A 90122-nucleotide genomic window follows, 5' to 3' on the forward strand; every position below is an offset into this window, starting at 1 on the left:
ACTAATAAACCAACACGAAAACAAGGAAAGGCCAACACCCAACACCCAACGCCCAACAACCCGCACCAAAAGAGCCCCCAACCTCACCCACACCATCAATCCGAGCAAATCTCAACCACGCTCTAAAACACACAGGCACACACCGCCGTACCGGCGCGCCCAAGCGCCGGTTCCACGCGCACAATTGCGCAGCCGGTTATATTTCGCATGGGACGCGGCGCGCAGCCATTCGCAACCAGACTCAACCGATTGCAACCGCACGCGCATTCCCCTCCCTGCCCGATCAACCGCTGCCACGCCAGCACCAAGCCACCTCTTCGATGGAGCACGCCTACGTCCAGTTGCTGCACCTGCTTGCCGACTATCCGGGCTGGACGCTCGCGTTCGTGGTATTCGCCGCCTTCGTCGAATCGCTCGCGCTCGTCGGCACGTTTTTCCCCGGCAGCACGGCCATGTTCATCGCGGGCGCCTTCGCGGGCACGGGCACGCTCAATCTGGGCTGGCTCTTCGCCTGCGCCATCGCGGGCGCCGTGGCCGGCGACGCCCTGAGCTTCTGGCTCGGCCGCCGCTATCGCGATTCGATCGCCCAGATCTGGCCATTCAGCCACTACCCCGGCATCCTCGAAAAAGCGCAGTCCTACTTCGAAAGCCACGGCACGCGCAGCGTGATCCTCGCGCGCTTCGTCGCGCCGCTGCGCGCCGTGGTGCCCGTGGTCGCGGGCATGGCCGGCATGTCGCCAATGCGCTTTTTCGTCATGAACGTGATCTCGGCGCTCGTCTGGGCGCCCGCGCACATCGTGCCGGGCGTGGTGTTCGGCGCGTCGCTGCAACTGGCGGGCGCCGTGTCGTTCCGGCTGGTGGTCGCGCTCGCGATGATCGTGTTCGCCGGCTGGCTGGTCTGGCGCGTCACGCACATGGTGCTCGGCCACGTGGATGCCTGGGCGAGCGCTTCGCGCCGCGCAGCGGCCCGCTGGGCCGCGGGCCACCGGGGCCAGGCGGCGCGCCGCCTCGCGCGGGCGCTCGATCCGCAACAGCCGGCGCTCGGCGCGCTGCTCGCCGTCACGGCGCTCGTGCCCGTTTGCGCGGCGGTGTTCTCCTATGTGCTCAGCAATCTGCTGCACGGCGCGCCGCTCGTGCAGATCGACCAGTCGGTGCGCCAGTTCTTCCATTCGATTCACACCACCTGGGCCGACGACGTCCTCGCGCACGTCGAAACGCTCGGCAGCAACTACACGCTGGCGGCGCTCGTGGCCACCGTCTCGGCCTGGATGGCGCTCGAACGGCGCTGGCGCACCATCGGCTACTGGGCGCTCGCCGCAGGCGTCTCGCAGGCGCTCATCCTCGTTTTGCGCTTCGCGATCCACCACAATGCACCCGGCGCGGCGCACGTGGGCGCCTATGTGTTCCCGAGCGACCGCGTGGCCTCGATGGTGATCGTCTACGGCTTCGCCATGTTCCTGCTCGTGCGGCGCGTGAATATGGCGCAGGCGGCCGCCGTCGCGACGGTGGGCAATGCGATCGTGGTGGCGGTCACGTTCGCGGGGCTCTATTTCGAGCGCTTCCTGTTCTCCGACGCCATCGGCGGCGCGGCCTTCGCCTCGATCTGGGTGGGGGCGGTCGTGCTGCTCTCGCTATGGCGCTATCCGCAGCGGCCGGCCGATCGCAACTTCATGCCGTCGATTGTGCTTGCCGTGCTCGCGCTGGCCCTCGTGCTGCAGCGCGGCGCGGCCGAGCGCGAGGCGGCGCTCGCATCGCGCTCGGCCGTGCCGCCGGTGGCCGTCACCCAGCTCGCGTGGACCGATTCGCTCTGGAGAACGTTCGCCTGCTATCGCATCGACATGAAGGGCGATCGGCGCGAGCCGATGACGATCCAGTGGGCGGCGAGCGCGAACGACCTGCGCAAGGCGCTGCGCGACGCCGGATGGAGCGAGGGCGCGCAGTTCTCGCTGAAGAGCGTGCTCTCGCTCGTCGCGCCGAACGTGGATGTCCTGTCGCTGCCGCTCATGCCGAAGCTGAACAACGGCCTGCCTTCGCCGCTCGTGTTCGAGCGCGCGCATCTGCCTGAGAACCCCGTGCGGCCCGGCAACCGCCGCGACGTGCTGCGTTTCTGGCCGACGGGCTATGCAATCGCGCGGCGCGCGGGCGCGGCAGCCGATGGGCACGCCGGCGCGAGCGAAGCAACGCTCGCAAGCGAAGCCGCTGCCGCGGGCGGCGCAACGCACGCGACGAGCGCAACGACGGGCATGGTGGGCGAGGCAAGCATGGGGGGCACGGCCGGGACGGCGACGCCGGCGCAATCGCTCGACGGCCCGGAACTCACGCCGATCTGGGTGGGCTCGCTCGTGCACGAGCGCTTGCGGCGCGCGTCCTGGCCGTTCAACGTGCTGACGACCTACATCGACAACGCCGACTATGCCGGCAATGCACGCGAAAGCGGTAATGCGGGGCACGCCGGCAACCCGCGCAACGCCGGACCCGATCTGAGCGCGCCAGGCCAGCCCGCCGGCTGGCACGCGATCGCCATGCCCGGCAGCGAGGGCTGCGAAGGCCGGTCGGTGACGCTGATCGTTTCCGGCGCCCGCTGAGCCCGCTGAGCCCGCTGAGCCCGCTGAGCCCGCTGAGCCCGCTGAGCCCGCTGAATCCGCTGAATCCGCTGAATCCGCTGAGCCAACTGAGCCAACTGAGCCAACGGAGCCAACGGAGCCAACGGAGCCAACTGCACCCGCTGAATCCGCCAGGCCCGCCGCCCCGCCATCGAAGCCGCGGACGCCCTACCCGCCGTGGCTTTCGGCCCAGCTTCCCGTGGCGCGAAAGCGGTCGATGCGCTCGCGCGCGTCGGCATAGGCCGCGTCGAGCGCGGCGTCGGGGCCGATGTAGTTACGCATCAGATCGTGGAAGCGGATGCTGCGCCCTTCCACATGCGCGTCCGCACCATGGCGGCAGATGTAGCCGCTGTAATGAAACAGCGGCTCGGGCGAGCGCGGCCCGAACGCCGGAATCGGCAACACCCAGATCTCGAAGCCTTCATGCTCGGTGTGATCCCACATGGTGTGTCTCTCATGAGCCGTGACGACGCCTATCGTCGCACGTCAAGCCACTTGCCTGCAAACCGCCCTTTTTCGCGAGTTTGGCTACACTATGCGGGCAGCCGGCTCGCGCGGTGCCCCCACGGTGAGCCGCACCACGCGAAGCGCCATCTGCCCCGACCTGGCATCGAACCATGCCGAACCAAGCCGAGCGATACCCCACACCATGACGCCCTCCACCCCAACGCCCGATCCGCAGTCCGTCTCCACCTCCGTCACCCGCAGTGCCATCTTCATCGTCGCGACCCTCAACGAAGGCGCCGCGAGCCGCGCCGCCGTGCGCGCCTGGTGCGCCGACGTCGCCAACCTCGCGCGCGCGGTCGGCAAGCGCGTGCCCAGCGGCAACCTGTCCTGCGTGGTGGGCTTTTCGTCCGACGCATGGGACCGCCTGTTCGGCGACCCGCGTCCGGCCGAGCTGCACCCGTTCCGCGAGTTCGGCTCGGGCGAGCGCGTGGCGCTCGCCACGCCCGGCGACCTGCTGCTGCACATCCGCGCGGACCAGACCGACCTGTGCTTCGAACTGGCCACCCAGCTGATGAACCGCCTCGAAGGCGCGGTCACGACCGTGGACGAAGTGCATGGCTTCCGCAATTTCGACATGCGCGCGATGATCGGCTTCGTGGACGGCACCGAGAACCCCAGCGGCAACGAAGCCGTGCATTTCACGGTGATCGGTGCGGACGAAGACCCCGAGTTCGCGGGCGGCAGCTACGTGCTGGTGCAGAAGTACCTGCACGACATGAAAGGCTGGAACGCGCTGAACGTGGAGGCGCAGGAGCGCATCATCGGGCGCACCAAGCTGCAGGACATCGAGCTCGACGCGGACGTGAAGCCGAGCTGCTCGCACAGCTCGCTCACCACGCTCACGGACGCCGACGGCGACGAGGTCAAGATCCTGCGCGACAACATGCCGTTCGGCCGGCCCGGCTCGGGCGAATTCGGCACCTACTTCATCGGCTACGCGCGCTCGCCCGCTCCCATCGAGCAGATGCTGGAAAACATGTTCGTCGGACGCCCGCCCGGCAACTACGACCGTCTGCTCGATTACAGCCGCGCCGTCACGGGCAGCCTCTTCTTCGTGCCTTCGCAGCCGCTGCTCGAGGCGCTCGCCGAGCGCGAGCCGGGCTTGGCAGGCGCCGTGGATACGAACCTGAACGATCAACCCGAATCCGAGCCCGCCGCCGCACCGGGCGCGCAAGGCTCGCTCGCCATTGGATCCCTCAAAGGAGCACCCCGGTATGAATAATCTCCATCGCGAGCTGGCGCCCATTTCCTCAGACGCCTGGTCGCAAATCGAAGAAGAAGTCGCGCGCACCTTCAAGCGCTCGCTCGCGGGCCGCCGTGTCGTCGACGTGAAGGGCCCCGGCGGCGTGGATCTCGCCGCTGTCGGCACCGGTCACCAGAGCGGCATCGAGGCGCCGCTCGAAGGCATCCGCGCGCGCCAGCGCGAAGTGAAGGCGCTCGTTGAGCTGCGCGTGCCGTTCGAGCTCTCGCGCGAGGCCATCGACGATGTCGAGCGCGGCGCGCAAGACTCCGACTGGCAGCCGGCCAAGGACGCGGCCACGCGCCTCGCGTTCGCCGAAGACCGCGCGATCTTCGACGGCTACAAGGCCGCGCAGATCACGGGCATTCGCGAAGGCACGTCGAACCCGCTGCTGCCGATGCCCGCCAACGTGGCCGATTACCCGGCAGTGATCGCGAGAGCGCTCGAGCAGCTGCGCCTGCAAGGCGTGGACGGCCCGTACGCGGTGCTGCTCGGCTCCGACGCCTACACGGCCGTGAGCGAGGCAAGCGACTCGGGCTACCCGATCCTCGAGCACATCCGCCGCCTCGTGAAAGGCGAGATCATCTGGGCGCCCGCGCTCGAAGGCGGCAGCATCCTCACCACGCGCGGCGGCGACTTCGCGCTCCACCTGGGCCAGGACGTCTCGATCGGCTACTCGTCGCACGACGAGAACACCGTGCGCCTGTATCTGCAGGAGAGCTTCACGTTCATGATGCTCACGTCCGAGGCTTCGGTCACGGTCACGGGGGAATAAGCGCGCAGCCGCATGGCACGCACGCGAAAAAAGCAGGGGACGTCCGTTGATATCACGGGCGCCCCCTGCTTCGTTTACGTCGCGGCGTCAAAGCCTCAAAGCATCACTGATAGAAGTTCAGCGTGACCATGGCCGAGCGGCCCGGCGCCCAGGTCGCGTAGATCGGGTACGCGCTCTGGTAGTACTTCCTGTCGAAGATGTTGTTCACGTTCAGTTGCAGGTCCACCGACTTCGTCACGCGCCACGTCGCCGAGGCGTCGAAGCGCGCGTAGCCCGGAATCCACTTGCGCGTGGTCGACGTAACCGACGCGTAAGTCTCGCTCGACACCGTCGCGCCCGCGCCCACCGTGAGCTTCGGCATCACGTCATAGCTCGTCCACAGCGTGAAGTTGTGCTTGGGCACCATCACCATCGGCAGACCGGAGTTCTGCGGGCTGGTCGGGCCCGCGTTGGTCGTGATCGCGTCGAGATACGAATAGCCGCCGAACACGGCCCATTGATTCGTCACGTTGCCCGCGAAGCCGAACTCGAAGCCGCGCACGCGCTGCGAGCCCGCGTTGATCGTGCCGCCGAGACCATCGCTCACGCGCGCGTTGGTCTTGTCGGTCTGGAACAGCGCCGTGGTGAGCGAAAGGCGCTCGTGAAGCACGTCCCACTTCGCGCCCACTTCGATATTGCGCGAGCGCTCGGGCGCGAGGTCCTGGTTGGCCGCCGTGATCTGGTCGGTGCCGCCGCCCAGGCCCGAATTCGCGCCCGGCGGATTGGCCGAGGTGCCGTACGACGCGTACAGGCTCAGCGTGCGCACCGGCTTGAACACGAGGCCGAACTGGTAGCTAAAGAGGTTCGAGGTGTTCGACAGGTCGGGCACGCCCGCCTGCTGCGCCGTGACGTCGAAGCGGTCGAAGCGCAGGCCCGCGTTGAAGATCCAGCGCTCGGAAAGCTGCACGCTGTCGAACAGGTAGGCCGAGGCGATGTTGGTCTGCGTATGCGTGGCCGGACCAGGGAAGCTCTTGTCGCCGTTGAGCAGCACACTGCCGGTCCACGGATTGTTCGGGTTCCAGTACGCGAGCGGCGTGCAGTTGTAGGCCACCGAGCACGGACCGCCCGAGCGAATGTTGTTGCCTTTCGAGTCCGTGACGAGATAGCCCTCGTAAAGATCCTGCTCGTGGCTGAACTCCACGCCCGCCGTGAGCGTGTGGCGCATGCCGTAGAGGTCGAACTTGCCGTTGGCCTCGGTCTGGTTCGCCACGCTGTTGGTCGCGTACTTGCCGCTCTTCGCCTGCAGGCTCAGGATGTTCGAGGTCGCGTTCGTGAGCTGCGGGTTCGTCGCGATGTAGTCGAGCGTCGAGCGGCCGAACATCGTGGTGTTCTTGATCTTCCACGCGTCGTTGATGCGGTGCTCGACCTTCACTTCGCCCGTGTCGTTCTGGCCGCGCCGATAGTCGCGTGCGTTCAGGCCGTAGAACTGGCCACGGTCGGTGGGCACCGGCGTACCGCCCGTGGAGCGGAACGGCGCGCTGAAATCGGGCATGTCGTAGGTGTTCAGGTGGTAGTAGCTCAGCGTGACCGTGGTGGGCGTGTTCAGGCCGAACGCGATCGACGGCGCCACACCCCAGCGCTTGCTGTAGACGTCGGTGCGGCCCGGCTGGTCGGCGTCGTGGCCCATCGCGTTCAGGCGGATCGCGGTGGTGTCGTTAAGCTTCTGGTTCCAGTCGACGGTCGCGCGGCGGTAGCTGTCCGTGCCAAGACCAACGCTGCCGTTGATGAAGTTGTCGTTTTGCGGCGTCTTCGTGGTGATGTCGATGCTGCCGCCCACCGAGCCGCGCCCCGCGTACACCGAGTCCGGGCCCTTCACGACGCTGATGTTCTCCACGTCGAAGGTCTCGCGGTTCTGCACGCCGGAGTCGCGCATGCCGTCCACGAAGATCGAGTTGCGCGACTCGAAGCCGCGTATCACGGGACGGTCCGCCGAGGGGTTCGCGGCTGCGTCGCCGCCAAGGAACGTGATGCCGGGCACCGTGCGCAGCGCGTCCTCGAAGGTCGTGACGTTCTTTTCCTTGAGCACTTCTTGCGGGATCACCGTGACCGAGCGCGGCGTGTCGATCAGCGGCGAAGTGAACTTGTACGAGTCGAGCGTCTTCGCCTGCATTTCGGATGGCGCCGACATGACCTTCACGGCGGGCAGCGTGGCTTCGGCGGTGCTGGAGGCGGCGGTGGCAGCGGTGGCCGCGCTGCTGCGGGCATCGGTGGCATTGGCCGTGGGCGCGGCGGCGGACGAGGCAGACGTTGCCGGCGACGTGGCGGCCGGCGATCCGGCGGCCGGTGACGCAGCGGCGGACGCTCCAGGCGTCGCCGGCGCCGTGTGGGTGGCCTGGGCGTGAACGGCCGATGCGAAGAAGCCGGAGCAATAGAGGGCAGCGACGGACGCGACAGCGCGCATCCGCGTCGGGAAGAGGACGGACATGGTGAGCGGTTGGGTCGAAGGCGGACACGTCCGAGCAGGGCGTCACGCGCCGCCCGCATCAGCGAAATCCTGTGTTGAGTCGTTTTGCGAATGCGTATGATTCTCATTTGCTATCGCAATTGTAATTACACGTCATAGTTCTGTAAACACTCGCTACGTATTTCGCAGGTTTTCGCTGACCGATTCCCGGCGGCCGGCCCGGTCGAAACCGCGTGGCCGCTTCGCCGCGCGCGCCGAGTGCCGGTATGATGTCGGTCCCGCTCCGGGCGCGCAGGACCGCGCCCGCCTGGCGCCAACGCATCCATTCACGACGACTCAGAGGAAGACCGCCATGACGGCCGCAACCCAATTCGACCAGGTTTCCGTAGTCCGCAAAGCCAACGTCTACTTCGACGGCAAGTGCGTTTCGCACACCGTGCTGTTCGCCGACGGCACGCGCAAGACGCTCGGCGTGATCCTGCCGGGCCAGCTGAACTTCGGCACCGACGCGCCCGAGCTGATGGAAGTGCAAGGCGGCCAGTGCCGCATCCGCCTCGACGGCAGCGACGAGTGGAAGACCTATGGTGCAGGCGAGTCGTTCTCGGTGCCGGGCAAGAGCCGCTTCGACATCGACGTCATCGAGACGCTCGACTACTGCTGCAGCTATCTGTAAAGCGCCAGGGCGCGCACGCGCCCGTGGCGATACGCCCGCGCCCGCCCTGCTTCGCGCACGGCGGGCGTTTGTTTATTCATGGGGGCATGCCGCGGGAGATCGCGGCGCGCGAAGCGCCGGATAAGAGATGAGACGCGGCGCGCCGATTCACGCGCGCCGCGATGGTTCAGCACAGGGATCGAATCACGCGCCCAGATCGGCCAGCGGATGCATGCCTGCGCGCCACGGCGAGCACAGGAAATGCTGCACGCGCTCGTCGCGCAATTCGGCGAGCGTCGCGGGCGCCCAACGCGGCTTGCGGTCCTTGTCGACGAGATGCGCGCGCACGCCTTCGCAGACATCGCCCTCCTCGATCGCGCGCGCAACGATTCCGAGCTCCATGCGGAAGTTCTCGGCAAGCGTCATCTGGCGGCCGCGCAGCAGCGCCTCGCGCGTGACTTCGAGCATGGTCGGCGAGTAATGCGTGAGCGCTTCGAGCGTGGCCTCGAGCCATGCGCGCACGTCGGCGGGCTGCTCGCGCTCGAGATCGGCGCGCAACGTGCCTACGATCTGCTCGACGTGCGCGCGACGCTCGAAGTGCCGCGCAATCAGAGGCGCATGCCGAGCGAGCGTGCTTGCCTCGACTTCGTAAGACGGCGCGCTGAACACGCCGCGCAGCGCTTCGAGCACGTCGCCTTCGAAGCTGGCCTGCGCGAGACGCGCCTCATAGCCGTCGAGCCATTCGCCCGGCACGCAAACATCCGCGAGATGGCAGTGGAGCGCGTCGGCGCCCGTGAGCAGCACGCCGGTCAGCCCCACATAGAGCTCGGTTTCCACTGGCATCTTCGCGAGGAAATACGTGGCGCCCACGTCGGGCAACATGCCGATGCGCGTCTCCGGCATGGCCATCTTCGTGCGCGTCGTGGTCACGCGCAGCGCCGCCGCCTGACCCAAGCCCATGCCGCCGCCCATCGTCACGCCGTCGAGCAGCGCGACGAGCGGCTTCTCGAAGGTATGCAGCGCGTAGTCGAGCCGGTATTCGTCGACGAAGAACTGCTGCCAGCCGTTTTCGCCAAGCCGCTCGCCCGCGCGCGCGAGACGGTCGATCGCGCGCACGTCGCCGCCCGCGCAAAAGCCCTTCGGGCCCGCGCCTTCGAGCACGAGCGCGACGATGGTGTCGTCGCGGCGCACGCGTTCGAGCAGCACGGCGATCTCGCGCACCATCGCATGCGAGAGCGCGTTGAGCGCGGCGGGACGGTTCAGCGTGACGATCGCGACGCGATTGACCACGCGGAACAGCACGTCCGGTCCGGCTTCCGGTGCGGCCGGCTGAGGTGTGGCCGACTGAGGTGCGGCCGGCTGAGGTACGGCCGGCTGTGACACGGTCCGGGCGGAAGCGGGTAGCGCATTCATTGATTAGTTCTCCGTTTCAATATGCCAGCGCGGCTTGCGCTTCTCAAGGAAGGCATTCACGCCCTCGCGCTGGTTGGGCGAATCGAACAAGTCGACGAAGCGCTCGCGCTCCACCGCGAGCGCCGCGCCGCGCGGCACGCCGTTGCGCGCCTGATGAATGAGCGACTTGCTGGACGACACGGCCTGCGGGCTGAGCGAAGCCACGCGCGCGGCCATGGCGAGTGCGGCCTCGCGCGCCCCACCCTGCGGGACCACTTCTTCAACGAGGCCGATGCGCAGCGCCGTGGCGGCATCCACGCGCTCGCCGGTGAGGATGATGCGCTTGGCCCAGCCCTCGCCGACGAGCCAGGGCAGCGTCTGCGTGCCGCAGCCGCACGGCAGCAGGCCCACGGCCGGCTCGGGCAGCGCGAGCTGAGCGTGCTCCTCGGCGACGCGGATATCGCAGGCGAGCGCGCACTCCAGCCCGCCGCCCATCGCGTAGCCGTTGATCGCGGCGATCACCACGGGCCGCGCGTTCTGCAGCGCCTCGAACGCCGCGCCAAATGCCGAGGCCGCCGTGCGCGCGACTTCGCGATCGCCCGTGGCGAACGCGTTCAGGTCCGCGCCCGCGCTGAAGAACTTCGGGCCGCTGCCGGTAATGACGATGGCGCGCACCCTCGCCTCGCGATTGAACGCCTCGATCACCTCCTGAAGCTGGCCCAGGCCATCGACGGTAAACGCATTCGCGGGCGGGCGCGCAAGCGTGATGAGGGCCACCGCGCCGTCATGCGCGTATTCGAATTCGATCATTTCGGACTCCGTCTGGATTTCAACGCAGCTCAGGGAAATCCTCTTCCCAGTATTCGTCGGGCTGGCGCGCGGTATCGTCCGTGCGCTCCATTTCCCGGCGGCGCAGCTCGACGCGGCGGATCTTGCCCGAGATGGTCTTCGGCAAGTCGCTGAACTGGAGCCGGCGAATGCGCTTGTACGGTGCGAGCTTTTCGCGCGAGAAGCGGAACACCTCGCGCGCGAGATCGGGGCCGGCCTCGTAGCCCTGGCGCACGCTCACGAACGCCTTCGGCACCGAAAGCCGCAACGGATCGGGGCTCGGCACCACGGCCGCCTCGGCAATCGCCTCGTGCTCGATCAGCACGCTTTCCAGCTCGAACGGGCTCAGGCGGTAGTCGGACGACTTGAACACGTCGTCGGCGCGGCCCACGTAGACGTAGTACCCGTCGTCGCGGCGCAGCGCCACGTCGGACGTGTGGTAGTAGCCGTTGCGCATCGACTGTTCGGTGGCCTTCGCGTTGTTCGCGTAGCCCGTCATCAGGCCAAGCGGGCGCTGCGCAAGCGGCAAGGCGATTTCGCCTTCGCCCACGGGTTGATCGTCGGGGTCGACGAGCTCGACGCGGTAGCCCGGCAGCGGCCGGCCCATCGAGCCCGCCACCACGGGCTGGCCCGGCGAATTGCCGATCTGGCAGGTGGTCTCGGTCTGGCCGTAGCCGTCGCGGATCGTGATGCCCCATGCGTGACGCACGCGCTCGATGATCTCGGGATTGAGCGGCTCGCCCGCGCCCACGATCTCGCGCAGCTTCACCGCGTAGCTCGCGAGCGGCTCCTGCACGAGCATGCGCCACACGGTGGGCGGCGCACACAGCGTGGTCACGCCGCATTGCACGAGCGCGCCCAGCGTGTCTTTCGGCACGAAGCGCGCGTAGTTGTAGACGAACACGCAGGCCTGCGCATTCCACGGCGCGAAGAAGCAGCTCCACGCGTGCTTGGCCCAGCCCGGCGAGCTGATGTTCCAGTGCACGTCGCCGGGCACGAGGCCGATCCAGTACATCGTGGAGAGGTGCCCCACGGGGTAGCTCTGATGCGTGTGCTCGACGAGCTTGGGCTTGGATGTGGTGCCCGAGGTGAAATAGAGCAGCATCGGATCGCTCGCGCGCGTCGGGCCATCGGGCTCGAAGGCCGCGTTCGCTTCGTAAGCACGAGAAAGGTCAGTCCAGCCTTCGCGCGACGCGCCTACCGCGATGCGCTTCACGCTCGCATCGAGCGCGTCGAATTTCGCGAGCTCGGCCGCGTCCACCACCACGAAGCGCGCGCCGCCCGCCTCCACGCGCTCGCGCACGTCGTCGGGCGAGAGCTGCGTGGTGGCGGGCAGGACCACGGCGCCCAGCTTCATCGCTGCCAGCATCACGTCCCAGAGCTCGACGCGGTTGGGCAGCATCAGGAGCAGACGATCGCCACGGCCCACGCCTTCGGCGCGCAGGAAATTCGCCATGCGCGAAGAGCGCTCGGACATCTGCGCGAACGAATAGCGCGTGCCGCCGTTCGCGAGGTCGTCGACGATCCACAGTGCCGGGTTTTCGTTGCCGCGCGCCATCACGTCGAAATAATCGAGCGCCCAGTTGAAGGTATCGAGCTGCGGCCACGCAAATTCCTCATACGCACGCGCGTAATCGGTGCGGTGACGCAGCAACAGCTCGCGTGCGTCGATAAAGGCCTGTGCGGAAGGGGTGAACCCGGTCATCGTCGTCTCCAGTCCCAAGGCGCATGCGCGCTCTCATTTATGGATACATCAAATACTTCGCCATCCTTTCTTATAGCTGCCGCGCGATCACCATGCGCTGCACTTCGCTCGTGCCTTCGTAGATCTGCGTGATGCGCGCGTCGCGGTAATGGCGTTCCACCGGATAGTCGTTGAGGAAGCCATAGCCGCCGTGAATCTGGATCGCGTGCGAGCACACTTCCTCGGCCATTTCGGAAGCAAAGAGCTTGGCCTGCGAGGCCTCGGACAGGCACGGCTTGCCGAGCGTGCGCAGCTTCGCCGCATGATGCACGAGATGGCGCGCGGCGTTGATGCGCGTGTGCATGTCGGCGAGCATGTTCGCCACGCTCTGATGCCGGATCAGCGGCTCGCCGAACTGCACGCGCTCATGCGCGTAGGTGCGCGCCGCGTCGAACGCCGCGCGCGCGATGCCGAGCGCCTGTGCAGCGATGCCGATGCGCCCGCCTTCGAGATTCGACAATGCGATCTTGAGCCCCTCGCCGCGCTGGCCGAGCAGATTCTCCTCGGGAATCGCGCAATCGACGAGCGAGATCGGGCAGGTGTCCGAGGCCCGAATGCCCATCTTCTTCTCGTGCGGCCCCACGTTGAATCCCGGCGTGCCGGTGGGCACGACGAAGGCCGAGATGCCGCGCTTGCCCGCGTCGGGATCGGTCACCGCGAATACGATCGCGAGGCTCGCGCGCGAGCCGTTCGTCACGAACTGCTTGTTGCCGTTGAGCACCCACTTGCCGTCGCGCAGCTCGGCGCGCGTGCGCAAGTTGTTGGCCTCGGAGCCGGCCTGCGGCTCGGTCAGGCAAAACGCGCCGATCATCTCGCCGCTCGCGAGCTTCGCGAGCCAGCGGTCCTTCTGCGCGTCGGTGCCGTACTGGAGGATCGGCCCGCAGCCCACCGAGTTGTGCACGCTCACGAGCGTCGCGCACGAGGCGCAGCCCGCGGCGATCTCTTCCATCGCGAGCGCGTAGGCCACGTAGTCGGTATACGAGCCGCCTTGCTCCTGCGGCACGATCATGCCGAGCAAGCCCAGCTCGCCCAGTTGCGCGACCACCTCGTCGGGCAGTTGGGCCTCGCGGTCCCATTGCGCCGCGTTGGGCGCGAGGCGTTCGGTCGCGAAGTCGCGCGCGGCGTCGCGAATCATGCGTTGGTCTTCGGTATAGAACTCGTCCATCTGTGTCCCCTTCCTGTCTTGCCTGCGCGCTCGCGCCACGAAACGCGAACGCCTGTGCTTGAACTGTCACCCCACACGGCCGCTGCCGCAAGGTCTACGAAAAGTTTAGGCATCCGCGCACCGGCATTCGATGCCCGCCACGATCAAAATTGATGAGCGGTTTTGCCATAATGTCTCCGATAACCCCACTGGAGGCCGATCCTTGCAGCCAGAACAAACCAGCAAAATGAGCGAAAAAGGCACGATCGCGATGAGCCTCGTGCACGAGACGCTCGCGCGGGCGCACGGCTTCGACGTGGCGCCCATCGTCGAGGCGGCGGGCCTCGCTGCGAGCGCGCTCGATGCGCCCCATGCGCGCGTGAGCGCCGCGCAGTACGGCGCAATCTGGTCGGGCGTCGCCCGCGCGCTCGACGACGAATTCCTCGGCCAGGACTCGCACGCCATGAAGAGCGGGAGCTTCATCGCCATGACGCACGCGGCGCTCGGTGCACACACGGGCCGCCAGGCGCTGCAGCGCGCGGTGCACTTCATGCGCCTCGTGCTCGACGACCTGGCGGCCGAGATCGACATCGACGCCATGCGCGTGCGCATCGCGTTCCGCCAGCGCGCGGGCACGCCCGTGCCGGCGATGTTCGCCTACGCCACCTGGTTCATCCTCGTCTACGGATTGCTGTGCTGGCTCGTGGGGCGGCGCATTCCGGTGATCGCGGCACGCTTTCGCTGCCCGGCGCCGCCCGACACGCCCGAGTACCAGCTCATGATCTGCGAGGACATGAGCTTCGATCAGCCCGAGTCCTGGTTCGATCTCGCGCCCGCGTTCCTCGACTTGCCCGTGATCCAGACCGCCGCCTCGGCGCGTGCGTTCCTGCGCAACGCGCCCGGCAACTTCGTCGTGAAGTATCGCAATCCGGGCTCGTTCGCGGCGCGCGTGCGCCGCGCGCTGCGCGCCCTGCCCGCAAACGCCTGGCCGGACGCCGACGCCATCGCGCAGCGCCTTAATGTTGCGCCCGCGACGCTGCGCCGACGCCTGCACCAGGAAGGGCACAGTTGCCAGTCGATCAAGGACGAACTGCGCCGCGACCTTGCGCTCGAGGCCTTGCTCGATCCCGCGCGCTCGGTCGCCGACGTCGCGGCCGCCGTGGGCTTCGCGGAGCCGAGCGCGTTCCATCGCGCGTTCCGCAAGTGGACCGGCCGGCGCCCCGCGGAATACCGGCGGATGCGCGAACGCCCCGCTTCGAAGGCGCGATGAGGGTCCGTTGAGGTCGCACCGAATGAGGCACGCGGACCCGCGTACGGCACGCGCATTTTTCCGGTTGCGAACCTATCAGTTATCGAGATAAGACCTATAATTTTAGGGTTATCCCTAATACAAAAGGCATTGCCATGGACACTCTTTCGCGTCTAGCGCTCGGCTTGCTGACCGCGGCATGCTGCGTCGCTTCGACGAGCGCACTGGCCCAACCGTACAACCCATCCGGTCCGTTGACGCGCGCCCAGGTGCGCGCGGATCTGGCCGAATGGCGCGCGGCGGGCTACGACCCGCTCGACTGGATCAACTACCCCGAAAACGCCCAGCGCGCCGGCGCAATCGTCGCGCAGCGACGCGCCTCGCGTGCGATGCCGCAATCGGTGCAGTAAGCGATGCAGTAAGCGGATCACGCTGAAGACTCTCCCCTCGGCGGGAGCGTCGATCCGTCTGTCAAGACGGACCGATGCTGCCGCTTTGTGCTTTTTGCCGCGCCCACGCCCTTCCCACACCCGCATTTGACGCACCGCAAACTGTTGCGGCCGTTCCACGCTCGCTCCGGCTTTTCTGCACTTACCGGACAATTGTTTAAAATCCCGCCCGTAAGCCGCGCGAACCGGCCTCGAGCGACGCATCCGTCGCCCGCCGGCGCCCCTCCCAACAACAAACCCGCACGACTCTCAAGGGCCCGACCTTCATGGACGCCATCAAACGCTATTTCGGATTCGAAGAGGCAGGAACGAACCTGCGCACCGAAGTGCTTGCCGGATTCACCACCTTCCTCACGATGGCGTACATCATCTTCGTGAACCCGGCGATTCTCGGCGACGCCGGCATGCCGAAGGAGTCCGTCTTCGTCGCCACCTGCCTCGTCTCGGCGCTGGCTTCGATCATCATGGGCCTGTATGCGAACTATCCGATCGCGCTCGCGCCGGGCATGGGCCTGAACGCCTACTTCGCGTACGCCGTGGTCAAGGGCATGGGCTTCACGTGGGAAGCGGCGCTCGGCGCGGTGTTCATCTCCGGGTGCCTGTTCTTCGTGGTCACGCTGCTGCGCGTGCGCGAGGCCATCATCAACGGGATTCCGCATTCGCTGCGCGTCTCGATCACCTCGGGCATTGGCCTATTTCTCGCGATCATCTCGCTCAAGACCTCGGGCGTGATCGTCGGCAGCCCCGCCACGCTCGTCGAGCTCGGCAACCTGCACGACCCGCACACGATCCTCGCGATCATCGGCTTCTTCGCCATCGTCACGCTCGACGTGCTCAAGGTGCGCGGCGCGATCCTGATCGGCATCGTGGGCGTGACGATCCTCTCGTTCTTCTTCGGCGGCAACCAGTTCCACGGCATCTTTTCGGCGCCGCCCTCGATCTCGCCGACCTTCGCGCATCTCGATATCAAGGCCGCGCTCTCGACCGGCATCCTGAACGTGGTGCTGGTGTTCTTCCTCGTCGAGCTGTTCGACGCGACCGGCACGCTGATGGGCGTGGCCAACCGCGCGGGCCTGCTCGTGCACGGCAAGATGCACCGCCTGAACCGCGCGCTGCTCGCCGACAGCACCGCGATTCTCGCGGGCTCGATCCTCGGCACCTCGTCGACCACGGCCTACATCGAAAGCGCCTCGGGCGTGCAGGCGGGCGGCCGCACCGGCGTGACGGCGCTCACCGTGGCCGTGCTGTTCCTCGCGAGCCTGTTCGTCGCGCCGCTCGCGGGCGTGGTGCCCGCCTACGCAACGGCGCCGGCCCTGCTCTATGTGTCGTGCCTGATGCTGCGCGAGCTCGCCGAGCTGCCCTGGGACGACGCCACCGAAGTCGTGCCCGCCGCGCTCACGGCGCTCGCGATGCCGTTCACGTATTCCATTGCGAACGGCGTGGCCTTCGGCTTCATCTCATATGCGGGCCTGAAGCTGCTGACGGGCCGCGTGCGCCAGGTGCGCCCGATCGTCTGGATCATCGCGGCAGTGTTCCTGTTCCGCTACTTCTACCTGGGCGCGGCGTAAGCGCCTTAGGGCCTGTTCACGCCAATAACAGGCCCTCTCCTTTGCGTTTGCGCGCACACGCCCCCGCGGCGTGCGCCCGATGCACCAACGGGCGGCTTGCAGATCGAACTGCGGGCCGCCCGTTTTCATTGATGCGCTGCATCACGCGCTTGCGGCCACGATCCCGCGCAAGCCATGTCAAGTATTCCAGCCACGCAGACGCGCGCTGCGCTGCGGCGTCCTTATCATACGAATACCCGACGCCGTCGACGCCAACGATCCCCCACAAAGGAGCCGCCCCGTGGCCACATATCCCGCCTCTGCAGAACGCTATTCGAAGCCCGCGATCTTCTTTCACTGGGTCATCTTTCTGCTCGTCGCGCTCGCCTATCTCGCAATAGAAGTGCGCGGCCCCAAAGGCACGGACAGCCGCGTGTTGTGGAACAACGTGCATTACTGGGCTGGCACGCTCGTGCTCGCGCTCGCCGTGCTGCGCCTCTTGTGGCGCATGTGGCAAGGCTCGCCGCAGGACATCGACTCGAACCGCGTGCTCACGTTCCTCTCGCGGCTCGTGCACGTGGCGCTTTACGTGTTCATCTTCGTGCAGCCGCTGCTCGGCATCCTGACGATCAACACCGGCGGCAAGCCGGTCACGCTCGCGGGCGTCGACTTGCAGATCATGCTGGTGGGCGCAGACCCGCTCGCGCGCAAGTTCATCAAGGACGCGCACGAACTCATCGGCAATGCGTTCTACTGGATCATCGGCATTCACGCGCTCGCGGCCATCGGGCACCATCTGGTATTCCGCGACAATACGCTGCGGCGCATGATCTGAGCCGGGCTCGCGCGCCAGGCTCGGTGCGGCGCACGCCTTGCGGGAGCCGAACGAAAACGCCCCGCGGCCTCAGGCAGGCCGCGGGGCGTTTTCACGATACTCGTGACAAACCAGCAATATGCCGTTCAGGACGCCACGGCATGCGCCTGCACGAAGCGCACATAGCCGCTGCGCAGCGTGAGACACTGCGCGCGCGTTTCGGAAAGCAGCCGGCGCGCGACCGCCTCGATGCGCTCGCGATGGTGATCGAACGCGTCGAGCATGTCTTCGGCACGGGTCGAAGCCGCGCCGAAATGGTCCTCCAGCGCCGCCGCCGTGATCGTACATTCCACCCGCTCTCCATCGATCATTGCCGGAAACGCCAAGGTCAGGTCAGGTCCCGAGTATTCGGGCACCTCGTTCGGAAACAGGATCTGCATGGGGAATGGCCTTAGGTTGAGGGTGAGCGGGCCGCGCCTTTCGATGCTCCTCCACGACATACGCGCGGTTTAAAAACCGACCGCCGCAAGTGTCGCTACGCTCGACACGATTGCGGCGGCCGTCTGGATTCACTTTAGGACACTTCCGGCGACCTGCAAGCCCGACTTTGTCACACGCGCGAAAAGATCTTTGTGTCCGGCTTTTTTCAGCGGTCTGCGAACTGGCCGTTGCGCGCGCAAACGGCTCCTCCCGCACCCGGCATGGCGCACTGCAACACTGCAACACTGCACGCGCCGGCCGCACGCACGGGCGGACGGCGCAACAGGCACCCCACTTTGCAGACCCGAATGCGCGAACTCACGACTCGCGATGCTGGCGATGCTCGATTTCGATGTCCTTCGGGTGCACCGTGAGCATCGCCACGAACGCGACGATGCCGCTCGACACGATCACCAGGCCGTATAGCACGACTTGATCCTCGTCGAAGAGCAGACCGTGAATCGCGACCGCGAGCCCCGCCAGCACGACAAAGACGGCGAGCGCCGCCACCAGGATCCTCAATTCGCCTTGGACCATGACGGCCCTCCGCAAAAGCCGCAGCGGCGCGAACGACCCCGTCATACCCAGTGCGCCGCCGCCGGGGCGCCTCACGCGTGCGCCCCTGTCTTCATCCTGGCACTCGCGCGTGCAAAGGCAAGCCGCACATTCAGCGCACGATCACGCACAACCGCGCACGACCGCTCACGCGATTGCACCCCAAGCGCAACTGCCGCCAAGCGGGCAGATTTGCCCGGAATCGCCCGGATGTGGCACGCGCCGACCTTCCTGTACCATGGCCCGACTGATATCGCTGCCCGAGCGCCGCCACAGCGCACTGCAATGCTGCAGTGCCACGAGGTGCCAGCGTAGCGTCAAAACAAGACTGGAGACACGCGTGACCCGACACCCCTCCGCCACCGTCAAGCCACCCGAAGCGGCCCGCGCGGACATGATCGCCCAGGCGCACGCGCGCTCGCGCGCGATCGGCTTGCGCGTATCCGAGGCGCCGGATTTCCAGCCGCTCGGCCGCGCCGATCTGCGCGATCTGATCGACGTGAATCGCACGCTCTACGCCGAGGCGCGGCCCGTGATGGATGCGCTGCACGCGCAGATCGTCGATACCGAGAGCATGGTGCTGCTCACCGACCGCAACGGCGTGATCCTGCACAGCCTCGGCGACACCGACTTCGTCGAGAAAGCGCGGCGCGTGGCGCTGCGTCCCGGCGTCTCGTGGGCCGAGCGCGACCGCGGCACGAACGCGATCGGCACGGCGCTCGTCGACGGCCAGCCCACCACCATCCATGCGGGCGAGCACTTCCTCCACGCGAACCACATCCTCACCTGCTCGTGCGCGCCAATCGCCGATCCGTGGGGCCGCACGCTGGGCGCGCTCGACGTAAGCGGTGAATCGCACGGGTTTCACAAGCACACGCTCGCGCTCGTGCGCATGTCGGCGCAAATGATCGAGAACCATCTGTTCAACACCGAATTCGCCGACGCTATCCGCCTGCAGTTCCATGCGCGCGCGGAGTTCATCGGTACGCTGTACGAAGGACTTGCCGCGTTCGGCGCCGACGGCGCCCTGCTGTGCGCCAACCGCAGCGCCCTGTTCCAGTTCGGCGCGTCGCTCGCCGCGCTGCAGCAGCGCGGCTTCGAGGCCCTGTTCGGCCAGCCGTTTCCGGCCTTCATGCAGCAGCTCATGCGCGCGCGCGGCGAATTCGTCCCGCTCACGCTGCCGAGCGGCGTGCGCGTGCTTGCGCGCGGCACGCCAGGCGCTGCGGTCGTGGGCGCGCAGCCGGCCTGGCCCGAGCGCGCCGCACGCGAGCGCGAGAAAGACTCAGCGGGTGCCGCCCCAATGGCGGGTGCGCGCACGCCCACGGCCGCCTGGCAACCCACGCTCGCCGACCTCGACACCGGCGACGCGCGCGTGGCCGCCGTCCTTGAGCGCGTCGCGCGCGTGCGCGGACGCGACATTCCCGTGCTCGTGCTCGGCCGCACCGGCACCGGCAAGGAATGGCTCGCGCGGGCGCTGCATCAGGATTCGCCGCGCCGCGATGCGCCGTTCGTCGCGCTCAATTGCGCGGCGCTGCCCGACACGCTGATCGAAGCCGAGCTGTTCGGCTATGAAGACGGCGCGTTCACGGGCGCCAAGCGCCGCGGCAGCGCCGGCAAGATCGTGCAGGCGCACGGCGGCACGCTCTTTCTCGACGAGATCGGCGACATGCCGCTCGCCCAGCAAGTGCGGCTCATGCGCGTGCTGCAGGAGCGCGCCGTCATGCCGCTTGGCGGGGCGCGCGCAGTGCCGGTCGACTTGCGCATCGTCTGCGCGACGCACCGCGACCTGCGCGCGATGATCGCCGAAGGCAGCTTCCGCGAAGACCTCTACTACCGCATCAACGGGCTCGCCGTCACGCTGCCGCCGCTGGCCGAGCGCACCGATCTCGACGCGCTCGTGGCGCGCGTGCTTGCCCATGTGCGGCATGAGATCCACGACGCGCCCGCGCGGATCACACCCGAGGTGCGCGAATACTTCGCGCGCTGCCGCTGGCCCGGCAATCTGCGTCAGCTCGCGAACGTGCTGCGCACCGCCGCGATCATGGCCGAAGGCGAGGACGCCATCGATCTCGTGCATCTGCCCGAGGATCTCGCGCACGACTGCGCTCCAGCTGAAAGTGGCGGTTGCGCCGACGCCCGCGAGACGGCAGCCCTTGAGACAGCAGCTCTTGAGACGCTCGCACCACAGGAGGCGCCCGTCGCCCCCTGCGCGCCTAATAAAGAAGGGGCTCACGTCTCGTGTCCGGCCCGTCTTTCGGACTGGCAGGCGCGCCTGATCGACGACACGCTCGCACGCCACGACGGCAACGTCTCGGCGGCGGCGCGCGAGTTGGGGCTGGCGCGCAACACGGTGTATCGGCATCTGCGGCGGCGTTGAGGCTCGCGAGGCGGACGCAATCGCACCCAGTCATACCCGATCACACCCGAGCCCACTCCGTCGCACCCAATCGCACCCAATCGCACCCGAGCGCGCTGCGTCGCGCCCACCCGCACCCGTGCGCACTCAGTCTCACCCACCCGCACCCGCGCGCACTCGGTCTCACCCACCCGCACCCGCGCGCACTCAGTCTCACTCACCCGCACCCGCGCGCACTCAGTCTCACTCACCCGCACCCGCGCGCACTCAGTCTCACTCACCCGCACCCGAGCGCGCTCCGTTGCATCCAATTGGATGCCAATCGCACGCATTCGCCCCGAACCGCGACAATCGCAACGCGCCGCGCGTGCCCGCACATGCGCGGCCCGCTCTCGCGCGCCGGGCCGCCAGATTCATGCCGCCAGGTTAAGCTTCGCGTAAAACGGATCTCCCTCGCGCATCATGGCCTCCGCCCAGGAACTCCACCGCTACCGGCGCAATCTCGCCGACGAACTCGACAGCGCCGCCGTCTACGACACGCTCAGCGCCGTCGAGAAGGACGCAGACCGGCGCCAGATCTTCGCCGAACTCGCGGCGTCGGAGCGCGAGCACGCCCAGGTGTGGCACGACAAGCTCGCCGCCAACGGCGTGCGCGTGCGCCCGCACCGGCGCAGCGCGAAGACGCGCCTGTTGCAAACGCTCACGCGTTTCTTCGGCCCTTCGATCGTGCTGCCGACCGTCGCCGCCGCCGAGTACGCCGACCGCGACCGCTACGCGCGCGAACCGGGTGCAGAGACGCTCTCGGCACAGGAGCAGCAGCACGCCGCCATCGTGCAGTCGATCGTGGCGAGCAAGCGCACGCACGGCCAGTCGAAGGGCGCGCAGATCGCGGGCGCCGAGTCGTGGCACAAGGGCGCGACCTCGGGCAACGACCTGCGCGCGGCCGTGCTCGGCGCCAACGACGGGCTGGTCTCGAACTTCTGCCTGATCATGGGGGTGGCCGGCGCCGGCAGCGCCAACCGGGCGATCCTGCTGACCGGCCTCGCCGGGCTCGTCGCGGGCGCGTGCTCGATGGCGCTCGGCGAATGGCTCTCGGTGACCAACGCGCGCGAACTCGCGCGCACGCAGCTCGCCAAGGAAGCCGACGAGCTCGAGCACACGCCGGACGCCGAGCGCCACGAGCTCGCGCTCATCTACCAGGCGAAAGGCATCGACGCCGACGAAGCCCGCCGCGTGGCCGCGCAGATCATGCGCGACAAGGACGAGGCGCTCGACACGCTCGCGCGCGAAGAGCTCGGCATCGATCCAAAAGAGCTCGGCGGCAATCCGTGGACGGCCGCGGCCGTGTCGTTCTGCCTGTTTGCGCTAGGCGCGGCGTTTCCCACAGCGGCCTTCCTGTGGGCGCACGGCACGGCGGCCATCGTCCAATGCGTCGCGCTGAGCACGCTGGGCCTCGCGGCCGTCGGTGTATTCACGTCGCTGTTTAACGGACGCAGCGCGGCGTTCTCGGCGTTCCGGCAAATCGCCATCGGCCTCGCCGCCGCCGCGTTCACCGCGGGTGCAGGCCACCTGCTCGGGGTATCGGTCTCATGAATGTCGACGAAACCGGCCAGCGCGCGGCCGATGCAACCCGCGAGAGCGGCAAAAGTGGCGAGCGTGCCAACGCGCCCGAGGCCGGCGCTGCGGACGGGCCGTCGGTGCAATCGCCACCATCGGTGCCGCTCGTGCGCGTGGAGCCGCTTGGCCGCACGTTCGAAGCGCCGCCCGAACTCACGCTGCTCGAGGCGGCCGGATTTGCCGGCATCCGCCTGCCGCGCCTGTGCCGCAACGGCACGTGCCGCACCTGCCTATGTCGCGTCGTGAGCGGCGAGGCGAGCTTCACGATCGAATGGCCGGGGCTGTCGCGCGAAGAAAAGGCCGAGGGCTATGTGCTGACGTGCGTCGCGGTGGCACGCACGGATCTCGTGCTCGACGTGCCCGACGCGGAGCTTTTATAGCCCGCGCTTGCGCCCGCCCCCGACGACAAAAAAGCAAAACCGGCCCGCGACTTCACATCGCGGGCCGGTTTTGCTTTTTGAGGAGCCGGGGCGTCAGGCGCCCCGGTGGGCGGTGTTACTGGCCGCCGAAATACACCGACTGCGAACCCTTGCGGGCGGCTTCTGAGACGTAGAGCGCGCCGGCCATCGACGACGAGTTGCTCACGCCGCCATACGAGCTGTCGCCCTGGGTCATGGGCGCATTCACCGCCGTCGTGGCGACGTTCTGATTGCGCTGGGTCTGCTGGAACTCGACGAGCTGGGCGCGCACCTGGTCGCGCGTGAGGCCCTGGTCGGACTGGGCGAAAGCGGCCAGCGGCGCGGCACATGCGGTAGCGATGACAACGGCTTGAATGAGCGACTTCATGACGATTACCTCCAGAATTGTTCGAATCGCCTGGCGCGGTGCATCGCATCGCGCACCGCAGGCGTTGACTGAATTCTAGGCAAGCGCGGGCTCCGGATATAGCGCGATCGTGGTGAATTCCAGTTGCGAATTTCGCAATAATTCGCGCGCGAGGGCAGCCACGCCGCCCCCATCACCAACACCCCATCCGGCCCCTTCCTCGAAATAATCAGACGAAATCCGCGCTGGATTGTTGTCGCCAGGAGAACACTGAATTCGCTTTATCAGTATTTACCCTGATGCCCCAAAGACCTAAAGTGTCGCCATGGGTCACGCCATCGCGCGGACCTCTTATAAAGAACTTGGAGGTTACAGTTATGAATTCGTTTATCAAGGCCGCCGTCGTTGCCGCCATCATCACCGTTCCGGCGCTTTCGTTCGCCCAATCGCAAGCTCAGCCGGTCACCCGCGCGCAAGTTCGCGCCGAACTCTCCCAGCTGCGCGCCGCGGGCTACGATCCGAGCGACTGGATGCACTACCCCGAAAACATTCAGGCTGCGGAAGCGAAGGTCGCTGCCGACAAGGCCAACACCGCCTACGGCCCGTCGACGACTGGCACGTCGCAGTCCGGTCAGTAAGCACGCTTGAACGGGCGTAGCCGCGCAGTCGCGGTTGCGCCGCTGTGTTTCAGGTGCCTTGGCACCCGCCAGCTCAGGTCGCGCCGAAGCAAATCAGGCCCGCCGCTCGAAAGAGCGGCGGGCCTGATCGTTTCTGCCGTCGATGGCTTGGCGCCATGGCCGTCAGTGACGGCCACCTCCGCCGTCGTGACCGCCGCCACGTCCGCCACCTCCACCGGAGGGTGCCCACGGGCCGCCGCGGCCGCCGCTGCCATGCCAGCCGCCTGAATCGCCGCCGCGACCGCCGCCGCCATTCCCGCCACCCGGATCGCCGCCGCGGCCGCCGCCACCATGCCAGCCGCCCGGATCGCCGCCGCGACCGCCGCCACCACGCCCGCCACCCGGATCGCCGCCGCGGCCGCCATCGGGTCGCCCCTGCCATCCGCCGTGGCCGCCGTCATGCCAGCCGCGGCGATCGTAGTCATGGTCGCGGTAATACCCGCCACCACCGCCCCAAATGCCGATATTCACGCTGCCGTACGCCGGCGTGGCATAGCCCGGCGCGTAGCCGGGATCGTAATAACCGGGTTGACCATAGCCGTAGTCGTAACCCGGTGCCACACACCCTGTCAGCAGGGCAACGGCACCGGCCATCAGCGCATATTTGAGCATGGCGAAGCCTCCTTTCTGTTTGTAAGAAAGCGGCGCCAGTCTTAAGTTCTCGCTGAATTGTGAGTGTGGGTTACGAATGTAACGGCCCGGTCTGCCGGATCCAGCAGTCAGCCGCATAATGCTTTGAGCTTAGTTGCGTCGGCCGAGCGCGTTGTCGATTTTCCGATCGGTCTGAAATTGGCTGAGCGAATACACGGCCCAGATAGCGGCGGGAATCCACCCGATCAAGGTGATTTGCAGGATCAGGCAGATGATGCCCGCGATCGGCCGGCCAATCGTGAAGAACAACAACCAGGGCAAAACGAGTGCAATGAGTAGACGCATCCTGGGACAAACCTCACTAATAGAAAAACGGTCAATTGACGGGAGCGAATCGCGGTATGAGCGCGCCTTCGAATTCGACCAGCTCGAAGAAGACGGAAGCCGGCCGCGTCCAGATCGTGCCGTTCGCCGCCCGGTACACGATCATCGTGACCGTGGGATCGGATTCGAGCGTCGCCTCGCAAACCAGTTCGTAGATGCCACCCTTGTAGTGCCGATAACGCACCATTGCCTTTCCCTCATCGATCGCGCAAATCGATATTGCGCCACCGCCGTAGTTTAGCAACGGATCGCGCGGGGCTTCGAGGTCGCGTTCGTCTGCGCCGCCGTGCCGCAGATGAGCGCCACGCCTGCCACCGCCGTCGCGCGCAGCACCGCACGCGGCTCGCCGGCACGCGCGCGCAGGGCGATGCTGTGCAGGAGCGCCGATGCCACGCGCGCGAGCATCGCAGGATCGGCATCCGCCGCCAGTTCGCCTTGCTGCACAGCATGCCGCAGACGACGCTCGAAGGCCTTGTCGAACGCGCGCAGGCCCGTCGCGAGGCGCTCGCGCACCGCCGCGTCGGCCACCGCCTCGACAGCCGCCGTGCCGATCAGCAGACACCCGCGCTGCGCCGCGTGCGGCGGCAAGTACCACGCGAGCGCGCCATCGAATACGCGCAGCAGCGCCTCGGCAAGCGGAAGCGTCTCGTCGAGCGCCGCTGCCATTGCCGCGGACCCCGCTTCGATGTAGCGCTCGACGGTCTGCAAATAAAGCGCATGCTTGTCGCCGAACGCGGCGTACAGGCTCGGCCGGTTCATGCCGGTCGCCGCGCTCAGGTCGTCGAGCGAGGTGCCTGCATAGCCGTTGTGCCAGAAAGTGTCGCGCGCATGCGCGAGCGCCTGCTCGGGATCGTAGGCGCGGGGCCGCCCGCGTGGACGGCTATCCTTTTTTGTACCGGATTGCATAGAAATATTGGAACGGCCATTTTTGTCCACTATAGTACAAAAACCCGCCAAGGAGGATGACGATGGAACTGTACTTCGCCCCGCTCGCCTGCTCGCTCGCCACGCGTATCGCTCTCTATGAAGCGGATGCGTCCGCCCGCTTCATACAAGTCGATACGCAGTCCAAACTGATTGCGGAAGGTGGCGACTTTTACGCCGTCAATGCGCTCGGCCAGGTGCCGGTGCTGCGCGAGGACGACGGCTGGACGCTGACCGAAAACACCGCTGTGCTGCCGTGGGTCGCCGACCGCTTCCCGCAGGCGCAGCTCGCGCCGCCCGCCGGCACGCGCGAGCGTGCGCGCATGCATCAGTGGCTCGGCTTCATCGGCACGGAGCTGCATAAGGCGGTGTTCGTGCCGCTGTTGGGCCAGGGCGTGGATGAAGCCGTGAAGCGCTACGCGCGCGACAAGGTGGACAAGCGCTTCGCGATGCTCGAGGCGCATCTTGCGGGGCGTGCGTATCTGCTCGATGCATTCAGTGTCGCCGATGCCTATCTGGTCACCGTGCTCAACTGGGCCCCGTATGCGGGCATCGATCTCGCGCGCTGGCCTGCCGTTGCGGATTACGCGCGGCGCATGCGCGAGCGTCCGGCCGTCGCGCGCGCCATGGCGGAAGAACTCGAGCTTTTCAGGCGCGAACGCGAAAAACAGCAGTAGCGGACGAGCCGGTGCGCGTTGCGCTCACGCGCCTCTGAGGCGCGCCGTTATCGCCGTGTTATCGCCGTGTTATCGCCGTGTTATCGCCGTGTTATCGCCGTGTTATCGCCGCGTTATCGGCACGTTGTTGCCACGCTGCCGCCGCGTTATTGCGTCAGCGCACGGGATATGCCACGCGCTCAAGTGGCCGGATCGGCGAACACGGCCTTCAGGTCGCGGCCCTGGCGCTTGCGGGCCTGGCGCACCACCCGCTCCTCGATTTCGGCCAGATGCTCGCGCGCCGTGGCAAGCGCTGCCACCTGTTCGCCCGCATCGAGCGCCGCGATGATTTGCGCGTGCTCGTCGGGCGCGCACGAAGTGGCCTTCGACGGATCGAATAGCGCCTTGTAGAGCTCAGTGCGCGCGACGAGTGGCGCGAGCGCCGCTACGAGCGCAGCGCCGCCCGCGAGCTCAGTCAGGATCAGATGGAACTGGCCCGCGAGGCGCACCGCCTCATCCACTCGGCCCTCGCGCAGCGCCTTCTTCTCGCTGCGCACATGCGCGGCGAGCTGGCGGCGCATGCCCGAGTCAAGTGCGCCGCACAGACTCACGACGACCCCCGCCTCCATCACCTGACGCGCCCGGTACGTCGCGCGAATGTCCTCTTCAGAGGGCGACGGCACGAACGCGCCGCGATTGGGCTCGAGCTCGAGCTTGCCTTCGAAGCCGAGGCGCGCGAGCACCTTGCGCAGTGCGCCGCGCGTGCAGCCGAACGCGGCCGCGAGCTCACGCTCGACGAGCTGCTGCCCTGGCACAAGCTTGCCTTGCAGGAGCGCCGAGTTGATCGAGGCGTAGATCTGCGCCTGGACGTCGTCGGCGCTTTCGCCCGCGACGCGCCCCGCGTTGGCGGCCATCGCGTCATCGCTATGAGGAGGTTCGCCCGTGCGGGCAGATCGGGTTGTAGAAGCCATGAAAGAAGGCACATACGAACGGAATCAAGCGGCATTGTAGCGACGCGCCAGCCCAGACAATATACGCAGCGCGTGTGCCGGCATCGTTTTTCGCCCTATACCCGGAATAGCTGCCGCCCCCATGATTGTTGACAATTATCTCTTACAATGGTCAACCAAAATTGTCATTAAAGTTGACCAGATGAGCATGAGTTCCGACCCCATCGATTCCCGCCAGTACGGCGTGGCCGTATCGGCGCGCACGAGCGCGCTCGCCTGGTACGCCGCCATCGTCGTCATCGGCTTGAACCTGCGGCCGCTGCTCACCTCGATCAGCCCGCTCATGGCGACCATCCGCCAGGCCACCGGCCTCTCGTTCTACGGCGCCTCGCTGCTGACGAGCCTGCCGGTCGTCGCGATGGGACTGGGCGCGTTCGGCACCGGCGTGCTCGCGCGGCGTCTGGGCGAGACGCGTGGCGTGGCGCTCGGCCTCGTCGCCATTGCGGCGGCTTGCGGCGCGCGCGCGTTCGCGTCGACGGGCGGCGCGCTCATGCTCACGGCCACCGCGGCCGGTGCAGGCGTCGCGGCCATTCAAGCCCTGTTGCCCGCCGTGATGAAGCAGCGCTTCGCTCATCGCGTGCCGCTCGCGATGGGGCTGTTTTCGGCATCGATCATGAGCGGCGGCGGCCTTGGCGCGAGCCTGAGCCCGCTGGCCGCGCGCCTTGGCGGCTCGTGGCACGCGGGGCTCGCCGTCTGGGTGGTGCCCGCGCTCGCCGCGCTCGCGCTGTGGGCCTGGCTCAGCCGCGACGCGCAGCAAGGCGCACAAGCCGGGACAAGCGCGACGGCAGGCGCGGCGGCAAGCAAGGCGGCCGGAGCGGCCGGCGCTCCCCCCCACGTGCCGGTGTGGCGCAAGCGCCGCGCATGGACGCTCGGCCTGCACTTCGGCCTCGTGAACGGCGGCTATACGAGCCTCGTGGCGTGGCTGCCCGCGTACTACCAGCAGCACGGCGCGAGCGTCGCGGCCAGCGGCTCGCTGCTCGCCGCCATGACGGTCTTCCAGGCCATCTGCGCGCTCCTGCTGCCGCTTGCGGCGGCCCGCTTCAAGGACCGCCGTCCCTGGCTCGTCGCCGGGCTGAGCGCGCAATTGATCGGCATCGTCGGCCTCGCCGCCCGGCCCGAGGCCGCGCCGCTTCTGTGGGTGGCGTTTGCAGGCGCGGGGCTCGGCGGCACCTTCTCGGTTTCGCTCGTGACCGTCCTCGATCACTCGGGCGATCACCGCATCGCGGCACGCCTCGTCGCGTTCGTGCAGGGCCTCGGCTTCGTGATCGCAGCGATCGCACCGGTCGTGGCCGGCCGCGTGCGCGACCTCACCGGTGGCTTCACCGGCGCGTGGATCATGCTTGCCATCTCCATCTCCTCGATGATCGTGCTCACGCTGGCTTTCTCGCCGCGCAGCTACGGGCACTGGCTAGGGCGGCACGGCACTGCCGCTTCCGACGCCTGAGGCCTGGGCCTGTTCACGCCAGCAACAGGCCCTGCGGACCTTCGCACGCCGGTTGCCGCATCGGCGCAACATTGGCGCGGTACGCTCCGACAAACGTTTGCATTCACCGCTGTACGAATGTACAGTGCGTGCAGCCGACCCTCCGTGCCGCCCGCTTGCCGTACCGGGCTGCGCCGCCTTCGGGCAGGCGCGTCCGCCAGCCTCGCGCACCGCGCGGGGCCGGTGCAGCCAGGCGGGTCTGCTCACCGAAACGGAGATCACGACGTGCGATTCATCTTGACGGGGACCTTGCTGTGCGTCCTCGCATCCAGCGCACTCGCTGGGGAACACTACACCGAGGTCTGGAATCCACCGGAGGCACGCGTGCCCGCAGCACGCACGCCAGGCGCCCATCCGGCCACGCCTGGGAAGAAGACCCACGCGCACCATGGCACGAAGCACAAGCTCACGACCGCCGGGCGCCTGGACGCGCGCAAGGTGGCCGAGCCCGCGGTACGCGCTTCGGCAGCCACCGTGCCGATGCTGCCCACTGTGCCCGGCAGCACGGGCCACGGCGCCGCGGCAAGCTCGAAGACGAATCGCGACCGCACGCCCTACATCCCGCCGCAGATCGGCCCGGACGGCAACGTCCTGCAAGTGAGCTATGCGGCCCCTGCACAACCGGCACGCCGTGCGCAAAGCCCGCTCATGCTCGTGCCCACCGTCCCGGCCGCCGCGCCGTTCAGCTCGCGAGCGCACTGAGCGCCGCCGTCTCCAGACAAAACCGCGAAAAAAAGCCCCGTCACCTTGCGGTGCGGGGCCGAATCCCATGTCAAGGAGATGCTCATGGAGGAGACGGTTTCATCTTAGCCGTGCCCTTCAGGCGGACCAACCAATGCTTTCAGCTATGCATATGGCGCGCGGCACGCACAACCGACCCTGCCCCGTATGCATATCCTTAGAACAAAAAGTCGTTTCGCGCGGCGCGGCGCGCTAACTAAGATGGCACTTCAGGCTTCGTTCAGACCATAACGAGGCAACAGCCGGGCCAACCAGGCGTAAATCAGGCCTTAGTGAGGCCTCACCCGCGCCAGTTCGGAGCCGGGCGCCAATGGCGAAATCACGCGTTGCCGCGCGTCGCCGAAGGCCCGCACTGAGCCCCACCGCATATCCGAGGAGCACCCCTTGAGCATTACCGATTCCAGACACCGCCCGCTCGTGGTCGGCATTGGCGGCACGACGCGCGAAGCGTCGTCGACTGAGCGCGCCCTCGCCTTCGCGCTGCGCGGCGCGGAGCAGGCCGGCGCGCGCACGCGGCTGTTCGGCGGCACCTTCTTGCACAGCCTGCCCCACTACGCGCCCGAAAACGGCACGCTCACCGACGCCCAGCGCGAGCTGATCGAAGCCGTGCGCGCGGCGGACGCCGTCATCATCGGGACGCCCGGCTATCACGGCGGCGTCTCGGGTCTCGTGAAGAACGCGCTCGACACGCTCGAAGAGCTGCGCGCCGACGCGCGCCCGTATCTCGACGGCCGCGCCGTGGGCTGCATCGTGACCGCCTACGGCTGGCAGGCCACCGGCTCCGTGCTCGCCTCGCTGCGCTCGATCGTGCACGCGCTGCGCGGCTGGCCGACGCCGTTCGGCGCCGGCATCAACACGCTCGAGACGCGCTTCGAGAGCGCGCATCAATGCTCGGATGCGAAAGTCGTCGAGCAGCTCTTCACCGTCGGCCAGCAGGCCGCGCAGTTCGCGCTCGCGTTCGATGCGCAGCGCGCGGCTTCGCAGGCTGGCGACGCGCGTGCAATCGCGGCGGGCGCCGGCGCGGCGCGCAATGAGGATCGACTCAGCGTCGCCGTTTGAATCGGCATTCGAATCGTCGTACGCGTGCTCCGTGCACGCGCGGTCCCAGCCCTGACTGGCCTGGCACTATGGGCTGCTGACCTGAGCGCCATCCCGGCGGCAGCCCTCCTCAACTCCAGGCGTGCCTCGCGTACGTGCGCGTACGTGTTGCGCGCCACTTCCCTCGCCGATCCGCACGGTCTGTGCGCGCTGGCGCACACAGGCATGCGCGTTGCGTCATCCAGCACACAGACGCCTCGCGCCACGCGATCCACATTGAAGGCGAACCGTAATCTCGCCTCATCCTGATCATTCTGCTGACCGTTCCAGGCCACCCGTGATTTGCTTGCGACGAATGATTGGTTTCACACGCGCGCGGCAGCCCCTACGCTTCACTCGTACCGGGAAACGAGCAACGAGGCGCCCATGCGCAATACGCACAAGAGCAGGACGCACCAGCAGGATGCAGAGGCCATGAACGCACCTATCCGCTATAAAGGCTACGAAGTCGCGCCGAGCGCACAGCGGCTTCCGAACGGCCTGTATGCCGCCAATCTCACGATCGGCACGCTGCCGGTCGCGCCAGCGCCGTCACAGCCGGCGACGGGCACCCCATTGAACGACGCGTCGGACTCGCTTCGAAGCGCCGCGCGCGGCGCGCTCGTTTCGTTCGACGCGCTCGACTACTTTTTCGACGAACGCCACGCGCTCGCCTACGCGTGCCGCTGGGCGCGCATGTGGATCGACGAACAGCGCCGCTGCGCGTGACGCCTCCGTCATCCTTACAGTTGTGACAGAATAGGAGTCAAATCACCGTCCCCTTTCACGCTCAATGGCCGACACCCTGACGCATCCAGCCGAAGGCGCAAGCGTTGACGAAAGCGCCCTCGCCGACCAGGACGCCGCGCTGCGGCACTGGACGCACGACACGCCAGGGCCCATCAGGATCGGATCGGACGAGCACCGGAAGATGTTTTGCCGGATGCTGCTGGACACGCACGATCCCTACCGCCCCGCGGTGCTCGACTGGCCGAAGCTCGAGCCCGACGCGCTGCGGCGCCTGACTTCGCTGCCGATCTGGGACATCGCCGTGCAGACCGAAGGCCGCGCGTCGATCCGCGTGAAAACCTGGGCGGCCACGGTGGCCGATCCGCTCTTGCGCGCCGCCATCGAAATGGACGGCGACGAAGAAGCGCGCCACAAGGTCGTGCTCTCGCATCTCGTCGAGGCCTACGGCATCGCGCTCGCACCCGAACCTGCCTACCCTCCGCCGAAAAACCCCGAATGGGCGTGGATGTTCACGGGCTACAGCGAGTGCGTCGACAGCTTCTTCGCCTTTGGCCTGTTCCGCTCCGCGCAGCGCTCGGGATTTTTTCCCGCCGAGCTCGTCGAGACCTTCGAACCCGTGATCCAGGAAGAAGCGCGCCACATCCTCTTCTTCGTGAACTGGGTGGCGTGGTATCGCAAGAATCTGCCCTGGTGGCGCCGGCCGTGGCACTCGCTGCGCGTCGCGGCAATCTGGATCAAACTGGTGTGGGACCGCGTGGCGATTGCGCGCGGCATCGACGCCGACGGCGTTGCGCACGACTCGAACTTCCTGCCCGCCAACCGCGAAGTACTGGGCGATTCGCTCAAGCCGCGCGAGCTGATCGAGTTGTGCCTGCGCGAAGACGAGGCGCGCATGCGGGGCTACGATTCGCGCCTGTTGCGCCCGACGCTCGTGCCCACGCTCGCCCGCATCGCACTGCGCTTCATGAAGACGTAACGCGCACCGGGGTGCGCACGACGAAGCATCCGGCACGAGCGCATCGCGATGCCTCGCCCCCCACGGCCGCACGAGAAGGAGATTGCATGACCTGGACTGTCGACCAGCAACTGGCACTGAGCGCGACGCAAGCCGTCGAGGCCATCCGCACGGGGCGGCTCAAAGCCGCCGATTACGTCGCCACCTTGCTCGCGCGCGCGCAGGCGCTGGAAAACCTCAACGCGCTCACCTCGCTCGACGTGGAAGGGGCGCTAGCCGCCGCACGGCGCATCGACTCGCTCGGCACTCACGAGCGCGCGCATCTGCCGCTCGCGGGCCTGCCCGTGGTCGTGAAGGACAACATCAACACGCGCGGCCTGCAGACCTCGGCGGGCACGCCCGCGCTCGAAGGCTTCGTCCCCGCGCGCCATGCGCCTTCGGTGCAGCGGCTCGTGGACGCCGGCGCGATCTTGCTCGGCAAGGCCAATATGCACGAGCTCGCGTTCGGCATCACGAGCACGAATCTCGCGCCGCACGCGGGCCCTGTGCGCAACCCCTGGGACCCCGAACGAATTCCCGGCGGCTCGTCGGGCGGCACGGCCGCCGCCATCGCGGCACGCATCGTGCCCGCAGGCCTCGGCACCGACACCGGCGGCTCCACGCGCATACCCGCCGCGCTATGCGGCATTGTCGGCTTGCGCCCGAGCGTGGGCGACGGCGGCACGCAGCGCCGCTACCACGACCCGCAGGCCGTCGTGCCGATCAGCCATACGCGCGACACCGTCGGGCCGATGGCGCGCACCGTCGCCGACGCGGCACTCATCGACGGCGTGATCACCGGGCACGGCCCGCTCGCCCAGGCCGCCGTAACGAATCTGCGCGTGGGCTTGCCCGCGCCGTTCTGGGCAGGGCTCGAAGCCGCGACCGAGAGCGTGGCCCGCGCGGCGCTCGCGAAACTCGAAGCGGCCGGCGTCACGCTCGTGCCCGTGGCGATGAGCGAAATCTTCACGCTCAATGACCGCGTGAGCATGGCCATCGCGCTGCACGAGCCGATCGAGGACCTGCAGGCGTGGCTCGTCGCGAACCCCAGCCACGCGCGGACCGTAGCGGACGTGGCCGCGCGCATCGCGAGCCCGGACGTGCGCGCGGCTTACGACGACATCCTCGCGGATAGGCGCGGCGGCGACTATCAAACAGCGATGACCGTATGGCGGCCGCGGCTGCAGCAGCTCTATGCGCAGACCTTCGCCGCCAGCGGCCTTGACGCGCTGCTCTTTCCGACGACGCGCCTCGCGGCGGTGAAGATCGACGAGATGAACGGATCGTCGAGCGTATCGATCGATGGCGGCGCACCGATCGACGAACTGGAGGCGTATCTGCGCAACACCGATCCCGCGAGCAACGCGGGCATTCCGGGCCTCGCGCTGCCCGCGGGGCTGATCGATGGACGGCTGCCGGTCGGCCTCGAACTCGACGGGCCGACCGGCAGCGACCGCAGGCTGCTCGCGATCGGGCTCGCGTTCGAGGAGATTTTGGGGACGTTGCCGGCGCCGGAAATTTGACGGGGTAAGATGCTTTGGCGCGCCATCGCGCAGTCCGATATTCCAATAACCTGGAGACGAATAATGAAGCTTTCGAAGCTCTTCTTTACCAGCGTACTTGCCGTATCGGCTTTTAGCCTGACCGCCGTTGCCGCTCATGCGGAAGACCTGCTGGACAGCGTGAAGCAGGCCGGGGTGCTCAAAGTCGGTCTCGAAGGCACGTATCCGCCCTTCGACTCCCGCAACACCCAGGGTGAACTCGTAGGCTTCGACGTCGACGTTGCGAAAGCGGTTGCGGCCAAGCTGGGCGTGAAGCCCGAGTTCATTCCCACCGAATGGAGCGGCATCATCGCGGCGCTGCAAGCCGGCAAATTCGACGTGATCGTCAATCAGGTGACCATCACGCCGCAGCGCCAGCAGGCGCTCGATTTCAGCCAGCCCTATACCTATTCCGCAGCCCAGCTGATTCAGCGCGCCGACGACAAGCGCGAGTTCAAGGCGCTCGACGAATTCAAGGGCGACAAGAAACTCGGCGTGACGCTCGGGACGAACTACGATCAGATGGCGCGCGCCGTGCCAGGCATCAACGTGCAGACCTATCCGGGTGCACCCGAAAAGCTGCGTGATCTGGCAGCGAAGCGCATCGATGCCACGATCGACGACCGGTTGATGCTGCCGTATATGATCAAGACTTCACAGTTGCCGCTGCGCCCGGGCGCGGTGCTCCAGGGCGCCAATCAGGAAATGGGCATTCCGTTCCGCAAGGGCAATCCCAAGTTCGAGAAAGCGATCAACGACGCGCTGACTTCGTTGAAGCAGGACGGGACGCTGAAGAAGATCTCGGAGCACTGGTTCGGAACCGATGTGACGGTGCCGATCGCGCAGTGATCTTTGAGGGCTTTCACTCGCGCACGCCGGCTGGGTAAGTGGTCGGCGTGCGGAAAGAGATGAATATGATCGCCCTGTCAATAAGGATTACGAATATAGTTAGCCACTACCGATAGAAAACATATTCCGCAAGATAAGGCGAGCTGCCAAGCTGGTGCTCTGTCGAACATGGCGCGGACGGCGTCAGCCCGCCGACAGTATGTACGCGCTGCACATACCGGATTGCCGACAGCGTACCGGCACCGGCCACGCCATGCGTTTCAAGCAAGAGTTGCGGGATGCTTGCCGGCGTTTCACTGGGTCGTTGCGCAATCACGTGCCCCACAATACGGCTGCCGTCCTCGGCTTCCCATGAAGGCCCTGCGCCGTGCCGAACCACCGCGTGACCGCTCGCATCGAAAAGCGTTGCCTGCGGGCTCTTGAACACCCATCCCAGACGATGCTGCGCGTCGTACTCACACGCATAGTTCTGCACGCCCGACGCGTTCAGCGTCATCACGCGTTCTGCCTGCGGTGGATCGATGGATGCGCCGGCAGGGCCAGCAGGCGGCATTGCACACGCCCCCAGTATCGATACAACGGCAGCAGCCAAGCCTGATTGCAAAGCATTTCTGAGCATGGTTTTTCACCCCAGTGAAATGAAGCACGACCCAATGCGTTGACCGATCAGCCAACTCGCCAGTCGACTCCGCTAGCCGCGATAGTACGCGCGCTCTTCCATATGCCTCGGTTTCACGCTCGAAACCCACGCGACCAGAAAGTGGCCGCATGCGGCCAAACGCGGTTTGGCAATACCCACGCCACTGCCCTCATGCGTCAATTCCACGCACCCGCCCATCCGCTGCCCGCCCCGGCAACCCGTCCCCACCGCACACCCCATCTGCATCAACCCGCCGTTGCCCGATTGGCCACCCAACCCCCGTCATCGCCGTTACAATGAGAACCGTTCTCATTTCAAGACGACAAGAATCCCCATGCGGCTGACCGACCTGACCAAGGGCGCCACTGCCTATGTCGAGCGCGTCGATGACGCCTCGGCCCGCGACCCCATCGCCCAGCGCCTGCGCGATCTCGGCTTCGTCCCCGGTGAGCCCGTGCGCGTCGTCGCGCGCGCGCCGTGGGGCGCCGATCCGCTGCTCGTGCAGATCGGCTCGACGCGCTTCGCGCTGCGACGCGCGGAGGCGCAGCGCGTCAGCGTGAGCCTGAATGCCGGCGCGGGAGCCGCCGCATGAGCCAGGCACCGCTGCGCATCGCCCTCGTCGGCAATCCCAATTGCGGCAAGACCGCGCTATTCAACCTGCTCACGGGCGCACGCCAGAAGGTGGCGAACTATGCGGGCGTGACGGTCGAGCGCAAGGAAGGCCGCTTCGCCACGCCCACGGGCCGCCATATTCAGGTGCTCGATCTGCCCGGCGCCTACAGTTTCGATTCGACCAGCCCCGACGAGCGCGTCACTCACGACGTGCTGCTCGGCCGCTATCCGGGCGAGGCGGCGCCCGACCTGATCGTCTGCGTCGCCGACGCCACCAATCTGCGCCTGCATCTGCGCTTCGTGCTCGAGGTCAAGCGCATGGGCCGTCCGGTCGTGCTCGCGCTCAACATGATGGACGCCGCGAAACGCCGGGGCATTCAGGTGAACGTCGCCACACTCTCGCGCGAGCTTGGCATGCCCGTGGTCGAGACCGTGGCCGTGCGGCGCGGCGGCGCCCAGGCGCTCATCGACCTGATCGACCGGGTGGGCACGGATGCGGCGCCCGCCTCGCATGAGGGCGGCACGAGCCAGAACGACGACGCCGACCTGCACGCCACGGTGCGGCGCATCCTCGCCGACGCCGTGACCATGCCGCGCGCCACCGACGCGCGCGACGACGCCATCGACCGCTTCGCGCTGCATCCGGTGTTAGGCCCGCTGATTCTCGCGGTGGTGATGTTCCTCGTGTTCCAGGCCGTCTATTCGCTCGGCAAGCCGCTCACCGACGCCATCGGCGACGGCTTCGGCTGGCTTGGCGGCGTCGTGGGCGCGGCGCTGCCCGACGGCCCGCTGCGCAGCCTCGTCACCGACGCCCTTTTCGGTGGAGTAGGCACCGTGCTCGGCTTTTTGCCCGAGATTCTCGTGCTGTTCTTCTTCATCCTCGTGCTGGAGGAATCGGGCTATCTGCCGCGCGCGGCCTTCCTGCTCGACCGCATGATGGTCTCGGTCGGCTTGACGGGCCGCTCGTTCATTCCGCTCCTGTCGAGCTTCGCCTGCGCGATTCCCGGCGTGATGGGCACGCGCAGCATCTCCGATCCGCGCGACCGGCTCGCCACGATACTCGTCGCGCCGCTCATGACGTGCTCGGCGCGCCTGCCCGTCTACGCGCTCTTGATCGGCGCGTTCATTCCGCACCGGCTGATCTTCGGCGTGTTCAATCTGCAGGGGCTCGTGCTGTTCGCGCTCTACGCGGCCGGCATCGTGGGCGCCATGGCGGTGGGCTGGGTGATGAAGAAGCTGCGCCGCGACCGCGGCGAGCACGCGCTGCTGATGGAATTGCCTTCGTACCGCCTGCCGCGCGCGCGCGACGTCGCAATCGGCTTGTGGGAACGCGGCTCGATCTTCCTGAAGCGTCTCACCGGCATCATCCTCGCACTGACTGTGCTGATGTGGTTCATCTCCACGTTCCCCTCGCCGCCCGATGGCGCGACGCAGCCGGCCATCGACTATACGATCGCGGGCTATCTCGGCCGCGCGCTGCAATGGCCGTTCGCGCCGCTCGGCTTCAACTGGCAGATGAGCCTCGCGCTGATCCCCGCGTTCGCCGCACGCGAAACGGCAGTGGCCGCGCTCGCGACGGTCTATTCGGTGGCGAGCGGCGATGGCGACATCGTCGCGCTCGGCCACACGCTCGCGCAGAATTTTTCGCTGGCCAGCGCGCTTTCGCTGATGGTGTGGTTCGCGTTCGCGCCGCAGTGCATGTCGACGCTCGCCGTGATCCGCCGCGAAACGCGTTCCTGGCGCGCCGTGGTGATCTCGTTCAGCTATATGTTCGTGGTGGCCTACGCGGCCTCGTTCGTCACGTACCAGATCGCGAGCCGCTTCGTATGAGCACGAGTCTCGTTCTTCAGTATGTGGTCATTGCACTGCTCGTGGCCGCAAGCCTGTGGACGGCGCTGCGCAAGCTTGCGCCCAGGACGACCGCACGTTGGCAAGCCGCCGCCGCGGCTGCGCTGCTGCGGCCGCAACGCGGTGCATTCGCGCAACGCATAGGCCGCCTCGTGCAGCCGAAAGGCGCTACCGGCAATTGCGGCGACGGCTGCGGCACGTGCGGAACCTGCGGGCCGACCAATGCGCCTGCCGATGCACGCGCCGATGCCTCCTCGCGCGAGCAACCCGTTACGTTCCACGCGCGCCGTAAATAAGCGCGTCACTTGTTTCGGCTACACTCGCGGCAGCAAGGTCGCCCGTGCGAGCGCGCCGTCTGCACGGGCGCAGTGAAGCGCATCGTGCGCCCCATTCCCGAATTGCCCGACTCTCCCGTTTAGCGCCGATGCCTCACGTCTTCTCTGCCGTCTCTCGCTCCCGGTCTGCTTTCGCAGCGCTTTTCGTTGCGCTCATTGGAGCGCTCGCCGCCACCGGCTGCGTGCGTCTTTCCGCGCTCGACGCAAACGGGCTCTGGAAAGTCGTTGGCGAACAATGCGTGCCGAACGCGCGCGACAGGGGCGACCCCGGCCCGTGCACGACGGTGGACTTCCAGAAGCGCTATGCGGTGCTCAAGGACATCAACGGACGCGCACAGTATCTGCTGATTCCGACCGACCGCGTATCGGGCATCGAAAGCGCCGAGATTCTCTATGGCGGTTCGCCCGAGTATTGGGTGGGGGCATGGGCCGCAGGGCGCTACGTGGACGCCAAACTGAAAGCGACGCTCGCTCCCACCCAGCTCGGCCTCGAAATCAACTCGTCGCAGCGGCGCTCGCAGGACCAGTTGCATATCCACGTCGATTGCATGCGCAACGACATTGCCGATGCGCTCGCGCCGTATCGGCACGACACACCCGGCACGTGGCGCTGGACGACGCTGGACGGCAAGCGCTACCGCGTCACACGCGTGACGCGTCTCGACGACGGCGGCAATCCGTTCCGCGTGGTCGCACGCGACCTGGGCGCGCAGCAAAGCATGGCAGTGCAAACGATCCTCGTGACCGGCGCCGGCCCCGACACCGCGCGCGATGGCTGGCTCGTCGTCAACAGCGGGCTGGACGTGGAAGGCGGCACCGGCACCGCCGAAGGCCTGCTCGATCATTCGTGCGCGCTCGCGCGCGCGCAATAACGCGGTGTGCGACGCTCACACCACATCGTCCTCGCGCGCCAGACGCGCCAACATCAATGCATGGAACCGGATTGCGGTGGCGTTGCAATTTGCGCCGCCGGTGAAAGAGGAGGCGCAAAAAAAGGCGTTTCGCTCTCGCGAAACGCCCCAAGGTAAAACTCTCAGGTCTTCACTTTCAAACTATCACTCTGCTTCCAGCATCAGCAGTTGGGCGCCATCGGCGACCTGGTCGCCCACGGCGTAGAGCACTTCGGTCACCTTGCCCGCCGCCGGCGCGCCAATCGTGTGCTCCATCTTCATCGCCTCCATCACGATGAGCGGCGCGCCCTTCTCCACCACCGCGCCCGGCTCCACGAGCACGGCGATCACTTTGCCCGGCATCGGCGCCGTGAGGCGGCCTTCGCCGTGCTCCGCGTCCGCCGCGTGCGCAAGCAAGTTCCGCCATTCGAACACCATGGCCGTGCCAAGGCAGAACACGTGGAAGACGTCGCCGTCGATGAACACACGGCCCGTCACGCGCATATCGCCAATCGTCACGCCGTATTCGTCGGCGCCTTCGCCGCGCCACCACGTGTAGCGCGCTTGCTGGCCCGCCAACGCGAGCGTCTGTGCGCCGCCGTCGTGTGTGAATGCCGTCGAAAATGCCTCATCGCTTTCGACGTCGCGCCATTCGAAGGTCTGCGCAAAGCCGCCATTGAGCCGCCAATGCGCGAGCGATTGCCACGGCGATGCGCCCTGCCCCAGGCCGCCCTCGCGCGCGATCAGCGCCGCGCAAGCCAGCGCGAGCACCTCGCGCAACGGTTTGTTCTGCGGCGCGAACAGCGCGTCGTTGTGGCGTTCGATCAGGCCCGTGTCGAGATCGGCGCTCGCGAACGGCTCGCAGGTCACGAGCCGATGCAGGAACTCGACGTTCGTATGCGGGCCAACGACTTCGCACTCCTCCAGCGCCCGGCGCATGCGTGCGAGCGCATCGTCGCGCGTCGCGCCATGCACGATGAGCTTGGCGATCATCGGGTCATAGAACGGCGTAATCGTGTCGCCCTCGCGCACGCCGCTGTCGATACGCACGCTCGCGCGCTCGCCCGCATCGCCAATCCTGAACTCGACGCCCGCGGGCATGCGCAGATGCTTGAGCGTGCCCGTCGAAGGCAGAAAGCCGCGCGCGGGGTTCTCGGCATAGATACGCGCTTCGAGCGCGTGTCCCGTCACCGTGAGCTGCGACTGCTCGAGCGGCAGCGGCTCGCCCGCCGCCACACGCAACTGCCACTCGACGAGATCGAGGCCCGTGACCATTTCCGTCACCGGGTGCTCGACCTGCAGGCGCGTGTTCATCTCCATGAAGTAGAAGTCCGCGCCCGTCATGATGAACTCGACGGTGCCCGCGCCCTCGTAGTTCACCGCGCGCGCCGCGGCCACCGCGGCTTCACCCATTGCGCGCCGCACGCTCTCATCGAGTCCCGGCGCGGGCGCTTCTTCGAGCACCTTCTGGTGACGGCGCTGCACAGAGCAATCGCGGTCGAACAGATACACGGCGCCGCCATGCTTGTCTGCGAACACCTGCACTTCCACGTGGCGCGGGCGCGTGAGGTATTTCTCGATCAGCACGCGGTCGTTGCCGAAGCTGCTCGCGGCCTCGCGCTTGCACGAGGCAAGCGCCGCCGCGAAGTCCTCACTGCGCTCGACCACGCGCATACCCTTGCCGCCGCCGCCCGCGCTCGCCTTGAGCAGCACGGGATAACCCATCGCGTCGGCTTCGCGCTGGAGCAGCGCGGGGTCCTGGTCGTCGCCGTGGTAGCCCGGCACGAGCGGCACGGCTGCTGCATGCATGAGCGCCTTGGCCGCGGCCTTCGATCCCATCGCGGCGATCGCCTCAACCGGCGGTCCGATGAAGACGATGCCGGCCTCTTCGCAGGCGCGCCCAAAATCTTCGTTTTCCGAAAGGAACCCGTAGCCAGGGTGAATCGCCTGTGCGCCGGTCGCCTTCGCGGCGGCGATGATGCGCTCGATGCGCAGGTAGCTCTGCGCTGCGCCGGCCTCGCCGATATGCACGGCCTCGTCGCACGCGGCAACGTGTTTGGCATTTGCATCGGCGTCCGAATAAACGGCCACGCTCTTGATGCCGAGGCGTCGGCAAGTCGCCGCGACCCGGCAGGCAATCTCGCCGCGATTGGCAATCAGAATCTTGTTGAACATAGGAAGTCTCGCAATCGTTCTGGTGCGCCTGTCATTCACGCCGGATCACGCCAGCGTGGCGTGCGCTTCTCGAGGAACGACGACACGCCGTCGCGTCCCTCCTCGCTCGCGCGGATGCGCGCAATCCGCACAGCCGTGTCTTCGATCAGCGCGTCGTCCAGCGTCTCGCCCGCGATGTCCTGCACGAGCTGCTTGCACTCGCGCACCGCGTTCGGGCTGTTCGCGCTGAGCGTGTCGGCAATGCGCTCAACGGTGGCGTCGAGCTCGGCCGCGCTCACCGCTTCGCTCACGAGGCCGAGGCGCAGCGCGGTCGCGCAATCGAATGCCTCCGCCGTCACGAAGTAGCGGCGCGAAGCCTGCTCGCCGAGCGCACGGATCACGTACGGCGCAATGGTCGCGGGCATCAGCCCAAGGCGCGCCTCGGAAAGGCAGAAGTGCACCGTCTCCACGGCCACGACGATATCGGCCGCGCACACGAGGCCCATGCCGCCCGCGTAGGCATCGCCATGCACGCGCGCGATCACAGGCTTCGGGCAGCGGTAGACGGCCGAGAGCATGTGCGCGAGACGCAGTGCGTCGGCGCGGTTCTCTTCGTCGGAGTAGCCGGCCATCTTGCGCATCCAGTTCAAGTCCGCGCCCGCGCAGAAAGCCTTGCCGTTGCCCGCGAGCACGATGGCGCGCACATCGTCGCGCGCGCCGAGCGCGGTGAAGGCCGCGGTCACGTCGGCGATCATCGTCTCGTTGAACGCGTTGCGCACGTCGGGGCGATTGAGCGTGACGGTCGCGACATGGCCCGTCACATCGACCAGCAGCGTTTCGTATTGCATCGTCATGTCTTCTTCTCCACGCGCGCTTACATGCGGAACACGCCGAAGCGCGTATCCTCGATCGGCGCGTTCATCGTGGCCGAAAGCCCGAGGCCGAGCACGTCGCGCGTCTGGGCCGGATCGATCACGCCGTCGTCCCACAGGCGCGCGCTCGCATAGTACGGATGCCCCTGGCGCTCGTACTGGTCGCGAATCGGCTGCTTGAATGCCTCTTCCTCTTCCGCGCTCCACGAGCCGCCCTTGCCTTCGATACCGTCGCGGCGCACCGTGGCGAGCACGGAGGCGGCCTGTTCGCCGCCCATCACCGAAATGCGCGCGTTCGGCCACATCCACAAGAAGCGCGGCGAGTATGCACGGCCGCACATGCCGTAATTGCCCGCGCCGAACGAGCCGCCGATGATGACCGTGAACTTCGGCACCTTCGCCGTCGCCACCGCCGTCACCATCTTCGCGCCGTTGCGCGCGATGCCTTCGTTCTCGTACTTGCGGCCCACCATGAAGCCCGTGATGTTCTGCAGGAACACGAGCGGAATCTTGCGCTGGCAGCACAGCTCGATGAAATGCGTGCCCTTGAGCGCCGACTCGGAAAAGAGGATGCCGTTGTTCGCGATGATCCCGACCGGATGACCCCAGATGTGCGCGAAGCCCGTGACGAGCGTCGTGCCGTAGCGCGCCTTGAATTCGTCGAAGGCGGAATCGTCGACGATGCGCGCGATCACTTCGCGCACGTCGAAAGGCTTGCGCGTGTCCACGGGAATCACGCCGTAGAGGCTCCTGGCGTCGTAACGCGGCGGCAGCGGCTCGCGCATCACGACAGGCGGCGTCTTCGTGCGATTGAGATTGCCGACGATCGAACGCGCGATTGAAAGCGCATGCGCATCGTTCTGCGCGAGATGATCGGCCACGCCCGAAAGACGCGTATGCACGTCACCGCCGCCGAGGTCTTCGGCGCTCACTTCCTCGCCGGTTGCGGCCTTCACGAGCGGCGGGCCGCCGAGAAAAATCGTGCCCTGGTTCTTCACGATGATCGACTCGTCGCTCATCGCCGGCACGTAGGCGCCGCCCGCCGTGCACGAGCCCATCACCACGGCGATCTGCGGGATGTCCTGCGACGAGAGATTCGCCTGGTTGTAGAAGATGCGGCCGAAGTGGTCGCGATCTGGGAAGACGTCGTCCTGGTTCGGCAGGTTCGCGCCGCCCGAGTCGACCAGATACACGCAAGGCAGGTTGTTTTCCTGCGCGATTTCCTGCGCGCGCACGTGCTTCTTCACGGTGACGGGATAGTACGTGCCGCCCTTCACGGTCGCGTCGTTGCAGACGATCACGCACTCCTGGCCCGCGATGCGCCCGATGCCCGTGATGATGCCCGCGCCCGGCGCGTCGTCGTTATACATGCCGTAGGCCGCGAGCTGCGAAAGCTCGAGAAACGGCGTGCCCGGGTCGAGCAGTTGCGCGATGCGCTCGCGCGGCAACAGCTTGCCGCGCGAGACGTGCTTGTCGCGCGCAGCCTCGCCGCCGCCGAGCGACAGCTTCTGGATCTTCTCGCGCAAGTCCGCGACCAGCACTTCGAGCGCGGCTGAATTCGTCTTGAAGTCATCCGAGCGCGGATTGAGTTTCGATTCGATGATCGGCATCTCGTGGTTCCTCAGGAGGGCGAAATCAAGCGGTTTCCGCGAACAGCTCGCGGCCGATCAGCATGCGGCGAATCTCGCTCGTGCCCGCGCCGATTTCGTAGAGCTTCGCGTCGCGCCAGAGACGCCCGACCGGATATTCGTTGATATAGCCGTTGCCGCCGAGGATCTGGATGGCCTCGCCGGCCATCCACGTAGCCTTTTCGGCGGTGTAGAGAATCACGCCGGCGCAGTCCTTGCGCACCTGGCGCACATGATCCGTGCCGATCGTGTCGAGCTGACGGCCCACTGCGTAGAGATACGCGCGGCACGCCTGGAACGTCGTATAGAGGTCGGCGACCTTGCCCTGGATGAGCTGGAATTCGCCGATGGCCTGGCCGAACTGCTTGCGCTCGTGAATGTACGGCACGACCGAATCCATCACGGCGGCCATGATGCCCGTGGGGCCGCCCGCGAGCACGGCGCGCTCGTAGTCGAGGCCGCTCATGAGCACCTTCACGCCGCCGTTGAGCTGGCCGAGGATATTTTCTTCGGGCACCTCAACATCCTGGAACACGAGCTCGCCCGTATGCGAGCCGCGCATGCCGAGCTTGTCGAGCTTTTGCGCCACGGAAAAGCCCTTCATGCCCTTCTCGACGATAAACGCCGTGATGCCGCGCGGGCCCGCTTCGAGATCGGTCTTCGCATAGACCACGAGCGTGTCGCAATCCGGGCCGTTGGTGATCCACATCTTCGTGCCGTTAAGCACGTATTTGTCGCCCTTTTTATCGGCGCGCAGCTTCATGCTGACGACGTCGGAGCCGGCGTTCGGCTCGCTCATCGCAAGCGCGCCCACGTGCTCGCCCGAGACGAGCTTGGGCAGGTACTTGCGCTTTTGCGCCTCGGTGCCGTTGCGGTGGATCTGGTTCACGCACAGGTTCGAATGCGCGCCGTACGACAGGCCGACCGAAGCCGAGGCGCGCGAGATCTCTTCCATCGCCACCATGTGCGCCGTGTAGCCCATGTTCGCGCCGCCGTATTCTTCGGAGACGGTCATGCCGAGCACGCCCAGGTCGCCGAACTTGCGCCAGAGGTCCATCGGGAACTGGTCGGTGCGGTCGATCTCGCCCGCGCGCGAGGCGATTTCCTTGGCCGCGAAGTTCTGGATGCTGTCGCGCAGCATTTCGACTTCTTCGCCAAGCGGGAACTGCAAACCGGGTACGTTGCTCATCCTGTGTCTCCTGTGTAGGGCGCGGGCGTTCTCGCGAGTGACGCGACTTGCCCCTTGGGGACACATTTCACGCCACATTTACGTTAACGTCAATAGAAATTTTTGAGTAACGCTCAGATTTCTTGTAATCTCCACTTCATAGCGCTTTCAACGTGTTGCAAAGCGTGAAACATCGTGCATAATTGGGACGAATCCCGCCGTAAACTGAACCTTACTCAGAATGTCTACCGCCCCCAATACCTTCCTGTCCGCGTCGCGCCGCCAGCCGGCCGGGCGCAAGTCCCAGCAGCGCGTGAAGGAGATACTCGAGGCCGGGCGCGAGGTGTTCTCCGAAAAGGGTTACACGCGCGCCACCACCGCCGAAATCGCGCAGCGGCTGGGCATCTCCGAAGCCACGGTGTTCAGCTACTTTCGCGGCAAGCGCGAGCTGTGCTCGCGCGTGATCGGCGACTGGTATGACGAATCGATCGAGGCGATCGAGGCCGGCCTGCCGCGCGATGGCACCGTTCGTCAGCAGTTTGCATTCATCGTGCGCATGCATTTGCAGCTGATGCTGGAGAGTGGCACGGGCATCTGCGAATTGGTGCTTTCGGAGGGGCGCACGCGCCATCACGAGCTTAGCGAAGCGCTCACGGAAATGCAGCGGCGCTACACAGCGCCGCTCATGCGCGTGCTCGCGCGCGGCCAGGAATGCGGGCAGATTCGCAACGACATGCCGCTGCGCCTGTTGCGCTCGCTCATCTTCGGGCCGATGGAGCACGTGCTCTGGGACGCGACGCTCGGCAACCGCCGCACCGATATCGACGCCACAGCAGAGAAGCTCGCCGACGTGTTGTGGAATGCGCTGCAGCCGCCCAATATCGAGCTGGCCGCGCTCGCGCAATTCAGCCAGGACGTGGGTGAGGCCATGCGCCGCCTCGAGCGCGAACGCGCGCCGCGCAATGCAGGCGCGCAGGCGTCTTCACAGGATTAGAGTCCGCTCACGCCGGTAGCTGGCGCCCAGGCACGGCGCGCCTGGCTCGCGCAACGCACCGGCAAGGTGTGGGGGTTTCACGCTAAGCTGGCGCTTTCGCATCAGTCCCTTCAAGCCGCCACGCACAGACCGCCATGCACACCACGCTCACCGCTGCGCTCGCCTCCCGCTTCGCTTCACTCGCGCTCGCTCACCTCACGCGCGAGTATCCGAACAGGCTCACCCATTCACTGGCGGGTCCGCAGGACGTGCAGGGCCCGCGCGCGCTGCACCCCGTGTTCTACGGCAGCTACGACTGGCATTCGTGCGTGCACGGCTACTGGCTCGTCGCGCATCTGCTGGAGCGTTTCCCCGACTTGCCCGAGGCGCCGCGCATCGTGGCCGTGATCGACGAGCACTTCACTGAAGCGAACATGGCCGGCGAGCGCGCCTACCTCGACCTGGCGCACAACCGCGGCTTCGAGCGCCCCTATGGCTGGGCCTGGCTGCTCGCGCTCGCGGGGCAGCTGCATGGCATGAAGACACCCGAGGCCCAGCGCTGGTCGCGCACACTGACGCCGCTCACCGAGGCGTTCGTCGAGCGTTTCGAGGAATTTCTGCCGAAGGCGACTTATCCGCTGCGCGTGGGCACGCACTTCAACACCGCGTTCGCGCTCACGCTCGCACTCGACTTTGCGCGCCAGACCTCGCGCGCCGGGCTCGCGCGCCTGATCGAGGAGACCGCACGCCGCTGGCACCAAGGCGATGCGGGATGCCAGGCGTGGGAGCCGTCGGGCGACGAGTTTCTCTCGCCCTCGCTCATGGTCGCGGTGCTGATGAGCCGCGTGCTGGGCGCCGACGAGTTCGCCGCGTGGTTCGAGCGCTTTCTGCCCGCGCTGGCCGCGCGCGAGCCGGCCACGCTGTTCCTGCCCGCCACGGTCACCGACCGCAGCGACGGCAAGATCGCCCATCTCGACGGCCTGAACCTGAGCCGCGCGTGGTGCCAGCGCACGCTCGCGCGCGTGCTGCCGGAGGGCGACGCACGAGCGCACGCGCTGCGCGAAGCAGCGCAGACGCATCTGGACACGGCGCTCGAGCACGTCGCCGGCGACTATATGGGCGAGCACTGGCTCGCCAGCTTCGCGACGCTCGCGCTCGAAGCCTGAGCGCTGCGCGCGCGCCTGACCTCGCTCAGCGCACTGCCGGCTTCGCTTCGCGCGCTCCTCGCCTGCCTGCGCGCGCTGCCGGCTCGCAGCGCGCGCCCCTCGCCACCCATCGCACGTTGCCGCCGCCCCCCGGCGATCAGAACGCCGCGGCTTCCTCGGCCACGCGCTCGCACAGCGGCACGGGGTCGAGCAGCATCAAGGTGCCCTGCCCCGGCAACTCGACCGCCTCGCGCATGTCGCCGCGCGTCTGCGTGCCCGCGGCGCGCGTGAACATCGCAGGCATCGTCAGTTGCGAGCTGCCGTTAAGCGTGACGATGTCCTCGACCGAATCGACCAGCAGTCCGTACTTTTCGCCGCGATGCTCGACGATCAGGATCTTCGCGTGTGCGAGATCCTCGTAGGGCGGCATGGCATACATCGATCGCACGTCGATGACCGTCACGATCACGCCACGCAGATTCAGCACGCCGCGCACGAAGGCGGGCAAGCCCGGCGTCTTGACGATGTCGTCGCGGTAGTCGATCACCTCGCGCAATTCGGCAATGCGCACGCCGATCAACTGGCCGATGCGGAACGTCACGAGGGTCTGCCGCGTGCCGCCGCGCTTTTGGGCGACATCGCCCGCTTGCACGGCCTTGCGATAGAGCTCGCGATGGCCTGTTGCCAGCGTCGCGATGCGCTCGTTCGCAAAGAGGGCGTCGGCGTTCACCAGCAGCACGCCCGTCGAGTCGCCCGCAGCGAGATAGCCCGCGAACAACGAGCGATGCGCGCCGCCATACGAAGGCATCGGCAAAAGCTCGTCTTCGCGGTACGCGACGATGCTCGCGACTTCGTCCACCAGCAAACCGAAGCATCCTTCGTCGCGATTGAGCACCACGATGCGCCGCTCATCGGCGGCAACCACCGCATCAGGCGCACGCGCAAAACCGAGGAAGGTGCCGAAATCGAGCACCGGCACAGTCGCGCCGCGCAGGTTGAGCATGCCGATGCAGACCTCGTCGGCCATTGGCGAATGCTGCAGCGCCGGCACGCGGATGATCTCCTGGATTGCCCCCATCGGCAGCGCCAGCGCAGTTCCGCCCACCTTGAACGAAACATTCTGGCGACGTTGACCCTGTTGTGCCCTGCGCTCGGTTGTGCGCGCAACTTGTTCGGCAAAATGCGGCACGTCGCGCAGCCCGAGCAGCGCCGCCGCCGATAGCACCTGCAGCACGTGCTCGCCGCCGTCGAGCTTGAGCACCGCGCCGATCGCTGCGGGCGCACTGCCTTCGGCTGTCTCGATCGCGATCACCTGATCCTTCGGCACACGCAGAATCTCGCCGGTTGCGTCGAACCGCAATCCCACACGCACGCCCGCGGTCTCCACGATGGCGATCTTGCGCGTGGGCGCGATGCCCTCGTCCCGCACATTCAGCAGCTGGTGCAGGTCGACCACGGGAATCAGCGTGCCGCGCAAATTGAACAGGCCGAGCAGATAAGGCGGCGCGAGCGGGACCGGCGTGAGCGTCTCGGGATGATTGACGACTTCCTGGAGCGCGGCGACGGGCAGTGCGAGCTCCGTGCCGGCCAGGTGGAACGACCCGTACAGCTCGAGCTGGCCGGCGGCGGCCAGCGAACGATGGTTCATCGTGAAGCTCCGTAGCGAATGGGAACGATGGGCGTCGAACGGCAGGCGAATACCCTGCTTGAGTGGAGCCAGGTGCGCCGCTCACCCCGAGCGCGAAAAGCGGCGCACCGCGTAGTCCTGCTGCCCACAATCGATAGTCAGTTGCCGCCCGCACTCGCCGCCCACATCTGTGTGGATGACGCGCACGCGCGCGTGCGCCAGCAACTGCTGCGCCATGCGCACGTTCAGTTCGCCGATCGGCTCGTGAATCGTGGTTCGGTGTTGCATCATGTTCGCGCCGCCCGCCAGCACGGCTTCGATTTCGCCATCGGGCGCCGCCTGGGCGCCCATCATCGAAATCAGTGCGGGCAGCGCGTCGACCACGTACTTGGCCTCCTGGCCTTGACGCTCCACCGGCACGGCGCGCGCCCTGCCAACCGGCTCCGGCAACAGGCAATGCGCGAGCCCGCTACTGCCGCGCGCGCGCCACAGCAGCCCGATGCCCACGCACGAGCCCAGCGTGGCGCGCAGGATTCTGGCGTCTTCCCGGGTGCTGACCGCGATCTCGCACATCCGCACCTGCACATCACGCGTGCTCATGGTCGCACTCCTCACGATGCTGGCCGTTGCGGTAGATGAGCGGCTGCTCGAACGTAAACCCCGCCGTCACGCGGCTCAGCGATTCCGACTCGCCCACGATCAGCACGGCGTTCGGGCGCATCGCGCGGCGCACGTTCGCGAGCACCGCCTTTTGTCCTTCGAGGTCGAAATAGATCAGCACGTTGCGCAACAGCACCAGATCGAACTGCCCCAACTCGCGCGGCGCCGCATAGAGATTGTGACGGCGGAACGCGACGTGCGCGCGCAGCGCCTCGCCCACCTCCGCCTGCACGCCCTCGCTGCGGAAATACTTCTGCAGCAGCGCGGGATGGCTCTGGCGCAGGCCTTCGATGCTGCGGCCCTGATAGCTGCCGGCACGCGCGCTCGCGAGGATGCCGTCCGAGATATCGGTGCCGACAATGGCGTAACGAAACGCCGCCTCACGCGCGCGAAACTCTTCGCAGAGCATCGCCGTGGACCACGCTTCCTCGCCGCTCGACGCCGCCGCGGACCACACGCGCAGCGCCGAACCGGGGTGCGCCGCGAACCACTGAGGCAGGAAGCTCTGCGCGAGATATTCCCAGATGCGCGGCGTGCGGAAAAACGACGTCTCGTTGGTCGTCACGAGGTCGATGAAATCGTCGATTTCATCGGCGTTCGTGTCCAGCACCTGCAGATAGTCGCGATAGTCCGGCAATCCGAGCGCCATCACGCGACGGCGCAAGCGGCCCTTGAGCATCGTCCACTTGCGCTCGTTCATGGCGATGCCGGTATGCCGGCGCACCTGCTCGAACAGCGCGCGCTGCACCGAAGGTTCGACATCCTGATCGAAATCCACTCTGCCCCCGGGCTTTTATACGACGAAGCGCGCCACCGTATTGTCGAGTCCCTCGGCGCCCCCCTTGAGCGATGCGGCCGCGCGCGCGATGGTGTCGCAGGCGCCCGCCGACTTCTCGGTCTCCTCTGCCACCTGCTGAATCGCAGCGCTCACTTCGCGTGCGGCCACGAGCTGCTCGTCGGCGCCGCACGAGATCTCGGAGATCGCCTGGGTGGTTCGGGCCACGCCCGCCACGATCTTTTCGAACGCCTCGCCCGCCTGCTTCGAAATCTCGCTGCCCTGCGCGACCCGCTTCACCGACTCGTTAATGAGCTTCGAAATCTCCTTGGTCGCCTGCGAGGAGCGCTCGGCCAGCTTGCGCACTTCGTCGGCGACCACCGAGAAGCCGAGCCCGTGCTCGCCGGCGCGTGCCGCCTCGATCGCGGCGTTGAACGCGAGCAGATTGGTCTGGCTTGCGATCTCGCCAATCACCTTGATGATTTCGCCGATGTCTTCCGACGAGCGGTTGATCAGCTCCATGGCTTCGATCGAGCGCGTCACCGCCTTCGCGCCGCGCTCCGCTTCCTGCTGCGTGTCCTTGGCCAGTTGATCGGCGCCGCGCGAATTGTCGGCGATGGAGTTGATCGAAGCGGTCAGCTCTTCGATCGACGCGTTCATTTCCTCGACGGTCGCACCGAGCAACTGCGCGCCGCCCGCCACGGTATCCGCGCGCGCCGCGATGTCCTTCGACGAGTCCTTGAACGTGCCCGCCGATTCCACGACCTTGCCGATCACGCCCGAGAGATCGCTCATCATGCTCTTGATGCCTGCCGCGAGCTGGTCGATCGGCTCGTCTCCGGCCACTTCGACGTGACCGGTCAGATCGCCCGACGCGGCGTTGCGCACCACCGCAAGCAGCTTTTCGACCTTGAGCTGATCGCTTTCGGCGCGGCGCTTGACGCTTTCCTCGAGCTCGACCTGCGCGCTCACGTCATTCGCGAACTTCACCACCTTATAGAGGCGGCCGTTCACGTCGAAGATCGGGTTATAGGTGGCCTGAATCCACACCACGCGCCCGCCCTTGCCGATGCGTTTGTAGCGGCCCGAGTCGAACTCGCCGCGATTGAGCTTGGCCCAGAACTCGCGATAATCCGGGCTTTGGGCGTACACGTCGTCGCAGAACATGCGGTGGTGCTTGCCCTGGATCTCCTCGAGCCGGTAGCCGAGCGTGTCGAGGAAATTCTGGTTCGCCTGCAGCACGATGCCGTTCGTGTCGAACTCGATCACGGCCTGCGCCTTGTCGATCGCGCGCAAGCGGCCTTCGTAATCGGCATGCTGCTGCTTGGCCTGGGTGATGTCGGTGGCGAACTTGATGACCTTGTAGGGGCGGCCGTCCGCGCCGAGCACCGGGTTATAGGACGCGTTGATCCAGATTTCGCGGCCGCCGCGCCCGATGCGGCGGTACTCGCCCCGATCGTACTCGCCGCGGCCGAGGCGTTCCCAGAACTGGCGATACGCCTCGCTATGCACATAATCAGGATCACAGAACATCCGATGATGCTTGCCCCGGACCTCGTCGAGCGTATAGCCGAGCACGGCCAGAAAATTGTCGTTGGCATGCAGGACGATGCCCTGCAGGTCGAACTCGATCACGGCCTGCACGCGGTTCAGCGCTGCGCTCACTGCACTCAACTCGATCATTTCGAGTTGCCGGTCCGGCGTCGCATGTTCCATCGTTTTACCCCCGTTGTTGTTGCAGCGGCTGTGCCTCGCGGCGCAATCCAGCGGTCCGCCCGCAGCTTGCAGGCGCTCTCTCATTCATTTTATTGACGTGTTTTATAACGTCTGACTTGTTCATCGAATCTGATCGAAAACGACAAATCCATGTGCCGAAGCTGCCGCACACAATAGGGCTTCCCTACTTGCGTTATATCGGCGCTCGCGTGGTCCGGCTTGACCAGGGGTTTCGCTAAGGCAAACGTTTTCTTTGCGGGATTTTTTGTGCTCTGATTGAGCAATTGTCATGCGCTCGCAACACTGGCTTTAAAACGCATAAATAATGAAAATTTAATGAAAGGTTTCCCCTTTCCATGCAATTTTCTCTATGCCGTTTTGGATATTCTGTTGTTATGTCTTTAAAGAAAAAAGCGCGCCGTTGCGGCGCGCTTTTCATTGCACTCGAGAGGGCAAACTAGTTTGACACGTAGCCGACATAGGGACCCGTCGCGCCCGCCCCTGACGACGTGCCGTCGATCCCGTAATAGATGCGCCGTCCGTAGAAGAACGGCATGCCCAGATCGACGGTCTGCGCGATGAACGAGCCGAGATTGCTGAACGCAAAGTTCAGCGACGCGAACAGCGCATCCGCATTGCCGATGACAATGTTCGTCGTTGCATTCACGCCGTTCGTGTCCGAAAGGGCGACGGAGCGCTTGAGCGGCGTGGCGGGCACGTACCAGACGCTATCCTGGACGATCGACCAGTCCTCGAAACTCAGCGTGTTCGAACCTGAATCGATGAACGTCTGCACCGTGCTGCCATTGCCGACGCTGCCCTTGAAGTTGCCCCAGCGATCGGTCGCGAGCACGGTTGCGCCCGTACCGGCCAGCAGGTTGTTCGACTGCGTGCCGATGCCGAAGGTGACCGTGCCGGTCGCCGTGAGCGCACCGCCCGCGGCAACAGCCGGCATGTCCACGATCAGGCCGTTATTGTCGACGGGGAAGAGCGCGACCGGATTCGTGACCTGATTGACGAGCGGCATCGAGACAGGCGTGGCTGGAGCGGTATCGGCGTAGTAGTAGCCCGCGCGTGGCTTGCTGGCCGCACACGCTGAGCCGCAGTCGTAACGCGCGACCCCGACGCCGAGTATCCCGTTCGCGCCCAGCACGGCCGGGCTGGTGAGCGCGGTGTTCCAGGCACACGAGGTCGGCGCCTTTGAGGCGATCGCGGCGTCACCGATCACCTGGATCGGCACGGCGGCAGCGACCTCGCGCGAGAGCTTCACGTCCGCGGCGCGCAGGCTTCCCCACGTGTAGCCCGAACCGAATGCGCCACAGGCAGCCACGCTCTTGCCGCTGACGGGATCGGTCTGCAGGGGCAGCGCGGCGAGCGTCGAGGCAGGAATCGCCGATGCATAAAGGCGCAAGCCGAATGAGCCGGTGTCGAGCAAGACGTTATCGATCGTCGCGCAACTCGTCTGTCCACTGCTGCCAGGCTGACAAACCGTGACGCTCACGAGCGGGAAATTGCGCACGGCGGTTGCAGACGAGACGCGTACGGGAATCGTGTTGCCGATATCGGCGGTGGAGCCGCCACCTGACGAACCGGAATTGCCGGAGCCGGAGCCGGAGCCGGAGCCGGAGTCCGATGTGCCTGAGCCGGAAGTACCTGAGCCAGACGTGCCCGAACCCGACGTGCCCGAGCCGGAATTCCCCGAGTCCGATGTCCCCGAACCGCCAGTACCCGAGCCAGAGTTACCTGAGCCAGAGTTACCTGAGCCAGAGTTGCCCGAGCTAGAGTTACCTGAGCCAGAGCTACCCGAGCCAGAGTTACCCGAGCCAGAGTTGCCTGAGCCAGAGTTGCCTGAGCCAGAGTTGCCCGAGCCAGAGTTGCCTGAGCCAGAGTTGCCTGAGCCAGAGTTGCCTGAGCCAGAGTTACCTGAGCCAGAGTTGCCCGAGCCAGAGTTGCCCGAGCTAGAGTTACCTGTGCCAGAGTTGCCCGAGCCCGAACCTCCTGAACCCGAAGTGCCGTTATTCGCGCCGCCCGAGGCGCCGCCGCTTGACGCCCCCGACGCCCCCGAAGCACTCGAAGCGCCGTTCGCCACCGCCGCGCCGTTGCCCGGCGTGCCATCTCCGCCGCCCCCACCCCCGCAGGCCGACAGCAGCACACCCGCGCTGAGCGCGCAAACCATGATGATCTTGTTCATCGCGCGTCCCCCGCTTATCGGATCTGATCGGCACTCATGCCGAGAGGCAGCGCCTTCGGCAGCCACGCGCGCCCCGTCAACGCGCCCATATGGCCGCCCGTTTCGACGACAAGATCGTCCTGATGCACGGCAACCGGCCCGTAACCGCCGCCGCGCGCGGCGTGCGCCGCCGCGAGCCCCTTTTGCCAGCTGGGAAAGTAGCCGCCCAGCAGCGTATCGAGCGAGCCGACACGCGGCCCGCGCCAGGAGACGGCGAATACGGTGCCGCTGGCGTCGAGATATTCGTGAATCACCGTACCGGTGTCGAGCGTGGCCGTCGTGACGGTCCAAGGCACCGCCACCGTGCTTGCAGCAGCCATCACGCGCGTCCCAGGCGTGCGCTGGGCCTGCGGAAAGGCGGGTGCACCGCCCAGTGCCGCCCATGTGGGTGCCGCGGCGAGCCCTATCGCGGCGGCAACACCCACTGTCAGAATCCCCTTCATGTTGTAGTCCTTAGTAAATCGATGACGTCACCGAATGCTTCGCGCCTCGCACGAAGCGTCCAGCGAGTCTAAGCGGGTCTGAGCACACGTATCTCGCTCGGCGAATCGAAATGACAATTCGAGTTTTTGCGCCCGCGCGGAGCGTCATCGACTTACACGCTGAAAGCCCGTGTGCATCGGTGTCGGACGCGCCGAGGCACAGGCATGCATGGACATGGAACGCCCGTCGATCGATAAAAATGCGTGAAAGCTGATCGACTTCTCTTGCGCCGATGGGCAATTTGATTTGCTGATCGATCTCCAAGTATTACAAGACAGCGGTCTCGCCCACCGAGGCGCCCAAGTCTCGCCGCTCGAGAAAACGCCGGCAAATCGTTCCATATAGCGGCCGCTTGCACGCCGATCGCCGCCGACGGGCGCCGCCGGCGCCAGCGACGCCCGCGCCACGCTGCCTGCGTTGTAACAACTCGAAAAAACAGTGGCGCTCGCGTAATTGCATTGAACCTCGCAATGTCATAGCGTTGCAGAATGCACGGGTGTGCAAGGCCAGGCCGGCACGAGCGCCCGGCTTAATTCCGTTCTGGAGATCGTGGTGAGAAGGTCGAAATTGATTCTCGGGGCCGCGTTGGCCGCTCTGGCCTGCGCAAGCGGCGCGGCGCACGCGGCGCGCGTGGGCGTCGCCATCGGTGTCGGCGTGCCTTTCGGCGCGCCTTATTACTATCCGTACGCCCCCGTGCCCTACTACTACGCGCCGGCGCCCGTGATCGTCGCGCCGCCTCAAGCGCCCGACTACGTCGAGCAGGGCCAGCCGCAAGCCCAGGCGGCCGGCGACGACAACGGCGCGAATGACGACACGTGGTACTACTGCGACGCGTCGAGGACCTACTATCCCTATGTGAAGCAATGCTCGTCGGGCTGGCGCGCCGTGCCCGCCCAACCGGCACCTTCGAACTGATCTGACGACATCGATCGAGTTAATCATGAAACCGACCTGTTTCGCGCTGCTCGCCGCTGCGGGCCTTCTGAGCGCGTGCGCCGTGGTCCCGACCGGACCGAGCGTGATGGCCTTGCCGGGCACGGGCAAGAGCTTCGACCAGTTCCGCAACGACGACTATAACTGTCGCCAGTTCGCCTTCCAGCAGGTGGGCGGCACCACCACCAACCAAGCCGTGTCCAATTCCGCCGTGGGTAGCGCCGTGGTCGGCACGGCGCTGGGCGCCGCCGCGGGCGCGGCGTTCGGCGGCGGCAAGGGCGCGGCGATCGGCGCGGGCGCCGGCCTGCTCGCGGGCAGCGCCGTCGGCATGGGCAACGCGCAAGGCTCGGCCTACGACGTTCAGCGCCGCTACGACTACGCGTATCTGCAGTGCATGTACGCCAACGGCAACCGCATTCCCGTCGCGGGCCGCATGCAGACGCAGCAGCCGTACTATCAGACGCAGCCGCGCTATCTGCCGCCTCCGCCGCCCGGATCGCCGCCCCCGCCGCCGCCAGGTGCGTACTGATCGACGCGCGGCCGGCCGAGCGCCGGCCGCGCCGGTCTTTGCGCCCGCCTGCGCCAGCGCTTGAGCCGCCCCAATAAAAAAACGCGCCCGGAAAGGGCGCGTTTGTCTATCGCTGCAAGGTTCATCGGCGCAAGCCCATCGCGTCAATCAGCCCAGCAAAAAATCCGCACGATACGATGTCATTTCACGTGCGTCTTCGCCTGAATTGATTCGACATCCGAATAAAATCCCGGCGCCGCGCTGGACCAGCCAGCCGCCGCACGCAGTTGCGCAAGCGGCAAGCTCACGTGTTGCACGGCTCCCGTCTGCTGATCGATCAGCGTCATCTCCTGCGAGCCGGCTCCGGCCTTCAGCTTGCCATCCGGCGCCTCCTTGTCCTCCAGCAGCGGTTGCAGCACCGGTGCGAGCGATTTCAGCAACTGCACCGAGAGCGCGCTCGTGAACGAAAAGCGTGCCGCATAAGGCTCGTGCACAAACGCGGTCAGCGTGCCGTAGAAGCGGTTGCCGATGACGAACACGAATGTCGCGGTGCGGTTCACCTTGCGCGACTCGATGAGGCGCGCGCCCGGCGCGTACACGTTAAAGCGCTGGTCTCCCGTGCCGGTCTTGCCATAGACCGGCAGCGTCTTGCCGTCGGGAAGCGTCATGCCGTCGGCGAGCCGCTTGGCCGTGCCGCCTTCCACCACCGAGGTCAGCAACTCGCGCACCACCTGCGAGATCTGCGGCGAGATGAGTGGCTGCGGCGGCGTTGCCGCGTGCACGAAGCGCGTTTCGTACGGTGTGCCGCGCGCGAAGTCGAGGGTTTCGAAGCTATGCGTCGGCAGCTTTTCGCCATTGCTGGAGACGAGACCGATCAGATACGCGAGCGCCGAAGGCCGGTCGCCCGACGCGCCAATCGCCGCGCCATACGAAGGCGTGATGTTGTCGAACGGATAGCCGAGCGCGCGCCACGACTTGCCGATCTCGGCGTAGGCCTTCAGCTCGATCATGCGGCGAATGCGGCGGTTCTGCGTCGCGTAGTAGCGCGTCTTGAAGAGCCACTTGTAGGTATAGAGGCGCACATCGCGGCTTTGCGCCTGAACCTGCGCGAGCGTCGCGTCGGGATGCGTGCGCAGGTAGTTCAGCAGCCACAGCTCGAGCGGATGAATGCCCGCGATATAGCCGCGGTCGTTGAGGTTGAACTTGTCGATCGCGTACTTGCTGTAGTACTTGGCGAGGTCTTCGTCGTCGAGCCACTGGAACTTGGTGTTCTTCAGCTGCGCGCGCATCAGCGCGTTGAACCAGGTCTGGTCGCCGTTGGGGTTCACGCTGCGCAGCACCGTCGCGATGCGCGCCGGGCCCTTGCGCGTATGCTGCAGCAGCACCTGCAGCGCCTCGTCGTTGCTCTTGCCCGCGTAGCGCGTGTAGAAGCGCTTCATGTAGACCTGGCTCTCGCCGTCCGCGAACTGCGTGAGGTAGTGGTTGCGCACGGCCGGATCGTCGAGGTAGGTCGAGGGCGGCCCCGAGATCTGGATCATCTCGTAGTGGACGATGTCGCGCATGAGCCGCACGAACACGAGATTCACCGAATGCTGGAACGCACGCTGCACGGTGAGGATCTGCGAGTTGTCGCTCGACTCGAAGTTATTGAAGCTTTGCGCGCCGCCGCCCGTGTAGAAGGTCTCGCCCGGATTCGCGGAATACTTGCGCTGCACGGCCGCTTCGAGCATGGCAGGCAACGAACGGTCGGGCGTCGTCGAGAGATAGTCGAGCGCCCAGTGCGTGAGCCCGTCGCTCGGGTCCACTTGGGCAATCATCGCGCGCAGCGTCTTCGCATCAACGCCTGCGTACTTCTCGTGCAGCGCGCTCACGATCTGCAAGTACAAAATGAGCGTGCGCAGCTTCGCCGTCGAGCCGAGATTCAGGCGCGCACCGGAGTTGATGTCGAACGGCTCGTTCACGCTATCGGTCTGCACGCGCACGAGGTTCTCGCCGCCGCGCCGCTCGAACAGCGTGAAGCTGTATGCGATCTTCGACGGATCGTCCCACGGTTGCAGCATCTCGTAGCCCACGAGTCCCGCCGCGCGCGCGCCGTCCTTGGTCGCGGCGTCGGCGAGCCGGTCGCTCACGGCCTGCTGCACCGCGTCGTCGAGCGTCGAGGTGGCCGAAAGATCGAGGCGGTCGAGATCGTAGATCGTCTTGAGGCCCAGCGCCTGCATCAGTTGCGTGCGCATCGTGAGCACCGTCTTGCGCTCGACGTAGGAGGCCGGCGCGCGCGGCGCGGGCTTCGAGCGGTCGAGCGTGAGCTGCGTCGCGAGCGCGGCGTCGCGCAGCGCGGGCGAGATCACGCCACCGCTGCCGAGCAGGCGCAGGTAGCTGTCCGTGAGCTTGGCGAGCGCGTCGTTGTTCTTCTGCAGGAAATACGAGGGCGCACGCTGGGCGATCAGGAGCGAGAGCACCTGACGGAACGCGAGCGCCTGCTCGTCGAGCGTCGCGCTCGAAATGGGCTCGCGCAGGATGCGGTTGACGTCGCGGAAGTCGCGCCCGTACCAGGCCGCGAGGCCATCGCCGATGCCGTTGACCTCGCCCACGCCGGCCTTGGCCGAGAGCGGCACGGAATTCAGGTAGTGCACGAGGATCTGCTGGCGCGCGGGCATCGTCTGCGGACCGTCCAGATAGGCGCGCACCGAGGCCGACGCAATCTGGCGCAGCTTCTCTGGCGGCGTGGCAGTGCGCCCGCCCGCGGAGTGGCGGAACTTCTCGATCTGCGTGGCAAGCGTGCTGCCGCCCGGCGTCTGCTGGTGCTTGTTCACGAGGCGGGCGCCCTGATCGACGAGTGCGCGCGAAAAACGCCCCCAGTCGATGGCCGGATTGCGGTTGGGCTGGTCGGCGGCGAGCAGGTACTTGTCTTCGATGAAGAGCAGCGAATCGCGCACGAGCGGCGGCACGGCTTCGAAGTTCTCGTAGGCGCGCTGCGGATAGCGCGTATGAAACAGCGTCGCGCCATTCGCGTCGCGCAGCACGATGCCGGCCTGATCCTTTTCCTCATAAGGGAGGAAAAGGCCCTCGTCGGCGAGCGAAATCATGCGTTCTGAATCGCGCGCCTGCGCCGCGACGGTGAAGCCGCGTTTTTCGAGCCGGTCGGTAAACGCCGGCAGTTGCGCATAGCCGAGCCGCACGTCGTAAGGACCATTCGTCGTGGGAAAGCGGATGCTGTGGCTCGCCCCGGGCTCGACCGCGAAGCCGATGTCACGCGTGAGTTCGGAGAGGTAGCGTGCCTGCAGTCTCGAAGTGTCGATCTCGATCTGGACGATGCGCACCACGATGGCGATGGCCGCCAGAATCGCGACGAGCAAACCCCATTTGATCCACCGCCAGACTGAACCGGCATGGGTGGCAGGAAGAGGAAAACGGACCGACGGGCGGCTCATGGTTATTCTCCCTGACGTCGCGTCAGATCGCGGAGTACACCTCTGAGATAGTCTATCTCGCCTGTTTGATTCGTGTGTAGCGGTGTCGCATCACGGCGGCGTCAGTCGCACGCCCGCAACAGCCGTGCCCGCCCGGTGCGTGCGGCACCGTACATTTTTTCTCGTATTGCTAGTCGTGTTTCCACTGTATCGCATTTGGATGTCGCGCAAATGGCGGCCGCCAGCCCATGTCACGCGGCGCCGGCACGCGGCATGCTCCCCGTTATAATCTTCAGTTCCTTACCGTTTGCGGCCGCCAACTCCGGTCGACCGCGAAGCATGGGACCAGACTAAGTGCTAAAGCACTAACTCTGGTCGACATAGGAGAAATATGAAGAAGCTTGCCGTGCCCCTCGCCCTTTCGCTCAGCCTCGGCGCCTGCGCCTGGTTCCAGAGCAATCCGGATTCCGGCCAGCCCGTCATCGATTCCACGACCAACCGGTCGGTTCAGGATGTCGTCTCGTGCCTGACGGCCGAAGCCACCCGGCACGGTGCGAGCTTCGAGACGACCGCGCTGCCGCAGGGCCAAATGCTCGACTTCGGCGACTCCAACGTCGTCAAGATTCGCGCGGACAACGGCACGACCACCTATCGGTTCTACGCCGGCAAGCGGCATGCAGCGAATCTGTGGATCGAAGGCGCGAGCAAGACCTGCGCGCCCTGAGCCCGGCGCTTTGCCGCGCCCGTTTGCGCGTACGCGCGGCACGCCGGCGCAAGTCCGCTTACAAACGATTACGGGACGTAACGCCGTGTAGTACGGCGACACATCTTCGCGGAGGGTTTTAAGAATCGCTTAAGTCTTCGTCCGCATCATCGCGTCACCCGGAAGAAACGCTGCAGGAGGTACCCAGTGAACTGGACAGGATCAAAGAATCAGGCAGCAACCCAGGCGCAACCGGCCCGGCCCGCAAAGCGCACGATACTGCGGCGCCTGCTGAGCCATCACGAGCTCGCCACGCTGCTGCTGCTGCTGCATGCGCCCATCGACGCGCACGCCAAACCCGAAGTCGCCACGCTCCAGGAAGCGGGCCTCGTCGAGCAGGTGCCCGGCGACGCCGCCGCAGGCGCCGCACAGATCCGCCTGACGCCCGAAGGCAATGCGGTGCTGCAGGGGCTCGGCCTCGCGCGCTGATATCGGCGTGGCAATACGCGTGAGCGCGCGGGCGCCGCGCGTCGATCGCAGACGGCAAGACTGCGGACCAGACAAAGTAAAACGGCGGCACGCCACGCGTGCCGCCGTTTTTTATTGCCCCTTTGCCTGAACGGGTCCGCCGTGTCGGCCCCCACTGGCACCGCAATGCGCCAATGCGCGCGGCATCAGTCAAGGCGCGCGCGAGGCCCGCGATGACGCAACGTCACGCTGCCTCGCGCTCGAAGGGCATCGACTCGTCCTGCAAGCGCAACAGCCGGTAGCCGCTCTTGTAGACGGGCTGCAGGCGAAAGCCGTTGTGCTCCTCGATTTCCAGCAGCACGCGCAGGCGCGAGACATGACTGTCGATGGTGCGCGTGAGCGTGTGCAATTCGCGGCCCCACACCATCGCATAGATATGATCGCGCGAGAGCACGCGGCCGACGTTCGCGAAGAACAGCGAGGCGAGCCGATACTGCGTGCCCGAGAGCTCGACGGGCTTGCCGTGCACGGTGACGCTCTGGCGGCGCATATCGAAGTGATACGGGCCGGCATCGAGCGCCACATTGTCGTAACGATCCGGAAAGGCGCGCCGCAGCAGCGCGTTCACGCGTGCGCGAAACACCGACGGACACACCGGCAGGCTCACGTAGTCGTCCGCGCCCACCGAGAACGCGCGCACCACGCTTTCGTCCGAGGCATCCTCGGAGGCGAACAGCACCGGAATCTGATTGCCGTTCACGGCGCGCACCGTCTTCAGCAGTTCCGTGCCCGAGAGGCGCGAGCCCTGCCAGTCGAGCACGAGCATGTCGACGGTGGAAGCGGCCAGCGCCTTGGCGAGCGCAATCCCGTCACTGAATGGCATGCACGCGTGCCCGGATTGTGCGAGCGTACGCTCGATCAGCCCACGCTGGGCGGCGTCGCGCTGAAGAATCGCGATACGCATAGAGACCTCCCTTATTACGAACAAAGCGGGTGCAATTTTGTTGAGATGTGCAAAGGCCGCCCATAAGAGGACTCTTAATTGCGACGACATGGGGACAATTCCTGCTGCGCCGGCGCGCAAGGCTGACAGCCACGGTCTCAAGGCGATGGGGAGCGCTGCAGGACGCCGCCGCTGGCTTCGACCTTTCACGCCGGATTGAAACGTCGAAGCGGCCAGCGCCCTAAGATAAGTCGCATGAATACGTCATCCACCTCCGCCCCTTCGTCGCAGCCCGACCACCCCGTCCGCTTCACGCCCGCGCTCGCGCGTGTCGTGGCGACCGTGAGCGTGGGCTTCGTCGTGACACAGCTCGACGTCACCATCGTCAATATCGCGCTTGTGCGTATCGCCGCCGACCTGCACGCGAACGTCGCCCGGCTGCAATGGATCGTCGACGCCTATACGCTCGCCTTCGCCGTGCTGATGCTCTCGGGCGGCGTGCTCGGCGACCGCTACGGCGCGCGCCGCATGTACGCGGCCGGCCTCGTCGTGTTCGCGCTCGCCTCGCTGGCCTGCGGGCTCGCAGCCAATCCAGCCTTGCTGATTGTCGCCCGGGCGCTGCAGGGCGCGGGCGCGGCCGCCATGCTGCCCAATTCGCTCGCGCTGCTCAACGAAGCCTGCCGCCACGAACGCACGCTGCGCGCCCGCGCCGTGGGTTTCTGGACGGCGGCCGGCGCCATCTCCATCGCCGCCGGGCCGATCGCCGGGGGGCTTTTGATTGCGGCGTTCGGCTGGCGCAGCATCTTTCTCGTCAATCTGCCGCTGTGCGCAGCGGGCCTCGCCGCCACGCTGACGTGGATTCCCGCGTCGCGCCGCGAGGATGCCGCGCCCGCTGCCGCCGACGCCCCTGTGCAACGCCCGCGCAGCCTCGACGTACGCGGCCAGCTGCTCGCCGTCGTCGCGCTCACGGCATTCACGGGCGCGGTGATCGAGTGGCGGCCGCTCGGCCTCGCGCACTGGGCCGTATGGGGCGGCTTCGTGCTTGCCTTCGCCGCAGGCGCGGCGTTCGTTGTGCTCGAAGCGCGCGTCGAAGCGCCCATGCTGCCGCTCGCCATGCTGCGCAACCGCACCTTCAGCGCAGCCGTGCTGTTCGGCGTGTGCGTGAATCTGACTTACTACGGCACCGTGTTCGTGCTCGCGCTCTTCCTGCAGCATGCGCGCGGCCAGTCGCCGTTGCAGGCGGGGCTCACCTTCATCCCGCTCACGGGCGGCTTTCTGCTCTCCAACATCGCGAGCGGACACGCGGTCGCCCGCTACGGCACACGCTTGCCGATGATCGGCGGCGCGCTCGTCGCGGGGCTCGGCTATGCGCTGCTGATACCCGTCGGTGCGAACACGCCGCTCGTCGCCCTGCTTGCAGCATTTCTGCTGATTCCCGGCGGCATGGGGCTCGCGGTGCCGGCCATGACCACGACCGTGCTGGCGTCGGTCGAGCCGGCGCGTGCGGGCACGGCCTCGGCGCTGCTCAATACGGCACGCCAGGCGGGCGGCGCGGTGGGCGTGGCGGCGTTCGGCGCGCTCACGGGCAGCGGGTCGGCCGCGCAGGTCGTGAGCGGCCTGCATGCGGATACGGCGATTTCGGCGGCGCTCCTGCTGGTTGCCGCCTGCCTTGCATGGAACATGCGCGCGGACGTGGCGCATCCGGCCCAAGCCCCGGCGGACGTGCAGCGCATGAAGGCGCCGCGCCGGGACAAGCGCGCTTACGAGTAAGGCATGGGAGATACAGAGGCGGCGCCGCGGCCCCGGAAATGGCACTCGCCAGCGAGGGCATTGCCGCTCGCCGGGCCTTTGCCCTCGATCCGGGACGCCGCGCGCGAACGCGCCTAAAGTGGCGCTTCCTGAATCGCGCCGGTGCTCAGCGCACGCTCGATCAGGCCTTCGGTTTGCGCTTTGTGAATGGCGTGTGCGATCAGCCGGTCCGGCTCCTCTAGCTCGGCCCTGAGCGTGCCGATCAGCCCCGAGGCGTCGAATATCACCAGCGTCTTCGCCGTGTCGGCAGTGCTGATCAGCACGCGCCGCGTGCCGTCCTCGGCAAGGCTCGCGCAGAACTGCCCAACCTTGCCGCCCACGCTGAAATCGAAGTTCTCTATCACAACCCGCTCCCAGGTTTCTCGGTGGATCTTGTTCGTTGCCGGCGCCCCGCGCCCCACGGCACCGCGCCTGCGGCAAGCGCCGTGCGCGTTGCCCGGGCACACCAAACGGACGCGTTACCCAGGCGCACTATCCGTGCCCACTACCCGGACGCACTACCCGGACGCACTACCCGGACGCACTACCCGGACGCATTACCCGGGCGCACTACACGAGCGCTCTACACGGCCATTCAGCCGCGCAGTCCGCCGCGCGGCGCACGCAGTCCATCAATGGAAGCACGTCCCGCGCCCGTTACCATGAGCAACAGGAATCCGCCGGCGATCGCGATGTTTTTCCAGAAATGCACGACCGCGTCCTGCTGCAGCGCAGCTTCGGTAACGTTCCAGAAGTCGTGCCCCAGAACGGCCGTGACGATGGCGTACAAGGCCAGCACGAACGCCACGAAACGCGTGCGCACGCCGAACACGAGCGCGAGTCCGCCGAGCAGCTCCACCGCCGTGGCGACGGGCGCCGTGAATTGCGCATAGGGCACGCCATGCGCGTGCAGATAAGCGATGAACCCCGCGTACCCCAAAAGCTTCATGGCGCCGCCCCACAAAAACAGAATCGCGAGCGCAATACGGGCGATGAAGATGATCAGGGAATCGGCGGGACGTGTCATGAAGGGCTCCGGTATGCAATATGGCAGTGACCCCGACCCCGTCCTACAGTTCCCTACTTATTGGATTACGCGCATAGCGGCGGCTTGTGGAACCTCTGCCGCCAGGCTCGAGCTCGAGCCCGCGTCCAGACAACGGCGGCAGCCTCGAATATTGATTCGGAGTGCCATCTATTTACCAGCGCTCAACGCGTGTGCCGGGCGCTCGATCCGCGTTTACCCGCACACGCTTGAATCCGGTGATCAGCTTGCTGGCACGCTCAATGCTTGTGGCGCATGCCGTGTCCGCGGTGCGCGTCGAGCCAGCGGGTCACGCGCTCTTCGAGCATGCCCCGGCTACGGCGCGACACGGCCCACATGGCCGCGCACACCACCAGCATCACGGCTGGACCCAGCAGATAAGCAAGCACCGTTTCCCTCATGGCCATCTCCTCGCCATGCCATCGAACAAATTGTGAGATATGAATTCTAGGCGAAACGCGCGGACATCGATAAGCGGCCAGCGCGAACGTCGCGGACAATTTTTTGCGCGGATTTCTTATGACGGCGCTGTCCACCCGGCACGGCCAGCGCCGGCGGGCGCTCCAGCCGTGTACGCCGATCCATTACCTCATGGGTAATCGATCGAACGCGTCATTTCGCTAGAATCGGTGTCATGAACACGCTCGCTCACGCCTTCGTCGCTCCCTCCCCCGTGCCGCCTGCCGCCGGCGCGGCGCGGCGCAGCGTCGGCGAACTGCTGCGCGAGTGGCGGCTGCGCCGCCGCATGAGCCAGCTGTTGCTCGCGACCGAGGCGGACATCTCCACGCGGCACCTGAGCTTCGTGGAGTCGGGCCGCTCGCTGCCCAGCCGCGAGATGGTCATGCATCTTGCCGAGCGCCTCGAGGTGCCGCTGCGCGAGCGCAACGCGCTGCTCGTCGCGGCGGGCTATGCACCGCTCTACCGGGAGCGCGCGCTGGACGACCCGCAACTCGCGGCGGCGCGCGAAGCCGTTGAGCTGGTGCTGCGCGGCCACGAGCCCTACCCGGCCCTCGCGGTCGACCGGCACTGGAACATCGTGGCGGCTAATGCGTCGCTCGCGCCGCTCATCGGCGACGCCTCGCCCGCGCTGCTGACCGCGCCCGTGAACGCGCTGCGCCTTTCGCTGCACCCCGAAGGCGTGGCGCCGCGCATCGTCAACTGGCATGCCTGGCGCGCGCACCTGCTTGCGCGTCTGCAGCGGCAGATCGAGGCAAGCGCCGACCCGGCCCTCGTCGCGCTCCACGACGAGCTCGCCGCCTACCCCGCACCGCAGCACGCCCTGCCCGCTGCCGCCGAGCCGCTCCAGCAGTCCATCGCGGTGCCTCTGCGCATCCGCACCGCGCTGGGCGAACTGTCGTTCTACAGCACGACCACCGTATTCGGCACGCCCGTCGACATTACGCTCTCCGAGCTCGCAATCGAGGCGTTCTTTCCCGCCGATCCGCAAACCGCCAAAACGTTGCGCACGCAATCAATTTAAAGCGTCATGCGCAATGCTCGCCGCCTCAATGCAAAAATGAGCCAGGCATCCATTCACGTTCCCACTGCATTCTTTAAGACCACAAAAATTGGCGGTTAATCGACTCAGTGCAATTTCCAATTGCTGCAACAGCACATTCAATTCGATAGCGCAAAATCGTGCGTGCATGACGCGCTCACGAATGTTAAAAGCCACGCACGCAATATTTCAATAACCGGCATGCGCCACCTCGCTATTTCCATGAAAATATAACGAAAACGATTTCTAACGTTTCAAATCGGCCACTCAGAAAACAGACGAATTTTCCCTCAGGCACACTGTGATCGAGGGGTTAGCGCTTATTCAATTCACATTGCATACGCCGCGCGTAAAAAAGTAAGGGCTTTGGCATTTATTTCATGCATTGCCTTTACTTCTTCACGATCTCCCCCTTAAATCACACCTGTTCCCGAAACGTAGTCTGGAGATGCCATGAGTCATTTTCTGGATCGTCTGCGTTACTTCACTACTGCCAGAGCGCAATTCGCGGACGGCCATGGCGCCGTTACAGACGAAGACCGAAAGTGGGAGGATGCCTACCGCACGCGCTGGGCCCACGACAAAATCGTGCGTTCCACACACGGCGTCAATTGCACGGGCTCGTGCTCATGGAAAATCTATGTGAAGGGCGGCATTGTCGCGTGGGAAACGCAGCAGACCGATTACCCACGCACCCGCCCCGACATGCCCAACCACGAGCCGCGCGGCTGCTCGCGCGGCGCATCGTACTCGTGGTACCTCTATAGCGCGAACCGCCTGAAGTATCCGCTCGTGCGCAGCGCGCTCGTGAAGCTGTGGCGCGAAAAGCGCCGCACCCTCGCGCCCGTGGAGGCGTGGGCCGCGATCGTCGACGACGACGAGGCGCGCAAGAGCTATCAGACGGGGCGAGGACTCGGCGGTTTCGTGCGCGCCGACTGGAGCGAAGTGACGGAGATCGTTGCCGCGGCCAACGTCCACACGGTCAAGCGCCATGGCCCCGACCGCGTGATCGGCTTCTCGCCCATTCCCGCCATGTCGATGGTCTCGTATGCGGCCGGCTCGCGCTATCTCTCGCTGATCGGCGGGGTGTGCCTCTCGTTCTACGACTGGTATTGCGACCTGCCACCTGCCTCGCCGCAAACGTGGGGCGAGCAGACCGACGTGCCGGAGTCGGCCGACTGGTACAACTCCACGTTCATCATGATGTGGGGGTCGAACGTGCCGCAAACGCGCACGCCCGACGCGCACTTCATGGTGGAGGCGCGCTATCGCGGCGCGAAGATCGTGTCGATCTTCCCCGATTACGCCGAAGGCGCGAAGTTCGGCGACATCTGGCTGCATCCCAAGCAAGGCACCGACGCCGCCCTCGCGCTCGCGATGGGCCACGTGATCCTCAAGGAGTACCACCTCGCGGGCAAGAGCGCGTATTTCGCCGACTACTGCCGCCGCTACACCGACATGTCGTGTCTCGTCACGCTCACCGAGCGCGACGGCCAGTATGTGCCCGAGCGCTACCTGCGCGCCTCCGACTTCGCCGACGCGCTGGGCCAGGCCAACAATCCCGACTGGAAGACCGTCGTGATCGATGCCGCAAACGGCGCGTTCGCGGTGCCGATGGGCTCGGCGGGCTTTCGCTGGGGCCAGCAGGAAGGCGTCGATCTCGGCAAGTGGAATCTGCGCGAGGAAAGCGCGCAAGGGGCGCCGCTCACGCCGGCGCTCTCGCTCGTCGCCGGCCACGACGAGGTGGTGGACGTGGCGTTCCCGTACTTCGGCAACGTCGCGCACCCACACTACGCGCACACCGATCACCAGTCGGTCCTGAGCCGGCGCATCGGCGTGCGCCGCGTGGCCACGCGCGAAGGCGAGCGGCTCGTGGCCACCGTCTATGATCTGTTCATCGCAAACTATGGACTCGATCAGGGCCTGGGCGGCAACGATGTCGCGCACAGCTACGACGACGACGTGCCCTACACGCCCGCCTGGCAGGAAGCGATCACGGGCGTGAAGCGCGCGGACGTGATCAACGTCGCGCGCCAGTTCGCGGAAAACGCGGACAAGACTCAAGGCAAGTCGATGGTGATCATCGGCGCGGGCATCAATCACTGGTATCACATGGACATGGCGTACCGCGCCATCATCAACATGCTGGTGATGTGCGGGTGCGTGGGCCAGTCGGGCGGCGGCTGGTCGCATTACGTCGGCCAGGAGAAGCTGCGGCCGCAAACGGGCTGGACCCCGCTGGCGTTCGCGCTCGACTGGAACCGCCCGCCGCGTCAGATGAACTCCACGTCGTTCTTCTACGCGCACACCGACCAGTGGCGCTACGACCCGATGAACCCCACCGACCTGCTCTCGCCGCTCGCGGACAAGTCGGCGTATCACGGCACACCCATCGACTACAACGTGCGCGCCGAACGCATGGGGTGGCTGCCCTCGGCGCCGCAGCTCGCGTGCAACCCGCTCGAGCTCGGGCGCGCGCTTGGCGACACCGCACAGGCGGGCGCCGCGGTGGCTGGCAAGCTCAAGGACGGCAGCCTCAAGCTCGCCTGCGAAGACCCCGACAACCCCGCCGTGTTCCCGCGCAATCTGTTCGTGTGGCGCTCGAACCTGCTCGGCTCGTCGGGTAAGGGGCACGAGTACTTCCTCAAGCATTTGCTAGGCACCACTAATGGTGTGCAGGGCGAGGAAGTGACCAGGCAAGGCTCGCCGCGTCCCGAGGAAGTCGTGTGGCACGAACAAGCGCCGCGCGGCAAGCTCGACCTGCTCTGCACGCTGGACTTCCGCATGTCCACGACCTGCATGTACTCGGACGTCGTGCTGCCCACGGCCACGTGGTACGAGAAGGACGATATGAATACGTCCGACATGCATCCGTTCATTCACCCACTCTCCGCGGCCGTCGACCCCGCGTGGCAGGCAAAGAGCGATTGGGAAATCTTCAAGGGCATTGCAAAGCGCTTCTCGGAGCTGAGCGTGGGGCACCTGGGCCGCGAACGCGACGTGGTGCTTTCCCCCATTGCGCACGACGCGCCAGGCGAGCTCGCGCAGCCCTTCGGCGTGGCCGACTGGAAACGCGGCGAGTGCGAGCCGGTGCCGGGCAAGACCATGCCCGCCGTGGTCGTGCTCGAGCGCAACTACCCGGAGACGTACCACCGCTTCACCTCGCTCGGGCCGCTGATGGACAAGCTCGGCAACGGCGGCAAGGGCATCAGCTGGAACACCGAGCACGAAGTGAAGGAGCTTGGCGCCCTCAACTATCGCCACGCGAACGAGCCCGAGTTCGGCGACGCGGCGGGCCGCCCACGCATCGAGAGCGCGCTCGACGCCGCCGAAACGATCCTCTCGCTCGCGCCCGAGACCAACGGCGAAGTGGCGGTGAAGGCCTGGGAGGCGCTCGGCAAGATCACCGGCATCGGGCACGCGCATCTGGCCGAGGCGCGCGCAGACGAAAAAATTCGCTTTCGCGACATCCAGGCCCAGCCGCGCAAGATCATTTCATCACCCACCTGGAGCGGCATCGAATCCGAGCACGTCTCGTACAACGCGGGTTACACCAACGTGCACGAGCTGATCCCGTGGCGCACGCTGAGCGGCAGGCAGCAGCTCTATCAGGACCACCAATGGATGCGCGCGTTCGGCGAGGCGCTGTGCGTCTACAAGCCGCCCATCGACACCGGCAGCTACGCGCACATGGAGGGCACGCGTTCGAACGGCAACCCCGAGATCGCGCTCAACTTCATCACGCCGCATCAGAAGTGGGGCATTCACAGCACCTACACCGACAATCTGCTCATGCTCACGCTCTCGCGCGGCGGGCCTATCGTCTGGATCTCGGAGAAAGACGCCGCGCAGATCGGCGTGGCGGATAACGACTGGATCGAGTGCTTCAACTCCAACGGCGCGCTGTGCGCACGCGCCGTGGTGAGCCAGCGCATTCCGCGCGGCATGGTGATGATGTACCACGCGCAGGAGAAGATCGTGAACACGCCGGGCTCGGAAATCACCGGCACGCGCGGCGGCATTCACAACTCGGTCACGCGCATCTCGCTCAAGCCGACGCACATGATCGGCGGCTATGCCCAGCTCGCCTACGGCTTCAATTACTACGGCACGGTCGGCTCGAACCGCGATGAGTTCCTGCTCGTGCGCAAGATGAAGAAAGTCGACTGGCTCGACAGCGAAGAAACGCCCGTAGGCGCCCTGCCCCCCGCCGTCCGCGAAGGAGAAACGTCATGAAGGTGCGCGCACAGATTGCCATGGTGTTGAACCTCGACAAGTGCATCGGCTGCCATACGTGCTCGGTCACCTGCAAGAACGTCTGGACGAGCCGCGAGGGCATGGAATACGCGTGGTTCAACAATGTCGAAACGAAGCCGGGCATCGGCTATCCGAAGGAGTGGGAGAACCAGGAGCGCTGGCGCGGCGGCTGGGTGCGCAAGGCCGACGGCAAGATCGAGCCGCGCCTCGGCAGCAAATGGCGCCTGCTCGCGCAGATCTTCGCCAACCCGCATCTGCCCGAGATCGACGACTACTACGAGCCCTTCACCTTCGATTATGCGCATCTGCAGGAGGCGGGGAACACCAAAGCGATGCCGGTTGCGCGGCCGCGCTCGCTCGTGAGTGGCGAGCGCATGGAGAAGATCGAATGGGGGCCGAACTGGGAAGAAATTCTTGGCGGCGAGTTCGAGAAGCGCGCGAAGGACTATAACTTCGAGAACGTGCAGAAGGACATCTACGGCCAGTTCGAGAACACCTTCATGATGTATCTGCCGCGCCTGTGCGAGCATTGCCTCAATCCGGCGTGCGTGGCCGCGTGCCCGTCCGGCTCCATCTACAAGCGCGAGGAAGACGGCATCGTGCTGATCGACCAGGACAAGTGCCGTGGCTGGCGCATGTGCGTCTCCGGCTGCCCGTACAAGAAGATCTACTTCAACTGGAAGAGCGGCAAGGCCGAGAAGTGCATCTTCTGCTATCCGCGTATCGAGGCGGGACAGCCCACGGTGTGCTCGGAGACGTGCGTCGGACGCATCCGCTATCTGGGCGTGCTGCTCTACGACGCGGACCGCATCGAGCAGGCCGCCAGCGTGGCCGACGAGAAAGACCTCTATCAGGCGCAGCTCGACGTGTTTCTCGATCCGTTCGATCCCGAAGTGATCGCGCAGGCCGAACGCGACGGCGTTCCGCAAGCGTGGATCGACGGCGCACAGCGCTCGCCCGTCTACAAGATGGCGATTGACTGGCGTATCGCGTTCCCGCTGCATCCCGAATACCGCACGCTGCCGATGGTCTGGTACGTCCCGCCGCTCTCGCCCATCAACGCGGCCGCAAACAGCGGCGACATGGGCATGAACGGCTATCTGCCCGACGTGCAGTCGCTGCGCATTCCGCTGCGCTATCTGGCGAATCTGCTCACCGCCGGCGACGAGCAGCCGGTGAAAGTGGCGCTCGAGCGCATGCTCGCGATGCGCGCCTTCATGCGCGCGCGTCACGTGGACCGCGTGGACGCCACGCAGGTGCTCGAGCAAGCGGGCCTCTCGCTGCATCAGGTCGAGGAGATGTACCGCTATCTCGCGATCGCGAATTATGAAGACCGCTTCGTGATTCCCACGACGCACCGCGAATACGCGGAAGACGCCTTCGATCTGCGCTCGGCGTGCGGCTTCACCTTCGGCAACGGCTGCTCGGACGGCCGCAGCGAGGCGAGCCTGTTCGCGCCGAAGAGCGGCCATCGTCAGATTCCCATTCAGGAGATCTGAATGTTCACGACCCGCCCCAATAGCCTCACGTTCCGGCTGCTTGCCGCGTGCCTCGAGTATCCAGACGAAGCGCTGATCGGCTCGCTCGACGAAGCGCGTGAACTCGTGCAGGGCGAGCGCGCCCTGCGCCGCGAGACGCGCGAGCGTCTCTTGCGCTTTCTCGACTATCTCTGCTCGCGCGATTTGCTCTCGCTGCAGGAGAACTACGTCGCCCTGTTCTATCGCGGGCGCGCCACCTCGCTGCATCTGTTCGAGCACGTGCACGGCGAATCGCGCGAGCGCGGCCAGGCCATGATCGACCTGAAGCAGATGTACGAGCGCCACGGCCTGCTGCTCGGCCCCGAGCAGTTGCCCGACTATCTGCCGGTGTTCCTCGAATATCTCTCGATACTCGAGGCCGGTGAGGCACGCTCGCTGCTCGGCGAGACCCTCGCGATCCTGCAGTCGATCACCGCGGAGCTAAGCCGCCGCAACAGCCACTATGCGTATGTGACGGGCGCGGTGCTCGCGCTCGCGGGCAACAGCGCGGGTGACATCGAGGCAGCGCTGCCCGAGAACGCGCACGACGACGACGCGAACGCGCCGCACGACGGTCAAGACCTCGACGCGCTCGACGCCGCCTGGAGCGAGGATCCCGTGCGCTTCATGGGCAACGCGCAGCCGGCCGTGGCGCCCGTGGAGTTTCATGCGCGCCGTCCGCCGCGCTGAAACCCGCACGCCGGCACGCAGCACCCGGTTCAGCACACCGCGCGGCAAACAGCGCATTCAGCAAGGAGCAGTCATGGGCCAATATTTCCATCAGTTCCTGTTCGGCATCTATCCGTACATCTGTCTGGCGGTGCTGCTGTTCGGCTCGCTCGTACGGTTCGACCGCGAGCAATACACATGGAAAAGCGACTCGTCGCAACTGCTGCGGCGCGGCACGCTGCGCATCGGCAGCAACCTCTTTCACTGGGGCATCCTCGTCGTGGTGATGGGGCACTTCGTGGGCTTTCTCGCACCGCACTGGCTCGTGGCGCCGTTCATTTCGGCGTCCATGCACCAGTTGCTCGCGATGGTCGCGGGGGGCGTCGCGGGGCTTTTCGCCATCATCGGGCTGACGATGCTGATCGTGCGGCGCCTCTCCGACACACGCATCCGCCGCAACAGCAAGACAGGGGACATCGTCATCGTGCTGATGCTGTGGGTGCAGCTCGCGCTGGGGCTCGGCACCGTCGTGCTCTCCGCACGCCACATGGACGGCGCGATGTTCGAGCAGCTAACCGACTACGTGAAGGGCGTCGTGACGTTCCGCAGCAACATCGCGGGCCTGCTCGACGGCGTGCCGCTCGTCTACCAGACGCACATCGCGCTCGGCTTCACGATCTTCCTCGTCTCGCCGTTCACGCGCATGGTGCACATCTGGAGCGGCATCGCCTCGGTGGCCTATCTGCTGCGCCCCTACCAACTCGTGCGCAAGCGCTGAAACGTCAAGGAGACCCGTGCATGAACGCCGATTCGCAAGCCGTGGCAGGCGCTGGGTATAACGCGCCCGCCCGCGTGAACCATGTGGAAATCGATTTGGCGGCGATCGCCGAGGAAAGCCGCCATCACGCCGACGATCCCGACCCGACGCTCGCGGCGCGCCGCGCGCTGGTGGTGCGCGAGCTGTTGCGCCAGCGCGCGGCGCAGCTCGCGCTGATCGATGCCGCGAGCCCGCTCGACGACGACGCGCTCGAAGCGCTGCTCGCGCAAGAGCTGCGGACGCCGGAGCCGACGCCCGACGACTGCCGGCGCTTCTACGAGCAGCATCCCACGCGCTTCATCCGCAACGAGATCGTCTACGCGAGCCATATTCTCTTTGCGGTGACGGACCGCGTGCCGCTCGCGCTGCTGCGCCACCGGGCCGAGGAGACGCTCAACGCGCTCCTGCGCGAGCCCGATACCTTCGAGGCGCGCGCCCGCGAGCTCTCGAACTGCCCGTCGGCCGGCGTGGGCGGCAGCCTCGGCCAGCTGATGCGCGGCGACACCGTGCCCGAATTCGAGAGCGCGCTCTTCGACAGCCCCGACGTGGGCCTGCTGCCGCGTCTCGTGCGCACGCGCTTTGGTTTTCACCTCGTTCGCATCGAGCGCCGCGTGGCGGGCGAGCCGGTGGCATTCGAGGCCGCTGCCGACGACATCGCGCGCTTTCTCACGGAGCGGGTCCGCCACAAGGCCATCCAGCAGTACGTGTCGATTCTGGCCTCGGAGGCCGCGCTCGAGAACGCCGCCGTCGATGCCGCAACGAGTCCACTGGTCCAATGATTATCTGGCGAGTGCCAGGGAGACCTCATGAATCTGCATAACGCCCCAACCCGGGAACCCGCCCGGGGAGCCGCCCCGCCCGCCGTGGCGGACGCCAAGGCGTGGTCCGTGCTGCTCGTGAGCACGCTCGCGTTCCTGGTCTGCTTCGTCGTGTGGATGATGTTCGGCGTGATCGGCGTGGAGTTGCGCGACGAACTCAAGCTCAACAGCACCGAGTTCGGCATGCTCACAGCCACGCCCGTGCTGACCGGCGCCGTGATGCGGCTGCCGCTGGGCACATGGACCGACCGCTTCGGCGGCCGCATCGTCATGACGATCCTGCTCGCGGTCTGCGCCGTTCCCGTCTATATCGTCAGTTATGCGAATCAGTACTGGCAATTCCTGGTCATCGGCCTCTTTCTCGGCTGCGTGGGCGCCTCGTTCGCGGTGGGCACGCCCTATGTCGCACGCTTCTTTCCGCCGAAGCAGCGCGGCTTCGCGATGGGCTTCTTCGGCGCCGGCACCGTGGGCGCGGCGGTCAATCTGTTCGTGACGCCGGAACTGGAGAAGCTCTACGGCTGGCGCTTCGTGCCGCGCGTTTATGCGCTCGCGCTGGTCGTGACCGCCGTGATCTTCTGGTTCGCCTCCGCACGCGACCCCGGCGCGGGCAAGACGAACGGATCGTGGCTCGATGCATTCAAGGTGCTCGGCGATTCTCGCGTCTGGCGCCTGTGCCAGTACTACTCGATCACGTTCGGCGGGTTCACGGCGCTATCGCTGTGGATTCCTCAATATCTGAAGGCAGAGTACGGCATGTCGCTGGTCATGGCCTCCGCGTTTGCGGCGGGTTTCTCGCTGCCAGGATCGGTGCTGCGGGCGGTGGGCGGCGTGCTCGCCGACAAGCTCGGCGCGCACAGTGTCACGTGGTGGGGCTTGTGGGTCGCGTGGATCTGCCTTTTCATTCTCTCGTATCCGGCCACCGACTTCGTGATCCACACCATCAACGGCACCGAAACGCTGCACATCAGCATGCCGCTGGCGGGCTTCGTCGCGCTCACGTTCGTGCTGGGTGGCGTGCTCGCATTCGGCATGGCCTCGACCTTCAAGTACGTGGCCGACGACTTTCCCACCAACATGGGCGTCGTGACCGGCGTGGTCGGCCTCGCGGGCGGGCTGGGCGGCTTCCTGCTGCCGATCCTGTTCGGCGTGCTGCTCGACCTGCTCAAGATCCGCTCGAGCTGCTTCATGCTGCTCTACGGCATCGTGTGGGTCTCGCTCATCCTGCTCTACGTCAGCGAGGTCAAGCGCGCGCCGATCCTCGGCGACAAGCGGACCCCGGTTGCCGGAGCGCCCGCGCACTCGTAGACGCTCCCCGCACGCGCTCGCACGGCCAGGCTCGGCCCACCCATGTGGGCAGAGCCTAGGCGGCCGCCGCTTCGGCGACCTCCGGCGCCGTGACCACGAGCACGCTGCACGAGACGCGGTCGAGCAGCTTGCGATCGTCCCGGCCCTCCCACCAGCGTGCGAACGGCCCCCTGCGGTGATGGGCCAGCACGATGAGGTCGGCGTTGAACGACGCGCTCGCACGCGCGATCTCGTCGATCGCGCGGCCGACGGCGAAATGACCCGTGGCCTCCAGCCCGAGCGCCTTCAGGCGCGCCACGCCGTCTTCGAGTATTTCCTTGGCCGCCGCCTCCGCGGCTTCGTACGGCACGGCGGACGCAATGTCGGTGCCCCACTGCAGTGGCGACTGGTCGAGCACCGCGAGCAGATGCGTCTGCGCCTTGCATTCGAGCGCCAGATCCTTGCCCTCACGCAGCGCGCGACGCCCTTCGCGCGTGGCGTCGTAACACAACAGAATGCGGCTGAACGCGCCCATTTCGCCTCTCCCTGGTTCGCTCTTTCCGAACCCAACCCGCCGATTGAAGCGGTTACATTATTTATATCACGCCATGATATAAAATAACAGTGAGGCCCGCGTGACCCGGCTCGCACCGGCGTCCACGCGGGTCGGCCTGACGCGGGTCGAAGCGCTGCCATTGCCGGGCTGAACGTCCTGCCCCCACCAGGCGGCGCCACGCCGCCGTTTGCTACCGCCACCGCCACCGCGTCGGCTGCGGACGACGCGGTTTCGCCTCCTGCAATTTACCTGGCCGCGTAAACGCGCCGTGTTACAAAGCGCGTCAACGTGTCCCATGACCCGCCCGCCTGTCACATCTTGACAAAACTAGTTACACAGGGTCGAAACACTTGTTACAAGTAATTCGTCATACCAATGGAGTTTGTAACGCGCATTTATTACCGATAAATGTAATTCCTTTCAATCCCATTAATTCAAAAGAGGCCGTTAAAGCGCGTTTCTTCATGCGTTGTGCATGTGTCAGCCCCCCTCCGGAAAACCCTTACGGCGCGGCACTTTACGGGCGCACTCCCCGCCCCGCAAGGGTTTACTGCCCACTGTCATCAACGCGTCACGAATACTCAGAAAAAATTACCGAAAATATTTGTAACAGCCAGATTATTTTTTGCGAAGGGGATTGATTTCTCGAAGTTGTCCTCATACAATTCGCTCCAACATGTTACTAGTTGTAACGTGTTGTATCAAAGAGTCAGGCGACGCCACCAAAGAGCGGGCCGACCAAAGACCAAAAAAGTTACAACGGCGAACAACGCCGGGGGGTTAATCGGGGCTTCGGAAAAGAGAAAATGGACCGCAGCAGCGAGACGCTGGATTCAATCCGCGAAATTAACTTGTCGTATCTGATGCTCGCACAGCGCATGCTGCGCGAGGACAAGCCAGTCGGTATGTTCCGGCTGGGACTGTCGTCGGAACTGGCCGATCTGCTTTCCGGTCTGTCGCTCGCGCAGATCGTGAAGCTGGCCGCTTCCGACCAGCTCCTTTGTTTGTTCCGCTTCGACGACCATGCCATGCTGTCCGCGCTCACGCAGACTTCCCGGCATGCCGACGTGGCGGCCACCCACGCGGCCATCCTGCTTGCGGGACAGCCTGCGGTGCAATTCGCCTGAGGACGGGTCATGTCGACGAACCGCCGCAGCCTCACCGAAGACGCACAAGAAGTTTTTCGCGCGATCGCGCTGATCGAGCTGGGTGCGCGCATGCAAGTGCTGGAGAGCGAGTTGTCGCTCTCGCGCGACCGCATGATCCGCCTGTACCGCGAGATCCGCGGCGTGTCGCCGCCCAAGGGGATGTTGCCGTTCTCGGCGGACTGGTACATGACGTGGCTCGCGAACATTCACGCGTCGCTGTTCTACAACACGTACCTGTTCCTGAAGCATGAAGCGCGTTGCTCGCATCTCGACGCGCTCACCAAGGGGTTCCGGCTGTATCTGGAACACTGCCAGCACAGCGGGACCGAGCCGGTGCTCGATCTCACGCGTGCATGGACCCTGGTGCGGTTTTTTGATGCCGATATTCTGCAGATGACGCCTTGCTGCCGCTGTGGCGGCAAGTTCGTCGCGCACCGCCACGACCTTCAGCACAACGTCGTGTGTGGCGCATGCCAGCCGCCTTCGCGCGCTGGCAAGACGAAAAAGGCGGCTGCAGCGCGACGGGGCGCCGAGCAGACCGAACGCGACCTTCCGGTGGAAGTAACGCCGGATGGCATTGCCGAGGCTGCATAAGCGTAGGAGACCAAAGATCCGGACGGACCAGGCAGGCTAAACCGGACACAGCAAGACTAGACGCGAAGCCGTCCGGCGCTCGGAACGAGGGCCGGACGGCGAAGCGCATTCAGGGCTGTTCTGCCCTATCCATTCCGCCAGGCGCCGCGCGCGCCGCCTTCCTTTCGTCCCCCTCAGTTCCCGCTAAGCGTCTGCCAGACGAGCCACCGGTTCGCCGCCGCCATCACGGCAAGAAGCAGCGACGCAATCAGGCGCCCAGACAACCGGTTCGCGAACGCGCCCATCAGCGCCCGATCGTTCGTCATGCGGATGAGCGGCCACAGCGCAAACGGCAGTTGCTCGTGCGTGAGCGCTTGACGCTCAGCGAGAGGCGAGCGGCGCGGCAGGCGCCGCACTCGCTGCCGGCGCATTATCAGGCTGCACAGCGGGCTGCACAGCGGGGTGTTCAGCGGGGTGTTCAGCGGGCTGCACACCAAGCTGCATATCGGGCTTCGCATCGCCCCACCCGCCGCCCAGCGCGCGGATCAGATTGACGGTGGCCACCGCCTGCGAGCCCTCCAGATGGCTCGCCTGCAGCTGCGAGACCAGCACCGAGCGCTCGCTGTCGATCACGTTCAGATAGCTCACCTCGCCCTCCTCATACTGCGTGCGCGAGAGATGCGCCGCGCGTTGCGAAGCGCTCACCGCATCGTCCTGCGCGCTGATCTGGTCGTTGAGCAGACGCAGGTCCGCGAGGTTGTCCTCCACCTCGCGGAACGCCACGAGCACCTGCTGGCGATACTGCGCGACATCCTCGTCGTACTTCGCACGCGCCTGCGCGAGATTGGCCTTGCGCCGGCCACCGTCGAAGAGCGGCAACGTGAGCGCCGTGCCCGCGAACGGCCCGAGCAGGAAGGCGCGGCTCGACCACATGAAGAGGTTCCCGAGCGAGGCCGACTCGAAGCCAAACGCGCCCGTGATGTCGAGCTTCGGAAAGAACGCCGACTTCGCGAGACCCACGCGTGCGTTCGCGGCGGCCATTGCGCGCTCGGCGGCGGCGATGTCGGGGCGGCGCTCGAGCAGCGTCGAAGGCAGGCCCGGCGGCACCTGCATGGCCACGGGCGCGAGCGGCGTCTCGGGGAACGTGAAGTCCGCCGGCGCCTTGCCGAGCAGGATCGCGAGGCTGTGCTCCGAGGCCGCGCGCTGGCGCGCCACGCCCACGGCGTCGGCGCGTGCGCTCGCCAGTTCGTTGCGCGCCTGCGAAACGTCGAGCTCGCTGATGTCGCCTTCCTTGAAGCGGCGCTCGACGAGCTTGAGCGCGTCCTCGCGCAGCGCCACCGTGCGCCGGTAGAGATCGACATCGGAGTCGAACTGGCGCAGCTGGAAGTAGTTCTGCGCGACATCGGCCTGCAGCGCGAGTTGCACCGAGAGGAACAGCGCCTCGCTCTGCTGCGCATCGGCCTGCGTGGCGTGCACATTCGAGCTCACGCGGCCGAACAGATCCGCTTCGTAGCTCGCTGTGGCCTGCGCGCGCCAGAGCGTTTGCGCGGGCACGTTGGCGTTCTGCGGCAGGTACTGTGAAGCCGGCGAGGCGCGCTCGTAGGTCGGCCCGAAGCCCGCGTCGATGGACGGGAACCACGAAGCGCGCGCCGCCTGCGTGAGCGCGCGCGACTGCTGCACGCGCGCGGCGGCGGCCTTGAGATCCTGGTTGGCGGCCAGCGCCTGGTCTTCCAGCTGGTCGAGCGTGGGGTCGCCGAACGCCTTCCACCACTCGCCGCGATGCGCGTCGTCGGCAGGTTGCGCGGGCGTCCACGAACCCACGTCGTGCGGACCGGCTGGCTGACCCTGCGCTTGCCCCTGCGCTTGCCCCTGCGTTTGGCCTTGCGTTTGCAGCGGCGCTTCCTTGTACGCGTTCGGCACGCCCGCATCGGGCACCTTGTAGGTAGGCTCGACCGAGCACGCGGCAAGCCACGCGAAGAGCGCAACGCTCGCGGCAAGCCGCGTCAAGCGCCAAAAGCCACTCATATCGTCGATGCCGCCCGGTTTCTTCGGCGAAACTGAATAGTTAGTCATCTTTATGATCCTTCCTTACGCGTCCACCGTGGAGCGGGCCGTGCGCGCGTTGTCTTTCTGCGCGACGTGTATCTTGCCGCCCGCAATCGTGCGCAGCACCACGTAGAACACCGGCGTCAGCAACAGACCGAAAGCCGTCACGCCAAGCATGCCGAAGAACACCGCCACGCCCATCGCGTGACGCATCTCCGAGCCCGCGCCCGACGAAAGCACGAGCGGCACCACGCCCATGATGAACGCGATGGACGTCATCAGAATCGGGCGCAGGCGCAGCCGGCTCGCCTCGATGGCGGCCGAAAGGGGCGTGTGTCCGTCGTGTTCTAGCTCGCGCGCAAACTCCACGATCAGGATCGCGTTCTTCGACGCGAGACCCACCAGCACCATCAAGCCGATCTGCGTGAAGATATTGTTGTCGCCCTGCGTGAGCCACACGCCGGTCAGCGCGCACAGCACGCTCATCGGCACGATCAGGATGACCGCGAGCGGCAGCGTCAGGCTCTCATAGAGCGCCGCGAGCACGAGGAACACCAGCAGCACGCTGATCGGGAACACCCAGATGCCCGAGTTGCCGGCGAGAATCTGCTGATACGTGAGGTCGGTCCATTCGAACTTGATGCCGCGCGGCAGCACCTCAGCCGCGATGCGCTCCGCCGCCGCCTGCGCCTGGCCCGACGAGTAGCCCGCCGCGGGGCCGCCGTTGATGTCGGCTGCCGTGTAGCCGTTGTAGCGCACCACCATCTCGGGACCGTAAGTGGGCGTCACCGTCACGAGCGACGAGAGCGGCACCATATCGCCCGCGGCGTTGCGCGTCTTCAGTTGCAGGATGTCGTCGGCCTTCTGGCGGAACGGCGCATCGGCCTGCACGCGCACCTGATACACGCGCCCGAAGCGGTTGAAGTCGTTCACGTAGAGCGAGCCCAGATAGATCTGCATCGTGTCGAACACATCCGTGACCGGCACGCCGAGCTGCTTGGCCTTGGTGCGGTCCAGATCGACGTTCAGCTGCGGCACGTTGATCTGATAGCTCGAGAAGGTCGGGCCCAGCTCGGGTGTCTTGGCCGCGCGCTTCACGAAGTCCTCGGTCGCGCGGTTGAGCGCTTCGTAGCCGAGCGCGCCGTGATCCTCCAGCTGCATCTTGAAGCCGCCGAGCGTGCCGAGACCGAGCACCGGCGGCGGCGGGAACACGGCGATAAACGAGTCCTTGATGCCCGCGTATTGGTGATTGAGCGCCCCCGCGATCGCGCCCGCCGCAAGCGCCTTGCCCTTGCGCTCCTTGAACGGCTTGAGCGTGACGAACACGATGCCCGCACTCGAGCTATTGGTAAAGCCGTTCACGGAGAGACCCGGGAACGCCACTGCGCTTTCCACGCCAGGCTGCTTGAGCGCGATCGCGCTCATGTCGCGGATCACGTTTTCGGTGCGGTCAAGCGAGGCGCCGTTGGGCAATTGCGCGAACGCGATCAGATACTCCTTGTCCTGCGCCGGCACGAAACCGCCCGGCACGACGCGCGCCATCAGCACCGTCGCGCCGATCAGCACGACATAGACCGCGAGCATCGCGCCCTTGTGGCGCAGCACGCCGTTCACACCTTGCCCATACTCTTCCGAGCCGCGATGGAACACCTTGTTAAAGCCCCGGAAAAAGCCGCCCAGCACGCGGTTCATCACGCGCGTGAGCCAGTCTTCCTTCGCGCCGTGACCGCGCAGCAGCAGCGCCGAAAGCGCCGGCGAAAGCGTGAGCGAGTTGAACGCCGAGATCACCGTCGAAATGGCGATGGTCATCGCGAACTGCTTGTAGAACTGGCCCGTGAGGCCGCTCATGAACGCAAGCGGCACGAACACGGCCACGAGCGTGAGCGCGATCGCGATGATCGGCCCGCTCACTTCCTGCATGGCCTTGTAAGTGGCGTCGCGCGCGGAAAGCCCGCTGGCGATATTGCGCTCCACGTTCTCCACCACCACGATCGCGTCGTCCACCACGATGCCGATCGCGAGCACCATGCCGAACAGCGAGAGCGCATTGATCGAGAAGCCGAACGCGAGCAGCAGCGAGAAGGTCCCGACGATCGACACCGGCACGGCAATGAGCGGAATGATCGACGCGCGCCACGTCTGCAGGAACACGATCACCACGATCACGACCAGCGCGATCGCTTCGAGCAGCGTATGCACGACCGCCTCGATGCTCGAACGCACAAACTGCGTGGGGTCGTAGACGATGCGGTAGTCCACACCCGCGGGCATGTCCGCCTTGAGCTCCTTCATCGCCTCGCGCACCTGGTCGGAGATCGCGAGCGAATTCGCGCCCGGCGCCTGGTTGATCGCGAGGGCAACGGCCGGCTTGTTATCGAGCAGCGAACGCAGACCGTATTCGGAGGCCGCAAGCTCGATGCGCGCGATGTCGCGCAAATAGGTCACGCCGCCGTCGGGATTGGTCTTGACGATGATGTTGCCGAACTCGCTTTCCGTGCGTAGACGGCCGCGCGCGTTCACGTTCAGTTGCAGCGGCGTGCCCGGCACGCTAGGCGAGGCGCCGATCACACCCGCCGCCACCTGCACGTTCTGCTCGCGAATCGCGCTCACCACATCCTGCGCCGTGAGATTGCGCTGCGCCACCTTCTGAGGATCGAGCCAGACGCGCATGGCGTAATCGCCCGCGCCCCACAGCTGCACCTCGCCCACGCCGCGGATGTTCGCGAGGCGGTCCTTGACGTTCAGGAGCGCATAGTTGCGCAGATACGTCATGTCGTACTGATTGTTCGGCGAGATCAGGTGCACCACCATCGTGAGCGTGGGCGAGCTCTTGATGGTCGTGATGCCGAGGCGCTGCACGTCCTCGGGCAGCCGCGGCAAGGCCTGGTTCACGCGGTTCTGCACGAGCTGCGTGGCCTTGTCGGGATCGGTGCCCAGACGGAACGTGACCGTGAGCGTGAGATTGCCGTCGCTGTTCGCCTGCGACTGCATGTAGAGCATGTCCTCGACGCCGTTGATCTGCTCTTCGAGCGGCGCCGCCACGGCTTCGGCGATCACCTTCGGGTTCGCGCCCGGATACTGCGCGTGGACGACCACCGAAGGCGGCACGACCTCGGGATACTCGGAGATCGGCAACTGGAACAGCGCGATCACCCCGGCCAGCAGGATCAGCACGGACAGCACGCCCGCGAAGATCGGCCGGTCGATGAAGAATTTCGATATGTTCATGGGTTGCTCAATAATTTCGGATGACTAACTGGATGCGAGGATCGCACTCGCCAGGGCGGCGAGTGCCGCGCGTCAGGAAGCCTTGGCGGTCTTTGGCGCCGAATTCGCGAGCGAGGACGCGGCCGTGTCGGCCACGTCCGCGTCGCCGTTCATCGGCACCATGTTCGAGCGCACGGCCTCGCCCGGCCGCACGCGCTGCGTGCCGTTCACGACCACGTGGTCACCGGCCTGCAGGCCGCCCACGATCACGCGCAAATTGCCCTGCTGCCCGCCGATCTGCACGGTGCGATACGCGACCTTGCCCGCGCCATCCACGACATAGACGAACTTCTTGTCCTGGTCCGTGCCGATGGCCGCTTCGTCGACGAGCAGCGCCGGGTGAGGCGCGCTGCCGCTCACCTTGATGCGCGCGTAAAGGCCCGGCACGAGCGCGCCATCCGTGTTGTCGAAGCGCGCACGCACGCGAATCGTGCCCGAGGCGGTATCGAGCCGGTTGTCCACCGACTCGATCGTGCCGGTGCGCGAGTAGCCGGTCTCGTTCGCGAGCCCCAGGTCGACGGGAACCTTCGAGCCATCCTTCATGCGGCTGATGTAGTCCAGATAAGTCTGCTCGTCGGCGTCGAACTCGGCGTAGATGGGCGACACCGAAACGAGCGTCGTGAGCGGCGGCGCGCTCGCGCCCGCCGAAACCACGTTGCCCACCGTGATCTCCGCACGCGAGACCCGCCCCGACACCGGCGCGACGATGCGCGTATAGCCGAGATTGATCTGCGCGGCCTCGAGCGCGGCCTGCGCGGCCTTCAGATTCGCGCTCGCTTCACGCGCGCCGTTCTGCTTCTCGTCGTAGTCGCGCTTGGCAATGGCGTTGTCGCCAATGAGGCGCTGCGCGCGCTCCCAGTCGCTCTGCGCGTAGCCGGTGCGCGCCTGCGCGGCGGCCACCTGAGCCGCGGCCTGGTCGACGGCGGCCTGATACGGGCGCGGGTCGATCACGAACAGCGTGTCGCCCTTGTTCACGAGCGCGCCGTCACGGAAATTCACGGAGACGATCGTGCCCGAGACCTGCGGGCGCACCTCGACTTTCTCGACGGCGGCCATGCGGCCCGAGTAGGTCTGCCAGTCGGTGACATTGCGCTTGACCACGGCGGCGACATCGACCTCCGGCGCCGGCGGCGCTTCAGCGGCGACGGCCGGGTGCGAGTCCAGACGCATGGCGACGAGCGAGCCGAATCCCGCAACGACGAGAACAGCGGCCACCGCGAGCACAATGCGCTTACGGGAATGCGAGTTGAGAGACATGGCGGGCTCCAGAAAGATGAGTGGTTATTTTTCGAGTAATGCGTTCTTCGGCGCGCTGCGTCAGCGCTAACAGGGCGCGCCGGCTTCGAAACAACAGCGGAAAAAGCGCACCGCTTCGGCGAGCGCTTCCGGATGCGCGCCAATCTGCGCGTGCGAAACGCTCGGGTAGCGCACCACATGCGTGCGCACGCCCGCTTCGATCAGGCGTCCGGCGTACTTCTCCGCTTCAATGTGCAGCACGTCGTTCTGCGCCGTGACGATGAACGTGGGCGGCAAACCGGCAAGCCGCGAGGATTCCAGCGGCGCCGCGTACGGATGCATGCGCTGCGACGCTTCAGGCAGATACGCGCGATAGCAGGCTGCGCATTCGCTCGCGGAAATGTCCGACGCGAGCCGCGCTTCGTCGCCGAGGCGCGTGAGGCTCGGGTCGAGCATCGGCGCAAACAGCGCTTGAGCCGCGAGGCGCACGTCGCCGCGATCGCGCCCGATAAACGCGAGCACGTTGGCGATCTGGCCGCCCGCGTCGTGTCCCGCAGCCAGGATGCGTTTCGCGCTGCCGCCAAATGCGCGTGCTCGTGTGAGCACCCAAAGCGCGGCGCGATGCGCGTCTTCGGGCGCGGCCGGAAACGGAAACTGCGGCGCGAGCGAATAGGCCACCGAAACCACGAGCGCAGGTAAGCGCTCTGCGAAAAACTGGCTTGCTGCATCGGCGTCGTCGAGCGTGCCGCGCACGAAGCCGCCGCCGTGGAAATACAGCAGCACGGGCAGATTGCTCGCGCCCTGCGGACGGTACAGGCGCAACACGATGTCCTGCGCATAGCCTTCGATCGTCACTTCGCTCACGTCGATGGGTGAGGAGCCGCGGGCCTTGCCCGCCGCTGCCGGCACCGCTGTGGGCGCTGCAGCCAGACGCGCTGCTGCGGGCTTCTCCGCCACAGGGCGCGCCGCCTGAGGGCGCGCCGCCTGAGGGCGCTCCGCCAGAGGGCGCTCCGCCAGAGGGCGCACCGCCAAAGGGCGCTCCGCCGATGGGCGCGCGGATCGCGGCGCGGCTTCAGCCAGGGGCTCGGACAAATCGGCGGAAATCCACGGCGTCGAACGTTTGAAGGCATCCATGTGGGAACGGCGCAATGCGCGAGAATAGATTCGAATGGTGCGAATTGTGGGTTCGGCAGACTTGCAAATAAATGCCTATAATCCGGCAACACAATTCGGCGCACCTGAACAATCTGTTTCCCGCTATTTGCGCGAATCTCGCCGCGCAATGTGCGCCCGATGTCTTTTGGAGAATGGCAATGGACCGCCTTCAGGCCATGCAAGTGTTCACCCGCGTCGTCGACACCAACAGCTTCACGCGCGCAGCCGAGACCCTCGACATGCCGCGCGCCTCGGTCACGACGATCATCCAGAATCTCGAAGCCTTTCTCGGCGTGCGCCTCATGCATCGCACCACGCGCCGTCTTTCGCTCACGCCCGATGGCGCGGCGTATTACGAGCGCTGCGTGCGCATTCTTGCGGACGTCGAAGAAACCGAGCTGACGTTCCAGGACCGCAACCGCAAGCCGCACGGCAAGCTGCGCATCGACATGCCGGGCTCGATCGGACGCCTCATCGTGATTCCCGCGTTGTGCGAATTTCATGGGCGCTATCCCGACATCGATCTGCAACTGGGCCTGACCGACCGCCCCGTCGACCTGCTGCAGGAGGGCGTGGATTGCGTGGTGCGCGTGGGCGCGCTGCAGGATTCGTCGCTGGTCGCGCGGCGCATTGGCCTGTTCGAAGGCGTGTCATGCGCGGCGCCCTCGTATCTGGAGCGTCACGGCACGCCGCAGACACTCGAGGAGTTGGCCGAGCATCGCGCCGTGAATTACTTTTCGCCCCGCACGGGACGCGTGATCGACTGGGCGTTTCTCGTCGACGGAAAGGAAGTGGAGATCAAGCTCAAGAGCATGGTCTCGGTGAATGACGCCGACGCCTATGTGACGTGCGGCATCGAAGGTTTCGGCCTGATTCAGGGGCCGCGCTACATGGTGCTGCCGCACCTGAAGTCGGGCGCGCTCGTCGAGGTCCTGCCCGACTTCAAGCCGCTGCCCATGCCGATCTCGGCCGTGTATCCGCACAGCCGGCATCTGTCACCGAAAGTGCGCGTGTTCGTCGACTGGATCGCCGAAGTCTTCGACCGTTGCCCGCTGTTGAGCGGCCGCGCCTCGCTCGACAAGGCCTGCACGATGCGCACGCTCGAAGAGCGCGAGCAAGCGCCCGCGCTCGAGACGCCGATCATCTCCGAGTGGGCCGCATAGGCTGGGCCGCATAGGCTGGGCCGCATAGGCTGGGCGGCTTAAGCGCGGGCACGCGCTCTGCGCCGCTTCTTCTGATCTTTCGGGCCGCTCCGGCCCCACCTCGAACGCGCGCCCTCAGGTAGCCACTGCCGGCGCGCGTTTTCACGATTGTTCCGGTTTTTCGACAATTCCTTTCGCTTTCGGGACGTTTATCGCGCGAGCCTGTGCACCTACATTTGCACCTGTCGCCACGGCCATCGATTCATTGGATGCAGCCACGGCACTGTTAAAACAGGAGCAGATCATGAAACGCACTCTCGCAACCGCGCTCGGCGCCACCCTCGTCATCTCGCTCGCCGCGAGCGCATCGGCTTTCGCAGGCGGCATCGGCCGCGCGGGCACCTATGGCCCGCAATTCGATGCACAGGCCGCACCGCAAGCGCAACAAACGGCGCAAGCCCCGGTGGTCGATAACAGCGCGCCTAAAACGCGTGCCCAGGTGAAGGCGGAGATCGTCGAGGCTTATCGCAACGGCACGCTGCCCTCGCTGAACAAGACAAGCTATCCGGACCAGAGCCTGATCGGACGCACGCAGGCGCAGCGCATCGCACTGCAGGAAAGCCGTGGCAACGACGCCACGCGCCTCGCGCGTGCAGGCGAATGAGCCTCACCATATCGATACGATAAGGATGCCTGATCATGAACAATCCGCAACCTTCCGAGCTGGATGACTGGGACGAAACTACGCCCGTGTGGGCGCCGTTTAAGCACTGAAAAAATCAAGGCGGACACCAAATGGTGTCCGCCTTGTTGTTCATTCACAGGATGCGAAACCGGCCTCGCGGCACGCTCACGACCGGCGCAAGCCGGCCAGCGTGCCGCGTAGCCGTCACGCGATTACCACTGGTACGACATACCCGCACCGACCGTGGTCCCGCCGCCTGCGCTGTAGCCAGCACCCGCCTTTAGCTTGAGGTTTTCGGTGACGCGTGCCGATGCGCCGAGCGCCGTCGCCTGATAGCCTTTGTAGTTGGCCGTGCCGACGCCCACTGCAATGGTCTTGCCGAGATCGACGTCCGGAATCATCGTAAGCGCGGTGGCCGCTGCAACGCCGCCGTAGGCATTACGCTGCATGCTGGTCATGCCGTTCTGGAACTGACGCATGTTGACGGCATCCGTGGGACCCTGGCCAGCCGCGACGTTGGTAATGCGGCGCTCGTTGCCCTGCGAACCGACCGACACGGTGTTGTTCTCGTTCGCCACCGAATCCGCACCCAGGGCAACCGAGTTATCGGCCATGGCCGAGGCCTTGTCGCCGACCGCCGTCGAGCTTGCGCCCGCAGCAGTCGCACCGCCGCCCTGCGCGAGCGATTCGGTACCCGTGGCCGAAGCCCGGCTGCCCGTCGTGTTCACGGCCATGTACGGCGAACTCGTGTTGCTGATGTTCTCGATCGCGCCCTGCAGATTCGCGACATCCTGATTCGTCCGGTACAACTGCGCACCTGTCACCGCATCAGTGCTCGTTTGCGACAGCACGGCATCCGTGAGATTCGTCAACTGCACGGTCGAGGTTGCGTTCGTGCCGCCCATCGTCACCTTGTCGTGCGCCGGCGAATCGTACTGCACCGCGTTAGCCGCGGCCCCCGCGACATTGGCCACCTGCGTTTCGATGTTGCTCACGCGACCGTCGACGTTCGTCAGCGCACTGCCCATGTCCGTGTACGTGTTGCCACCGACGTGGTAGGTCGGCCCGGTGATCGTGCCGTCGGCATTGACCGTGGAACCGCCACCCAGTGCGCTCGCCATCGAGCCTGCCACGGTGTACAGCTGCGAACCGTTCACCGCGTCGGTGCTCGAAGCGTTGACCGCTCCCGCCGAAACGCCAGTCAGCGTGCGCGCGCCGGCCGTGCCTGCGAAGTCCACGGTCGTACCGTCCGAGCCCTTCGCCACCGTGATCGTGCGTGTGGCCGCGTCCTGCTTGACGAGACCCACCTCACCATTGTTGATGGAGTTCGTCAGGCTCGTGATGTCGGCCGTGTTCTGCGTCACGCGGTTATCCAGGCTGGTGATTGCCGTCGTATTGCTGCTGACTTGATCGTTCGTTGCGTAGAGCTGCGAACCGTTCACCGCATCCGTGCTCGACACGCTCACCGTGCCCACTGCAACGTTGCGCAGCGTCACGGGAGAAGCCGCTCCCGCACCGCCTAACGTCACCGAAGCGTGCGCCGGCGAATCGTACATCAACGCGTTGGCCATCGAACCGCTCATGTTCGTGAGGTTGCTGTTGATCGTCGCGATATCCGACGTGTTCTGCGTCACGCGACCGTCGAGGCCCGCGACCGATCCCTGCAGATTCGTGATGTCCGATGCGTTGGTCGCCACGTTCGCGTTCGTCGCGTTCAGTTGCGACATGTTCACCGCGTCCGTGTCGGTCACGCCGGCCGTCACGTTCTTCAGCGTGCGGGTGTTACCGTCCTTGTCGGCGAGGTCCACTGCTGCACCGTCCGTGTCCTTGCCCACCGTCAGGTCTGCACCGGCCGTGGCCTGCTGCACCAGACCTACCGTGCCGCTGTTGAGCTGGTTCGTGATGTCGCTGATCGAGGTGGTGTTGCCCGTTACGGCCGTGTCCAGGCTGCCCAGCGCTGCACCCACGTTGCCATACGTGCTGCCCTGCACCGCATAGGCCGGTGCGCTGATTGCGCCGGTCGTGCTGTTGTACACCGCGCCACCGCCCAGTGCCGAAGCCACTGCAGCGCCGGACTGGTCTGCCTTGCCTTCCACGCGGGTGATGTCGCTGGTGTTCTGCGCAATATTGGTCGCGTTGGTCGCCACGTTCGCGTTCGTCGCGTTCAGTTGCGACATATTCACCGCATCCGTATCGGTTACGCCGGCCGTCACGTTCTTCAGCGTGCGAGTGTTGCCATCCTTGTCGGCGAGGTCCACTGCTGCGCCGTCCGTGTCCTTGCCCACCGTCAGGTCTGCACCAGCCGTGGCCTGCTGCACCAGACCGACCGTGCCGCTGTTCAGCTGGTTCGTGATGTCGCTGATCGAGCTGGTATTGCCCGTCACCGCCGTGTCGAGGCTGCCCAGTGCTGCGCCTACGTTGCCGTACGTGCTGCCCTGGACTGCATAAGCCGGTGCGCTGATTGCGCCGGTCGTGCTGTTGTACGCTGCACCGCCACCCAGCGCTGAGGCCACTGCTACACCCGACTGGTCCGCCTTGCCTTCCACGCGGTTAATGTCGCTGGTGTTCTGCGCAATGTTCGATGCGTTGGTCGCCACGTTTGCGTTCGTCGTGTTCAGTTGCGACATGTTCACCGCGTCCGTATCAGCCACGCCGGCCGTCACGTTCTTCAGCGTGCGGGTGTTGCCATCCTTGTCGGCGAGGTCCACTGCCGCACCGTCCGTGTCCTTGCCCACCGTCAGGTCTGCACCAGCCGTGGCCTGTTGCACCAGACCCACCGTGCCGCTATTGAGCTGGTTCGTGATATCGCTGATCGAGCTGGTGTTGCCCGTCACCGCCGTATCCAGGCTGCCCAGCGCCGCACCCACGTTGCCATACGTGCTCCCCTGCACCGCATAGACCGGTGCGCTGATTGCGCCGGTTGTGCTGTTGTAGGCCGCGCCACCGCCCAGTGCCGAAGCCACTGCAGTACCCGACTGGTCTGCCTTGCCTTCCACGCGGGTGATGTTCGATGCGTTGGTCGCCACGTTCGCGTTCGTCGCGTTCAGCTGCGACATGTTCACC

Annotated in this window: 77 protein-coding genes and 5 pseudogenes; 44 read left to right on the plus strand and 38 right to left on the minus strand. The window is 66.1% G+C overall.

Annotated elements, in window-relative coordinates:
• The first annotated feature begins 320 nt into the window (after window positions 1-320).
• Complete coding sequence (locus EYW47_RS03010) at window positions 321-2585, plus strand: VTT domain-containing protein (RefSeq protein WP_133193381.1); 2265 nt, start codon at window positions 321-323, stop codon at window positions 2583-2585.
• A gap of 186 nt (window positions 2586-2771) precedes the next feature.
• Here EYW47_RS03010 and EYW47_RS03015 read toward each other — a convergent pair whose 3' ends face one another.
• The gene (locus EYW47_RS03015) at window positions 2772-3047 is read right to left on the minus strand and encodes a hypothetical protein (RefSeq protein ID WP_133193382.1); all 276 of its coding nucleotides are present in this window, start codon (window positions 3045-3047) and stop codon (window positions 2772-2774) included.
• 205 nt (window positions 3048-3252) lie between these two features.
• On the opposite strand from EYW47_RS03015, the gene EYW47_RS03020 reads away from it, so the two are divergent.
• Both EYW47_RS03020 and EYW47_RS03025 read left to right on the plus strand, forming a co-directional pair.
• Window positions 3253-4332, plus strand: a complete 1080-nt coding sequence (locus tag EYW47_RS03020; RefSeq protein WP_133193383.1) for a Dyp-type peroxidase — start codon at window positions 3253-3255, stop codon at window positions 4330-4332.
• Window positions 4325-5125: a family 1 encapsulin nanocompartment shell protein gene (locus tag EYW47_RS03025; protein WP_133193384.1), complete on the plus strand. Its 801-nt coding sequence runs from the start codon at window positions 4325-4327 to the stop codon at window positions 5123-5125. The genes EYW47_RS03020 and EYW47_RS03025 overlap by 8 nt, the downstream gene beginning before the upstream one ends.
• 103 nt (window positions 5126-5228) lie before the next feature.
• Here EYW47_RS03025 and EYW47_RS03030 read toward each other — a convergent pair whose 3' ends face one another.
• Window positions 5229-7274: a TonB-dependent receptor gene (locus EYW47_RS03030; protein WP_240763506.1), complete on the minus strand. Its 2046-nt coding sequence runs from the start codon at window positions 7272-7274 to the stop codon at window positions 5229-5231.
• Between EYW47_RS03030 and EYW47_RS41635 the strand changes: the two genes are divergently transcribed.
• Together EYW47_RS41635 and ppnP are read left to right on the plus strand one after the other, a co-directional pair.
• Window positions 7246-7506, plus strand: a complete 261-nt coding sequence (locus EYW47_RS41635) for a hypothetical protein (RefSeq protein ID WP_240763507.1) — start codon at window positions 7246-7248, stop codon at window positions 7504-7506. The genes EYW47_RS03030 and EYW47_RS41635 overlap by 29 nt on opposite strands.
• Before the next feature lie 414 nt (window positions 7507-7920).
• Entirely contained in the window at window positions 7921-8241 is a 321-nt protein-coding gene (ppnP, locus tag EYW47_RS03035; RefSeq protein ID WP_133193385.1) for a pyrimidine/purine nucleoside phosphorylase, read from the plus strand.
• Between the two features lie 183 nt (window positions 8242-8424).
• Here ppnP and EYW47_RS03040 read toward each other — a convergent pair whose 3' ends face one another.
• The 4 genes from EYW47_RS03040 to EYW47_RS03055 form a co-directional block, all read right to left on the minus strand.
• Window positions 8425-9633, minus strand: a complete 1209-nt coding sequence (locus EYW47_RS03040) for an enoyl-CoA hydratase/isomerase family protein (RefSeq protein WP_133193386.1) — start codon at window positions 9631-9633, stop codon at window positions 8425-8427.
• A 3-nt stretch (window positions 9634-9636) separates the two neighbouring features.
• Entirely contained in the window at window positions 9637-10422 is a 786-nt protein-coding gene (locus EYW47_RS03045) for an enoyl-CoA hydratase (protein ID WP_133193387.1), read from the minus strand.
• 19 nt (window positions 10423-10441) lie between these two features.
• A complete protein-coding gene (locus EYW47_RS03050) occupies window positions 10442-12145 on the minus strand; it encodes an AMP-binding protein (protein ID WP_133193388.1) in 1704 nt (567 codons plus the stop codon).
• A 70-nt stretch (window positions 12146-12215) separates the two neighbouring features.
• Complete coding sequence (locus EYW47_RS03055; protein ID WP_133193389.1) at window positions 12216-13349, minus strand: acyl-CoA dehydrogenase family protein; 1134 nt, start codon at window positions 13347-13349, stop codon at window positions 12216-12218.
• A gap of 226 nt (window positions 13350-13575) precedes the next feature.
• On the opposite strand from EYW47_RS03055, the gene EYW47_RS03060 reads away from it, so the two are divergent.
• The 4 genes from EYW47_RS03060 to EYW47_RS03075 all read left to right on the plus strand — a co-directional run bounded on the left by EYW47_RS03060 (window position 13576) and on the right by EYW47_RS03075 (window position 17408).
• Window positions 13576-14598, plus strand: a complete 1023-nt coding sequence (locus tag EYW47_RS03060) for an AraC family transcriptional regulator (protein WP_240763508.1) — start codon at window positions 13576-13578, stop codon at window positions 14596-14598.
• Between the two features lie 134 nt (window positions 14599-14732).
• Window positions 14733-14987, plus strand: a complete 255-nt coding sequence (locus tag EYW47_RS03065) for a DUF4148 domain-containing protein (RefSeq protein ID WP_133193391.1) — start codon at window positions 14733-14735, stop codon at window positions 14985-14987.
• A 305-nt stretch (window positions 14988-15292) separates the two neighbouring features.
• On the plus strand, window positions 15293-16594 hold the full coding sequence (locus tag EYW47_RS03070; protein WP_133193392.1) for an NCS2 family permease: 1302 nt from the start codon (window positions 15293-15295) through the stop codon (window positions 16592-16594).
• A 280-nt stretch (window positions 16595-16874) separates the two neighbouring features.
• On the plus strand, window positions 16875-17408 hold the full coding sequence (locus EYW47_RS03075) for a cytochrome b (RefSeq protein ID WP_133193393.1): 534 nt from the start codon (window positions 16875-16877) through the stop codon (window positions 17406-17408).
• A 125-nt stretch (window positions 17409-17533) separates the two neighbouring features.
• Here the strand turns inward: EYW47_RS03075 and EYW47_RS03080 are convergent, their stop codons facing one another.
• Window positions 17534-17827 carry a DUF1488 family protein gene (locus tag EYW47_RS03080; protein WP_028222907.1) on the minus strand — a complete coding sequence of 98 codons (294 nt, stop codon included), beginning with the start codon at window positions 17825-17827 and terminating at the stop codon, window positions 17534-17536.
• A 358-nt stretch (window positions 17828-18185) separates the two neighbouring features.
• Window positions 18186-18404 carry a DUF2964 family protein gene (locus tag EYW47_RS03085; RefSeq protein WP_133193394.1) on the minus strand — a complete coding sequence of 73 codons (219 nt, stop codon included), beginning with the start codon at window positions 18402-18404 and terminating at the stop codon, window positions 18186-18188.
• A 412-nt stretch (window positions 18405-18816) separates the two neighbouring features.
• Between EYW47_RS03085 and EYW47_RS03090 the strand changes: the two genes are divergently transcribed.
• The 3 genes from EYW47_RS03090 (at window position 18817) to EYW47_RS03100 (ending at window position 22775) form a co-directional block, all read left to right on the plus strand.
• Window positions 18817-20799: a sigma-54-dependent Fis family transcriptional regulator gene (locus tag EYW47_RS03090; protein ID WP_240763526.1), complete on the plus strand. Its 1983-nt coding sequence runs from the start codon at window positions 18817-18819 to the stop codon at window positions 20797-20799.
• A 441-nt stretch (window positions 20800-21240) separates the two neighbouring features.
• Window positions 21241-22371: a VIT1/CCC1 transporter family protein gene (locus EYW47_RS03095; RefSeq protein ID WP_133193396.1), complete on the plus strand. Its 1131-nt coding sequence runs from the start codon at window positions 21241-21243 to the stop codon at window positions 22369-22371.
• Between the two features lie 104 nt (window positions 22372-22475).
• Complete coding sequence (locus EYW47_RS03100) at window positions 22476-22775, plus strand: 2Fe-2S iron-sulfur cluster-binding protein (RefSeq protein ID WP_043288841.1); 300 nt, start codon at window positions 22476-22478, stop codon at window positions 22773-22775.
• 115 nt (window positions 22776-22890) lie between these two features.
• Here EYW47_RS03100 and EYW47_RS03105 read toward each other — a convergent pair whose 3' ends face one another.
• Window positions 22891-23181, minus strand: a complete 291-nt coding sequence (locus EYW47_RS03105) for a DUF4148 domain-containing protein (protein WP_133193398.1) — start codon at window positions 23179-23181, stop codon at window positions 22891-22893.
• Between the two features lie 356 nt (window positions 23182-23537).
• On the opposite strand from EYW47_RS03105, the gene EYW47_RS03110 reads away from it, so the two are divergent.
• Window positions 23538-23798 carry a DUF4148 domain-containing protein gene (locus tag EYW47_RS03110; protein ID WP_133193399.1) on the plus strand — a complete coding sequence of 87 codons (261 nt, stop codon included), beginning with the start codon at window positions 23538-23540 and terminating at the stop codon, window positions 23796-23798.
• Here the strand turns inward: EYW47_RS03110 and EYW47_RS42620 are convergent.
• From EYW47_RS42620 to EYW47_RS03130, 4 genes are all read right to left on the minus strand, one after another.
• On the minus strand, window positions 23792-24262 hold the full coding sequence (locus EYW47_RS42620) for a hypothetical protein (protein ID WP_165976478.1): 471 nt from the start codon (window positions 24260-24262) through the stop codon (window positions 23792-23794). The genes EYW47_RS03110 and EYW47_RS42620 overlap by 7 nt on opposite strands.
• A gap of 316 nt (window positions 24263-24578) precedes the next feature.
• A complete protein-coding gene (locus EYW47_RS03120) occupies window positions 24579-24773 on the minus strand; it encodes a YqaE/Pmp3 family membrane protein (protein WP_133193401.1) in 195 nt (64 codons plus the stop codon).
• A 31-nt stretch (window positions 24774-24804) separates the two neighbouring features.
• The gene (locus EYW47_RS03125; protein ID WP_133193402.1) at window positions 24805-24999 is read right to left on the minus strand and encodes a DUF1653 domain-containing protein; all 195 of its coding nucleotides are present in this window, start codon (window positions 24997-24999) and stop codon (window positions 24805-24807) included.
• A 50-nt stretch (window positions 25000-25049) separates the two neighbouring features.
• Window positions 25050-25718 (minus strand): TetR/AcrR family transcriptional regulator, encoded by a 669-nt coding sequence (locus EYW47_RS03130; RefSeq protein WP_133193403.1) that lies wholly within the window; start codon window positions 25716-25718, stop codon window positions 25050-25052.
• 62 nt (window positions 25719-25780) lie between these two features.
• Between EYW47_RS03130 and EYW47_RS03135 the strand changes: the two genes are divergently transcribed.
• Entirely contained in the window at window positions 25781-26413 is a 633-nt protein-coding gene (locus EYW47_RS03135) for a glutathione binding-like protein (protein WP_133193404.1), read from the plus strand.
• A gap of 179 nt (window positions 26414-26592) precedes the next feature.
• Here EYW47_RS03135 and EYW47_RS03140 read toward each other — a convergent pair whose 3' ends face one another.
• On the minus strand, window positions 26593-27306 hold the full coding sequence (locus EYW47_RS03140; protein ID WP_133193405.1) for a GntR family transcriptional regulator: 714 nt from the start codon (window positions 27304-27306) through the stop codon (window positions 26593-26595).
• Between the two features lie 244 nt (window positions 27307-27550).
• Here EYW47_RS03140 and EYW47_RS03145 point away from each other — a divergent pair, with 244 nt between their 5' ends.
• The 7 genes from EYW47_RS03145 to EYW47_RS03175 all read left to right on the plus strand — a co-directional run bounded on the left by EYW47_RS03145 (window position 27551) and on the right by EYW47_RS03175 (window position 34837).
• A complete protein-coding gene (locus tag EYW47_RS03145; RefSeq protein WP_133193406.1) occupies window positions 27551-28846 on the plus strand; it encodes a cyanate transporter in 1296 nt (431 codons plus the stop codon).
• A gap of 264 nt (window positions 28847-29110) precedes the next feature.
• Entirely contained in the window at window positions 29111-29587 is a 477-nt protein-coding gene (locus EYW47_RS03150; RefSeq protein WP_133193407.1) for a hypothetical protein, read from the plus strand.
• A gap of 405 nt (window positions 29588-29992) precedes the next feature.
• Entirely contained in the window at window positions 29993-30685 is a 693-nt protein-coding gene (locus tag EYW47_RS03155; protein WP_377784808.1) for an NADPH-dependent FMN reductase, read from the plus strand.
• A gap of 453 nt (window positions 30686-31138) precedes the next feature.
• Window positions 31139-31432: a transcriptional regulator gene (locus EYW47_RS03160; RefSeq protein WP_133193409.1), complete on the plus strand. Its 294-nt coding sequence runs from the start codon at window positions 31139-31141 to the stop codon at window positions 31430-31432.
• Window positions 31433-31496: 64 nt separating this feature from the next.
• A complete protein-coding gene (locus EYW47_RS03165) occupies window positions 31497-32429 on the plus strand; it encodes a ferritin-like domain-containing protein (protein WP_133193410.1) in 933 nt (310 codons plus the stop codon).
• Window positions 32430-32515: 86 nt separating this feature from the next.
• Window positions 32516-33970, plus strand: coding sequence for an indoleacetamide hydrolase (gene iaaH / locus EYW47_RS03170; RefSeq protein WP_133193411.1), 1455 nt, complete (start codon window positions 32516-32518; stop codon window positions 33968-33970).
• 63 nt (window positions 33971-34033) lie between these two features.
• Window positions 34034-34837, plus strand: coding sequence for a transporter substrate-binding domain-containing protein (locus EYW47_RS03175; RefSeq protein ID WP_133193412.1), 804 nt, complete (start codon window positions 34034-34036; stop codon window positions 34835-34837).
• 106 nt (window positions 34838-34943) lie between these two features.
• On the opposite strand, the gene EYW47_RS03180 is transcribed toward EYW47_RS03175, so the two are convergent.
• A complete protein-coding gene (locus EYW47_RS03180; protein WP_133193413.1) occupies window positions 34944-35456 on the minus strand; it encodes a DUF3455 domain-containing protein in 513 nt (170 codons plus the stop codon).
• Between the two features lie 355 nt (window positions 35457-35811).
• Here EYW47_RS03180 and EYW47_RS03185 point away from each other — a divergent pair, with 355 nt between their 5' ends.
• From EYW47_RS03185 to EYW47_RS03200, 4 genes are all read left to right on the plus strand, one after another.
• The gene (locus tag EYW47_RS03185) at window positions 35812-36069 is read left to right on the plus strand and encodes a FeoA family protein (RefSeq protein WP_133193414.1); all 258 of its coding nucleotides are present in this window, start codon (window positions 35812-35814) and stop codon (window positions 36067-36069) included.
• The gene (gene feoB, locus EYW47_RS03190) at window positions 36066-37919 is read left to right on the plus strand and encodes a ferrous iron transporter B (protein ID WP_133193415.1); all 1854 of its coding nucleotides are present in this window, start codon (window positions 36066-36068) and stop codon (window positions 37917-37919) included. The genes EYW47_RS03185 and feoB overlap by 4 nt, the downstream gene beginning before the upstream one ends.
• On the plus strand, window positions 37916-38233 hold the full coding sequence (locus EYW47_RS03195; protein ID WP_133193416.1) for a DUF6587 family protein: 318 nt from the start codon (window positions 37916-37918) through the stop codon (window positions 38231-38233). The genes feoB and EYW47_RS03195 overlap by 4 nt, the downstream gene beginning before the upstream one ends.
• 221 nt (window positions 38234-38454) lie before the next feature.
• Complete coding sequence (locus EYW47_RS03200; RefSeq protein ID WP_338117807.1) at window positions 38455-39144, plus strand: CDP-diacylglycerol diphosphatase; 690 nt, start codon at window positions 38455-38457, stop codon at window positions 39142-39144.
• Window positions 39145-39327: 183 nt separating this feature from the next.
• On the opposite strand, the gene EYW47_RS03205 is transcribed toward EYW47_RS03200, so the two are convergent.
• From EYW47_RS03205 to EYW47_RS03220, 4 genes are read right to left on the minus strand one after another with little or no spacing between them, the layout of a single operon-like run.
• Entirely contained in the window at window positions 39328-41337 is a 2010-nt protein-coding gene (locus EYW47_RS03205) for an acetyl/propionyl/methylcrotonyl-CoA carboxylase subunit alpha (RefSeq protein ID WP_133193418.1), read from the minus strand.
• Between the two features lie 35 nt (window positions 41338-41372).
• On the minus strand, window positions 41373-42164 hold the full coding sequence (locus EYW47_RS03210) for an enoyl-CoA hydratase/isomerase family protein (RefSeq protein WP_133193613.1): 792 nt from the start codon (window positions 42162-42164) through the stop codon (window positions 41373-41375).
• A gap of 26 nt (window positions 42165-42190) precedes the next feature.
• The gene (locus tag EYW47_RS03215; protein WP_133193419.1) at window positions 42191-43798 is read right to left on the minus strand and encodes a carboxyl transferase domain-containing protein; all 1608 of its coding nucleotides are present in this window, start codon (window positions 43796-43798) and stop codon (window positions 42191-42193) included.
• Between the two features lie 25 nt (window positions 43799-43823).
• The gene (locus EYW47_RS03220) at window positions 43824-45005 is read right to left on the minus strand and encodes an isovaleryl-CoA dehydrogenase (RefSeq protein ID WP_133193420.1); all 1182 of its coding nucleotides are present in this window, start codon (window positions 45003-45005) and stop codon (window positions 43824-43826) included.
• Window positions 45006-45225: 220 nt separating this feature from the next.
• Between EYW47_RS03220 and EYW47_RS42625 the strand changes: the two are divergent.
• From EYW47_RS42625 to EYW47_RS03230, 3 genes and pseudogenes are all read left to right on the plus strand, one after another.
• A pseudogene (locus EYW47_RS42625) lies at window positions 45226-45426 on the plus strand (TetR/AcrR family transcriptional regulator); the annotation flags it as partial.
• Between the two features lie 105 nt (window positions 45427-45531).
• Window positions 45532-45978, plus strand: a pseudogene (locus tag EYW47_RS42630) (TetR/AcrR family transcriptional regulator C-terminal domain-containing protein); the annotation flags it as partial.
• A 134-nt stretch (window positions 45979-46112) separates the two neighbouring features.
• Window positions 46113-47123 (plus strand): DUF2891 domain-containing protein, encoded by a 1011-nt coding sequence (locus tag EYW47_RS03230; RefSeq protein WP_133193422.1) that lies wholly within the window; start codon window positions 46113-46115, stop codon window positions 47121-47123.
• 136 nt (window positions 47124-47259) lie between these two features.
• On the opposite strand, the gene EYW47_RS03235 is transcribed toward EYW47_RS03230, so the two are convergent.
• The 7 genes and pseudogenes from EYW47_RS03235 to EYW47_RS03260 form a co-directional block, all read right to left on the minus strand.
• Window positions 47260-48750 (minus strand): chemotaxis protein CheW, encoded by a 1491-nt coding sequence (locus EYW47_RS03235; protein WP_133193423.1) that lies wholly within the window; start codon window positions 48748-48750, stop codon window positions 47260-47262.
• Between the two features lie 81 nt (window positions 48751-48831).
• Complete coding sequence (locus EYW47_RS03240; protein WP_133193424.1) at window positions 48832-49329, minus strand: chemotaxis protein CheD; 498 nt, start codon at window positions 49327-49329, stop codon at window positions 48832-48834.
• Window positions 49316-50167 carry a CheR family methyltransferase gene (locus EYW47_RS03245; protein WP_133193425.1) on the minus strand — a complete coding sequence of 284 codons (852 nt, stop codon included), beginning with the start codon at window positions 50165-50167 and terminating at the stop codon, window positions 49316-49318. Before EYW47_RS03245 ends, EYW47_RS03240 begins: the two co-directional genes overlap by 14 nt.
• Window positions 50168-50182: 15 nt before the next feature.
• The gene (locus EYW47_RS03250; protein ID WP_133193426.1) at window positions 50183-51880 is read right to left on the minus strand and encodes a methyl-accepting chemotaxis protein; all 1698 of its coding nucleotides are present in this window, start codon (window positions 51878-51880) and stop codon (window positions 50183-50185) included.
• A 457-nt stretch (window positions 51881-52337) separates the two neighbouring features.
• Window positions 52338-53762: pseudogene (locus tag EYW47_RS42635) on the minus strand (DUF3443 family protein); the annotation flags it as partial.
• A pseudogene (locus EYW47_RS42775) lies at window positions 53717-53995 on the minus strand (hypothetical protein); the annotation flags it as partial. The pseudogenes EYW47_RS42775 and EYW47_RS42635, both read right to left, overlap by 46 nt.
• Window positions 53996-54085: 90 nt before the next feature.
• A complete protein-coding gene (locus tag EYW47_RS03260; protein ID WP_133193428.1) occupies window positions 54086-54553 on the minus strand; it encodes a DUF2844 domain-containing protein in 468 nt (155 codons plus the stop codon).
• 592 nt (window positions 54554-55145) lie between these two features.
• Here EYW47_RS03260 and EYW47_RS03265 point away from each other — a divergent pair.
• The gene (locus EYW47_RS03265) at window positions 55146-55508 is read left to right on the plus strand and encodes a hypothetical protein (protein WP_133193429.1); all 363 of its coding nucleotides are present in this window, start codon (window positions 55146-55148) and stop codon (window positions 55506-55508) included.
• A 25-nt stretch (window positions 55509-55533) separates the two neighbouring features.
• Window positions 55534-56055: a YMGG-like glycine zipper-containing protein gene (locus EYW47_RS03270; protein ID WP_133193430.1), complete on the plus strand. Its 522-nt coding sequence runs from the start codon at window positions 55534-55536 to the stop codon at window positions 56053-56055.
• Between the two features lie 179 nt (window positions 56056-56234).
• Here the strand turns inward: EYW47_RS03270 and EYW47_RS03275 are convergent, their stop codons facing one another.
• Window positions 56235-59465, minus strand: coding sequence for a transglycosylase domain-containing protein (locus EYW47_RS03275; protein WP_133193431.1), 3231 nt, complete (start codon window positions 59463-59465; stop codon window positions 56235-56237).
• 370 nt (window positions 59466-59835) lie between these two features.
• On the opposite strand from EYW47_RS03275, the gene EYW47_RS03280 reads away from it, so the two are divergent.
• Window positions 59836-60168 carry a hypothetical protein gene (locus EYW47_RS03280; protein ID WP_133193432.1) on the plus strand — a complete coding sequence of 111 codons (333 nt, stop codon included), beginning with the start codon at window positions 59836-59838 and terminating at the stop codon, window positions 60166-60168.
• A 186-nt stretch (window positions 60169-60354) separates the two neighbouring features.
• Complete coding sequence (locus EYW47_RS03285) at window positions 60355-60636, plus strand: hypothetical protein (protein WP_133193433.1); 282 nt, start codon at window positions 60355-60357, stop codon at window positions 60634-60636.
• A 223-nt stretch (window positions 60637-60859) separates the two neighbouring features.
• Here the strand turns inward: EYW47_RS03285 and EYW47_RS03290 are convergent, their stop codons facing one another.
• The gene (locus EYW47_RS03290; protein ID WP_133193434.1) at window positions 60860-61579 is read right to left on the minus strand and encodes a response regulator transcription factor; all 720 of its coding nucleotides are present in this window, start codon (window positions 61577-61579) and stop codon (window positions 60860-60862) included.
• A gap of 234 nt (window positions 61580-61813) precedes the next feature.
• Here EYW47_RS03290 and EYW47_RS03295 point away from each other — a divergent pair, with 234 nt between their 5' ends.
• On the plus strand, window positions 61814-63328 hold the full coding sequence (locus EYW47_RS03295; RefSeq protein WP_133193435.1) for an MFS transporter: 1515 nt from the start codon (window positions 61814-61816) through the stop codon (window positions 63326-63328).
• Between the two features lie 113 nt (window positions 63329-63441).
• On the opposite strand, the gene EYW47_RS03300 is transcribed toward EYW47_RS03295, so the two are convergent.
• The 3 genes from EYW47_RS03300 to EYW47_RS40740 all read right to left on the minus strand — a co-directional run bounded on the left by EYW47_RS03300 (window position 63442) and on the right by EYW47_RS40740 (window position 64792).
• A complete protein-coding gene (locus EYW47_RS03300) occupies window positions 63442-63711 on the minus strand; it encodes a hypothetical protein (protein WP_133193436.1) in 270 nt (89 codons plus the stop codon).
• Between the two features lie 230 nt (window positions 63712-63941).
• A complete protein-coding gene (locus tag EYW47_RS03305; RefSeq protein WP_133193437.1) occupies window positions 63942-64373 on the minus strand; it encodes a DoxX family protein in 432 nt (143 codons plus the stop codon).
• Between the two features lie 257 nt (window positions 64374-64630).
• On the minus strand, window positions 64631-64792 hold the full coding sequence (locus tag EYW47_RS40740) for a hypothetical protein (protein WP_165976479.1): 162 nt from the start codon (window positions 64790-64792) through the stop codon (window positions 64631-64633).
• 233 nt (window positions 64793-65025) lie between these two features.
• Between EYW47_RS40740 and EYW47_RS03310 the strand changes: the two genes are divergently transcribed.
• The 7 genes from EYW47_RS03310 to EYW47_RS03340 all read left to right on the plus strand — a co-directional run bounded on the left by EYW47_RS03310 (window position 65026) and on the right by EYW47_RS03340 (window position 75272).
• A complete protein-coding gene (locus EYW47_RS03310) occupies window positions 65026-65871 on the plus strand; it encodes a helix-turn-helix domain-containing protein (protein WP_133193438.1) in 846 nt (281 codons plus the stop codon).
• A 471-nt stretch (window positions 65872-66342) separates the two neighbouring features.
• Window positions 66343-70125, plus strand: a complete 3783-nt coding sequence (locus EYW47_RS03315; RefSeq protein ID WP_133193439.1) for a nitrate reductase subunit alpha — start codon at window positions 66343-66345, stop codon at window positions 70123-70125.
• Window positions 70122-71645, plus strand: a complete 1524-nt coding sequence (narH, locus tag EYW47_RS03320) for a nitrate reductase subunit beta (protein WP_133193440.1) — start codon at window positions 70122-70124, stop codon at window positions 71643-71645. The genes EYW47_RS03315 and narH overlap by 4 nt, the downstream gene beginning before the upstream one ends.
• A complete protein-coding gene (gene narJ, locus EYW47_RS03325) occupies window positions 71646-72353 on the plus strand; it encodes a nitrate reductase molybdenum cofactor assembly chaperone (RefSeq protein ID WP_133193441.1) in 708 nt (235 codons plus the stop codon).
• A gap of 73 nt (window positions 72354-72426) precedes the next feature.
• Window positions 72427-73110 (plus strand): respiratory nitrate reductase subunit gamma, encoded by a 684-nt coding sequence (gene narI, locus EYW47_RS03330; protein ID WP_133193442.1) that lies wholly within the window; start codon window positions 72427-72429, stop codon window positions 73108-73110.
• 20 nt (window positions 73111-73130) lie between these two features.
• Window positions 73131-73928 (plus strand): peptidylprolyl isomerase, encoded by a 798-nt coding sequence (locus EYW47_RS03335; RefSeq protein ID WP_133193443.1) that lies wholly within the window; start codon window positions 73131-73133, stop codon window positions 73926-73928.
• Between the two features lie 27 nt (window positions 73929-73955).
• Window positions 73956-75272: an MFS transporter gene (locus tag EYW47_RS03340; RefSeq protein ID WP_133193444.1), complete on the plus strand. Its 1317-nt coding sequence runs from the start codon at window positions 73956-73958 to the stop codon at window positions 75270-75272.
• Between the two features lie 55 nt (window positions 75273-75327).
• On the opposite strand, the gene EYW47_RS03345 is transcribed toward EYW47_RS03340, so the two are convergent.
• The gene (locus EYW47_RS03345) at window positions 75328-75786 is read right to left on the minus strand and encodes a universal stress protein (RefSeq protein ID WP_133193445.1); all 459 of its coding nucleotides are present in this window, start codon (window positions 75784-75786) and stop codon (window positions 75328-75330) included.
• An 827-nt stretch (window positions 75787-76613) separates the two neighbouring features.
• Here EYW47_RS03345 and flhD point away from each other — a divergent pair.
• Window positions 76614-76934, plus strand: coding sequence for a flagellar transcriptional regulator FlhD (flhD, locus tag EYW47_RS03350; protein WP_133193446.1), 321 nt, complete (start codon window positions 76614-76616; stop codon window positions 76932-76934).
• A gap of 9 nt (window positions 76935-76943) precedes the next feature.
• Window positions 76944-77549, plus strand: a complete 606-nt coding sequence (gene flhC / locus EYW47_RS03355) for a flagellar transcriptional regulator FlhC (protein ID WP_028220753.1) — start codon at window positions 76944-76946, stop codon at window positions 77547-77549.
• A 173-nt stretch (window positions 77550-77722) separates the two neighbouring features.
• Here flhC and EYW47_RS03360 read toward each other — a convergent pair.
• The 5 genes and pseudogenes from EYW47_RS03360 to EYW47_RS03380 all read right to left on the minus strand — a co-directional run.
• Window positions 77723-77890, minus strand: a pseudogene (locus EYW47_RS03360) (Nramp family divalent metal transporter); the annotation flags it as partial.
• A 19-nt stretch (window positions 77891-77909) separates the two neighbouring features.
• Window positions 77910-79553, minus strand: a complete 1644-nt coding sequence (locus EYW47_RS03365; protein ID WP_276322929.1) for an efflux transporter outer membrane subunit — start codon at window positions 79551-79553, stop codon at window positions 77910-77912.
• 63 nt (window positions 79554-79616) lie between these two features.
• On the minus strand, window positions 79617-82802 hold the full coding sequence (locus EYW47_RS03370; RefSeq protein WP_133193447.1) for an efflux RND transporter permease subunit: 3186 nt from the start codon (window positions 82800-82802) through the stop codon (window positions 79617-79619).
• Window positions 82803-82874: 72 nt separating this feature from the next.
• A complete protein-coding gene (locus tag EYW47_RS03375) occupies window positions 82875-84098 on the minus strand; it encodes an efflux RND transporter periplasmic adaptor subunit (protein WP_133193448.1) in 1224 nt (407 codons plus the stop codon).
• A gap of 66 nt (window positions 84099-84164) precedes the next feature.
• Window positions 84165-84986: an alpha/beta hydrolase gene (locus tag EYW47_RS03380; protein ID WP_377784809.1), complete on the minus strand. Its 822-nt coding sequence runs from the start codon at window positions 84984-84986 to the stop codon at window positions 84165-84167.
• A gap of 404 nt (window positions 84987-85390) precedes the next feature.
• Between EYW47_RS03380 and EYW47_RS03385 the strand changes: the two genes are divergently transcribed.
• Window positions 85391-86395: a LysR family transcriptional regulator gene (locus EYW47_RS03385; protein ID WP_133193450.1), complete on the plus strand. Its 1005-nt coding sequence runs from the start codon at window positions 85391-85393 to the stop codon at window positions 86393-86395.
• Window positions 86396-86678: 283 nt separating this feature from the next.
• Window positions 86679-87038: a DUF4148 domain-containing protein gene (locus EYW47_RS03390; protein ID WP_133193451.1), complete on the plus strand. Its 360-nt coding sequence runs from the start codon at window positions 86679-86681 to the stop codon at window positions 87036-87038.
• A 233-nt stretch (window positions 87039-87271) separates the two neighbouring features.
• Here the strand turns inward: EYW47_RS03390 and EYW47_RS03395 are convergent.
• Window positions 87272-90122 (minus strand): YadA family autotransporter adhesin (locus tag EYW47_RS03395; protein ID WP_205710006.1); only part of this gene is annotated, 2851 nt, incomplete at its 5' end.

The organism is Paraburkholderia silviterrae, from assembly GCF_004353915.1.
In the GTDB taxonomy this organism is placed as follows: Bacteria; Pseudomonadota; Gammaproteobacteria; order Burkholderiales; family Burkholderiaceae; genus Paraburkholderia; species Paraburkholderia silviterrae.

Bases quoted from the DNA above. Each gene is read 5' to 3' on its own strand.
- EYW47_RS03010 (WP_133193381.1), top strand. From the start codon at position 321: ATGGAGCACGCCTACGTCCAGTTGCTGCACCTGCTTGCCGACTATCCG.
- EYW47_RS03015 (WP_133193382.1), bottom strand. From the start codon at position 3,047: ATGTGGGATCACACCGAGCATGAAGGCTTCGAGATCTGGGTGTTGCCG.
- EYW47_RS03020 (WP_133193383.1), top strand. From the start codon at position 3,253: ATGACGCCCTCCACCCCAACGCCCGATCCGCAGTCCGTCTCCACCTCC.
- EYW47_RS03025 (WP_133193384.1), top strand. From the start codon at position 4,325: ATGAATAATCTCCATCGCGAGCTGGCGCCCATTTCCTCAGACGCCTGG.
- EYW47_RS03030 (WP_240763506.1), bottom strand. From the start codon at position 7,274: ATGCAGGCGAAGACGCTCGACTCGTACAAGTTCACTTCGCCGCTGATC.
- ppnP (WP_133193385.1), top strand. From the start codon at position 7,921: ATGACGGCCGCAACCCAATTCGACCAGGTTTCCGTAGTCCGCAAAGCC.
- EYW47_RS03040 (WP_133193386.1), bottom strand. From the start codon at position 9,633: ATGAATGCGCTACCCGCTTCCGCCCGGACCGTGTCACAGCCGGCCGTA.
- EYW47_RS03045 (WP_133193387.1), bottom strand. From the start codon at position 10,422: ATGATCGAATTCGAATACGCGCATGACGGCGCGGTGGCCCTCATCACG.
- EYW47_RS03050 (WP_133193388.1), bottom strand. From the start codon at position 12,145: ATGACCGGGTTCACCCCTTCCGCACAGGCCTTTATCGACGCACGCGAG.
- EYW47_RS03055 (WP_133193389.1), bottom strand. From the start codon at position 13,349: ATGGACGAGTTCTATACCGAAGACCAACGCATGATTCGCGACGCCGCG.
- EYW47_RS03060 (WP_240763508.1), top strand. From the start codon at position 13,576: ATGAGCGAAAAAGGCACGATCGCGATGAGCCTCGTGCACGAGACGCTC.
- EYW47_RS03065 (WP_133193391.1), top strand. From the start codon at position 14,733: ATGGACACTCTTTCGCGTCTAGCGCTCGGCTTGCTGACCGCGGCATGC.
- EYW47_RS03070 (WP_133193392.1), top strand. From the start codon at position 15,293: ATGGACGCCATCAAACGCTATTTCGGATTCGAAGAGGCAGGAACGAAC.
- EYW47_RS03080 (WP_028222907.1), bottom strand. From the start codon at position 17,827: ATGCAGATCCTGTTTCCGAACGAGGTGCCCGAATACTCGGGACCTGAC.
- EYW47_RS03085 (WP_133193394.1), bottom strand. From the start codon at position 18,404: ATGGTCCAAGGCGAATTGAGGATCCTGGTGGCGGCGCTCGCCGTCTTT.
- EYW47_RS03090 (WP_240763526.1), top strand. From the start codon at position 18,817: ATGATCGCCCAGGCGCACGCGCGCTCGCGCGCGATCGGCTTGCGCGTA.
- EYW47_RS03095 (WP_133193396.1), top strand. From the start codon at position 21,241: ATGGCCTCCGCCCAGGAACTCCACCGCTACCGGCGCAATCTCGCCGAC.
- EYW47_RS03105 (WP_133193398.1), bottom strand. From the start codon at position 23,181: ATGAAGTCGCTCATTCAAGCCGTTGTCATCGCTACCGCATGTGCCGCG.
- EYW47_RS03110 (WP_133193399.1), top strand. From the start codon at position 23,538: ATGAATTCGTTTATCAAGGCCGCCGTCGTTGCCGCCATCATCACCGTT.
- EYW47_RS42620 (WP_165976478.1), bottom strand. From the start codon at position 24,262: ATGACTACGATCGCCGCGGCTGGCATGACGGCGGCCACGGCGGATGGC.
- EYW47_RS03120 (WP_133193401.1), bottom strand. From the start codon at position 24,773: ATGCGTCTACTCATTGCACTCGTTTTGCCCTGGTTGTTGTTCTTCACG.
- EYW47_RS03125 (WP_133193402.1), bottom strand. From the start codon at position 24,999: ATGGTGCGTTATCGGCACTACAAGGGTGGCATCTACGAACTGGTTTGC.
- EYW47_RS03130 (WP_133193403.1), bottom strand. From the start codon at position 25,718: ATGCAATCCGGTACAAAAAAGGATAGCCGTCCACGCGGGCGGCCCCGC.
- EYW47_RS03135 (WP_133193404.1), top strand. From the start codon at position 25,781: ATGGAACTGTACTTCGCCCCGCTCGCCTGCTCGCTCGCCACGCGTATC.
- EYW47_RS03140 (WP_133193405.1), bottom strand. From the start codon at position 27,306: ATGGCCGCCAACGCGGGGCGCGTCGCGGGCGAAAGCGCCGACGACGTC.
- EYW47_RS03145 (WP_133193406.1), top strand. From the start codon at position 27,551: ATGAGTTCCGACCCCATCGATTCCCGCCAGTACGGCGTGGCCGTATCG.
- EYW47_RS03160 (WP_133193409.1), top strand. From the start codon at position 31,139: ATGAACGCACCTATCCGCTATAAAGGCTACGAAGTCGCGCCGAGCGCA.
- EYW47_RS03165 (WP_133193410.1), top strand. From the start codon at position 31,497: ATGGCCGACACCCTGACGCATCCAGCCGAAGGCGCAAGCGTTGACGAA.
- iaaH (WP_133193411.1), top strand. From the start codon at position 32,516: ATGACCTGGACTGTCGACCAGCAACTGGCACTGAGCGCGACGCAAGCC.
- EYW47_RS03175 (WP_133193412.1), top strand. From the start codon at position 34,034: ATGAAGCTTTCGAAGCTCTTCTTTACCAGCGTACTTGCCGTATCGGCT.
- EYW47_RS03180 (WP_133193413.1), bottom strand. From the start codon at position 35,456: ATGCTCAGAAATGCTTTGCAATCAGGCTTGGCTGCTGCCGTTGTATCG.
- EYW47_RS03185 (WP_133193414.1), top strand. From the start codon at position 35,812: ATGCGGCTGACCGACCTGACCAAGGGCGCCACTGCCTATGTCGAGCGC.
- feoB (WP_133193415.1), top strand. From the start codon at position 36,066: ATGAGCCAGGCACCGCTGCGCATCGCCCTCGTCGGCAATCCCAATTGC.
- EYW47_RS03195 (WP_133193416.1), top strand. From the start codon at position 37,916: ATGAGCACGAGTCTCGTTCTTCAGTATGTGGTCATTGCACTGCTCGTG.
- EYW47_RS03205 (WP_133193418.1), bottom strand. From the start codon at position 41,337: ATGTTCAACAAGATTCTGATTGCCAATCGCGGCGAGATTGCCTGCCGG.
- EYW47_RS03210 (WP_133193613.1), bottom strand. From the start codon at position 42,164: ATGCAATACGAAACGCTGCTGGTCGATGTGACGGGCCATGTCGCGACC.
- EYW47_RS03215 (WP_133193419.1), bottom strand. From the start codon at position 43,798: ATGCCGATCATCGAATCGAAACTCAATCCGCGCTCGGATGACTTCAAG.
- EYW47_RS03220 (WP_133193420.1), bottom strand. From the start codon at position 45,005: ATGAGCAACGTACCCGGTTTGCAGTTCCCGCTTGGCGAAGAAGTCGAA.
- EYW47_RS03230 (WP_133193422.1), top strand. From the start codon at position 46,113: ATGCACACCACGCTCACCGCTGCGCTCGCCTCCCGCTTCGCTTCACTC.
- EYW47_RS03235 (WP_133193423.1), bottom strand. From the start codon at position 48,750: ATGAACCATCGTTCGCTGGCCGCCGCCGGCCAGCTCGAGCTGTACGGG.
- EYW47_RS03240 (WP_133193424.1), bottom strand. From the start codon at position 49,329: ATGAGCACGCGTGATGTGCAGGTGCGGATGTGCGAGATCGCGGTCAGC.
- EYW47_RS03250 (WP_133193426.1), bottom strand. From the start codon at position 51,880: ATGGAACATGCGACGCCGGACCGGCAACTCGAAATGATCGAGTTGAGT.
- EYW47_RS03260 (WP_133193428.1), bottom strand. From the start codon at position 54,553: ATGAAGGGGATTCTGACAGTGGGTGTTGCCGCCGCGATAGGGCTCGCC.
- EYW47_RS03270 (WP_133193430.1), top strand. From the start codon at position 55,534: ATGAAACCGACCTGTTTCGCGCTGCTCGCCGCTGCGGGCCTTCTGAGC.
- EYW47_RS03275 (WP_133193431.1), bottom strand. From the start codon at position 59,465: ATGAGCCGCCCGTCGGTCCGTTTTCCTCTTCCTGCCACCCATGCCGGT.
- EYW47_RS03280 (WP_133193432.1), top strand. From the start codon at position 59,836: ATGAAGAAGCTTGCCGTGCCCCTCGCCCTTTCGCTCAGCCTCGGCGCC.
- EYW47_RS03290 (WP_133193434.1), bottom strand. From the start codon at position 61,579: ATGCGTATCGCGATTCTTCAGCGCGACGCCGCCCAGCGTGGGCTGATC.
- EYW47_RS03295 (WP_133193435.1), top strand. From the start codon at position 61,814: ATGAATACGTCATCCACCTCCGCCCCTTCGTCGCAGCCCGACCACCCC.
- EYW47_RS03305 (WP_133193437.1), bottom strand. From the start codon at position 64,373: ATGACACGTCCCGCCGATTCCCTGATCATCTTCATCGCCCGTATTGCG.
- EYW47_RS40740 (WP_165976479.1), bottom strand. From the start codon at position 64,792: ATGAGGGAAACGGTGCTTGCTTATCTGCTGGGTCCAGCCGTGATGCTG.
- EYW47_RS03310 (WP_133193438.1), top strand. From the start codon at position 65,026: ATGAACACGCTCGCTCACGCCTTCGTCGCTCCCTCCCCCGTGCCGCCT.
- EYW47_RS03315 (WP_133193439.1), top strand. From the start codon at position 66,343: ATGAGTCATTTTCTGGATCGTCTGCGTTACTTCACTACTGCCAGAGCG.
- narH (WP_133193440.1), top strand. From the start codon at position 70,122: ATGAAGGTGCGCGCACAGATTGCCATGGTGTTGAACCTCGACAAGTGC.
- narJ (WP_133193441.1), top strand. From the start codon at position 71,646: ATGTTCACGACCCGCCCCAATAGCCTCACGTTCCGGCTGCTTGCCGCG.
- narI (WP_133193442.1), top strand. From the start codon at position 72,427: ATGGGCCAATATTTCCATCAGTTCCTGTTCGGCATCTATCCGTACATC.
- EYW47_RS03335 (WP_133193443.1), top strand. From the start codon at position 73,131: ATGAACGCCGATTCGCAAGCCGTGGCAGGCGCTGGGTATAACGCGCCC.
- EYW47_RS03340 (WP_133193444.1), top strand. From the start codon at position 73,956: ATGAATCTGCATAACGCCCCAACCCGGGAACCCGCCCGGGGAGCCGCC.
- EYW47_RS03345 (WP_133193445.1), bottom strand. From the start codon at position 75,786: ATGGGCGCGTTCAGCCGCATTCTGTTGTGTTACGACGCCACGCGCGAA.
- flhD (WP_133193446.1), top strand. From the start codon at position 76,614: ATGGACCGCAGCAGCGAGACGCTGGATTCAATCCGCGAAATTAACTTG.
- flhC (WP_028220753.1), top strand. From the start codon at position 76,944: ATGTCGACGAACCGCCGCAGCCTCACCGAAGACGCACAAGAAGTTTTT.
- EYW47_RS03365 (WP_276322929.1), bottom strand. From the start codon at position 79,553: ATGAGTGGCTTTTGGCGCTTGACGCGGCTTGCCGCGAGCGTTGCGCTC.
- EYW47_RS03370 (WP_133193447.1), bottom strand. From the start codon at position 82,802: ATGAACATATCGAAATTCTTCATCGACCGGCCGATCTTCGCGGGCGTG.
- EYW47_RS03375 (WP_133193448.1), bottom strand. From the start codon at position 84,098: ATGTCTCTCAACTCGCATTCCCGTAAGCGCATTGTGCTCGCGGTGGCC.
- EYW47_RS03385 (WP_133193450.1), top strand. From the start codon at position 85,391: ATGGACCGCCTTCAGGCCATGCAAGTGTTCACCCGCGTCGTCGACACC.
- EYW47_RS03390 (WP_133193451.1), top strand. From the start codon at position 86,679: ATGAAACGCACTCTCGCAACCGCGCTCGGCGCCACCCTCGTCATCTCG.